General features: G+C 51.1%; 103 protein-coding genes and 2 tRNA genes (2 of these 105 running past the window's edge). 48 read left to right on the top strand and 57 right to left on the bottom strand.

The annotated features are described in order from the left end of the window. On the bottom strand, positions 1-395 hold the 5' portion of the coding sequence (locus tag AC23NW_RS04355; protein WP_487447965.1) for a hypothetical protein. Its footprint begins 166 nt before the window's first position; only the first 395 of its 561 coding nucleotides appear in the window; its start codon is at positions 393-395; its stop codon lies off the left edge, out of view. Positions 396-582: 187 nt separating this feature from the next. Here AC23NW_RS04355 and AC23NW_RS04350 point away from each other — a divergent pair, with 187 nt between their 5' ends. Next, positions 583-2,841: a carbohydrate binding family 9 domain-containing protein gene (locus AC23NW_RS04350; protein ID WP_487447963.1), complete on the top strand. Its 2,259-nt coding sequence runs from the start codon at positions 583-585 to the stop codon at positions 2,839-2,841. Between the two features lie 41 nt (positions 2,842-2,882). On the opposite strand, the gene AC23NW_RS04345 is transcribed toward AC23NW_RS04350, so the two are convergent. Beyond that, positions 2,883-5,429: a TonB-dependent receptor plug domain-containing protein gene (locus tag AC23NW_RS04345; protein ID WP_487447961.1), complete on the bottom strand. Its 2,547-nt coding sequence runs from the start codon at positions 5,427-5,429 to the stop codon at positions 2,883-2,885. Positions 5,430-5,500: 71 nt separating this feature from the next. On the opposite strand from AC23NW_RS04345, the gene AC23NW_RS04340 reads away from it, so the two are divergent. The 4 genes from AC23NW_RS04340 to AC23NW_RS04325 all read left to right on the top strand — a co-directional run bounded on the left by AC23NW_RS04340 (position 5,501) and on the right by AC23NW_RS04325 (position 8,716). Then, positions 5,501-6,151 (top strand): oxidoreductase, encoded by a 651-nt coding sequence (locus AC23NW_RS04340; RefSeq protein WP_487447960.1) that lies wholly within the window; start codon positions 5,501-5,503, stop codon positions 6,149-6,151. 90 nt (positions 6,152-6,241) lie between these two features. Continuing rightward, positions 6,242-7,264, top strand: coding sequence for a hypothetical protein (locus AC23NW_RS04335; protein ID WP_487447958.1), 1,023 nt, complete (start codon positions 6,242-6,244; stop codon positions 7,262-7,264). A gap of 18 nt (positions 7,265-7,282) precedes the next feature. After that, positions 7,283-7,708, top strand: a complete 426-nt coding sequence (locus AC23NW_RS04330) for a GNAT family N-acetyltransferase (protein WP_487447957.1) — start codon at positions 7,283-7,285, stop codon at positions 7,706-7,708. Positions 7,709-7,798: 90 nt separating this feature from the next. Beyond that, positions 7,799-8,716, top strand: a complete 918-nt coding sequence (locus tag AC23NW_RS04325) for a serine hydrolase (protein WP_487447955.1) — start codon at positions 7,799-7,801, stop codon at positions 8,714-8,716. Between the two features lie 3 nt (positions 8,717-8,719). On the opposite strand, the gene AC23NW_RS04320 is transcribed toward AC23NW_RS04325, so the two are convergent. The 22 genes from AC23NW_RS04320 to AC23NW_RS04215 form a co-directional block, all read right to left on the bottom strand. Next, the gene (locus AC23NW_RS04320) at positions 8,720-9,466 is read right to left on the bottom strand and encodes a hypothetical protein (protein ID WP_487447953.1); all 747 of its coding nucleotides are present in this window, start codon (positions 9,464-9,466) and stop codon (positions 8,720-8,722) included. A 157-nt stretch (positions 9,467-9,623) separates the two neighbouring features. Continuing rightward, complete coding sequence (locus tag AC23NW_RS04315) at positions 9,624-10,142, bottom strand: NADH-quinone oxidoreductase subunit J family protein (RefSeq protein ID WP_293837374.1); 519 nt, start codon at positions 10,140-10,142, stop codon at positions 9,624-9,626. 74 nt (positions 10,143-10,216) lie between these two features. Further along, complete coding sequence (locus AC23NW_RS04310) at positions 10,217-10,780, bottom strand: NuoI/complex I 23 kDa subunit family protein (RefSeq protein ID WP_487447950.1); 564 nt, start codon at positions 10,778-10,780, stop codon at positions 10,217-10,219. Positions 10,781-10,833: 53 nt separating this feature from the next. Beyond that, positions 10,834-11,997, bottom strand: a complete 1,164-nt coding sequence (gene nuoH, locus AC23NW_RS04305; protein WP_293837372.1) for an NADH-quinone oxidoreductase subunit NuoH — start codon at positions 11,995-11,997, stop codon at positions 10,834-10,836. 27 nt (positions 11,998-12,024) lie between these two features. Beyond that, positions 12,025-13,086, bottom strand: coding sequence for an NADH-quinone oxidoreductase subunit G (locus tag AC23NW_RS04300; RefSeq protein ID WP_293837371.1), 1,062 nt, complete (start codon positions 13,084-13,086; stop codon positions 12,025-12,027). Between the two features lie 95 nt (positions 13,087-13,181). Further along, the gene (nuoF, locus tag AC23NW_RS04295) at positions 13,182-14,522 is read right to left on the bottom strand and encodes an NADH-quinone oxidoreductase subunit NuoF (RefSeq protein ID WP_487447948.1); all 1,341 of its coding nucleotides are present in this window, start codon (positions 14,520-14,522) and stop codon (positions 13,182-13,184) included. A gap of 10 nt (positions 14,523-14,532) precedes the next feature. Further along, on the bottom strand, positions 14,533-15,033 hold the full coding sequence (locus tag AC23NW_RS04290) for an NADH-quinone oxidoreductase subunit NuoE family protein (RefSeq protein WP_487447946.1): 501 nt from the start codon (positions 15,031-15,033) through the stop codon (positions 14,533-14,535). A 79-nt stretch (positions 15,034-15,112) separates the two neighbouring features. Continuing rightward, complete coding sequence (locus AC23NW_RS04285; RefSeq protein ID WP_293837368.1) at positions 15,113-16,354, bottom strand: NADH-quinone oxidoreductase subunit D; 1,242 nt, start codon at positions 16,352-16,354, stop codon at positions 15,113-15,115. A gap of 92 nt (positions 16,355-16,446) precedes the next feature. After that, on the bottom strand, positions 16,447-16,947 hold the full coding sequence (locus AC23NW_RS04280; RefSeq protein WP_487447945.1) for an NADH-quinone oxidoreductase subunit C: 501 nt from the start codon (positions 16,945-16,947) through the stop codon (positions 16,447-16,449). Between the two features lie 62 nt (positions 16,948-17,009). Further along, the gene (locus AC23NW_RS04275) at positions 17,010-17,555 is read right to left on the bottom strand and encodes an NADH-quinone oxidoreductase subunit B (RefSeq protein WP_293837366.1); all 546 of its coding nucleotides are present in this window, start codon (positions 17,553-17,555) and stop codon (positions 17,010-17,012) included. Positions 17,556-17,631: 76 nt separating this feature from the next. Beyond that, entirely contained in the window at positions 17,632-18,003 is a 372-nt protein-coding gene (locus tag AC23NW_RS04270) for an NADH-quinone oxidoreductase subunit A (RefSeq protein ID WP_071505430.1), read from the bottom strand. A gap of 246 nt (positions 18,004-18,249) precedes the next feature. Further along, on the bottom strand, positions 18,250-20,418 hold the full coding sequence (locus tag AC23NW_RS04265) for a sialate O-acetylesterase (protein ID WP_487447942.1): 2,169 nt from the start codon (positions 20,416-20,418) through the stop codon (positions 18,250-18,252). A 141-nt stretch (positions 20,419-20,559) separates the two neighbouring features. Next, positions 20,560-23,367: a T9SS type A sorting domain-containing protein gene (locus AC23NW_RS04260; RefSeq protein WP_487447940.1), complete on the bottom strand. Its 2,808-nt coding sequence runs from the start codon at positions 23,365-23,367 to the stop codon at positions 20,560-20,562. A 40-nt stretch (positions 23,368-23,407) separates the two neighbouring features. Continuing rightward, positions 23,408-24,427, bottom strand: coding sequence for a GTPase ObgE (obgE, locus tag AC23NW_RS04255; protein WP_487447939.1), 1,020 nt, complete (start codon positions 24,425-24,427; stop codon positions 23,408-23,410). A gap of 121 nt (positions 24,428-24,548) precedes the next feature. Next, positions 24,549-25,130, bottom strand: coding sequence for an adenylate kinase (locus AC23NW_RS04250; RefSeq protein ID WP_293837362.1), 582 nt, complete (start codon positions 25,128-25,130; stop codon positions 24,549-24,551). 172 nt (positions 25,131-25,302) lie between these two features. After that, entirely contained in the window at positions 25,303-27,051 is a 1,749-nt protein-coding gene (locus tag AC23NW_RS04245) for a tetratricopeptide repeat protein (RefSeq protein ID WP_293837361.1), read from the bottom strand. Between the two features lie 89 nt (positions 27,052-27,140). Next, positions 27,141-28,076: a PstS family phosphate ABC transporter substrate-binding protein gene (locus tag AC23NW_RS04240; protein WP_487447936.1), complete on the bottom strand. Its 936-nt coding sequence runs from the start codon at positions 28,074-28,076 to the stop codon at positions 27,141-27,143. 60 nt (positions 28,077-28,136) lie between these two features. Next, on the bottom strand, positions 28,137-28,358 hold the full coding sequence (locus AC23NW_RS04235) for a hypothetical protein (RefSeq protein ID WP_293837359.1): 222 nt from the start codon (positions 28,356-28,358) through the stop codon (positions 28,137-28,139). Positions 28,359-28,462: 104 nt separating this feature from the next. Beyond that, a complete protein-coding gene (locus AC23NW_RS04230; protein ID WP_487447934.1) occupies positions 28,463-29,299 on the bottom strand; it encodes an energy transducer TonB in 837 nt (278 codons plus the stop codon). Positions 29,300-29,301: 2 nt separating this feature from the next. Beyond that, positions 29,302-29,838, bottom strand: coding sequence for an ExbD/TolR family protein (locus AC23NW_RS04225; protein ID WP_487447932.1), 537 nt, complete (start codon positions 29,836-29,838; stop codon positions 29,302-29,304). Between the two features lie 61 nt (positions 29,839-29,899). Next, positions 29,900-30,529, bottom strand: coding sequence for a biopolymer transporter ExbD (locus AC23NW_RS04220; protein ID WP_487447931.1), 630 nt, complete (start codon positions 30,527-30,529; stop codon positions 29,900-29,902). Positions 30,530-30,570: 41 nt separating this feature from the next. Beyond that, the gene (locus AC23NW_RS04215) at positions 30,571-31,404 is read right to left on the bottom strand and encodes a MotA/TolQ/ExbB proton channel family protein (RefSeq protein WP_293837355.1); all 834 of its coding nucleotides are present in this window, start codon (positions 31,402-31,404) and stop codon (positions 30,571-30,573) included. A 588-nt stretch (positions 31,405-31,992) separates the two neighbouring features. On the opposite strand from AC23NW_RS04215, the gene AC23NW_RS04210 reads away from it, so the two are divergent. The 4 genes from AC23NW_RS04210 to AC23NW_RS04195 all read left to right on the top strand — a co-directional run bounded on the left by AC23NW_RS04210 (position 31,993) and on the right by AC23NW_RS04195 (position 37,555). Next, positions 31,993-35,637: an Ig-like domain-containing protein gene (locus AC23NW_RS04210; RefSeq protein ID WP_487447929.1), complete on the top strand. Its 3,645-nt coding sequence runs from the start codon at positions 31,993-31,995 to the stop codon at positions 35,635-35,637. A 64-nt stretch (positions 35,638-35,701) separates the two neighbouring features. After that, a complete protein-coding gene (locus AC23NW_RS04205; RefSeq protein ID WP_487447927.1) occupies positions 35,702-36,139 on the top strand; it encodes a nucleoside deaminase in 438 nt (145 codons plus the stop codon). Between the two features lie 142 nt (positions 36,140-36,281). Then, complete coding sequence (locus AC23NW_RS04200) at positions 36,282-36,899, top strand: superoxide dismutase (RefSeq protein ID WP_487447925.1); 618 nt, start codon at positions 36,282-36,284, stop codon at positions 36,897-36,899. A 143-nt stretch (positions 36,900-37,042) separates the two neighbouring features. Next, positions 37,043-37,555, top strand: coding sequence for a DUF2480 family protein (locus AC23NW_RS04195; protein ID WP_487447924.1), 513 nt, complete (start codon positions 37,043-37,045; stop codon positions 37,553-37,555). An 8-nt stretch (positions 37,556-37,563) separates the two neighbouring features. Here the strand turns inward: AC23NW_RS04195 and rnhB are convergent, their stop codons facing one another. From rnhB to pbpC, 6 genes are all read right to left on the bottom strand, one after another. After that, positions 37,564-38,151, bottom strand: a complete 588-nt coding sequence (gene rnhB, locus AC23NW_RS04190; RefSeq protein ID WP_487447922.1) for a ribonuclease HII — start codon at positions 38,149-38,151, stop codon at positions 37,564-37,566. Between the two features lie 35 nt (positions 38,152-38,186). Beyond that, entirely contained in the window at positions 38,187-39,239 is a 1,053-nt protein-coding gene (locus AC23NW_RS04185) for a VWA domain-containing protein (RefSeq protein WP_293844638.1), read from the bottom strand. A gap of 30 nt (positions 39,240-39,269) precedes the next feature. Next, complete coding sequence (locus tag AC23NW_RS04180) at positions 39,270-40,199, bottom strand: hypothetical protein (RefSeq protein ID WP_487447920.1); 930 nt, start codon at positions 40,197-40,199, stop codon at positions 39,270-39,272. A 108-nt stretch (positions 40,200-40,307) separates the two neighbouring features. Continuing rightward, on the bottom strand, positions 40,308-40,745 hold the full coding sequence (locus tag AC23NW_RS04175; RefSeq protein ID WP_487447918.1) for a nuclear transport factor 2 family protein: 438 nt from the start codon (positions 40,743-40,745) through the stop codon (positions 40,308-40,310). A gap of 96 nt (positions 40,746-40,841) precedes the next feature. Then, on the bottom strand, positions 40,842-42,011 hold the full coding sequence (gene lepB, locus AC23NW_RS04170) for a signal peptidase I (RefSeq protein ID WP_487447916.1): 1,170 nt from the start codon (positions 42,009-42,011) through the stop codon (positions 40,842-40,844). A 114-nt stretch (positions 42,012-42,125) separates the two neighbouring features. After that, on the bottom strand, positions 42,126-44,477 hold the full coding sequence (pbpC, locus tag AC23NW_RS04165; protein ID WP_487448335.1) for a penicillin-binding protein 1C: 2,352 nt from the start codon (positions 44,475-44,477) through the stop codon (positions 42,126-42,128). A 116-nt stretch (positions 44,478-44,593) separates the two neighbouring features. On the opposite strand from pbpC, the gene AC23NW_RS04160 reads away from it, so the two are divergent. Together AC23NW_RS04160 and AC23NW_RS04155 are read left to right on the top strand one after the other, a co-directional pair. Continuing rightward, a complete protein-coding gene (locus AC23NW_RS04160) occupies positions 44,594-45,988 on the top strand; it encodes an MBL fold metallo-hydrolase RNA specificity domain-containing protein (RefSeq protein WP_487447915.1) in 1,395 nt (464 codons plus the stop codon). 110 nt (positions 45,989-46,098) lie between these two features. Next, positions 46,099-46,182 (top strand) — tRNA-Leu (locus AC23NW_RS04155). Between the two features lie 164 nt (positions 46,183-46,346). On the opposite strand, the gene AC23NW_RS04150 is transcribed toward AC23NW_RS04155, so the two are convergent. Together AC23NW_RS04150 and AC23NW_RS04145 are read right to left on the bottom strand one after the other, a co-directional pair. Next, positions 46,347-46,631, bottom strand: coding sequence for a hypothetical protein (locus tag AC23NW_RS04150; RefSeq protein ID WP_487447914.1), 285 nt, complete (start codon positions 46,629-46,631; stop codon positions 46,347-46,349). 90 nt (positions 46,632-46,721) lie between these two features. Then, a complete protein-coding gene (locus tag AC23NW_RS04145) occupies positions 46,722-47,324 on the bottom strand; it encodes an HPP family protein (RefSeq protein ID WP_487447912.1) in 603 nt (200 codons plus the stop codon). 262 nt (positions 47,325-47,586) lie between these two features. Here AC23NW_RS04145 and AC23NW_RS04140 point away from each other — a divergent pair, with 262 nt between their 5' ends. Both AC23NW_RS04140 and AC23NW_RS04135 read left to right on the top strand, forming a co-directional pair. Next, on the top strand, positions 47,587-48,432 hold the full coding sequence (locus tag AC23NW_RS04140) for a DUF2306 domain-containing protein (RefSeq protein ID WP_487447911.1): 846 nt from the start codon (positions 47,587-47,589) through the stop codon (positions 48,430-48,432). Between the two features lie 173 nt (positions 48,433-48,605). Further along, positions 48,606-50,975, top strand: coding sequence for an ABC transporter permease (locus AC23NW_RS04135; RefSeq protein WP_487447910.1), 2,370 nt, complete (start codon positions 48,606-48,608; stop codon positions 50,973-50,975). An 83-nt stretch (positions 50,976-51,058) separates the two neighbouring features. On the opposite strand, the gene AC23NW_RS04130 is transcribed toward AC23NW_RS04135, so the two are convergent. Next, positions 51,059-53,479: an ABC transporter permease gene (locus AC23NW_RS04130; RefSeq protein ID WP_487447909.1), complete on the bottom strand. Its 2,421-nt coding sequence runs from the start codon at positions 53,477-53,479 to the stop codon at positions 51,059-51,061. A 150-nt stretch (positions 53,480-53,629) separates the two neighbouring features. Here AC23NW_RS04130 and AC23NW_RS04125 point away from each other — a divergent pair, with 150 nt between their 5' ends. Together AC23NW_RS04125 and AC23NW_RS04120 are read left to right on the top strand one after the other, a co-directional pair. Further along, positions 53,630-54,991, top strand: a complete 1,362-nt coding sequence (locus AC23NW_RS04125; RefSeq protein ID WP_487447908.1) for an MATE family efflux transporter — start codon at positions 53,630-53,632, stop codon at positions 54,989-54,991. Between the two features lie 83 nt (positions 54,992-55,074). After that, on the top strand, positions 55,075-56,181 hold the full coding sequence (locus tag AC23NW_RS04120) for a porin family protein (RefSeq protein WP_487447907.1): 1,107 nt from the start codon (positions 55,075-55,077) through the stop codon (positions 56,179-56,181). A gap of 5 nt (positions 56,182-56,186) precedes the next feature. Here the strand turns inward: AC23NW_RS04120 and AC23NW_RS04115 are convergent, their stop codons facing one another. Beyond that, positions 56,187-57,182, bottom strand: coding sequence for a glycoside hydrolase family 43 protein (locus tag AC23NW_RS04115; protein WP_487447905.1), 996 nt, complete (start codon positions 57,180-57,182; stop codon positions 56,187-56,189). 204 nt (positions 57,183-57,386) lie between these two features. On the opposite strand from AC23NW_RS04115, the gene AC23NW_RS04110 reads away from it, so the two are divergent. After that, a complete protein-coding gene (locus tag AC23NW_RS04110) occupies positions 57,387-58,784 on the top strand; it encodes a choice-of-anchor Q domain-containing protein (protein ID WP_487447903.1) in 1,398 nt (465 codons plus the stop codon). 95 nt (positions 58,785-58,879) lie between these two features. Here AC23NW_RS04110 and AC23NW_RS04105 read toward each other — a convergent pair. From AC23NW_RS04105 to AC23NW_RS04090, 4 genes are all read right to left on the bottom strand, one after another. Further along, positions 58,880-58,953, bottom strand: a tRNA-Pro gene (locus tag AC23NW_RS04105). 232 nt (positions 58,954-59,185) lie between these two features. Beyond that, positions 59,186-61,768 carry a zinc-dependent metalloprotease gene (locus AC23NW_RS04100; protein WP_487447901.1) on the bottom strand — a complete coding sequence of 861 codons (2,583 nt, stop codon included), beginning with the start codon at positions 61,766-61,768 and terminating at the stop codon, positions 59,186-59,188. A 145-nt stretch (positions 61,769-61,913) separates the two neighbouring features. Beyond that, complete coding sequence (locus tag AC23NW_RS04095; protein WP_487447900.1) at positions 61,914-64,319, bottom strand: M1 family metallopeptidase; 2,406 nt, start codon at positions 64,317-64,319, stop codon at positions 61,914-61,916. Positions 64,320-64,442: 123 nt separating this feature from the next. Continuing rightward, positions 64,443-66,830 carry a M1 family metallopeptidase gene (locus tag AC23NW_RS04090; RefSeq protein WP_487447898.1) on the bottom strand — a complete coding sequence of 796 codons (2,388 nt, stop codon included), beginning with the start codon at positions 66,828-66,830 and terminating at the stop codon, positions 64,443-64,445. A gap of 241 nt (positions 66,831-67,071) precedes the next feature. On the opposite strand from AC23NW_RS04090, the gene AC23NW_RS04085 reads away from it, so the two are divergent. Continuing rightward, a complete protein-coding gene (locus tag AC23NW_RS04085; protein WP_487447897.1) occupies positions 67,072-68,898 on the top strand; it encodes a sensor histidine kinase in 1,827 nt (608 codons plus the stop codon). Between the two features lie 22 nt (positions 68,899-68,920). On the opposite strand, the gene AC23NW_RS04080 is transcribed toward AC23NW_RS04085, so the two are convergent. Together AC23NW_RS04080 and AC23NW_RS04075 are read right to left on the bottom strand one after the other, a co-directional pair. Then, positions 68,921-69,583 carry a HupE/UreJ family protein gene (locus AC23NW_RS04080; RefSeq protein WP_487447896.1) on the bottom strand — a complete coding sequence of 221 codons (663 nt, stop codon included), beginning with the start codon at positions 69,581-69,583 and terminating at the stop codon, positions 68,921-68,923. After that, a complete protein-coding gene (locus AC23NW_RS04075) occupies positions 69,573-70,796 on the bottom strand; it encodes an NADH-quinone oxidoreductase subunit D (RefSeq protein WP_293840202.1) in 1,224 nt (407 codons plus the stop codon). The genes AC23NW_RS04080 and AC23NW_RS04075 overlap by 11 nt, the downstream gene beginning before the upstream one ends. Before the next feature lie 186 nt (positions 70,797-70,982). Between AC23NW_RS04075 and rpmG the strand changes: the two genes are divergently transcribed. From rpmG to AC23NW_RS04045, 6 genes are all read left to right on the top strand, one after another. Beyond that, positions 70,983-71,165, top strand: a complete 183-nt coding sequence (gene rpmG / locus AC23NW_RS04070) for a 50S ribosomal protein L33 (RefSeq protein WP_071506206.1) — start codon at positions 70,983-70,985, stop codon at positions 71,163-71,165. 78 nt (positions 71,166-71,243) lie between these two features. After that, positions 71,244-71,399: a DUF4295 domain-containing protein gene (locus tag AC23NW_RS04065; protein WP_083422194.1), complete on the top strand. Its 156-nt coding sequence runs from the start codon at positions 71,244-71,246 to the stop codon at positions 71,397-71,399. Positions 71,400-71,542: 143 nt separating this feature from the next. Then, the gene (ftsY, locus tag AC23NW_RS04060; protein WP_487447893.1) at positions 71,543-72,508 is read left to right on the top strand and encodes a signal recognition particle-docking protein FtsY; all 966 of its coding nucleotides are present in this window, start codon (positions 71,543-71,545) and stop codon (positions 72,506-72,508) included. A 16-nt stretch (positions 72,509-72,524) separates the two neighbouring features. Continuing rightward, positions 72,525-72,884 carry a nucleotidyltransferase domain-containing protein gene (locus AC23NW_RS04055; protein ID WP_487447892.1) on the top strand — a complete coding sequence of 120 codons (360 nt, stop codon included), beginning with the start codon at positions 72,525-72,527 and terminating at the stop codon, positions 72,882-72,884. Further along, positions 72,853-73,227 (top strand): HEPN domain-containing protein, encoded by a 375-nt coding sequence (locus AC23NW_RS04050; RefSeq protein WP_487447891.1) that lies wholly within the window; start codon positions 72,853-72,855, stop codon positions 73,225-73,227. Before AC23NW_RS04055 ends, AC23NW_RS04050 begins: the two co-directional genes overlap by 32 nt. Further along, positions 73,220-73,741, top strand: coding sequence for a hypothetical protein (locus AC23NW_RS04045; protein ID WP_487447889.1), 522 nt, complete (start codon positions 73,220-73,222; stop codon positions 73,739-73,741). The genes AC23NW_RS04050 and AC23NW_RS04045 overlap by 8 nt, the downstream gene beginning before the upstream one ends. 84 nt (positions 73,742-73,825) lie before the next feature. Here AC23NW_RS04045 and AC23NW_RS04040 read toward each other — a convergent pair whose 3' ends face one another. Both AC23NW_RS04040 and AC23NW_RS04035 read right to left on the bottom strand, forming a co-directional pair. Further along, entirely contained in the window at positions 73,826-74,713 is an 888-nt protein-coding gene (locus AC23NW_RS04040; RefSeq protein WP_487447887.1) for a sugar phosphate isomerase/epimerase family protein, read from the bottom strand. A gap of 74 nt (positions 74,714-74,787) precedes the next feature. After that, a complete protein-coding gene (locus AC23NW_RS04035; RefSeq protein WP_487447885.1) occupies positions 74,788-77,535 on the bottom strand; it encodes a family 78 glycoside hydrolase catalytic domain in 2,748 nt (915 codons plus the stop codon). Between the two features lie 347 nt (positions 77,536-77,882). Here AC23NW_RS04035 and AC23NW_RS04030 point away from each other — a divergent pair, with 347 nt between their 5' ends. Continuing rightward, the gene (locus AC23NW_RS04030) at positions 77,883-78,896 is read left to right on the top strand and encodes an aspartate-semialdehyde dehydrogenase (protein WP_293840219.1); all 1,014 of its coding nucleotides are present in this window, start codon (positions 77,883-77,885) and stop codon (positions 78,894-78,896) included. 74 nt (positions 78,897-78,970) lie between these two features. Here AC23NW_RS04030 and AC23NW_RS04025 read toward each other — a convergent pair whose 3' ends face one another. Further along, entirely contained in the window at positions 78,971-79,867 is an 897-nt protein-coding gene (locus AC23NW_RS04025) for a DUF4249 domain-containing protein (RefSeq protein WP_487447883.1), read from the bottom strand. Positions 79,868-79,950: 83 nt separating this feature from the next. Then, entirely contained in the window at positions 79,951-82,401 is a 2,451-nt protein-coding gene (locus AC23NW_RS04020; protein WP_487447882.1) for a TonB-dependent receptor, read from the bottom strand. A 406-nt stretch (positions 82,402-82,807) separates the two neighbouring features. Here AC23NW_RS04020 and AC23NW_RS04015 point away from each other — a divergent pair, with 406 nt between their 5' ends. Together AC23NW_RS04015 and AC23NW_RS04010 are read left to right on the top strand one after the other, a co-directional pair. Beyond that, positions 82,808-83,683: an ABC transporter ATP-binding protein gene (locus AC23NW_RS04015; RefSeq protein WP_487447881.1), complete on the top strand. Its 876-nt coding sequence runs from the start codon at positions 82,808-82,810 to the stop codon at positions 83,681-83,683. 16 nt (positions 83,684-83,699) lie between these two features. Then, the gene (locus AC23NW_RS04010) at positions 83,700-85,370 is read left to right on the top strand and encodes a hypothetical protein (protein WP_487447880.1); all 1,671 of its coding nucleotides are present in this window, start codon (positions 83,700-83,702) and stop codon (positions 85,368-85,370) included. Here the strand turns inward: AC23NW_RS04010 and AC23NW_RS04005 are convergent. The 3 genes from AC23NW_RS04005 to AC23NW_RS03995 form a co-directional block, all read right to left on the bottom strand. Continuing rightward, a complete protein-coding gene (locus AC23NW_RS04005; protein WP_293839406.1) occupies positions 85,357-85,731 on the bottom strand; it encodes a DUF983 domain-containing protein in 375 nt (124 codons plus the stop codon). The two genes, AC23NW_RS04010 and AC23NW_RS04005, sit on opposite strands and share 14 nt — an antisense overlap. Positions 85,732-85,848: 117 nt before the next feature. After that, positions 85,849-86,712 carry a helix-turn-helix domain-containing protein gene (locus AC23NW_RS04000; protein WP_487447879.1) on the bottom strand — a complete coding sequence of 288 codons (864 nt, stop codon included), beginning with the start codon at positions 86,710-86,712 and terminating at the stop codon, positions 85,849-85,851. Between the two features lie 5 nt (positions 86,713-86,717). Continuing rightward, on the bottom strand, positions 86,718-87,635 hold the full coding sequence (locus AC23NW_RS03995; RefSeq protein WP_487447877.1) for an SMP-30/gluconolactonase/LRE family protein: 918 nt from the start codon (positions 87,633-87,635) through the stop codon (positions 86,718-86,720). Positions 87,636-87,848: 213 nt separating this feature from the next. On the opposite strand from AC23NW_RS03995, the gene AC23NW_RS03990 reads away from it, so the two are divergent. Together AC23NW_RS03990 and AC23NW_RS03985 are read left to right on the top strand one after the other, a co-directional pair. After that, the gene (locus AC23NW_RS03990; protein ID WP_487447876.1) at positions 87,849-88,652 is read left to right on the top strand and encodes a hypothetical protein; all 804 of its coding nucleotides are present in this window, start codon (positions 87,849-87,851) and stop codon (positions 88,650-88,652) included. A gap of 116 nt (positions 88,653-88,768) precedes the next feature. Beyond that, positions 88,769-88,936: a hypothetical protein gene (locus tag AC23NW_RS03985; RefSeq protein WP_487447874.1), complete on the top strand. Its 168-nt coding sequence runs from the start codon at positions 88,769-88,771 to the stop codon at positions 88,934-88,936. 39 nt (positions 88,937-88,975) lie between these two features. On the opposite strand, the gene AC23NW_RS03980 is transcribed toward AC23NW_RS03985, so the two are convergent. From AC23NW_RS03980 to AC23NW_RS03970, 3 genes are all read right to left on the bottom strand, one after another. Further along, the gene (locus tag AC23NW_RS03980) at positions 88,976-89,902 is read right to left on the bottom strand and encodes a DUF4249 domain-containing protein (protein ID WP_487447873.1); all 927 of its coding nucleotides are present in this window, start codon (positions 89,900-89,902) and stop codon (positions 88,976-88,978) included. Beyond that, positions 89,902-92,403 (bottom strand): TonB-dependent receptor, encoded by a 2,502-nt coding sequence (locus AC23NW_RS03975; protein ID WP_487447871.1) that lies wholly within the window; start codon positions 92,401-92,403, stop codon positions 89,902-89,904. Before AC23NW_RS03975 ends, AC23NW_RS03980 begins: the two co-directional genes overlap by 1 nt. A 176-nt stretch (positions 92,404-92,579) precedes the next feature. Next, positions 92,580-92,981 (bottom strand): hypothetical protein, encoded by a 402-nt coding sequence (locus AC23NW_RS03970; RefSeq protein ID WP_487447869.1) that lies wholly within the window; start codon positions 92,979-92,981, stop codon positions 92,580-92,582. Positions 92,982-93,174: 193 nt separating this feature from the next. Here AC23NW_RS03970 and AC23NW_RS03965 point away from each other — a divergent pair, with 193 nt between their 5' ends. Continuing rightward, complete coding sequence (locus AC23NW_RS03965) at positions 93,175-93,870, top strand: LytR/AlgR family response regulator transcription factor (protein WP_487447867.1); 696 nt, start codon at positions 93,175-93,177, stop codon at positions 93,868-93,870. A gap of 64 nt (positions 93,871-93,934) precedes the next feature. Here AC23NW_RS03965 and AC23NW_RS03960 read toward each other — a convergent pair whose 3' ends face one another. Next, complete coding sequence (locus AC23NW_RS03960; protein ID WP_487447865.1) at positions 93,935-94,837, bottom strand: PPK2 family polyphosphate kinase; 903 nt, start codon at positions 94,835-94,837, stop codon at positions 93,935-93,937. Positions 94,838-95,103: 266 nt separating this feature from the next. On the opposite strand from AC23NW_RS03960, the gene msrA reads away from it, so the two are divergent. The 13 genes from msrA (at position 95,104) to AC23NW_RS03895 (ending at position 106,768) form a co-directional block, all read left to right on the top strand. Beyond that, positions 95,104-95,700, top strand: coding sequence for a peptide-methionine (S)-S-oxide reductase MsrA (gene msrA, locus AC23NW_RS03955; RefSeq protein ID WP_487448334.1), 597 nt, complete (start codon positions 95,104-95,106; stop codon positions 95,698-95,700). A 151-nt stretch (positions 95,701-95,851) separates the two neighbouring features. Continuing rightward, positions 95,852-96,982, top strand: a complete 1,131-nt coding sequence (locus AC23NW_RS03950) for a tyrosine-type recombinase/integrase (RefSeq protein WP_487447864.1) — start codon at positions 95,852-95,854, stop codon at positions 96,980-96,982. Beyond that, positions 96,979-98,364, top strand: a complete 1,386-nt coding sequence (locus tag AC23NW_RS03945) for a hypothetical protein (protein WP_487447863.1) — start codon at positions 96,979-96,981, stop codon at positions 98,362-98,364. The genes AC23NW_RS03950 and AC23NW_RS03945 overlap by 4 nt, the downstream gene beginning before the upstream one ends. A gap of 124 nt (positions 98,365-98,488) precedes the next feature. Beyond that, a complete protein-coding gene (locus AC23NW_RS03940) occupies positions 98,489-98,860 on the top strand; it encodes a helix-turn-helix transcriptional regulator (protein ID WP_487447862.1) in 372 nt (123 codons plus the stop codon). A 279-nt stretch (positions 98,861-99,139) separates the two neighbouring features. Beyond that, positions 99,140-99,829 (top strand): hypothetical protein, encoded by a 690-nt coding sequence (locus AC23NW_RS03935; RefSeq protein ID WP_487447860.1) that lies wholly within the window; start codon positions 99,140-99,142, stop codon positions 99,827-99,829. After that, on the top strand, positions 99,826-101,268 hold the full coding sequence (locus AC23NW_RS03930; protein WP_487447858.1) for a replicative DNA helicase: 1,443 nt from the start codon (positions 99,826-99,828) through the stop codon (positions 101,266-101,268). The genes AC23NW_RS03935 and AC23NW_RS03930 overlap by 4 nt, the downstream gene beginning before the upstream one ends. Before the next feature lie 19 nt (positions 101,269-101,287). Further along, the gene (locus AC23NW_RS03925; RefSeq protein ID WP_487447856.1) at positions 101,288-102,115 is read left to right on the top strand and encodes a phage antirepressor KilAC domain-containing protein; all 828 of its coding nucleotides are present in this window, start codon (positions 101,288-101,290) and stop codon (positions 102,113-102,115) included. An 8-nt stretch (positions 102,116-102,123) separates the two neighbouring features. Further along, a complete protein-coding gene (locus tag AC23NW_RS03920) occupies positions 102,124-102,552 on the top strand; it encodes a hypothetical protein (RefSeq protein ID WP_487447855.1) in 429 nt (142 codons plus the stop codon). A 15-nt stretch (positions 102,553-102,567) separates the two neighbouring features. Continuing rightward, positions 102,568-102,789, top strand: coding sequence for a hypothetical protein (locus tag AC23NW_RS03915; protein WP_487447853.1), 222 nt, complete (start codon positions 102,568-102,570; stop codon positions 102,787-102,789). A gap of 13 nt (positions 102,790-102,802) precedes the next feature. Further along, positions 102,803-104,440, top strand: a complete 1,638-nt coding sequence (locus AC23NW_RS03910) for a hypothetical protein (protein WP_487447852.1) — start codon at positions 102,803-102,805, stop codon at positions 104,438-104,440. A gap of 6 nt (positions 104,441-104,446) precedes the next feature. Next, positions 104,447-104,704 carry a hypothetical protein gene (locus tag AC23NW_RS03905; RefSeq protein WP_487447851.1) on the top strand — a complete coding sequence of 86 codons (258 nt, stop codon included), beginning with the start codon at positions 104,447-104,449 and terminating at the stop codon, positions 104,702-104,704. A 68-nt stretch (positions 104,705-104,772) separates the two neighbouring features. Continuing rightward, entirely contained in the window at positions 104,773-105,345 is a 573-nt protein-coding gene (locus AC23NW_RS03900; protein ID WP_487447849.1) for a terminase, read from the top strand. After that, positions 105,320-106,768, top strand: coding sequence for a terminase large subunit domain-containing protein (locus AC23NW_RS03895; RefSeq protein WP_487447848.1), 1,449 nt, complete (start codon positions 105,320-105,322; stop codon positions 106,766-106,768). The genes AC23NW_RS03900 and AC23NW_RS03895 overlap by 26 nt, the downstream gene beginning before the upstream one ends. Positions 106,769-106,783: 15 nt before the next feature. Here the strand turns inward: AC23NW_RS03895 and AC23NW_RS03890 are convergent, their stop codons facing one another. The 3 genes from AC23NW_RS03890 to AC23NW_RS03880 are packed head-to-tail and all read right to left on the bottom strand — an operon-like array spanning position 106,784 to position 108,002. Further along, the gene (locus AC23NW_RS03890; RefSeq protein WP_487447846.1) at positions 106,784-107,197 is read right to left on the bottom strand and encodes a hypothetical protein; all 414 of its coding nucleotides are present in this window, start codon (positions 107,195-107,197) and stop codon (positions 106,784-106,786) included. A 5-nt stretch (positions 107,198-107,202) separates the two neighbouring features. Then, positions 107,203-107,643, bottom strand: coding sequence for a hypothetical protein (locus AC23NW_RS03885; protein WP_487447844.1), 441 nt, complete (start codon positions 107,641-107,643; stop codon positions 107,203-107,205). Between the two features lie 5 nt (positions 107,644-107,648). Further along, positions 107,649-108,002, bottom strand: a complete 354-nt coding sequence (locus tag AC23NW_RS03880) for a hypothetical protein (protein ID WP_487447843.1) — start codon at positions 108,000-108,002, stop codon at positions 107,649-107,651. Positions 108,003-108,175: 173 nt separating this feature from the next. On the opposite strand from AC23NW_RS03880, the gene AC23NW_RS03875 reads away from it, so the two are divergent. Beyond that, a complete protein-coding gene (locus tag AC23NW_RS03875; protein WP_487447842.1) occupies positions 108,176-108,310 on the top strand; it encodes a hypothetical protein in 135 nt (44 codons plus the stop codon). A gap of 21 nt (positions 108,311-108,331) precedes the next feature. Here the strand turns inward: AC23NW_RS03875 and AC23NW_RS03870 are convergent, their stop codons facing one another. After that, complete coding sequence (locus AC23NW_RS03870; protein WP_487447841.1) at positions 108,332-112,015, bottom strand: tape measure protein; 3,684 nt, start codon at positions 112,013-112,015, stop codon at positions 108,332-108,334. A 264-nt stretch (positions 112,016-112,279) separates the two neighbouring features. Between AC23NW_RS03870 and AC23NW_RS03865 the strand changes: the two genes are divergently transcribed. The 3 genes from AC23NW_RS03865 to AC23NW_RS03855 all read left to right on the top strand — a co-directional run bounded on the left by AC23NW_RS03865 (position 112,280) and on the right by AC23NW_RS03855 (position 113,516). Beyond that, the gene (locus tag AC23NW_RS03865; RefSeq protein WP_487447839.1) at positions 112,280-112,612 is read left to right on the top strand and encodes a hypothetical protein; all 333 of its coding nucleotides are present in this window, start codon (positions 112,280-112,282) and stop codon (positions 112,610-112,612) included. A 120-nt stretch (positions 112,613-112,732) separates the two neighbouring features. After that, positions 112,733-112,942 carry a helix-turn-helix domain-containing protein gene (locus tag AC23NW_RS03860; protein WP_487447838.1) on the top strand — a complete coding sequence of 70 codons (210 nt, stop codon included), beginning with the start codon at positions 112,733-112,735 and terminating at the stop codon, positions 112,940-112,942. A 214-nt stretch (positions 112,943-113,156) separates the two neighbouring features. After that, complete coding sequence (locus AC23NW_RS03855) at positions 113,157-113,516, top strand: hypothetical protein (RefSeq protein ID WP_487447837.1); 360 nt, start codon at positions 113,157-113,159, stop codon at positions 113,514-113,516. 196 nt (positions 113,517-113,712) lie between these two features. Here AC23NW_RS03855 and AC23NW_RS03850 read toward each other — a convergent pair whose 3' ends face one another. Next, on the bottom strand, positions 113,713-113,982 hold the full coding sequence (locus AC23NW_RS03850; protein ID WP_487447835.1) for a hypothetical protein: 270 nt from the start codon (positions 113,980-113,982) through the stop codon (positions 113,713-113,715). Further along, positions 113,982-114,299: a plasmid stabilization protein gene (locus tag AC23NW_RS03845; protein ID WP_487447834.1), complete on the bottom strand. Its 318-nt coding sequence runs from the start codon at positions 114,297-114,299 to the stop codon at positions 113,982-113,984. Before AC23NW_RS03845 ends, AC23NW_RS03850 begins: the two co-directional genes overlap by 1 nt. Positions 114,300-114,521: 222 nt before the next feature. On the opposite strand from AC23NW_RS03845, the gene AC23NW_RS03840 reads away from it, so the two are divergent. After that, a complete protein-coding gene (locus AC23NW_RS03840) occupies positions 114,522-115,235 on the top strand; it encodes a LolA family protein (RefSeq protein ID WP_487447831.1) in 714 nt (237 codons plus the stop codon). Beyond that, positions 115,219-115,343, top strand: the start of a protein-coding gene (gene yidD / locus AC23NW_RS03835; protein ID WP_487447829.1) for a membrane protein insertion efficiency factor YidD. It continues 346 nt past the right edge of the window; the window shows 125 of its 471 coding nt (coding positions 1-125); it begins with the start codon at positions 115,219-115,221; its stop codon lies beyond the right edge, outside the window. The genes AC23NW_RS03840 and yidD overlap by 17 nt, the downstream gene beginning before the upstream one ends.

The following is a 115,343-nucleotide window of genomic DNA, read 5'->3' as shown; positions in this document are numbered from 1 at the left end:
TCGTTCCAGTTACCGGATTTGAGCGTGTACATGGCGGGGCAGCCATTACCGGGGCTAACCCGTACCAGCAGCGACGAAGACAGGCCAACGCAGGTGCTCCCGATCGTGCTGAAATTTGTCCCCGGCGTCAGTACCGGCGCCGTGCCTGAAGCGTCGTAATTAACGCCATACAACAGGTAGCTGCCGGCCCCCACATTGCTGAAACTGGTCTGTACCGACGAGTAATCGATGCTGTTTGTCTGCGTATTGACCAGGATATACCGCGTCATGTAGGCCGGGTTACTGTTCGTATGCGAAAAGCTGAAGTTTGCCGGAGCTGTAAAACTCTGCGCCAGTACAACCTGTCGGCCTGACAGGAATCCCAATACCATCATTAGTAGTACACCTGCCTTCATGGCTTTATCTCATTGAACGTTATCCGGCAACAGTCAGACAAATACTATACCGTTTTTCTGAAAACGAATATAATAGCCGGACGCATTTCTCCATCGTCAGACAGCAACTTTCTGCAACCATTCATCAAGTATTATTTTCAGCGGCACGTATCTGGCTGTAAATTTGCGGGTTATTCGTTAACCTACCATGTATTTCCGTTTACTTACCACCTTTCTTTTTACACTTCTGACTGGTGTAAGCGCGTTCGCGCAGGATGCCACTATTTTTAAACCGGACTCGGTAAAACGCACACTGACCGCCCGGCCGACGACGAATCATCTCCGTATCGACGGCAGGCTGGACGAAAGCGACTGGCAGCGGGCTGTGCCGGTGCAGAACTTCATCATGGTCGAACCGTTTCAGGGAAACCGCGCCACCCACGATACCGAAGTGCGGGTATTGTTCAACCGGCATTTCCTCTACATCGGGGCTTTTTGCCGCGACTCGCTGGGCCGCAGGAGCCTCCGGATTACCGATTTCAAACGGGATTTCAACATCCGTACCCACGACCATTTCGGCATTGCCATTGACGGTTTCAACGACCGCCGCAATGCGATGATCATGGCCACGAACCCTTACGGTACCCAACGCGACCTGCTCTCATTCGATGACCTGCTGTATGATACCGACTGGGACGGGCTCTGGCGCGTCCGGACGAGCCGTACGGATTCCGGCTGGGTGGCCGAAATGGCGATTCCCTGGCAAACACTCCGGTATCCGAAATCGACAGATACGACCCAGACCTGGGGCATCAATTTTTTCCGGAACCGGCGCATGACCAACGAACTGACCAGCTGGTCGCGGTACCCACGGTCGTTTTCCGCCTACCGGATGGATTATGCCGGACGGATTACCGGCCTGCAACCACCGCCGCCAACGGCAAACATCCGGTTTCAGCCCTATATTCTGACGTCATTTAACCATAAAAGCCAGGAAGGTTCGCCCGATGTATCAGGCAGCTCGGTAAAACTCGGCGGTGAAGCCAAATGGGCGATTAATCCGAACACCGTACTCGACCTGACCTTCAACACCGACTTTGCGCAGGCCGACGCCGACCGGCAGGTCAATAATGTGACGCGGTTCTCGGTCTTTTTTCCCGAACGCCGCCAGTTTTTTCTGGAAAATGCGAGTCTGTTCGCCACCGGTGTCGGCCCGACGGAGGATATGTCGGGCGGCTCCATGCGGATTCAGCCGTTTTTCAGCCGGCGCATCGGCCTCGACGATTCCGGCAATCCGATCCCGATTGACGCCGGAGCGCGGCTGGTATACCGGTCGCTGAAACGAAACGCAGGCGGTATTGTGATGCGCCAGCGGGCCACCGGCACCTCACCGGCCACCAACTTCGCTGTTGGCCGGTATTCGCAGAATTTCGGTGCCCAGAACCGGGTAGGTGGTTTGTTCACCATCCGGCAGGAAGCTGATCTGGCAATTGGCAAGGATTCTATCCGGCAGGGGACAACGTCAGTCGTGGGTGCAATCGATGGTTTTTTCCGGTTCAATGAATCGCACTCACTGAGTACGATGCTTATTCAGTCGGCCTCTACCGACGGCAAACAGCGTGGCATGGCCGGCTACGCCCAATACTATTACACCTCAAATCAATGGAAATTCTGGTGGACGCAGTCCGTCGTCACGAAAGATTTTAACCCGTCGGTCGGGTTTGTGTCACGGAGCGATGTGATAGCTACTACGCCCGGCGTTTTCTTCTACAACCGGGGTAAGTGGATTCCCTTTAAGAAGTTAATCCGCGCCTTCGAACCGGGAATTATGACGGAGTTTTACCATCAGGCATCAACCGGCCGACTGATTGAGAGCGTCATCAGCGTCAATCCGATCTGGTTTAACTTTCAGCGCGGCGGTTATTTCGGTATTCTGGTTAACCCGACCTATCAGTATCTGGCGGAGGTTTTCGACCCGCTGGGCGTACTTATTCAGCCGGGCACCTACCGCTATACCCGCTATCAGATATATGCGGCCACTAACCCGTCGCGCAAAGTATCGTCGTCACTGAATTATGAAGGCGGCCGCTACTACAACGGGAATCTGGGCACCTATGACTTTTCCGTCCGGTACTCGCCGATTCCGAACATTGCCCTGACCGGCCGTTATATCTCGAACCGCTTCCGGGATGTGGGCGAAGCAAAGACAACCACCACCGTTGACCTTTACTCGATTGAGGGGCGTATGGCGCTGAATCCACGTATTCAGCTGATCGGGTTTTACCAGAAAAACAGCACCGCTAACCCAAACGGCGGGCTGCGGGACACGTATAACATCCGGCTGGCGTGGGAATACCGGCCGCTTTCGTTTTTATATCTGGTCTTCAACCGGCGTGGCTTCAACAACAGCCCCCGCCAGCTGGAGCAGATTGTCTTTGCCAACCTGAGCTATCTTAAGCATTTTTAATGTAACGTGGTGGCACGCCCAGGCGTGCCACCACTATCGTACTACCGCTTAACCTCTACAAACTCCCGGCTGCTCCCTGGCATACCATCGACGGTAGCACCATCGGTAACGATCCGTAACCGGGTCAGGCCATCTGATGCAAAGAACGAAACGGATGCCTTACCGCTTTCGCCGACGGCAATCATGGGCTGCCAGTGCAGGGTAGCCCGGTGGTCGGGCCGCACATGATCCGGCTTGCTGACATCATACCGGGGTGCGTAAAATTCCCGCTTCGGCTGGAATCCCGGTATCTTTGTCAGCAACGTGCCTATCGGGGTATAATTTGTATTGACGGTCCCGCTACCACCGCGCTTCAGCAGAATCGAAATAACGCCGCCGCCGCCGCGTGAACCATACATGGCAGTTGAGGCTCCTTTCAGGACATCAACCGCTTCTACATCGTGGACATTGATCGTGAGTGCCGACTCCTTGTCAACCGGCATCCCGTCAATCAGGAACAAAGGTTCGATAACACCCTGAAAATTAGCCGCGCCGCGAATTTGCACTGTCGCAGACGTACCGGAACCGGATATCATCACACCCGCCACGCGGCTCCGGATTACATCCAGGATCGTCATGGCCCCGGCCGTATTCATCTGATCAAACTTAACCGTAGCATCGGCCGATCCGTACATCATCCGGCGGGTATCAACCGGCTCGGTTTTCTTTGCTTTTACGGTTACTTCTTTCAGCATCCGTTCATTGTTTTTCCGGATCTGCTCTTCCAGTTCCAGGTAGTCGTTGGTCCGGCGAACGAACTCCGCCCACTCCTCTCTACGAACCAGAATCGGATTAAACGGGGCTTTGGTAAACATGACTTTTGCCGGCTCAAAGGCATCCAGCGTCACGTTGTAATTCCGGTTATTGCCCTTCATCGATGTGGCCTGAATAAACAGGCTGGTGGTATCGGCCAGTTCCAGACCGAACAACGCAAAATGGCCTTCGTCATCCGTCTCCCCCATCATGAAATTGCGGGCACTGTCTTTTCCGGTCGCCACAACGGTCAGTTTTACCCGATTAGGCGAGGCTTTCGCAGCAGCCTGCTTATCCGGAATCACCAGACCCGGCGCAATTTCGCCCTCACCTGGCTTGCGCCTTGTTTTGGCCACCTGACGACCGGGCTTTACGGCCTGCCCCGACAACGTAAGCCCTGTTTCGACATCATAGTTCAGCGCCGGATAGTCACTGGCCAGCACCTCCGGCCAGGTAAACCGCCGCCACCCCTGAATCATCATCAGCAGATCAAGCTTTATATTACGTGTGTCATTCTTCGGGTCAAAATAATACCCCGGCTGTTCAATTTCGCCTTTAATATCGGATTCCAGCAGCAGGTAGGAGGCCATTGTCTGCGGGGCTGCATCGGCTTCCGGTGCCAGTTTGGTATCGGTCACCGCCAGCGAAAAATTACCTTTTGCCGGTTTGCCGGTATTGTCGGTAACCGTAATATCCAGTTTCACTTCCTCACGGGGCCTGTAACTGGCCTTATCCGGCTTCACGGTCACGTTCAGCCGTTCGTTATGGTCAATGAAAAACAGCCGTTCCGCCACCTGCTTATTCGCTTCATCAAACAGCGTAATCTGCCCGACGCCCTCCGGAAACTTTTCGCGCGGAATCTGCACCCAGAAAGACCGTTTAGTAAGCGGCAGCTTCGACGCCTGCACCAGCAAGCCCCGCGACTGAAAAATAAGTGACGCATTCATCTGAGCCGAGACCGGTTTGGTATGCGCAATCAGTACCCGGATATTATCTTTATGACTCAGGTTATCGACCATCATCACGTACCCATCCGTCTGAATGGCCGGTAACGGAAAGGCTTTAAATGCTTCACCTTTGCGTTTTACATAGGCCGTGTAGCTTTGCCCGGCCTCCGGCGTCAGGCTGAAATAGCCCATGCCCAGGTGCATTGTTTCAAAGCCTACGACCGTATCTTTCTTTGCATCCAGAATAAATCCGGCAATATCGGCGCCTTTACCGGTTTCATCAACCGCTTTAAAACCAACGCGGCCCGGCAATCCGGCGATCAGGTTACCGCCTTCGGGCAGGAACTGAATGTCAACAGCGTTGGGCTGAGGCGCCTGCTTAATTTCTTCGTTTGCCTGGAAAAGTGTCAGCTGCCTGGTGTATACCTCATTGGGGAAATTCCGCATCCAGCCGGTATAGGCCCTTAGCTGGTACGTACCGGCAGGCAGAGAATCCGGCAAAATCATATGCCCCGGTGCATAGCCATAATCGGCTTTCAGGTTTACGGTAAGCCATTGTTTACGGGTTGTCATGTTAACCAGGTCAACATACAGCACCCGGCTGGTCGAATCGGCGGTATGGAGCGCACCGGTAAACAGGTACCCTTTCATCCAGATCGTTTCGCCGGGCATGTAGGTTTCGCGGTCGGTGTGCAGATAGACTTTTTCGCGGGGTAATTGCTGGTTATAGGCCACAAGCCGTCCGGCAAGATGTTCAATAAACGAATCATCGGCGACAGTAAACGCGGCTATTAGTACCGTTAAAAGACTACCGGCGAACCAAATCAGGCGGTGAGGGGCCTTATGCATACAATAGGTTTTTGTGGAAAAGATTGATAGATTATAATCAGGCCATAAATTAGCGAAAAACCTTACCAGAGATGACAAGTTCTCCATCAAAAGTTGCGTTAGTGCTCGGAGCAACCGGTTTAGTGGGCGATCAGCTCACCCACCGGCTCATTGACGCAACGGTATACGATAAAGTAAAAGTACTGACACGGCGGCCGTTAAGCTGGCAACACCCCCGCCTGCAGGAAATTTCGTTTGATTTTGAGCACCCGAACGGTCTGCTTACGCAGGCCGACGACATTTTTTGCTGTCTGGGTACAACCATTAAAAAAGCAGGCTCCAAAGAAGCCTTCCGGAAGGTTGATTACCAGTACCCGCTCGATATCGCCCGCATGGGCCTTGACCAGGGTGCCCGGCAGTTTTCGCTGGTTAGCTCAATGGGGGCCGACAGCGGCTCGTCTTTTTTCTACAACCGCGTCAAGGGCGACCTCGAACGTGATCTGAGTGCGCTTGGCTATCCATCCCTGCTGATTTTCCGGCCTTCTCTGCTGTTGGGAAACCGTGCCGAGTTCCGGCTCGGCGAACGCATCGGTGCCGGTGTCATGCGGCTGCTGGCTCCACTGATTCCGGCCAGGTACAAAGGTATTGAAGCCACACAGGTAGCCAATGCGATGTTCAGTATTGCCCAGAAAGGGCTGACGGGAAAGCACATTTTTGAGTCGGATGCGTTACAGCGCTACTGATTTTACGCAGGATGAGCAGGAAACCGGCCTCCGATATTGCATATCTGCCTGGATTGGCCGAAATTCAGGTTTAATCAACCAGCAGCCCGCGTGCCCATCATCACCAAAAAAAAGCTGACGTACCGTATCGGCGAACCGCTCCGGGAGTACCTTACGACATACAGCCGCGAGCAATCGCTCCCGATTCAGTATGCCGATCTGCTCCGTTACGAAGATGCCATTACCCTGTATGATACTAAGGGTAATGATACACTTTGGGAGACAATGCTGTACCCCAGCTCCGATGTGAACGATATTCTGATGGCGCTGAAAACCATCTATGCCCAGCTAAAGGCAGACGGCGACATGTCGGTCATGGGCCACCTGACCATCGACCGGGTTGATCTGTGCAGTTATGGCAATACCAAGCCGTTCCGCGTCCGGGTGCGGAATAAGGTCAATGACCTGTTCGATTACTTTTATGTCAAAAACGCCGATGCATCCCGCGTCTACGGACTCGAACTGGAGCATATTCTGTCACCGAACCGGATAAGCTACCTGACCAACGACCACACGCTGATCGAAGAGCATATTGCGGGGATTCCGGGCGATGCGTTCTTTAAAAACCAGATGCTCGACCCGAACCTGAACCCGACCCGGTTGTGCAAGGAGTTCGTCAAGTTCAACGAACGCTGCTTTGTGCGGCTGCTGGGCGATATGCATTCGAGCAATTTTGTGGTCGATATAACCCCTGACTTTGACGAGGTCTATTACCGGATCCGGGCCATCGACTTCGATCAGCAATCGTATGAAGGCCGCAAATCGGTGTATATGCCGCAGTATTACAAGCAGAACCAACCGATTATCGAGTTAGGCATGCAGTATATGACCCCTGAAAGTGTACGGCAGTACGAAATTGAGGAACGGTCGCTGATTGCAGGCCGGCTCCGGGTCGAAAAAGTCCGCATTGATGACCTGATGAAAGCCATGCGGAACGATAGTATTTCAACACCGGCTCATACCGAGCAGCTCAAACAAGCGCTCGCCCGGCATTACCGGCACAACGGTTTTCTGTCCTGCCGGACCATGGGCGACATTGTTCTGAAAAGCCTTGAGCTGGTTGCTCTCCATTAACGCTCAACCTGTTATGTTATGCACATCCGCCCTGCTGCGCTCAGCGACTGTCCGGTAATTTACGCTTTTCTCTGCGACCTGGAGGAGGAAACACTCGACCGCGAAAGATTCGATGCCGTTTTTCAGACCAACCTGGACCATCCGGACTACCATTACCTGGTTGCCGAGACAGATCAGGGAATCATCGGTTACGTTAGTTGCCATACCCAGCTCCTGCTGCATCATGTAGGGCGGGTCGGCGAAATTCAGGAGTTGTATGTATCGCCCGCCTGCCGGAATCAGCGGATTGGCCGGCAACTGATTGACCGGCTTCTTCAGCTGGCGGCAGACGAAGGCTGGGTTAATCTGGAAGTTACGACCAACAAAAAACGACTTGATACCCAACGTTTCTATGAGCAGGCCGGTTTCTCGCCCACGCATATCAAATTTGTCCGGCAATTTTAGTTTATGCTGACAGGATTAAAGGATTTACAGGATGTCTGTCCCAACCCTGTAATCCTGTCAAAAAATTATTCCCAAACAACCATCATTTCTATGACGCATTTTTTCCGTATTTGCCTTTGTTTCAGTATCCTTTTTACCGCTGGTTCGCAGACCTTCGCCCAGAAAAATGACCCGAAACTCGAACGCCTGCTGCGGGAGGCAATGGCTGGTTTCAGGGGCGATGCCGGGGTCTATGTCCATCACATCAAATCCGGCAAAACCGTCAGCATCAACGCCGATACAACTTTCCCGACAGCCAGTACCATCAAGATTCCGATCATGTGCGGTCTGTTCGACAAAATAAACCGGGGCGGATTGACCTACCAGCAGGAAATCGTTTACAAAGATTCTCTTCACTATGATGACGGCATTGTCGGGTCACTGAAAGACGGGGCTAAATTTCCGCTGAGTCAGATCGTAATGCTCATGGAAACCATCAGCGACAACACCGGCAGCTTATGGTGCCAGGCACTGGCCGGCGGCGGAACGGCCATCAATAGCTGGCTGGACACCAACGGTTTCAGCAAAACCCGCGTCAACTCCCGCACGCCGGGCCGCGAGGCCTTCCGCCCGAAATATGGCTGGGGACAAACCACACCCCATGAACTGGCGGAACTGCTGCTGTATATCCGGCAGGGCAAAGCCATCAGCCCCGATGCCAGCGACCGGATGTACCGCAACCTGGGCCGGCAGTTCTGGGATGGTGACGGGCTGTCGCAGCTGCCTCCGGGCGTTAAGGTTGCGACAAAGAACGGGGCCGTCAACCGGTCACGGTCAGAGGTGGTGCTGGTGCATGCCCCTCACGGCGAATACGTGTATTGCATTATGACCAAAAATCAGCAGGACGAAAGCTGGGAACGGACCAATGAAGGCGCCACTTTACTCCGGAAAGTCGGTGCTCTGCTCTGGCAGTATTACGAACCCAAATCGGACTGGAAGCCGGTAGACGGCTATCAGAAATGGTGGTAAGCGTTATTTCTTCTTTTTCGGGTGCTGCTTCCGGGCCCGCCATGCCTTGTAATCGGCATACATCCGGCTGACAAGTAAGGTCGGGCCCAGGGAGTAGTAGAATCCGTTATACGAAATCGGCGCTTTCGGAATATCCGGCTGTAGTGTCAGCCGGTAGCCTGCTTCAGCACTGAACCCCAACCACCGGAAGGGCCGGAAATGGTGAAAAGCCTGCGATTTTAACGCCACCGTTACCCCAAGCCCCAGCGGGTAAGCCATGCTCCGTTTTACTTCAGGCTGCGAGTCCCCAACCTTGATCAGCTCATACCGCGTCCGGCCGATACCTACTTCAAGCGGTGTGCTAAGCTCCCAGTACCGGCGCCGGAAATAATACGGTTCGACAAACAGCGTCAGATATTCCAACTGTCGCCGCTGTAGTATATAGCCATCCCAGAAGCTTGACAGCCGCTGCCATGAAAGATAGGCCCCTGCACCGACTTTAACGTTAAAGGGGAAGAAAACCCCGGCCCTTACCCCATACACCCGTGTCACAAGGCGCTCAGGTCCGGGAAATAGATTGCTTTTAAAAACAAAGAACCGCTGATCTGTTTCCGCAATGAGTTTTGGTTCGGTCGGGTGCAGGTTCTGCCCCGTTTTCATGGTGTCTTCGGGGGCAACCGGCAATTCAATACGTTCCGTCGATTGAGCAAAAATCAATCGGGAGACGCAGCAAAAGGTAGTGATCAGGAGATATTTAACGACGTTGAGCATAACAGTAACCGGCAACTGTTAACTCAACTCATTTCGCACTCAATTGGTTAACCCCTAAACGAAGTGAACCGCCTTGCGGGCGGTTCAGCAGTGTATTCAATAAACATTTTGCCAAGAGCCCTTCAGCGTATGCCAGGCTTTGCAAACAGAAATTTTATCAGAAGTGACGGTCGCCGGCTTCGCGTTTCCCGAGCATTACGGCGCCCACCATGGCGACCAGCAGCAGGATTGACGCCAGCTCAAACGGCAGCAGGTAATCGCTGTAGAGCAGAATACCAAGCTGTTCGACCAGACCGGTCCGCGCGTCGAAGTTACCTTCACTAACCGAAGGCAGCTGTACGGCCCGGAATACCAGTAACATCGTAACCATCAGAATACCGCCAACCACAACGGCGGCCATTTTCGTCAGGTTTGTTTTGGACTCCTCATCTTCCCTGCGCAGGTTCAGGAACATGATCGTAAACAGGAACAGTACCATGATCGCACCGGCATACACGATGATGTTCACGGCAGCCAGAAACTGCGCATTCATCAGAATATAATGCCCCGACAGACAGAAGAATGTCGCGATCAGCGCCAATACACTGTGGATCGGGTTACGCGCCGTTACAACCGTGATGGCACTTAACAGGGTAATTCCGGTGAGTACGTAAAAAACTATTTCGATAGGTTTCATTTCTTAAAGCGTATCTATTCAGCCCGATGCAGCAAAAGACAGGTGGCCCCGTCCTTAGCTGTACGTGCCTGTTTTTAACTAACAGAACGGGAAAGGCTTGGCTCAGTCGGGGTTGCCTGAACGTTCGGGTTGGTACGAACGTACCGGTCATCTGACTTCTCGACCAGCTTATCTTTTCCGTAAATTACCTCATCACGATCCGAGAATACCGGTACAAACCGGTCGTGGCGGAGATAGATTGCCTGCTTCGGACAAGCTTCTTCACACAGTCCGCAGAAAATGCAGCGCAGCATGTTAATCTCATACACAGCGGCGTATTTTTCTTCGCGGTAAAGTGTTTCCTGACCTTTTGTACGCTCGGCTGCGACCATCGAAATCGCTTCGGCCGGACAAGCCACGGCACAAAGACCACAGGCCGTACAACGCTCACGCCCCTGCTCATCACGCTTCAGAACGTGATGTCCGCGGAAAACCGGCCCCAGATACGTTTTTACATCCGGATACGGCTTCGTCGCTTTCTTCAGGAAAAAGTGCTTTAACGTAATGCCAAGACCCTTCGTAATCGCAGGCAGATACATTTTCTCTGCCAGCGTCATTTCTTTATTGCTAACCTGCTTTGAACGATTCGTCAGTTGCATACTTTAATAAGAGATTATGGCCGGACCTCCCTGTGGCTGTCCGGCCGGCTCGTTTAAGATCGTTGCGGAGAAACCTGTCCTTTCGGGGCGCGTGAGTTCGACATAACCGCCAGCACCGTTGCGACAATAACGATCAGCCATGAGGCGTACTTCATGCCGTTGAACAGCAAACCGCTTGCCGAAACAATGATGTTCAGTACTGACAACGGAATCAGGATTTTCCAGCCCAGGTTCATCAGCTGATCATAGCGGAAACGCGGAACGGTCCAGCGTACCCACATGAAGAAGAAGATGAAGAAGAAGATCTTGCCGAAGAACACAACCGTACCGATCGCTGTCGCTACGTTATGCCCGGTTACAGAACCCAGTGAATTGGTCAGGGCATTGCTGATCTGCTCCATAAACGGATAGTGGTAACCACCGAAGTACAGCGACGAAATAAATGCCGACGATACGAACATGTTGATGTACTCGGCAAACAGGTAAAAGCCCAATTTCATGGAGCTGTACTCTGTGTGATACCCGCCAACGAGTTCGGTTTCGCACTCCGGTAAGTCGAACGGCGTCCGGTTACACTCGGCAAACGAGCAGGTCAGGAAAATGATAAAGCCCAGCGGCTGCGTAAATACGTTCCAGCCAAGGAAGCCGGCTTCCGCCTGCTGCTCAACAATTGCGCGGACTGACAGCGAGCCTGACATCATCAGAATCGCGATAATCGACAGGCCCAGCGCTACTTCATAGCTGATGTTCTGCGACGCAGCGCGGATGGCACCCAGCAGCGAGAATTTATTATTCGACGCCCAGCCACCGACCATAACGCCGTATACCCCCAGCGACACAACACCGAAAATGTACAGTACACCGATGTTGATCTCGATACCCTGCACCGGAATCTCGTAGTTGTCGAACCGGATGGTATCGCCGAACGGAATTACCGCACTCGACATCAGGGCCGTTAACATCGCCAGGGCAGGCCCGAGGATAAACAGCCACTTACTGGCCTGGGCAGGAATAAAGTCTTCCTTAAAAAACATTTTACCGGCATCCGCAATTGGCTGGAGTAATCCCCACGGCCCTGCCCGGTCAGGGCCGATCCGGTCCTGCATAAAGGCTGCCACCTTCCGCTCAACGTAGGTTGAATACGTCGCAATCAACAGGGATATCCCGAAGACAGCCAGGATAATGATGCTTTTTACTATAAATATGGTTAAGTCCATGTCTGTAAGTTAAAAACCGGCAACAGGTTAGTTTGAGCTCGCAAACCGCTCAGGTGGTAATTGCTGAATCGACAGTTGCGACGTATCGCGGGTATCATCGATTGGCTTATAATTAGCCGCCGCCAGCCGCGAAACAAAATCCGGCTTGATTGTGTCAGCACGGTACTTGTTAGCCGTTATGACTGAGCTGCGGGCAATTTTGGTTGGCCCCTCAATTACCCAGTCGCTGGTTTTCTTGGTTTCGAAGCGGCACGTGTTGCAGATAAACTCGTTTACCTCGTTCCACTCGTTTTTACGGGCCGTTACGCGGATCACCTCTTCGCCCCGATACCACAGCGTTACCTTTCCGGAACAGGTCGGGCAATCACGGTGCGCATCTACCGGACGCGAGAACCATACCCGGTTTTTGAACCGATAGGTTTTATCGGTCAGGGCACCTACCGGGCATACATCAATCACGTTACCCGAGAAATCGTTGTCGATTGCCTTCTCGATATACGTGCTGATTTCGGCATGATCGCCCCGGTTCATTACCCCGTGTACCCGCTTGTTGGTAATCTGATCGGCCGTAAATACGCAGCGGTAACACAGGATACAACGCGTCATGTGCAGCTGGATATACGGACCCAGGTCATGCTTGTCGAACGTACGGCGTTCTTCTTCGTAGCGCGTTTTGGCGGCTCCGTGTTCAAACGCAAAGTTCTGGAGGTCACACTCGCCGGCCTGATCGCATACCGGGCAATCGAGCGGGTGGTTAATTAACAGGAACTCCACAACGCCTTTACGCGCTTCGAGTACCTGCGGACTTGTTGTATTTTCAACCACCATGCCATCCTGTACCGGTGTGATACAAGACGCTACCAGTTTCGGCATCGGACGTGGGTCTTTGGCAGAACCGGCTGCGACTTTCACCAGACAGGCACGGCACTTACCACCACTGCCTTTAAGCGGCTGGTAGTAGCACATTGCCGGTGGCGCCACTTCCGGTCCGATTTTACGGGCAGCCTGCAGGATCGTTGTTCCCGGCTCCACCTCTACCTCGATACCATCGACAGTGACTTTGACTAGTTGCGGTTTGTTATCTTCCATAATTATGTAAAACGGATGGTCGGATCCGTCTGGTCAACTGACCTATACTTGATACAACTTAACTGTAAACCGAATCGGCTGATCCGCTCTACCGGTTACACCAGCGCCATTTCGCCCCGGTAAACGGCACCTGGCTGCGTCGCTTCAACCGGATGATTGATGTGCCATTCGAATTCGTCGCGGAAGTGACGGATCGCACTGCCCACCGGCCATGCTGCCGCATCGCCCAGCGGGCAAATCGTATTGCCTTCGATCTTTTTGGCAACGTCAACCAGCAGGTCAATATCGTGCAGGCTGCCGTGACCATGCTCGATCCGGTGCAGGACTTTTTCCATCCAGCCGGTTCCTTCACGGCAAGGACTGCACTGACCGCATGATTCGTGGTGATAGAAGCGGGAGAAATTCCACGTATTCCGGACCACACAGGCCGTTTCGTCCATCACGATGAAACCACCCGAACCCAGCATCGTACCCGTCGCAAAGCCGCCGTCTGACAGCGATTCGTAGGACATCAGTCGTTTGTCGCCGTTGGCAAGGTTCAGAATCAGGTTGGCAGGCAGAATCGGTACGGATGAACCACCGGCCACAACGGCCTTCAGTTTATGGCCCGGACGGATACCGCCGCACCACTCATCGGCATAAATAAAGTCTTCTACCGACACACCGAGTTCGATTTCGTAAACGCCCGGCTTGTTGATGTGTCCCGACGCCGAAATCAGTTTGGTACCCGTTGACCGGCCAATGCCGATGGCAGCATACGCATCACCCCCGTTATTGATAATCCACGGCGTTGTTGAAATTGACTCAACGTTGTTAACCACCGTCGGGCTCTGATAAAGGCCTTTAACGGCAGGGAACGGCGGTTTATTCCGCGGGTTACCCCGTTTGCCTTCCAGCGACTCCAGCAGCGCCGTTTCTTCTCCGCAGATGTAGGCACCACCGCCCGGCTGTACGACCAGTTCAAGGTCATAGCCGCTGCCCATGATATTTTTACCCAGGAATCCGGCGGCTTTTGCTTCAGCAATGGCTTTTTCCAGAATCCGGATCACATACATCAGCTCGCCACGCACGTAGATGAACGACTTGTTGGCACCCAGTGCAAAGCTGGAAATAATCATTCCCTCAATCAGTAAGTGAGGGATATGCTTCATCAGGTAATGGTCTTTGAACGTGCCCGGCTCCGATTCATCGGCGTTACACACCAGATAGCGGGGAACACCCTCCGGCTTGGCCAGAAAGCTCCATTTCATCCCCATCGGGAAACCGGCACCGCCCCGTCCGCGGACACCTGCTTTTTTAACTTCTTCGACCACTGAGTCAGGCGTCATTGTTTTCAGCGCCTTCTCAACGGCTGTATAGCCTCCTTGTTTGCGGTAAACGTCGTAGGTATCGATACCAGGGACGTCAATATGTTCAAGCAGAATTTTCTTTCCCATCGGTCAAAGCTTATTTCGACAGTTCTTCAATAATCTCATCGACCCGCTGATTGGTCAGGTGCATGTAATATTGCTCACGGATCTGGAACACAGGGCCCATACCGCAGGCTGCCAGGCATTCAACTTCTTTCAGGGTAAACTTCCCGTCGGATGTTGTCTGACCGGCTTCTATTCCTAGTTTTTGTTTCAGATGCGCATAGACATCTTCACCGCCCATCAGGCAGCAAGGGCCTGTACGGCAATATTCGATGACATGCTTACCCACCGGATCGAGGTGGAACATCGTATAAAACGTAGCTACTTCGTATACCTCAATCGGCTCAATGTCCAGCAAGCCGGCCACATAGTCCATTACCTCCGGACTTGTCCACCCCCATTGCTCCTGTGCCAGGTGCAGCAGCGGCAGCAAAGCCGATTTTTGTTTTCCTTCCGGATAGCGGGCAATGATCTCTTTCGCCAAAACCTGCCGTTCAGGAGTGAATTCTATCTTTGCGTTTGTTTCAGTTGTCATAGTTAGTGAGTGATTGCGCGATTGAGTGATTGAGCGGCCACAGCGCGGCGGTCACTCAATCACTCAATCACTCAATGATTTATGCATCCAACTCGCCGGCAATAACGTTCATACTACTCATGATCACGATGGCGTCCGACAGGGTGGCTCCCTTACACATCTCAGGGTAGGCCTGATAGTAAATGAAGCATGGACGGCGGAAGTGCAGACGGTATGGCGCACGGCCTCCGTCACTGACCAGGTAGAAGCCTAATTCACCGTTGCCACCTTCTACGGCATGGTACACCTCGCCAACCGGCGCATCAATCTCACCCATCACAATCTTGAAGTGGTAGATCAGCGCTTCCATATTTTTGTATACTTCCTGCTTTGGCGGCAGGTAGTATTGCGGAGCATCAGCAAAATAAGAGCCTTCCGGCAGGTTATTCATCGCCTGCTCAATGATGCGGAGGCTTTGCCAGATTTCTTCATTCCGGACCATGTACCGGTCGAAGGTATCACCGCTCTGCCCTACCGGGATATCGAATTCAAAGTCTTCGTACGACGAGTATGGGTTCATAACCCGCACATCGTAGTCAACACCGGCGGCACGCAGGTTGGGACCGGTAAAGCCGTAGCTCAGCGCACGTTCTGCCGAAATACCGCCGACACCGACAATCCGGTCCATGAAGATCCGGTTCCGGTTCAGCAGACTTTCAAACTCACGGAGTACTTTCGGGAATTCGGCAAGGAACTTTCTGATTTTCCGGATGGCTTCGGCCGACAGATCACGCTCCATGCCACCGATCCGGCCCATGTTGGTTGTCAGACGGGCACCGCACATCTCTTCGTAGATTTCGTAGATTTTCTCCCGTTCTTCGAACAGGTACACGAAACCGGTCAGGGCACCGGTATCTACACCAAGGATCCCGTTACAAACGAGGTGATCGGCAATCCGGGCCAGTTCCATCATGATCACCCGGATATACTGCGCCCGCTTCGGCACCTCAATGCCGAGCAGTTTCTCTACCGTCATGTGCCAGCCCATGTTGTTGATCGGCGACGAACAATAGTTCATCCGGTCAGTCAGGGTGGTAATCTGGTAGAATGGCCGGCGTTCGGCGATTTTTTCGAACGCACGGTGAATGTATCCGATGGTTTGCTCGCCCGACACGATTTTTTCGCCATCCATCTGGAGGATGTTCTGGAAAATACCGTGGGTTGCCGGGTGGGTTGGACCGAGGTTCAGCGTTGTCAGTTCGTTGACATATTGTACCGGTCCTTCGTCGGTCCGGGCCGGAACGCCCGCTTTATTTGCTAAATCGAGTTCTTCAGTAGTCATCTGCTTCTCTTGAGCGAATTGTGATTGAGTGATTGAGTGATCCGGAGCCGACAGGTTTCGCTCAATCACTCACTCGCTCAATCACTCAATTATTATCGTCCAAACAACGCATCAATTTTGTCCTGGCGGGTGCTGTCTTCCAATGGATATTCTTTCCGCATCGGATGATAATCCATTTCTTCCATGTTCAGAATCCGGCGAAGATCCGGATGGCCGTCAAAGATGACACCGAACAGGTCAAAGGTTTCACGCTCCATCCAGTTGGCACTTGCGTACAGTGGCGTTGCGGTCGGGATATGCAGATCGGCCGCTGTCAGGTATACTTTAATCCGCACCCGGAAGTTTTGCACCAGGCTGTGCGCGTGATACACGACACAGTATTCACGATCGGGGCTGTCCGGATAATGAATGGCCGTAATATCTGTCAGAAAGCTGATCTGGTATGCCGGATGGTCCTTCAGGTATTCAAGCACCGGAATAATGGTTTCCCGGTTCGTTGTGAACGTCAGCAGGCCAAACGGATCGTCGAATTCCCCGACGGCGTTTTCATACTTCCGGATTATATCTTGTGCTACTTCTTCGTTGGTAAGCATTGTCAGTTAGTGAATGAGTAAAAGCGCGGAAGCGCCCGCATGGCGGTGCTTTCGCGCTTTTGCTATTGAATACTGTACGAGGCCAGCAGTTTCTGGTATTCGTCCGAATTTCGCCGGCGAAGCGACTCGTTATGGGCCAGTTCCTGCACCTGCATAACGGCTTCAAGAATCTGCTCCGGACGCGGCGGGCAACCCGGCACATACACATCAACCGGGATCACGCGGTCGATACCCTGTAAGACACTGTAGGTATCGAAAATTCCGCCGCTCGATGCGCAGGCTCCGATGGCAATCACCCAGCGGGGTTCGGCCATCTGCAGATACACCTGCTTTACAACCGGCGCCATTTTCTTGGCAATCGTACCGGCTACCAGCAGCATATCGGCCTGACGCGGCGAAAAGCTGATCCGTTCAGAGCCAAAACGGGCAATGTCGTAACGGGCCGCCATGGTTGCCATGAACTCGATTCCGCAGCAGGAAGTTGCAAAAGGCAAAGGCCAAAGCGAATTCGCCCGGGCCAAACCAATGATTTTGTCAAATGAAGTTGCCTGAAACCCCGGGCCGTCATAGCTTGGGGGGCCTTCAGCTAATTTTATGTCTGATGCCATGTTGCTAATGTAAACTGGATAATGAGTAATGTAAGCAGCCGGTACACCTGGTACCCGGCAGATTACAGATCAATCGTTATTCCCACTTCAGCACGCCTTTGCGGATGATATAGTAGAAGCCCGCTAACAGCAGCCCCATGAACAATACCATTTCGATAAAGCCTGTGACGCCCAGACCTTTGAAGTTCACTGCCCATGGATACAGGAAGATAACCTCAACGTCGAACAAGACAAAAAGAATAGCGATCAGGAAGTATTTGATGGAAATAGGCGTCCGGGCATCCCCTTCTACAGGAATACCGCACTCAAACGGATCGTCTTTTTTCTGGCTTTTACGCTTAGGGCCAATCGAGTGCGTTACGATCATCGTCGTGATGATAAAACCCAGTGCCAGCCCCAGCTGAATCAGTACCGGGAGATAATCCGACGGCAAGTAAGATGCGTTCATAATAACTTATTGCGAAAGACGTCGCAAGTTAGTGATAATTTAAACACGGACAGATGTTCTGCCTGTGGTTTAGCATGGCAAAATTACTATCAAATATACCCTTTTTTTAAGGTTTAATCAATCTTAAACACGAAGTTGATCCATGGTGTTTAACAAAAAATGCCCTTCTCTGCGAAGGGCATTTTTTGTTGCGGGCGCCGCCTGTAGTAACCGGCAAAGCCCGCTACAGTATGTCGTTTCGTTCCGTTAATTTGTCAGAATAAAGCGTTTGGCCACATTGAAGCCGGCCGCCCGGACCCGTACCACGTACTGCCCCCCGGCCAGTCCCTGCATATTCACCGTACGCCGGACGTTGAACAGATCGAAGTGCTCGGAATAGACCAGTTTGCCATCCAGCGTATAAATCTGAAGGTCAGCATTTTTCAGATCCTCCAGTGTTTCGACCGAAACCTGATGCGATGTAGCCGGATTCGGATACACCACCAGACCGCGGTTATTCGGATCAATCACGTAATCAACCGAATTCGAATAGTTCGACACGCAGGTCAGGTTGTTACCGTTGGCCAGCGTAAAAATTCCTTTCGAGCGGGCCGTATATACTCCGCTGATAGCCACCTTGGCTACAGCGCCGTTCTGATTGGCAACAAATAATGCATTGTTCTGCCGCCAGTCATAGGCCAGCGTTGTGCCCGTAACGCTGAACGGCACCGTTGCCTCCAGTGAATACGGACCGACCTGACGGATTGTTGGCTGCGGCAACCGCGGACGTACCACCAGATTCACCGGTGCAGAGCCTGCTGACCGGCAACCGTACGGACTCAGCGCCTGTAAGGTATAGCTACCCGGACTGGCCACATTCAACACTTTGGTCACCGTACCACCATTCCATTGCAGCCGGTTGGCCACATCGGTAATACCGGTCAGCTGCAACACCGAGTCGGCACAAATCTGCTGATCAGTTGCCGCAGCGATTGAGGCCGACCGGGCCAGCGAAATGGCCGGAGCAGCCGGCAGAATCGGCGCTTTTACTTCCACCAGCGGTGACAGGAACGTATTCCCGAAGCGGTCTTTCATGGTAGCCCTGTATGAACCCGGCAGGTTTACCGTCAGACTTTTACCGGCAATACTGTTATTCCAGACATACGACGAATAGCCGTCCGGCAGCGTCAGTGTAACACTGCTGTTGTTGGGCCCGCATCCTACCGCAACCGTTGGCTGGGGCAGTGGCAGAACCGGCAGGGCACTTACAAAAAACGTCGGGCTCATGCTCTGGTACCAGGCCTGTGCCAGCTGCCGCAGACCATCACCGCCAAAGTGTACGTCTTCGCCCGGCCGCGGGATCTGAATATTATCCGTAAGTGGTCCGGGCTGGACATTGTTGTTATAGGTGTTGATAACGTCGTTCTGGGCGTTGATTACATTCAGACTAATCCGGCCTGTATTATAGGATGAACGCGCAAGCACCCAGGCCGGATACCGGTCGCTGATAAAACCGGCGCCAACATCTTCCCGGGTCTTATTGATGATATACTGCATATTATCGCGGTATTCTTCACGGGTAATGTTCAGCGGAAAATTATCATTTTCCCCTTGTTGCCATAAAATAGCTCGCAGGCCAAGCAGCGAGTTATAGTAACGGAGGGCAATAATCAGGTTAGCGTATGGCATCCCCGTCGGCAGTGCTACCGAGTTATTGAACCAGTAAACCGTTGATTTACCATCGGCGCTTTCCCGCCAGTTGCGGCTCGTTGTACCAAACCAGGCCGTGTTGATAAACAGAACCGGGCAGTTATACTGTCTGGCAATCAGATCACCGAGCGCTCCCCAGCACCAGGCACTTTGCCCGCGCGGCCCGATAATGGCTGTACTGGTCAGTTGCTGAAATGACGGAGCCGGCGGATTGGCCAGCGAATTAGCCACTGTATTGTCATACGCCACACAGTTTACGCGGTCGTCGGCAGCACCAACGGCACCGAGGTCCTGAAAGCCCTGTGCATTAGACTGGCCGGTAATGATAAATACCTCACCGATGCCCACCTTACGTACTTCGTCCTGCCCGATAATGGTTCCGCCCGACATCACCCGGAGCTGTAGTCTGTACCAGCCCGTACGGCCCCGTACAGGCCCCTGAAAGACACCACCCGACGGCAGCCGCTGAATGGTCTGCCAATCGGTGTCAATGCCCTGACCGGAAACTTCGGTGACGAGTCTTGCCTGTACACTGTCTATGGGTTGGTAGTAACTTCCCGAAACATAAATTGTACTGGTCTGATCATTATTCCGCTGATAAACCGCCCGTGTTTCAGGATACGTAATCTTAACAACCGGGTTAGTTGTCTGTGCTAATGCCGGAATCAGACATGCACAAAGAAGCCCGAGAATACATGTAATCTTCTGGGTAGTAGTGTTTTTCATGCTTGTTACGATGACAATACTGATTCGCCTTTTCTACCGCTCACCTCGGTAATGCCACACTTTTGACAAAATTCACCATTTGCATTGAAATAACAAACCCGGCAAGTAACATGCCTAAAGAGGTCCATTTCTGCATATTTGTCAAAATCCAAGGAAGACGCGTTTTGCGACATTGAATCCGGTCGCCTGAACCTGAATAATATAAAATCCTGACCGCAGGCTGCTCAGGTCAAACGGGCGTCGTTCGGAGAAGTCTGTAACCTGATAAAGCTGTACTTCCTGACCGGCCAGTGTATAAATCCGGACGGCTGCGTTCTTTACATCCGTTAACGTTTCTATGGTGATTTTCTTATCCGCACTCGGGTTCGGATAAATACTGAGCCCCTGATTGTTTTCAATCAGAATAAAGGCCAGCAGCGGCGAGTAAGCCGAATAGCATGTCAGGTCAGGGGCATAGGCCCGGTAAGCCTGTGCACTGTAATTGCCCGTCCGGCCGGCTTTTATCGAACTGGTTTTCACCGTCAGTGAATCGGTATTGTAGCGCCAGTTATAACCGGTGTTCGGTTCATTGTTGATTACGTCAAGGGTATATGTACCCGTCTGCTGCAACTGTGGTACGGCCGGCAACGGTTTCACATCTACCGCAATAGCATTGCTGAACGGCGACAGGCAACCGTTGTTATCCTGTACCCGCGCGGTAAAGGTGCCGCTGGTTTTCACCGTCAGTTGCTGCGTTGTGACGCCGCTTGACCAGATGGCGTTTAACGGGCTTGCCGCCGCCAGGGTCACCTGATTTCCGTCGCAGAAGGTTGTCCGTCCCTGCGCCGAAATCACCGGTGCATCCGGCAACGGATTAACATTGACTGTAATGGGATTAGACGGTGCCGATAAACAGTTAAATACGTTCCGCGTCCGTAGTGAATATTCCCCCGCCTGACTCACGGTAATGCTTCGGCTTGCCTGGCCGTTACTCCACTGGTAGGTATTTTCTTCCGTCGAGGTCAGTGTTACCCGCTGATCGGCGCAGAATGTGGTCGGCCCGCCCGCCTGGATAACCGGCGTCTGCGGCAAATTATTGACAACCACATTAATGGTATTGGAGCGGTTTGAGCTACAGCCATTCTGGTCGGTAACCGTTAGGAAGTAACTACCCGATTGCCTGACCTCGATGGCCTGATTGCCTTCGCCGTTACTCCAGTTATACCGTACCCCGCCGGTAGTTGTCCGTAATGCAGTGCTTTCCCCCTGACAGAACGTTGCCGAACGGTCGCTGGTAATAGCCGGGGCAGCCGGCAACGGATTCACCCGGATCGTTTGTACATCCGATGTAAAATCACAGCCGCTGACATCGCGGTAACGCACATAGAAACTGCCTGACGTGTTTGTGTTCAGCACCTTGCTGGTGGATACACTGGTATTTGTCTGCTGATTTATCCAGCTGATATTGTTGTCGTAGCTTGCCGTCAGGTTGATGTTTCCGCCTTCACAAAATGTAGCGGGGCCCGAAAGCGCTATTGTCGGCGGGGCGGCAATCCGGACAGCAGCCGAATAGCTTGTATTGCCCAGACCGTCCTTTAGTTTCGCCCGGTACCGGATATTACTGCCACCCTTTACCAGCCGCTGACCCGCGTCCAGACTCACAACCTGCCCGTTTTCGTTCAGCCCTTCCCAGAGTATTGAGCTGTAAGAGCCATTTACGGTAATACCCAGACTATTGTTTCCGGCGCAGTCAATCGACACACTGGCCAGGCTGCCGGGTGCCTGTGGCTGTGAATTATTCCAGAAGTTATCGTCCAGACTGGCACTCCAGGCATTGGCGACCTCTACCAGGCCGTTGGCATCAAAGTGTGTTTCGTCAAAGTAGGGGGCGCGGCTCCGTGGTACCTGAATGTTATCGGTAGATGGTCCGGCAAATACATTGCCACCCTGAGCGATGATCTGGTTCTGCGCATTAATGATTTCAGGCCGTATTTTTCCGCCGGGTATACCGCCGTCTTTTTCATACGATACCCGCGAGACCACCCAGGCAATACTCTTCCCGGCATCCTGCCGGCTTTTATCAATGATATAGCGCAGGCTGCGGACATACTCATCGGTACCGGTACCCACATAGGTATCTGCTTCGCCCTGATGCCATAGTACTGCCCTGACGCCCAGCAGGTTTGTATAAAACTGCAGTGCAGTCCGGAGATTCGCATAGGGTTGCCCCTGCGGATAAGCCTGGCCGCTTACATACACGCTGTAGGCAGTGCCGCCGGCGGCAGTTTCCCGCCAGTTACCGATCGACGTGCCCCCCCACGCGGCATTCATAAAGAGCACCGGCACGCCGAAGCGCTGCACCAGCCGGTCTCCCAGCATTCCCCAGCACCACGAACCAAAGCCGCGCGGGCTTATAAACGGCTGGTTGTTGATATTATCCTGATTCAGCTGCCGGAACTCCGGATAACCCGGATCAGCCAGATCCTGCTTATCCGATCCGGCAGTTACATAATTCACACGGTCATCACCGGCAGTTGGTGCGCTTCTGAGCAGCCAATCTGTCCCTTGCCCGTTTGATTGGCCGGCCACGACAAACACCTCACCAACCCCGACACGTTCGACAAGGGTATAGGCGACCTGCTGGTCGTTATTCATCCCCCGGACTTCGAGATTATACCACCCTCCCCGGATATCGGAAAGGTCGTTTGTAAACACACCCTTGCCCGGATTTGCTTCTATTACCCGCCAGTCAGTACTTGCTCCCTGCCCGTCGCGGGCCGTCATTTTTGCTTCGATGCGTGTTACCGGTACTGTATAGAAACCGGCGATCCGCAATGTGGCAACATTAGCGTTATTACGCTGAAAAACGGCGCGTGTTGTCGGAAAAGTAACCTGAATCTGTTGAGCGCTGAGTAGCAGCGGAGCGGTCACAAGTACCCCCACCAGCCAGACAAGCATGGTTTTTATCATACACCCGGAAAATTGAACCAGTTAAACGCAATAACCTATACTACGACAGTGTCGGTAATGTTTCAGGCACGTCCGTAATTGTCTGCCAGATAGCATCTTTCAGCTCAGACAGACCTTGCTGTAGAACCGCAGAAATAAAGACACAGGTAAGGTTCGGCGGGAGTGTTTTTTTGAGTGCCGCCAGCTCTTCGTCAGTTACCATATCGGTTTTGGATATAGCCAGCAGCCGCTTCTTATACATCAGTTCCGGATTATACTGCTGTAGTTCGTTCAGCAATATTTTGTATTCGGCCGTGATGTCTTCTACATCGGCAGGGACGAGAAACAACAGAACAGCATTGCGTTCGATATGGCGCAGGAAGCGTAAACCCAGTCCTTTTCCCTGTGATGCGCCCTCAATAATACCCGGAACGTCAGCCATCACGAATGACTTATAATCACGGTAAGAGACTACACCAAGGTTCGGAACAAGCGTTGTAAACGGATAATCGCCGATTTCGGGGCGGGCTGCCGATAATACAGACAGCAAGGTTGATTTTCCGGCGTTCGGGAAACCAACAAGTCCCACATCGGCCAGTAATTTTAATTCGAGGATAATCCAGGCTTCCTGCTTAGGTTCGCCCGGTTGTGCGTAATCCGGAGCCTGTTTGGTCGACGACTTGAAATGAGAGTTCCCCAGACCACCGCGGCCGCCCGGCAGCAGAATCACTTCCTGCCCGTCTTCGGTGATTTCGCCCAGCACCTCATTGGTCTCGGCATGACGGGCGATGGTTCCCAGCGGAACTTCAATAAATACATCATCCCCCTGAGCACCTGTCCGGCGGCCACCTTCGCCGCCATGACCTGACTCGGCCTTGATGTGTTTCTGGTATTTTAAATGCAGCAGTGTCCAGTGCTGCGCATTTCCTTTCAGGATAATATGGCCCCCACGGCCACCATCCCCCCCATCGGGTCCGCCTTTGTCAACGTACTTTTCGCGGCGAAAATGCACAGATCCTGCGCCACCTGCACCGGAGCGACAATTTATTTTTACGTAGTCAATAAAATTTGAAGATGCCATCTTTCTGTTTCGCCTGTCACTCAGCGATGCCGGACCGGGATAACATAGTAACAAAAGGCTTTTAACCCCAGTGACGGATCAAAAGCCTTCAATTAATCTGTTAATTTATCCGTCACATCGTCTATGACTGCGCTGCCGCTTCAATAGCATGGCAAATCTGGCCGAAAATAGCCTCAATTTCACCAATACCGTTGATGGCAACGTACTTACCTTGCTGCTCGTAATAGCCAGCGACAGGCATTGTTTTTTCGTTATATTCCGTCACCCGCCGGCGAATGAGTGCTTCATTCTGATCATCAGGACGGCCTGATGTCTGCCCGCGCAGCAACAATCGTTTTGTTAATTCTTCCTCTTCCACCACCAGTGCGACCATGGTAGTAATACCGGTGTTATACTGACTCAACAGCACATCCAGTGCTTCTGCCTGAGGCACTGTCCGTGGGAAACCGTCGAATATAAAACCAGCCGCAGCCTGATTTTCGTTCAGTTTGCTGTCAATCATGCCGATAACAACCTCATCAGGTACTAAAATTCCCTGATCCATCAGCGACTTTGCTTTAAGGCCCAATTCCGTTCCGGCAGCAATCTGCGACCGGAGCAAATCACCGGTTGACAAGTGTACTAACTTGTATTTTTCGATTAACTTTTCGCTTTGGGTGCCTTTGCCTGCGCCCGGAGGGCCAAAAAGTACAAGATTAAGCATTAGACTAAAAGTGGGTGAAGGTCCGTAACTTTTTTTTCGCAAAGTTAAGACACCAACGCGAAAATAATAGTTGTCAATCCTATCACCTGAGCCTTTTTATTTTTTGGACAAAACAATGAAGGCAACCCTTGTGGGGTTGCCTTCTGTTATAGCCTCAGTAACGGAATAGCCCTTAGCTTTTCTTAACCGGCTTCGCTCCTGTAGCCGGTGTTGCGGCAGGTGGCGTTGCAGGCCCTTCAATCAGTTCCTTTGCGGCCTTGTCGTTGGCATCAAGCTTCAGGATTTCCGTTGCGTAGTTTTTCGCTTTTGCATCATCCTTCTGGGCAATTGCATCTGCGATCAGCAAACGATATGAAGAAATCATGTTTTTCGAATACTGTTGTTGTTTAGCAGCATCAGCAGCGATTTCCTTACCTGCCAGCGCGATGAACTTCTCGGCATACGGGACAAATGCGCGGTTGCTCAATGCTTCTGCCGATGTGGCAGCCGCATAATAGTTTGCCTGAGCGCGATAGTAGTATGATGAAGCATAGGCCGAGTCAATTTCTGCCAGTTTCGCAAAAACCGAGTCGGTACGCATCATGTTCTGCTTACGTACTGAGCGCGCCATAGCGGTATCACTTGCATAGGCACGGGCAGCCTGCAGGCCGTTTGTATAGAACGATACACCACTGAAGATGTAATCAGCCTTAGCCGGAGCGCGGTTGGCACTGATTGACTTCAGGTACATGTTACCGGCTTTCTCGTACTTCTTCATGCTGTAAAGCTTCTGGGCAGCCTCACGATAGAGGTTATCCACTGTATCTTCAGGAGCAGCTTTCAGTAAGTATACGACGCTCAGCGAATCACCTTCCGGTGTACCCTGCTGACCATACGCACGACCAAGATACACGTAATCATCGTACAGAACCTTTTTAGGCGCAGCAGCAATAAAACGGTTCAGCGCTTCGATTGACTGGCTTGTTTTGCCCAGTGCAGAATAAGCCCAGCCATACATACGATCAATAATCGGATCGTTTACTTTGCCTTTCAGCTGATCCAGATAGCTGATTGCTTTCAGGTAATCGTTAGAAAGGAAGTAAAACTTAGCTACGTTAGTCAGGTATTCAGGATCAGTCGTACCACTTTTCTGTACGTACAGCTCCATGTTTTTGGCAGCGCCCTTGTAGGCACGTGCACCCGCCAGAGCGTCAGCCAGGGAACGGTATGTCAGTGCAAACTCAGGATCGTTGGCAATCGCCTTGTCAAAATATTCCTGAGCCAGTTTGTACTGCTTACCACGCAGGTACAGACGACCGATTTTGTAATTAGCTTCTGCCAGGTTAGGGCTGATCATCAACGCATCTTCGTACCGGCTCACAGCGCTACCACCATCATTTTTGATGAAGTAAGCGTCACCCATAGCCATTTTGATCTCAGCATTTGTGTTTTTCTTATCCAGCTTAGCGGCTGCTTCCAGGTACGACAACGCCTTGGCAGGATCATTTACGCCATTGTCATCATAGAACAATGTGTAGACTTCACCGGCATGGAACAGAACATCCATGTTTTTGCCTTTCGTTGCCTTCACTGCATTGTCAGTCAACGCAATAGCGGCAGGCGCATCTTTTTTCGCCAGTGCAACACCAGCTAACCCGATGTTATTTAATTCGTTTTTAGGGTCAACAGACAGGCCTTTCTCAAAAGCAGCTTTTGCTTTGTCAGGCTGATTGGTGCGCAGATAATAATAACCTAAATAGAATTGATTTTCCGCAGTAGGAGCACTTGTTGCCAGTTGGGTAAACGTTTGCTCCGCTTTCGCTAACCGCTCCGATTCCAGGTCTTTTAAACCAGACTGTACATCCTGCGCAAACACGGGTGCTGTAAACGTAGCACCGATAACCAGAGCCGCCAAAAGCGACTTTTTATGCATTTTCATCATGCAATTCAGGTTGAGAAATTGGAAAAAAGTTGTGTTACTAAGAAACATTAAGCAAATCTAAAAAATTGCTGGCAAACCAAAAAATTTACTCACTTTCTGATATAAACCACTCGGTTATATGGCTTAACAGGCCAAAGACCTAATTTTTCGATGAGCAAACTACCGGCGTCCCGTGCAATATAATTGATCAGTCCGCTGCCCAGACCAGGATGTGTTTCCCGGCTCAGAATATACACAGGCCGGCGCAGCGGGTACGTTTCCAGACCAAGATTCCGTTGAAACGGCTGATAATAATCCTTTAACGATGTAGGGTTGTCTTTATCTGAAACCCCCAGAACACGCAAATCAGCCGATAATTCACCCGTTAACGGGTTATCACCATCACTAATCCAGTTAACGCCAATAAAGCCAAGTGCTGTCGGATTTTTCCGGACATACTGAATCACATCCTGATTCGAACGGGCAGTATATATCCGTAATTTACTGACATCACTTACCGAAAACGTGCGTAATATAAAATCCAGGTTACTTGAGTTACTGTTATCAAATACCAGGGTGATCAGCCCTGATTCAGTAGCCCCCTTTAACTGAGGCCATTGCGTCAGCTGTCCGGAGAAAATCCCCTTTAGCTCAGTCATCGTAATCAGGCTGTCACGATTGCTTTTACTTACAATGAGTGCCACGCCGTCTGTGCCGATTTTCACCGCCTTACCGATAACTTTTTGCTGATCAAAAGCGATCTGTTCCTGTTTTGTCAACGGGCGTGTTGTAAACGCCAGGCGCGCACTATCTTTAAGCAACATGGCAATTGACTCACGTTCCGGACGATATTTAAGCTCAAAATGAGCCTCCGGATAAATTCCGGAATACGCATCTGTCAGTTGCGTTGCCAATGGTTTAAACGATTCATCTACTGCTACGGTAATTGTCCCGCGTGACGGTGAGTCGAGGGGCTGATTACCCGAACAACCTGACATTCCGCCAATCAACAGTCCCAGGCAAATACCTTTAAGTCCGTTTTTCATTAGATACATGTTATCTGTTAGATCAGAAAATACCCTGATGGTTTAATGTATCTTCTGTAGTTAAAATTCTTCCCGGAACCGTTGATAGGCCCTGAATGTACGGAAGGCTCCGTAGGCTATCAGCAGCACGGCCAGGCCGTATCGTAATACCCCCGGCGGCGGCAGGATCCAGTAGGAATCAGTGGTAACAATCAAAAAAATACCCGTTCCCAGATAGGTCACCGAAGCGAGTACGGCAATAATCAGGGTAAGGCGTTCGGGAACACGGCTTCGTTGTTGCATAGTCTTAATTGCCGGAAAGGCAGAGAGTTAAAAAGGGTGATCACCATGACAGTGACCACCCTTTTTGTTGATTCAGAGGAAAATCCTCATCGTATCAGATCCGGTTATTCCAGTGTGAAGTTGATAGGCAGGTTGTATTTTACCCGTACCGCACGACCCGACTGTTTACCAGGACGCCATTTCGGCATTGATTTAACAACCCGGATGGCTTCTTCATCCGTACCAAAGCCTAAGCCTTTCAACACAGCAACATCCTGAATACTTCCGTCAGTATTGACAACGAAGCTTACGAATACGCGGCCTGAGATGTTAGCCCGCTGTGCAGCGGCCGGGTAGCGGATGTTCTTGCCCAAGAACTGGCCAAGAGCGCCCATACCGCCCGGGAATTCAGGCTGCTGTTCTACGATCGTAAATACTTCTTCTTCTTTCGGAGCAGGGGCTTCAACGGCCGCTTCTACTTTAGTAGGGGCAGCGGTTTCTTCCGGTGCTACGATAACCTCTTCAGCGTTAGGATCACCTTCCTGCGTTTTTTCCGCAGCAACGGCTTCTTTCAGTTCCTCAACAGCAGGAGGCGGTGTTTCTTCCGGAACCTCTTCATCCGGTTTTACTTCCGGCGGAAGGAACTTCACCGTATTCACCTTCGGTAATTCTACCGGTGGCGGCGGCGGTGGCGGCGGTTCGTTCGGATCGATTGGCGGAGGAGGTAACTTCATAAGGTCAACCTCAACCATTGCCTGCTCTTCAGCCTCAGGCGTCAGAACGCTGATGATTGTCGGAGAAAGTACGCCCAACGTAAACAGTACACCACCAATGATGAGCGCACGGGTTACAATTTTCGGATATTCTTTCCGCAGCGAGTACGCACCATAGGCTTTATTCCGGTTCGCAAAGACTATATCATCAAGCGTTGCTTTTGGATCAATTGCTACTGCTTCTGCCATGGTTAGATATCTAATTTTGCTTTATCCTTGAGAAGACTCTTCTCATCGGCCGTCAACTCATCCACAAGTGCATAGCGTTTTGTTTTTGTAATCGCCATTTCATCCAGTACGTCAACCATATTACGATAGTTGGCTTGCTTAGTTGGCTTAATTACAACGACAAACTTGTCTCCTGGAACACTGCGGGCATTGTTCTGAATCAACTGACGCAGTTCATACCCATAGCCTGTAGTCTTAATTTCCGGATCTTCATTGGCTGCTTTACCGAAAATAGAATAGGCTTTATTATCGTCTCCCAGGAAGATCGTCATTACGTTGGAGGCCTTAATAGGCTCCGTTTTCTCTTCTTTTGTCTTGTCCGGCACGTTAAGCGTCATTGACGACGGCTTACTTAAGGTGGTAGCAAGAATGAAGAAAGTGATAAGCAAAAAGCCAAGGTCCACCATTGGGGTCATATCCACGCGGGTTGACGCCTTTTTACTGCGGACTTTACCACCACCCTTCTTACCACCACCACCGGAGGTGTCTATATCTGCCATAGTTTCGAAAAGTGTTCAGCTTACAGGGTGTGTAAGCTGTACCTTATGACTTCAACGTTTATTATTCGTCTGACTTCCAGCCGGCTGGCGGGGCTTCAGTACCGGTGATGAGGTTGAACTTGTTAATATTCTGCGCCTGAAGCGTAGCCAGTACGTTTTTGAAGTTCGGGAACTTCGCCAGGTTATCGCCTTTCAATGCGATCCGGAGATCGTTGTTGGCTTTACGGGCGTTATAAACCCAATCCTTCAATTCGTTTGACGGACCTGCACCAGTCGAGTCAGTCGGGATACCCGCCTGCTTGATTTTTGCTTTTTGCTCTTTCTCCAGCGACAGATAAGATTTCAGCTGGTTGATCGGCAAACCGAAGTTTGACATCAGCATGAATTCTTTCTTTTCGTTGTCAGTAAAGGAAATTCCTTTTTCTGAAGCGATGTTATCGAGCATAGCCAGGCGGTGTTGCTGATTGTCGATACCAAAGTAGACCTTACCGTCTTTGTCAAGAGCGATGGTCATGATATCCTTATCAGGAACTTTAATGCCGGAGATCGATGATGGCGTTTCGATCGTTGCTGCATCCTGTGCCCGGAACTGGGCAGTCAGGATAAAGAATGTCAGCAGAAGGAACGCCACGTCACACATCGCCGTCATGTCTACCGCGGAACTAGCGCGTTTTACTTTGACCTTAGGCATATTGCGTTCGTTTCGGTTTAATTGGCCTCAGAGGCACAGGATTAATAGTGAGCAGCAAAGTTTTGCTGGATGCTCAGACCAATTTCATCGATGTTGTACGTCAGTACGTCGATACGGCTGGTGAAGTAGCTGTACATGATCGTCGCGATCGCCGCTGTACCGATACCGAGGGCCGTGTTTACAAGGGCCTCAGAGATACCTGTTGACAGGGCGGCTGTATCAGGCTGACCGGTAGCACCCATGGCCGCGAAGGCACGGATCATACCAAGTACGGTACCTAACAGGGCGATCAGGGTAGATACTGATGCCAGCGTCGCGATAATTGTCAGGTTTTTCTCCAGCATTGGAAGCTCCAGTGTAGTCGCTTCTTCTACTTCTTTCTGCAGCGCTACCAGCTTCTGCTCTTTGTTCAGCTCAGGGTCTGTTGCCAGCTGCTGATATTTTAACAGCGCAGTTTTAACAACATTACCGATTGAACCTTTCTGACGGTCACACTCCTGAATAGCAGCGGCAACTTCATTCTTGTCCAGTTGGCTTTTCACTTTACGAACGAAATCATCGATCGAACCTGAACCGTTAGCACGGCCGATAGTGATGAAACGCTCAATCGAGAACACCAATACTGTCAGGAAGCACGTAAACAGAATAGGTACGATGAAACCACCTTTGTAAACGGTACCGAAGTAGTCGCCTGGCAGAGGTTCTTTCGTGTTGTCACCTTCCTGGAAGTGGCTTCCGTCACCAAAAACGAAGATGTAAGTCAAAATACCGATAGCTAAAAGAACCGGAAGCACAAAAGCTGGGTTCAAGCCACCTGATTTCTTCTTAGGAGCTGCTGCTTTGGCGGGTGCTGAAGATGGAGTTTGTGTTTTCATTGAACTTACTGTAGGGTTAAATTGAAACTTGGTTTTGCTGGCAAAAAAAGTGAAAATTTTAAATTTGTTGTGATTTCTGAAATAAAATTTTGGGCGGTTTCCTTTCAGATTACTACAAAAGTATCAATTTGGAGATTATCTAATGCAAATCTTTCCGTCAAAATTTTACTTCATACGTTGCTTCGCCAGCCCGTTGTTGCACAATAGTAACTTTATTTTGCCCCTTAGACCAGTTACATATTGGCTAATAAGCCCTTGTTTCTCAGCTTAACAAAATGTCAAAGAGCATATCTTCAGCACAAATTAATTTGGATTTTATGGGGGTGCTTTGTTCATAAAATAATTGTTAAGGTTCATCGGATGATGCTCCCATACGTTGTTACAAGGCAACTGAAGCACCTTTTCTTACCAGATGCAGCAGCCGGCGGCATTCCACAAAAAAATTTCTTTTTTTTCAGAATGCCCGGTCTTTCCGCCGGTAAGCCGCGCGGATTCAGCCGGTATCCGGTGTAGTATATGATAGGTTCAAAGCAGATTATCATAAAACCTGACTAACTTTAAGCCCAAAACTACCTCTTGTAATTTTACATGAAAAAAAGAGAGCTTTACTGGTTATTACGATTGCTTGTGTTCGTGTGTTGGATTGGCAGTGGCAGTAGTTTTGCACAGACAATCAGCACAGGATCTGTAAGCACCAACAGTTTTTGCGGGGGTGACGCCGTTTCGGTTCCCTTCTCATTTACCGGTATATTTACCGGCAGTACTGTTTTTCAGGCGCAGCTTTCCGATGCATCAGGAAGCTTTTCCGCACCTACCGTTATCGGTACACTGACAAATACATTCACTAGCAGCATCGTTACTAGTGCCATTGGCAGTAACATTCCACTCAGCACACCGGCAGGAACGGCTTATCGGGTGCGGGTAGTATCGAACAGCCCTGCCGTAACCGGTAGCACCGGCGCCGTCGTTATGACTATCAATCCACGTCCTGCTCAACCTTCAGCAGGCATCGCCAGCCCAACCAGCAGCCCGATCTGTAGCGGGCAAACCGTTTCGCTGACGGCTGCCTCCGGCACCAGCGGGTCGTCTATACGCTGGTATTCGGGCAGTACCCTGGTAGGATCCGGACCGTCTTACCCAACCCAGACTGCAGGTACTTATACTGCCCAGGCCGTGGTCGGTAGTTGTGTTAGTCTCATCAATACGCAGGTTAATGTCAATATTACTACTACGCCGGCAACACCAACAGTTGCGTCTCAGACTGTTTGTCAGGGCAGTGGGGATCAGTTGCTCAGCCCTAACGGCAGTCAATATAAGTGGTACGACGGTAACAATAATTTACTCCCTAATAACGGGGCTGCTCCAACAGTTTCAGCAGGTAGCGCGGGCACAAGCACCTATAAAGTTGAGCAAAATAACAATGGTTGTGTAAGCGGACGGGCCACCATGACCTATACCGTGCTGGAATCGCCGGGGCAGCTGGCACCGGTTTCCATTGCCTATTGCGAAACCAACCGGCCGAGCTCCTTGTCAGTAAACAGTTCAGCAGTAATCCGCTGGTATATTGATCCGGATGGTAGTATTCAGATTCCGACGCCGACACCGCCTAATATTGCCCGTTCAGCGCCATACAATTATTACATTCGTCAGGTTGGCGCCAATGGCTGTCTTGGTGCGCCATCACTATATGCCATCCGCGTGAATGGCTCTCCCGTAGCCCCGTCTGTAACCAGCTCAACCCAGTATTGCCAGAATGTACCGGCCCAGCAATTAACCGCCAGCGGCCAGAATCTGACCTGGTATGATGCTTCTAATAATGTCCTGACCGCGGCTCCGACCCCGCCAACGGCGACTACCGGTACTATCACCTATTACGTTACCCAGACAACAGGTGACGGCTGCACAAGTGGTAAAGCTACCATTAACATCAATATTTCACCGGTGCCTGCCGCACCAACAGCTGCGGGTGTTTCGCCTTATTGTCAGGGTGTAACGGCGGCGGTACTTTCGGCAACCGGGCAGAACCTGCGGTGGTATGGTACGGATGCAACCGGCGGCACGTCAAGCTCAGTGGCGCCACGCCCGGGGACAGGTACGCCGGGTACAAGCAACTATTACGTTACCCAGACGGTCAGCGGCTGCGAAAGTACACGACTGGCCATTCCGGTAACCGTGAAAACTACACCAGGCGTGCCGGGAACGGCGGAAACAACCTTCTGCCAGAATTACACAGCCCCTACACTAACCGCTACACCGGTAACAAACGCGACCATCAACTGGTATGGCAGTTCTTCGGGCGGAACAGCATCGGCAAATGCACCGGTACCCCCAAACAACGTTGGTAACGTAACCTACACGTATTACGTAAGCCAGACGCTGGATGGCTGCGAAAGTGCTCGCGGTACGCTCAGTGTCCGCGTGAAACCGACACCGGGCGCGCCTGGTGTGACAGCCGTCAACATTTGTAACAATGCCCCGTCTCAGCCACTCATCGCGTCCGGTACAAACCTGAGATGGTTCGATCCGAACGGCAACAGCATTACAGGCTCACCGGCTCCGCCGACCAACAACGTCGGTACGTTTAATTACCAGGTAAGTCAGTCACTGGATGGCTGCGAAAGCCCGCGGTCCACGTTGCCGGTAACCATCATTGCGCTGCCACCGGCTCCGAATGTTTCGAATGTTGCGTATTGCCAGATTCAGCAGGATCAGCCGGCACAAAGCGTATCCCCGGTGAATGCAACCGGTGCTAACCTGCGCTGGTATAATGTGGACGGGAATCAGTTCCCAAGTGCCCCGACACCACCTATCAATCAGGCAACGGTGATCAATTATCAGGTAACCCAGACGGTCAATAACTGCGAAAGCTCAAAAGCTACCTTACAGGTAACCGTTCAAAGTACGCCGGTTCCGGGTACGCCAATTCCGACCGTTACCTATTGCCGGAATGACGTGGCGGTTCCGCTGACAGCCGTTGCCGCGACAGGCGCCAGCCTCCGCTGGATCGATCCGAACGGGACGCTTTCCAATGAAGCACCAACTCCGTTCACGCTTAACGCAACGCCGGCAGGCGGACGGTTGTTCTACGTGTATCAGATCGGGCAGAATGGCTGCGCCAGTGCCCGGGCATCCATCAAGCTGATTGTTAATACCAACCCGACGCTTTCGCTGCTTGGTTCAACCACGGTGAATCTGGGAATCAGCGCGCCGCTGCAACTGAAGTTTACCGGAGCGCCGCCATTTAGCTATACACTCTCTGACGGAACCTTCGGCGTCGCACAGGATACCCTGTCAACGGTGAACGTAACACCGGCACAAACCACTATTTTCCAGGTGGCCAGCGTATCCAACGTATGCGGCAGCGGTCTGCCAGGTAACCCGGCTACCGCCACCGTAACGGTCAAGATTCCGACAATCACCACCAGCGGTCTTACAACAACCACGCTTTGTGCGGGCCTGAGTTTCTCTGTGCCGTTCACGACATCGGGCGAGTTTAATGCCGGCAATGCCTTCAAAGTGCAGCTGGCAGATACCACCTCTAAGAAATTTGTGGACATCTCGGCAGCAACGACCATCGGACCGATTGTCGCTACGGTACCGGCTTCACAGGCCGGCGGGGTTTATTTTGTCCGTGTCATCGGTACCAACCCGTCGATTCCGGTACTTGGTCAGAACAGCCCGACAGTACTTTATGTCCGGCCTTATCCGACGGCGGTCATGGCCGGCCCTGCCAGCGTGTACGAAGGCAGTCCGGGCAGCCTTAGCATTACGTTTACCGGCGACGGTCCGTGGACGTTTGTGTACAACGACAGCCTGCGCAACCAGACCATTCAGACCAATGCCAACCCGCACCGGCTTGACATCCGGCCGCTGAAAACAACGACATACCGGTTACTTTCGGTCAGCAATAACTGTGGTACCGGTACCGTATCAGGCACTGCCATTACCGTACAGGTCCTGCCATTACTGGGTGTTGAAGACGATTTACTCGGCACCTCGGTTAAGGCCTATCCGGTACCAACGGCAGCAGGCCTGACGATTGATATTGATGTGGCGCTGCAAAAAAATCCGGCGGTTATTGAATTAACTGACCTTACCGGACGCACTGCCGTACAACACACTACCCGGAACCGGCAGACACAGCTCGACCTGAGCAGCCAGCCAACCGGCATGTATATTCTGAAAATTCAGGTGGGCGACCGCAAAACCTTCCGCCGCATTCTCAAGCAGTAACGGAGCGTAGGGCGTAGGGCATAGGGTTAACACTAAGCCCTACGCCCTACGCCCTAAGCTCCCTATGTTCTCCGACGAGTATTTCATGAACCTGGCTCTGCAACAGGCGGAACTGGCTGCCGGGAAGGGAGAAATTCCGGTTGGAGCGGTCATCGTTTGTCAAAACCGGGTCATTGCCAAAGCCCATAACCTGACCGAGCAGCTAACCGATGTAACTGCCCATGCCGAATTGATGGCGGTTACGGCGGCAACTCATTACCTAGGGTCAAAATACCTGCCCGACTGCACGCTGTATGTCACACTGGAGCCCTGCGTGATGTGCGCAGGCGTTCTGTTCTGGGCGCAGATCGGCCGGATTGTCATCGGTGCTTCCGACGAAAAGCGGGGTTATGCCCGGTTTCAGCCTTCCTTGTTACACCCTAAAACGCGGTTGACAACGGGGATTCTGGCGGAAGACTGCCAGGAGCTACTTACGGCTTTTTTCCGGCGGCTCCGGAAATAAACACCGGCCAAATAATCTATTTTTTACCTTTAAGATGCTGTCTATCAACAATTAAACGTAAAAAATCATATTACTAAAAACTTATACGAATAAGTTCGTGTTAACCCAGATGAGATTAATGTCAACCTAAATCTTACAAACAATGGCTTTTGTATTAGAACCACTACCCTACTCGAGCGATGCACTCGAGCCGCATATCGACAAGCAGACTATGGAAATTCACCATGGTAAGCACCACAATGCGTATGTTACAAACCTGAACAACGCAATTGCCGGTACAGAGCTGGAAAACCAGTCACTGGAAGACCTGCTGGCTAACATCAGCAAATATCCGGTTGCCGTGCGTAACAACGGGGGTGGTCATTATAACCATACTTTATTCTGGAACATTTTGTCAGGCGATGGCGGCGGTTCACCAACCGGCGAGCTGGCTGAAGCAATCAACCAGAAATTCGGTTCATTCGACGCATTTAAGGAAGAATTCACAAAAGCGGCTACAACCCGTTTCGGCTCAGGCTGGGCATGGTTAATTGTTACGGCTGACGGCGGCGTAGCTGTTACCTCAACGCCAAACCAGGACAACCCATTGATGGACATCGCCGACGCGAAAGGTTTCCCGATCATCGGCCTTGATGTGTGGGAACACGCTTATTACCTGAAGTACCAGAACCGTCGTCCGGACTACATCTCTTCTTTCTGGAATGTAGTTGACTGGAACGCCGCTGAAAAACGCTATCAATCGGCTAAGCAAAGCGCTTAATCAGTCCGGTATACAAACCCGAAGCCTGGTCCCCCCCGACCGGGCTTTTCTGTTTCCGGCGAAACCTTCTCGGTCCAACCCGCTGTTAACCCAATTGAATCCCCTCAGCCGGTTTCGCCAACTCACTAAATCGCTCAATAGGCATGGAGACTGAAATCATTAACCGGGTGGCCCAAAGCGGCCTGATTACCCTTGACCTCGAAGATTACTACCATCCCGGTGAGCGGGTGGTTTATGATCTGAAGGATAACCTGTTTATGGGCCTGATCCTGAAAGAAAAGGATTACCGGGCCTTTCTGAAAACGCATGACTGGAGCCAGTATGCCGGTAAAAATGTCGCTGTTACATGCTCTGAAGATGCTATTGTACCGACCTGGGCTTATATGCTGCTCACGCTGCATTTGCAGCCGTATGCCAATACCATTGTTTTCGGCTCATTGCAGGATCTGGAAGAAAAACTTTACTTCGATGCTATCGCTACCATCAATCCGGACGATTACCAGGATACCCGCGTGGTGGTGAAAGGGTGCTCCAAAGTAGCCGTACCAACAGCAGCCTATGTTGAAATTACCCGCAGGCTGAAGCCGGTTGTGCAGGCGCTGATGTTCGGTGAGCCGTGCAGTACCGTCCCGCTGTACAAACGCCCGAAAGTGTAAATAAGCTCTCAGATAAGCCGGAAACTCATCCGGTGCCATTCGCAGGGGCCATGTTCCTGAATGGCTTTGCGGTGGACCGGTGTCGGATAACCCGCATTCCGGGCCCACCCATACTGCGGAAACAAGACACCGAGCCGCTCCATCAGGTCGTCGCGGTAACACTTGGCCAGAATGGAGGCCGCGGCAATCGGCATAAACTTCGCATCGCCCTTGATGATACAGGTATGCGGAATCATGGGATAAGGCGTAAAGCGGTTACCATCCACAAGCAGGTGTTCGGGTTTAACGCCGTCGGCCGCCATGATGGTATCGAGCGCGCGGTGCATGGCCAGAAAACTCGCTTTCAGGATATTGATCCGGTCAATTTCCTGATTCGACACTTCGGCCACTGCCCATGCCAGCGCATCCCGTTCAATATCAAGACGGAGGCGGTCGCGCTGTGTGCGTGACAATTGTTTAGAGTCGTTCAGGCCGAGATGTACGTAACCTTTCGGCAGAATAACGGCCGCAGCAACCACGGGGCCGGCCAGGCACCCCCGCCCGACTTCGTCGAGTCCTGCTTCAATATAATGTTCGTTGTAAGAGGCTTTCAGCATGCGCAAAAGGCGGTACAGATAAGGTCTGCCGCCGGTTAATCTTCAAGAATATTAGCTAAAATGGTGTTTTTCAGGAACAGCGTGAAGAGCAGAAAACAGATGGCCCAATAAAGGTAAATACGGTAAAAATCCTGTACGTGTTCATACACCTGGGTGCGCACCGGGGCTTTTTCCAGCCGGTCAATTTCCTTAAAAACCGTTTCCAGCCGTTTGGCATCAGTTGCCCGGAAATAATTCCCGTTACCGATCCGGGCGATGGTTTTCAGCACACCCTCATCTACCGCCGACGTGGCCAGTAAGCTATCACGCCGCGCCGCCGCCCCTGCCTCCACCTTCCCAACCGCAATCGTATAAATCCGGATACCAAAAGCCCTGCCCAGTTTTGCCGCCGTAACCGGGTCAAGGTTGCCAGCCGTATTTTCCCCGTCACTGAGCAAAATGACCACTTTGGTCCGTTTTTTTGCGGTAGTATCGGTCACAGCCGGCAGCTCGGTTTCCCGCATCCGGTTAATGCAGCGCGCCATGGCATCGCCGATAGCCGTACCTGTGGCGGGAATCATATTCTCTCTCAGATCGGCAATGTATTGATCCAGCAACGCATAATCGGTGGTGAGCGGACAAAGCGAAAAGGCCTCGCCGGCAAACACGACCAGCCCGATGCGGTCGTTTTTACGTCCCTTTACGAACATCTGCGCCATTTGCCGGGCAGCAGCCAGCCGGTTCGGGGCCAGATCGGTTTCTGTCATAGACGACGAAACATCCAGCGCCAGCATGATGTCAATGCCATCTGACTGCTCAATCCGCTGCTCGCGGACAATTTGCGGACGGGCCAGCGCTACCAGAATCAGGCTGATACCGAGGAAAAACGAGGCAGGTGTAATAAACCGTAACCAGCCAAGCAAGCTATTGACATACAGGTACGTACCAGTCGATACGTTTAGTTTCTGCGAACGCCCCTGGCCTAACAGTACACGGAAAAGAAACAGCAGCGGCAGGGCCGGAATGGTGTACAATACCCAGCCGTTGGCAAAGCGGAACTGCTGCCACTGCTCAACGGTTAACCAGTGTATTGAATACCAGGGCTCCATGCGTCCTCTTTTTAGCTGTCGTAAGTGTTGTTAAACATACTGAATGGCCGCCCGCCGGCGATCGTATACCTGAATGGCAACATCCCGCAATAACCGCAGGGCCGCCGCCGACTGCGGACTGAACACGCCGCCGTAAATCATACGGTCGGTTTGTTTCAGCGCCTCAACCAACTCGGCAGTACCCTGCCGGATCCGGCCCAGCTGATTTTCAGTAATCCGTTCCGCAATTTCCCGCGTGGTCATCGACGTAAACGGCTCGCCCTGAATCCCTTCCAGGTACAGCTTCCATTGCACAATGGCTCTGTTGGCGTTATCGGTAGCACTATCAGCGTCAATGCTGCGGATCAGCCGGTTATATTCCTGCAAAAAGCGGAGGTGCCGTTGGTGAAGCCGGTATAGCCGCAGTTGACGCCGGATGCTTTTCCCGAAAAGCAGGTAGATCGCCCCGCCAATGACCAGCAACGTACCAATTACCATCAGCAGCGCCGGATAGTTGAACTGCTGACGGACGGGTAAAATCCGTGTTTCAGTAGCTAAAGCCAGTGTGTCGGGCCGGTTTGTCTGCAGACTCGACCGCAGGTAGACCGTATCCGGATCGCTGTACAATGCCGTACTGTCTGCTTCGCCGATGATCAGGACAGGTACCTGTAGCGTCTGTGTTGGTTTGGTTTCGAACGTAACCAGCGTATAAACAGCACTGTCGCGGCTGGTTCCCTGATCTGTCCGCGTCGGGAAGACACTGATACTCCTCACCAGAAACGGCGAAAACGCGCGGGCTGTATCCGGAAACAGAATGTCCTGTGCCTGCGTATGCCGGTAGCTGACGGCGTACTGAAACGGTTCGCCAACAACTACGGTATCCTGTAAGAAACGGCCAATGGGCTGATTCTGGGCGTATGCCGACCCGAAACCAGCCATTATAAAGGCAATCCCCAGAAACCGGATCATCTGCTGCCGCATGAATCTTTTTCGTCAATAGCTTCGCAAAATACGCAAACTCCCAAAGAAAAGCCCACCCCGGCAATGGGGTGGGCGCAAATTATAAAGCAGCTGACAGCGTATCTGAACTTACTTTGCACTGATCAAACGAACGTCCGAGACCTTCCAGGTTTCCCCCTCCTGAATAGATATTACTGTAAAAACCAGCGTATTATCAAATGCCTGATTCTGTAGCTTACCCTTGAACTTAACCTTGCCGGTTACCAGGCCGGTATTCGCGCCCACAAGCCGGCTTTGGACATCACTCGTTGTGGCAGCATCAACTACTAAATGACCTCCGCTTAATGCCTGTCCAATCAGATCTTTATCGGCAGATTGGCCATCAGCGTTGGTTATCTGAAAATTATTGGCCAGAATTTTACTCATCGTACCGGTATCCTCCTCTTGTAAGGCTTTGAAAAAAACATTTGACATGGTTTCCGGTACGGAATTATTCGCCGCATTACTTTGCCCGAATGCTACATTGACCAGCCCCAAAACGAATGCTGTAAAGACTACTTTTTTCATCTCATTAAACGTTTTTTAAATGATTACCGACAATTTTATCAAAAAAAATAACAATTAAATATTAAAAATTTATTATTTAATCAGCCAGCATAATTACTAATTGATCACACGGAACAGCCGGTTCCAGCGGATCTTGTGCCAGACATTTTCGGGCGCCGGATCCACTGACATCCAGACAAATACCGCTTTGCCGACTACATGGTCTTCCGGCACAAAGCCCCAGTAACGGGAGTCTTCTGAGTTGTGGCGGTTATCACCCATCATAAAATAATAATCCTGCTTAAAGGTGTATTCCGTTACGGCTTTGCCGCCGATAGTGATGCTCGTGGGCGTCTGTACAACATTGGCATTATCTTCGTAGCGGCTGATCACCGGCCCGTAGAGCGCAATCGTCTCGCGGTTTACGGGCACTGTCATGCCTTTTTTCGGTACTGTCAACGGCCCGAAATTGTCCTGATTCCAGGCGTAGACGGAGCTTCCGTAAATGCCTGGCCCGGTTTGTCCCGCCGGTTCGGTCAGTGGCTCAACGCCTTTCACCCAGTCGAGTGCCTTAATTTTGTCGAGCATTGCACGGGAGGTATTAATGCGGTATCCGATCAGCTCAGACGCTTTCGTGGCAGCATTTTGTACTTCGACCGGTTGCCAGTTGATAAACGGCCCTTCCGGCGAATTAAAATCGTTGACAATAGCATACTGCCGGAAAAAATGGTCGTCCAAGACCTCGGTGGTTTTCATAAACCACGTGGTTTGCGCCCGTTCCGGCAAGGCAGCGGCTTTTCCGTTTATGAACACCTGCTCCTGCCTGATCTGCAGCACATCCCCCGGAATCCCGATACACCGCTTAATGTAATTCGTGCGGAGATCTTTCGGATAATCGGGTTCGTTGGGACGCAACGGCGGATAGTTAAAAACAACCACATCGCCGTTCTTTACCTGCGTAAATCCCGGCAACCGGAACGTTGGCAGCTGAATAGCCGTACTAAACGACGGGATGTTGGTCCCCCAGATTTTCTGATGGGTCAGCGGCATTTGGAGCGGTGTCTGCGGCGTCCGGCTGCCGTAGTGTAGCTTGCTGACAAACAGATAATCGCCCACCATCAGATTGCTTTCCATCGACGGGGTCGGAATGGCGAATGCCTCCATGACCAGAAAACGGATAAGGGTCGCGGCTACGACCGCAAACAACACAGAATCAATCCATTCGCGCAGCGGCGATTTACGGGCATGGGGCTTTTTTTCAGCCGTTGCCGGTTTCTTACCAAACATAAGCTTTTGTCTGAAGGGTTAAATAGACCACAAGAATCTGTAAGATAAAGGCCTGCGGCTTCGGCGGGCAGGCATTCTACACCAGTGGCAATATAGGGTGTGCAGCGGAATGGGTTATTGCTTCTTCACCATAATCCGGATGGACGTGTTTCGCCCCCGGTCATCGGCACAGGCGATTGTCCAGACGCCGGGGCGTGGCTTAAAAAACACGGCTTCGGTTGGTTTCGCCTTCCGGAACAGCTTATCGTTCAGGTACCAGTAAACCGTCTGCACATCGTTCGGAGCCTGACAGGCCAGCTGCAGATCAGACGGATTCTCAGGATCAATGAAGTACTCACTGCCATCATTCGGACTACTGATCAGCAGCGCATTGGCCGACGCTTCGGCAGCAAACACCCGCTCACAGGCCAAATTGTGGGGCGGAATCCGGTCGTAAGGGATATGCCGGTTTTCGTAGTGGGCAATCAGCTCAGGTGCCAGATTCGGGTAAAACCGCGTTACATAAACCGGCATTGAATCGCGCTGTTCGGGCAGGCAATGCACGCAGTAAGAAACCGTGCCGGACGAATTGGTATAGACCGGTTTCAGGTGCTGGCAACGCTGCGCGCGCGACACACCCATGATGTAATAGTCAACCGCCCGGCTCCGGCAGAATTCATTCGGCACGTCGCCGCTTTCGGGGCAGATTTGCCGGAGCGCCAGATTCCCTTTCGGCGCCGTAAACCAACCCTTACCCGAATTGTAATCAATCGCATTAAAAATCTGAAACAGCAAGGGCGTGGCCGTGTTCGCCCCACTGAGCTCCGGCACCCCGACCCCCGAAAAATTGCCGACCCAGACCCCTACCGTAAACCGGCGGTTATAGCCAATGCTCCAGGCATCCCGGCGCCCGTATGATGTGCCGGTTTTCCAGGCAATCCGAGGCAGGTGGTAGCTGTTGTCAAAATTATTCGGTAAGTCCGGACGGGTAATCTGTGTCAGGATGTTGGTTGTCAGAAACGCGGCCTCGGGCGACATCAGTTCACTGCCCGCGCCTGCCGTCTCACCGGCCTGCCAGACCAGCGATTTGATGGCGCCCTGATTCGCAAAAGCGGTATAGAGTCGTGTCATCTCCTCGACCGTTACGCCGCAGCCGCCAAGGATCATGGACAGACCCAGATCTTTTGCCTGCTTGCGGATGGTGGCAAAACCCGCCTTTTGCAGCGTACTCACAAAGGTCGGTGTACCGATATCTTTCAGCAGTTTCACCGCCGGAATGTTGAGTGAATTGGCCAGCGCATACTCAACCGTTACGGCCCCGTTGAACCGCCGGTCGTAGTTCTCGGGCTCATAGCCGCTGACATTTATCGGCACGTCATTCAGCTTGCTTTTCGGCGTCACCAGTCCCGCATCAAAAGCAAGGGCATATAAAAACGGTTTCAGCGCGCTGCCCGGCGACCGGACAGCCTGCACTCCGTCCACCTGCCCCCCATCCAGCGTGTTGCGGAAATCAGCCGATCCGACATAGGCCATTACCTGCATCGTCTGGTTATCCACCACCAGCACGGCTGCATTCTGCACGCCAACTGCCCGGACACGGTTCGTATAATTGCTTACCAACTGCTCCACCGCTGTCTGAATAGCCGGCCGGATCGTGGTCCGGATGATGGGTGTTGCCGGTTGTTCTGCCCGCAGCCGCAGGCTCAGGTGCGGGGCTTGCTGAGGTGCCTCCCGACGCCGTACGGTCAGCGGCTCGGCTACCGCATCGGTCACCACATCGGCCTCAAACAAACCGGCCTTTCCGAGCCGGTTCAGCCAGCGGTTGCGTTCCTGCAGGATGTACGTGTTATTGAGCCCTAACCGCAGACTCGACGGCCGGTTCGGGATAATGGTCAGGGTCGTGATTTCGGCCAGACTCAGCAGTTTAGGCGGTTTGTTGAAATAGAGCAGCGACGCCGATTTGAGCCCTTCGATATTGCTGCCATACGGAATCAGGTTCAGGTACAATTGCAGAATTTCAGCCTTCGAGTAGTGCAGTTCCAGCTGAATGGCCCGCAGCAGTTCGACGAGTTTGCTGCCGTAAGTACGCTCACGGGGTTCCAGCAACCGCACCACCTGCATCGTGATGGTCGACGCACCCGAGGTCCGGCGTCCGGTCAGCAAATTCCGCGCAAAGGCCCGCAGCAGCGCCACCGGATTAATTCCCGGATGATAATAGAAGTACTTATCCTCTTTAAACAGAATGGTTTTCTGTAGTGTCGGGGTAATTTCATCGAGCGTCGCCACCATGCGCCACCGGTCGTCACGCGCCAGAAATGCATGCAGAATTGTTCCGTCCTGCGCCGTAATCAGGGTCGAATAGGGCACATTCGTTTTCGGTGGAAAAGCCACGTCCAGCCCGGCAGCCAGCAACAGGACAGCCAGCAGCACCCGGACAGATTTCCGTTCCCACAGTTTTTTGGTGATGCCGGTTATTTTTTCCAATATTCGCTCCAATCGCTCAAAATCAATATGTCTCTGAAACCCCCTGACCGTTCCGGCGTTTTTGGTATAAAGGCCAATCTACACGTTGGCGGGGTATTTTTCTAAACCCAACAGACAAAATGACCATACAATTTTTTGGGGCTGCCCGTACGGTTACCGGCAGTAAACACCTCATCACTACCGAAAAAGGCACCCGGATTCTCCTCGACTGCGGCTTATTCCAGGGCATTAATACCGACGAACTCAATCAGGAATTCGGCTTTGAACCGGCCAGTATTGATTACCTGGTCCTGTCCCACGCCCATATCGACCATACGGGTCTGGTACCACGACTGATTCGTCAGGGGTTTGAAGGCCCTATTTACTGCACACCCGCCACGGCAGACCTTTGCGAAATTATGCTCATGGACAGCGCACATATCCAGCAGAAAGATCTTGAGCGCGTCAATAAACGGCGGCACCGGCAGGGACGTCCCGAACTGGATATGCTCTACGACGCCGACGATGTACAGGAAACGCTGAGCCGCTTCAAAACCGTAGGGTATAACGAAATTTTCTGGCTTACCGATGAAGTAGAGGTGCAGTTTACGGATACCGCTCACCTGCTGGGCAGCGCCGCCATTAGCCTGACGATTCACGAAAAAGAGGGGCCGAAAAAGGTGTTTTTCAGCGGCGACATTGGCCGGCCCAACGACAAAATACTGCCGATGCCGATGCCGTTCCCGCAGGCCGACTACATCATCTGCGAATCGACCTATGGCAGTCAGTTACACGAACCGGAGCCGGACATGCGGTCGCATTTGCTCCGGATTGTGGAAGAAACCTGCGTACGTCAGCAGGGGAAGGTCATTATTCCGGCCTTTGCCGTTGACCGGACGCAGGAGTTGATCTACGCCCTGGACCAGCTCGAAAGCGAAGGCCGCCTGCCGGTGATCCCTGTTTTTGTCGACAGTCCGCTGGCGGTGAAAGCCACCAATGTCATGCGACAGAACGAAGACTGTTTTAACCCTGAGATTCTGGCCTACATCAAAAAGGACGGCGATGCGTTTAATTTTGAAAACCTGCACTACGTGTCGGACGTCGAAGAGTCGAAAGACATCAACAACTGGCACGGGCCGTGCATCATCATTTCATCGTCGGGCATGGCCGAGGCGGGGCGCATCAAGCACCACATTAAAAATAACATCGAAGACAACCGGAACACCATCCTGATTGTGGGCTACTGCTCACCAACCAGTTTAGGCGGTGCCCTGAAACGCGGCGATAAGCAGGTTCGTATTTTCGGCGAAACCTACGACGTAAAAGCGCGCGTAGCAGTCATGGATTCGTTCAGTGCGCACGCCGATTATGCCGAAATGCTCGACTATTTAGGGTGCCAGGACCCAAAACTGGTAAAAAAAGTTTTCCTCGTCCACGGTGAATACGATAAACAACTGATCTGGCAAGAGATGCTGGAAGCCGCTGGTTTTAAAAATGTTATGATTCCGGACATGCGCGAAAAGGTAACGTTATAGCTGTTTCCCCTGTGTTATGCAGAAAAAAAATGCAAAAAAATGGCATCAGGGCTTGCAAAAGCCCTTTTTACCGCCGTATATTTGCATTCCCAACACAGGGGAAATGTTCTGCCGAAGTGGTGAAATTGGTAGACACGCACGTTTCAGGGGCGTGTGTCTTCACGGACATGCGAGTTCGAGTCTCGCCTTCGGCACTCAAAAGCCAAACTCTTACGGGTTTGGCTTTTTGCCTTTTTAAGGCAAATCTATTTCGAGGGTTACTACTCTGAGGTGCCACATTACCCTGCTTATACTTTTTCTCTCAATAATAAAAAAAGCCCTGTACAGGGCTCATAAATCACTACGTCAGTACGGTGTCCTACCCCGCCAGCTGAATGCCCGACCGGGTTAGTCCGCCGCCAATCAGGCCGTTTTCGCCGGTAGCGTACAGATGCATGTGTTTTACCAGACTATTGCCGATAAACCCGCCGGCGAAAGGGCCTGCGAAGCCGATTGGCCCTGCCCCCTGGTCACCATCCTGGTCTGTGCCACCTGCCTGACTGCGTTTCTTTTTAATGTATGTATAAATCCCGTAGCCGGCGCCGGCAAGCAAAGCGGCTGCACCTAACGCCAGGCCAATCGCTGTGGTCTGTTTCTTATCCATGATCATGATTCGTTGCTGGTTGTAGTAGCATAACCATGTCGCGGCCAAATAGTTTTGCCCGAAAAAGCGCCTCTGCACGCTAAAACGCCTTCAGCGTAACCGGACAAACTGAACGATCCGGCTTCGTAACCGGCGGGGCCAAACCAGAGGCCTGACCGGATACGACCGTCCCGCCGGTATATTATTCACAAGGAGCGCTATGACAAATAAAATCAGTACCCCGCTCAGGACCGGCGTGAGCGTATACCAGAAACCAAGACCGAGTATTTTGGCAGAACCAATGTTGGCAATCAGCGCCGTTGCGCCCGCCGGTGGGTGCATGGTACGCGTGATCTGCATGCACACAATCGACGTGGAAACCGCCAGCGCCGAAGCCAGCCATAGCTGATCGGGCAGGAGCTTATGCACGGCAACGCCAATCAGCGAGGCCAGCACATGCCCGCCAATCAGGTTTCTGGGCTGAGCCAGCGGGCTGTTGGTCGCCCCGAAAAGCAATACACAGGATGCGCCGAAGGACCCGATCAGAAAAACGCTGTCCTGCGGTGTAAAACCAGCCTGCTGCAAAAGACCAATCGACGCAATGGCCACGAACGTACCGACAAACGTCCAGAAATGATCGGCAGGTGATACAATGGTCTCTTTATATAGTACGTATCTGGCAATGCGGTACTGCCGTTTAATCCGTTCCCTCATATACCTTTTACAATCTAACCGATCTGTTTAGTTCAGTAAAATAAGAGCCAAAATCACAGCCCGTAAAGCAAATAAAAGTTACTAATAGTCAGAGAAGTTTTACATCTTTGAGTATCAGTTAAGCCTGAGACTTTTTTTAAACAAGTATTCCTCCCTCTGGCCGCTCCGGCAGGGGACATTTAGCAGCGTTTCCCCTCAGGATCGGAATGTCAAACCTAAAGGTGAAGGGAGAAGCCATCGATTTAAAGCCCGAAAACCGTACATGATCAGTAATTCTTCGCCCGTAACACAACAACAATCCCCGCTTTCTGTCTGGAGCGCCCGGCTTTTACAGTGGTCAACCACCATCCTCGGCACCAGCGTCTGGGTGAGTTCGGCCTTATTTGGCCTGTATATTCTTGCTTTCTATGCTACGGCGCTGGTGCAGAATGCCATGCAGCGCTGGAACGGCGTACTTCCCGGCTTATACACACAGGGCCAGCCGGCATCGACCGGCAGTATGGGATTGCATTTCGCAGCGGGCGGCATTATCCTGATTCTGGGCAGTATTCAGCTACTGGACAGCGTACGGCTCCGGTACCCGGCGCTGCACCGGTGGATCGGGCGGTTTTATGTACTGGCGTGCTTTTCGGCGGCCATCGGCGGTCTGGTATTTATCTTCCTGCAAGGAACTATCGGCGGCACCGTCATGAACATCGGGTTTGGTCTGTATGGTATTCTGATGGGTATTGCAGCCGTCGAAACCCTGCGCCATGCCCGGGCAGGCCGTCTGGAAACGCACCGGATCTGGGCTCTGCGTCTGTATGCGCTGGCGATCGGCTCGTGGCTCTACCGGATGGATTACGGCTTCTGGGTGATGCTGACCGATGCTGCCGGCCATAACCAAACCTTTACCGGTCCGTTTGACCAGTTTATGGCCTTCTTCTTTTACCTCCCTAACCTGCTCGTGGTTGAACTAATGGTCAGAGGCCGGAAGCCCGGCACGTCAGCCTTCATCCGGCTGGGAGCATCGGCAGCCTTGCTGTTCGCGACATTTTTCATCGCGCTCGGCACCTACTACTTTACCAAAATCTACTGGGGACCACCAATACTGGCCTGGTTTAGTTAGGCCAGGGACTCTAAAAGCCTGAATATGCGTTGTCCGCATCAGTACGTCGGGTTGTCCGCTAGTGGACAACCCGACGTACTATACTATACTCAACATTTTACAAATCAGACACATAGCATTTCCGGCAGGTTTTTTGAGGTAAATATACTGTTGACTATCAAGCCGTTAATGCCATGCTACTGAATTTCCTCCGCGTTGCCATCCGTAATCTACTGAAACAAAAGCTGTTTGCCGGTTTTAATCTCCTGGGCATTGCAATGGGTATTGCCTGTTGCCTTGTTGTTTACCTGCTTATCCAGCATCAGTACAATCAGGACGCATTTCATACCAATGCCGACAGGATTTTTATGGTGCATCATATGCGAACGACTAACGGCGAACCGGAACGCTGGGCAACCTCACCCGATGCCATCGGGCCTGTGCTTCAAAAAGACCTCACCGAAGTAACCAACATGGCGAGGTATCAGGGTCAAAGTGTCGTCGTGAAATACGGCAGCAATGTCTTCAACGAATACATCCACCTGGCCGATCCGGCATTTTTAAGCATGTTCAGCTTTCCGTTACAGGCCGGAAATCCTCATGCGCTCGCCAATCCGTCGGACATTATCCTGTCAGAATCTATGGCACGAAAATACTTCGGCAGCGAGAATCCAATCGGTAAATCCATTACGGTAGTATTTGACGGGCGAACCCGACGCGATTTTACCGTTGCGGGTGTAGCCGCTCCGTTTCCGAACACAGCCAGTTTAACGTTTAACATGCTGGTCAACTACGGCGTTGGTAACCAACTCGGCTGGACTGCCGGAGACTGGAAACGTCCCGTTCAGGCAACCTTCATCCAACTCGACAAACCGGAATCGGCAGGGCGGGTTACGGCGGCGCTTAACCGCTACGTACGAACCTATAACAGTATCAACAGCCAGGCGCCGGTTAACTCGTTTTTTCTGGATAACCTCACACAAATCGGCCTGAATGCACACATGACCCGCCACTCGTTTTCGGGTGGTACCTCTCCTACCGGTCTCATCATGCTGGGTATTCTCGCAGGGCTGGTTCTGTTCATGGCCTGTTTCAATTTCATGAATTATACCATAGCCACATCAACCAGCCGGTTTAAGGAAATCGGGGTACGGAAAGTACTGGGCAGCACCCGTAACCAGCTCATCCGGCAGTTCATCGGCGAAAATATGGTTATGGGCATTCTGGCGTTAGGTCTCGGTATTCTGCTGACCGAAACGGTGTTTCTACCAACCTTCAGCCGGCTTATTGACTTTTATCAGCTGCGGTTTGATGTATGGGATAACCTGCCGCTTGTCGGCGTTTTTCTGGCATTGATAACCGGAGTAAGCCTGTTATCGGGCCTGTATCCGTCGCTCTACATCAGCGGGTTTAACCCCGTTACGGTATTGAAGGGTAAACAGCGCATCAGCAGCGTGACAGGCCTGGTCCGCACGTTACTGATTGTTCAGTTCGGCCTCTCGATGTTTACCGTTTCATCGGCTATACTGACAACGCAGAACGCGCAGTTCCTGCGGCGCATGGATGTAGGCTACACACCATCCCAACTAGTCGTTCTCCGCGCCGATTCCGAAAAGAGTTATCAGTTACTGCGCGATGCCGCCCTGCAACAGCCCGAAGTCACTGCCGTAGCCGGTTCGCAGGACCAGATTGGCCATGCCGGCGATCACATTGCAACGCTCGAAGAAGGAGCTAACAAATCAACGACCGAGATTATTCACGTGAGTCCTGAATATGTCCGCACACTGGGCCTGCGCCTGAGTCAGGGGCGTAACTTTCTGGATAACTCGGCCACCGACGCTGAACAGGCTATCCTCGTCAACCAGTCACTGGTGAAGGCGATGGGCTGGACTTCGGCAGTGGGCCGGCAGGTACGGCTGGAAGATAAGGTATGCCGGATTGCAGGCGTTCTGGAAGACTTTAACTATCAGTTCTTTTTCCAGAAAATCGCCCCCTGCGTATTGCGTATGAACCAGCCTGACGCCAACCGGGTGCTCACTATGAAAGTAAATACCGACGATATTTCACGGCTTTCTGCCCGGCTCAAAACGGTCTGGCACAAGGCAATGCCCGACACACCATTCCGGATTTCACAGCAGGATGATGTTTATTCCCCGAGCTACGATGAGTCGCGCCGGATTAAAGATGTCTTTACCTATGTGGCTGTTCTGACGCTCATGATTTCAGCGATGGGATTGTTTGCGCTGGTTTCTCTGAACATTTCGAAAAAAACAAAGGAGATCGGTATCCGGAAAGTATTGGGTGCGTCCTCGCTCAGCATTGCCAACCTCATCAACCGTGAGTTTCTGATCCTGATTACCGTATCGGGCGTTTTGTTTTTGCCCCTTGCCTTTTATGCCCTGAAGGGATTGTTAGACAGTGTATATGCCTATCACATCGCCGTTGGCCCCTGGACGTTTGTGAGTACCTTAGGCATCATGCTGCTGCTGGCCATCATTACCATTGGCTCGCAAGTCTACCGGATTGCCACGGCTAACCCGATTCAGGCGATACGGACAGAATAGTAACGAGTGTATGAACGAACAAAGGCAGGAAGGAGCGCCAATAGCATGCTCTTTCCTGCCTTTGTTCTGTTTGATCAGAACCTTTATTCCGATTTCAACGCCTTCACCGGATTAGCCAGCGCGGCTTTAGTGGTCTGATAGCCAATCGTCAGCAGCGCAATGCCTCCCAATACCAGTACCGGAATAAACCAGACCAGCACATCGAGGTCGATCCGGAAGGCATAGGTTTCCAGCCACTTACTGACCAGGTACCATGATAGCGGCACGGCCAGCACGCTTGCGATCAGTACCAGCCGAAGCGTATCCCACGCCAGCATTGCCAGAATGCTGTTGACCGACGCACCCAACGATTTCCGCACGCCGATTTCCTTGGTCCGGCGGGCCGTGCTGTACGATGTCAGGCCGAACAGACCGAGGCAGGCAATCAGAATGGCCAGCGACGCAAACAGCATAAAACTGCGGCCAAACTGCTGGTCCTGCTTGTATTGGTTATTAAAGAATTCGTCCAGAAAAAAGTAATTCATCGGCGATTCCGGGAAGAAGGCCGCCCAGTTTGCCTGCACACCTTTTAAAACGCGGTCTGCGTCTTTTGTCGATACCTTCACCGAATAGAAATCCGTTGGCAACCACTTATAATCGGGGTCCATCAGCATAATGATGGGGGTAAACGACCGTTGCAGCCCCTGCTGGTGGTAATTTTTGACAACACCGATGATTTCGTTCGGCCGGTCGGTGGTCACTTCCAGCGCAATCCGCTGCCCGATGGCCTCCTGCGGGGAATTGAAACCGAACTGCGCAACAGCTGCTTCGTTCAGCACCAGTCCGTATACATCGGACGCACGGCCCCGGTCAAAATTCCGGCCGGCCACAAGCTGCAGCCCGAAGAGCGGGATAAACTCATAATCGGCCGTCAGCGATTCATACAACCGGCTGGTACTGGCATTGGCCCCGAAACGACGGTTAGCCAGCATCTGCCCTACTTCGAGACCTGGTACCGAGCCGGACCCCGTCACGGCTTCAACACCCGCCAGCCGCTTTACTTCGTTCCGGAAGCTTTCCAGCTTTTCAGCGCTTCCCGTCGTACTCACCGGCGCATGCAGTACCAGAATCTGATCGGTGTTAACGCCCAGTTGCTGGCTGGTCATAAACGAAAGCTGGCGATAGGCAACCACCGTACCGACCAGCAGAATCATCGACGCACTGAATTGCAGCACCACCAGGCCTTGCCGCAGATAGCCACCCGTTGCTGAGAAGCGGTAGCGGCCTTTAAGTGCCAGAACAGGCTTTACGTTGGCTAACACCAGTGCCGGATACAGTCCCGATACCAGCACCCCGATCAGAAGCATGGCCAGCATCGTCAGCCAACGCATCGGATTGGTCCAGTCGATGAGCGGCAGGGAGATGTCCAGATAGGCCGGTAAGGCATAGCTGGCAATCGCTGCAACGGCCAACGCAATCACCAGGGCAAAGGCGTTGAGCACCAGCGACTCAGTAAGAAACTGAATGAGCAGGTACCCTTTTTCGGCTCCGACCGCTTTGCGTACACCGATCTCGCGCGTACGGTCCATGGCCCGAGCCGTCGACAGATTGATGTAGTTGAACCAGCCCATCAGCAGAATCACCAGCGCCATGGCCGACAACCAGGTAACAGCCTGCCGGTTACCCTTCACTTCCACTTCGTTTGGTTTGGCCGGATTCAGGTGAATATCGTGTAGCGGCACCAGTTCAACGCCCCACTCATGGTCGCGCATGGTTTCGGCAGTTTTATATTTTTCGGCCAGTGCCGGAAACTGCGCTTCGATTTTGTGCGGATCGGCCGATGGATGCAGGCGGACAAAGGTGTAGCTTTCGTGCTGATACCAGAAGTCCCAGACCTGCTTATTGGAGGTCGTCCACGACATCAGCATGTCAAACTGCATCGTCGAATTGGCGGGCAGATCGGCAAACACGCCGGTCACTTCGCAATCCAGTTGCCGGCTGCCGGCGGTGATATGCATCATTTTGCCCATCGGATCGGCACCTTTGAAATAACGCTGCGCCGCTGCTTCGGAAATAACGACGGTATTCGGCGCTTTCAGGAAGGTGTTCCGGTCGCCTTTCAGCACCGGATATCCGAAAAACGTGAAGAAGTTTGAGTCGGCAAAGCAGACGTGCTCTTCGCGGAATTTCACGTCTTCATACCGCACCACCCGCGCCGACCCACGCCAGTTGATACGGGTATAGGCTTCGGTTTCGGGGAAAGCTGTTTTGATCGCGGGTGCCATCCCGTTGGTACTGGTCGGCCAGTTTTCAATGATCTCGCCGTTTTTCCGGAACAGCGTTTCGACCCGGTAAATCCGGTCGCCGTCCGCGTGCATCCGGTCGAAGCTCCGTTGCCCGTCGACATAACCGCTGATGAGCAGATAAGCCGTCATGGCAATAGCCAGCCCGCTGACGACAATACCGGTATAACTTTTATGCCGGATGATAGTCCGGAAAACGATTCTGGTATAATGCAGAAACATAACGTGTTGAGGGAAGAGGTTGTGTTCAGGCAAGGAAGGTAGGCATTTTCCCGGCTAAGTAATATACATAAACACGTATTCCGGTTCTTTATTGTAAGTTTCAGATATTCAGTCTACTTTTGCACCCCTTTTCGCTAAACACCCTTACACATGCCGGCTCCGAATCAATTGGGTGACGCCCCGATCAAGTCCTTATTTTTCCAGTATTACGGTCCTGCACTGATCAGTATTTTATCGTCCACGGTGCATCAGGTCATCAACGGCATCATCCTGGGCCAGCAGGTCGGCAAAGAAGGGCTGGCCGCCGTCGGGCTCTACGGACCGGTGCTGATCGTATTTGTCTCGCTGGCCTTGCCGGTCATGATCGGCGGCGGCGTGCTGACCGGCAAAAGCTTCGGCGCGGGCGACACCGCCAAAGCGCAAATAATATTTCAGTTTGCCACCACGCTTGTGCTGCTGACCGGCGGGATCATTGCCGCCTCTGCCCCGTTTATACACCAGCCGTTAGCCCGTTTTCTGGCTGGCGATGCCAACCCACGACTGGTTCAGAATACCGCCGACTATACCTTCTGGCAACTGCTGAGCCTGCCGTTTTTCTTTCTGGGCATGATCTGGGGAAACTTCGTGCGGGCCGACAATGCCCCGACTGTATCGCGGAACGCATCACTGCTGGCCGTAGCCGTCAATATCGTGCTTGATCTGGTCCTGATTGTCGGCCTGCACATGGGTGTAAAAGGCGCGGCCATTGCAACGGGTATCGCCCTGTTTTCGGGCCCGGCTTATCTCTTTGGCTACATGCTGCGCGGTAAAACCCGTTACAGCCTTACCGGCTTCCGGTTTACGCTCCGGTTCGCCGGATGGAAGGAACTCCTTCGCATCGGCATCCCGTCGTTTGCCTCCGAACTTGCCTTTTCGACGGGTCTCCTGCTGATTAACCGTACCCTCGTCGGCTATGGTCCGCTGGCCGTGTCGGCATTCGGGCTGGTCAACTACCTGAGCTTTATTCTGATCCGGTTGTTTACCGCGGCCATGATCGCCAGTATGCCAATCATGTCGTTCAACCTCGGCGCCAAACAACCGGCACGGGTACTGGAAACACTGCGGTTTGCCATCAGCTTCACGGTCGTACTTGGTGTTGTCATTACCCTGGCCGGCTTTTTGATACCAGACCTGTTCATCAGGCTTTTCTCCGGCGACCAGACAACGTCCTTCCGTGACGTAGCCACGCAGGCCATCTCGCTGTATTTTCTGTTGTTTCTGGCCGCGGGGCCCAATTACCTGCTGGCGGCTTACCTCCAGAGTACCGGCCACTCAACGGTGTCCACCCTTATCAACCTGCTGAAAGGCATTGTCCTGATCAGTCTGTGTCTGCTGGTATTGCCCGGGCAGCTCGGCCTGTCCGGTGTCTGGCTCTCCCGCTCCCTGGCCGAAATCGGAACGCTGGCACTCGTAGGCGGCTACACGCTTTTATACCGGCACCGGTATTATCAGACGGAGGGAATAAAGGGGTAAGCAAACCAACGTTTTGTTATGTGGCAATCCTTACTTTTATTTGTTACTACGAAACTTAATAAAGCAACTTATCCCTCCATTTCATGAAAACGCCTGCATTTCGGCTCATCCTGCTTGCCGGGATCATTACCCTTAGTTCATTCGTTTGTCAGGCTCAGATTTATGTACCGGGCAGTATCATACGGCAAACCGGAGATACTATCCGCGGCATGGTGCTGAAAACATCCACTCAGGCATTATTACGCGAATGTGTTTTTGCCCGAAACGGTGATATTACCCACTACGCACCAACGCAATTACAGGGATTTACCATCGAAAACCGGAGATTTCGCAGCCATACCTTTTCTTCCGGAAAAGCTACGTTTCTGTTACTGCTTAATGAAGGGCCTTTGTCACTGCTTACGGACGAAAGCCTGTTTTATGTCCGTTCCAATAAAACAGATACGCTGATGACCCTCATCAGCAACGTCACCAGGACTATCAACGGCCAGCAGACCGACGTTCTCTGGTTCCGGAATCAGCTGACGTTCGTGACGCAGGATTGCCCGATAGCTGCCGGACTGATTGCCAGGGCACAATACAACGCCGGTTCGCTATCGCCGGTTGTGGCAGAATACAACGAGTGCGTAGATCCTTCCACCACCTATACCATCCAGTCAGGTAAACCCATTGTCCGGTTTGGCGTAAAGGTTATTGGCGGTTATAGCCAATGTGAATATAATGCCTACAATGGTATCCGTTTTACGAATGGCTACATGGGTGGTCTTGGTGGCTTTCTACAGCTGAAAGCCAATCACCTGTCAACCAGCCGTATTACGGCACAGGCAGAAGTCCTGTATCTGCATCACGCCTATAGCTCCCGGTATAGCCATAGTTATTTAAGTGTTCCCTTTTTGCTGCAATATGCGTTGACCAGGTCCGGAAAACATACGTATATTCCTTTCGCAGAAATAGGACTTCAACCAAATTTTACAACAACGTTTTCACTGAGTCCGGATATGTTTCCGATCGTGTCTAATCTGGCAATCAGTCTGCCGATTGGCATCGGTATACAACCCAGACTTACGGCAAAGCCAGGCACAGGAAAGCGCTCCCGTCAGTTTAGTTTCGGGATGCGCTATTTTCGTTTAACCAATTCGGGCAGTAACCGGATTCATGATTTCAGCGTATATACAGGACTTCTGTTTTAGCCATTTCACTCTGGCACATACAGTTTACCGATCACCAGTTTGTCGCCGGAGAGATCGGCCTCGAACAGGTGCGGCACCCGGACCGTCCGGCCGTTGACGCTTTTATGGCTGTGTACCGACATCAGCAACTTGCCGCCAAAGGTGCTGAACAGCATGCCATGCCCGAAATTCGGGGGTGTAATCGGGTTTGGGTCCTGTAGCCAGGGGCCGTCCAGTGTCCCGCTGGCTGAGTAGACAACGCCCTGCGTATAGACATCATGAATCCAGCTGGTCCAGATCATGCCCAGCCGGCCGGTGCCGGTGTTGAACAGATACGGGCCGTCAGTCACCTTGTTGGGTTTGTCCTTGCCCGCCTCGTCTTTCTCGCGGCTCCACGGCGAGTCGCTGGCCCGGAACAGGACCTTGCCTTTGCCGACAGCGCCGCTCAGGTCAGGTTTCAGCTCAATTTTTTCAATGGTGCCGTTCAGGTTCTGTAGCCATTCGTAGCAATAGACCATATACGGTTTTCCGTCCTTGTCGACCCAGAACGTGCCGTCCAGCGTCGGCATATCCGCGGGCAGGTACGTGGCATCCTGCATCGGCACATACGGCCCGTCGGGTTTATCGCTGACGAGGACATGGCTGGCCCGCCGTTCGATCTCCCGCCCCTTAACGGTGTCGATTTTTACGGCGCGGTTGGTAAACGTGGCGAAGTAATAATACTTGTTTTTGTAGGCATGGAGTTCGGCCGCCCAGATCATCGGATTCGGGCCCATCCACGAGGCCGGATCGGTTTGGGTCACCTTGTAAGGACCATCCCAGAGCCTGAGGTTTTTACTTTTCCAGAGCAAGCCACCGGTGCCGGTCATGTAGTAGGTATTGGTCGGCCGGTCGGCCAGGATAGCCGGATCGCTCAGCACAATCGAATCGAGCGGGACATTGGTCCGCAGCGGCCGTACCTGCGCCTGCCCTGCCAGGGCCCACAGCAGGCCGCCCAAAACCAGTAACCAGTTGTTTTTCATAGATCGTTTTTGCGGTCAGCTATGTAGAACGGAATGCCATTCCGTTCACGTCTATAAGGCGGATGGGTGGAAGTTTTACCGAAGGGGCGGAGAAGTTGTGCCAGGCAGCGTTTTTTGCCGTCTTATATAATACATAATTTTAGCGTTTATTTTTCATTACACGATTCATTCATGTTATCTACACGTTTACACATCCTTAGCCTTTTGTTGCTGGTCAACACCTTCGCCTTTGCCCAAACCATCCGCTACGTAACGCCAGTCGGCAAAAACACCAATCCGGCCACTGCTGTTAGCTGGGCCGCATCAACCACTGACCTGCAAGGGGCAATCAATGCCAGTCAGGCGGGCGATCAGGTCTGGGTTGCGGGCGGCACCTACAAGCCCGGCGGCAATGCGAATGCCAATCGTTCGATCAGCTTTTCGATGAAAAATGACGTAGCGATTTACGGTGGTTTTACGGGCAACGAAACCACGCTCAGCCAGCGGCCGGCCATTAACCCTGTAGACGGCCAGCCCAGCAGCAGTACGCTGAGTGGGGAGATCGGTGATCCTAACAGTACAACGGATAACAGTTATCATGTAATCAGTAATCCAGCGGGATTGACGACAACAGCAATCCTAGATGGATTTGTCATCACGGGAGGATACACTGAGCAAACAACATCAACAGTATTCGGCAATTCCCGTGGCGGAGGGGTGTATAACGCCGGTAATAATTCATCTCCCTGTAACCCTAAATTCATGAATTGTCTTTTTAATAATAACCAAGCCTTTTTTGGCGGGGCAATGTATAACAGTCTTTCCAGTCCAATTTTATACAATTGTACTTTTTCGAATAATAAAGCATCTTACGGAGGTGCTATGGTTAATATTGGCACCTGTAACCTTCAGGCAATAAACTGCGGATTTCTGAATAACACTGCTTTATATTTTGGTGGTAGCCTATTTAATGCAGCTGCAACAGGGCTATGCAAACCAGCCTTTTTGAGTTGTTCATTTCAAAATAATTTCGCGCCTACAGGTAGTGTAATGGATAATAGTGTAGATGTAATTGGAGACTGCATAACCTCTTTAACTAACTGCATACTATTTAACAATAATGGTAGCAATGATATAAAAAACTCGTTTGCCAAAGTCATTGCCACATACTCTCTCTTTGAGCCCACCGCCGTATCCAACATTGCTGGTTTAGACCTCTCCGGCCCCGGAAACCTCACCAACATCACTGTTTCTCCCTTCGCTTCAACTACCAGCGTGGTCCTGGCTCCTAACTCACCAGCTATCAATGCAGGCGATCCAGCCACCTCATCCGCAACGGTTGGCATGACCGATCTGGCAGGTAATCCGCGATTTGTAGGCCGTATTGACATGGGAGCTGTAGAGTTTCAGGGAATACTGGAGATGTATACTCTCAAAAACGGAAACTGGAATGACCCGTCAGTCTGGTCTCTCAGCAGAGTGCCGCAGCCGGGAGAGCGTGTACGCCTCAGGCATACGGTTACCATCCCCGCCGGATTTACGGCCTCAGGCTTGATTCTCAGCTATGATCCGGATGGCAGACTGATACATGAAGCAGGCACTAAACTACAACTGGGGAATTGATAGTCAGTAACAGGCAGCGAAGAGGCTGAAAGCTATGCCAGGTAACGCAATCCATAAAAAAAGAGACGCAAAATATTGCGTCTCTACGATTAATGTCGGGATGGCGGGATTCGAACCCACGACCCCTTGCACCCCATACAAGTACACTACCTGGCTGTGCTACATCCCGATCAAATGGATTGCAAAACTAACCGCTGGTCCCGAAAAATGAAAAAAGGGTAAAGATTTTCCCGGGCTATTTTCAGGTCAGCGTATTCGTAGAGACGCAATATTTTGCGTCTCAGCACTGCATGATCAAAGACATAGATTTATAAACCTGCAAAAAAGAGACGCAAAATTTTGCGTCTCTACATTACCTGATCAATGAAAAAAGAGCCGCAAGATCTTGCGGCTCTACGGTATTACTTGCGCTCAGCGATTTCCGGTACCGAACGTGTCGGATCCAGCGCGCGGTTGATGCGCACCAGCACGTCTTCGAGGTGGTAGCGGCTCATCTTGTCCGTCTGCGCCGGTAAGGCGGTACGGATGTCGCTTTGCAGCTGCACAAGGTATGCACGCGTCACCGACATAATATCTGACTTCTGCACGTCGGTATAAGGGCCGGAGTTAAAACGGAAACCAGGACCCGAGAAACTCGACGGCCGGACCGCTGCCGGTGGGTTGGTCAACATCCCGATCAGCTTCTCGGCATAGGCTTTCTGCAGGTTCCGGCGGTAGGTGTCGATTGCCTTTTTCGCCGGCAGTTCGCTCCAGATACCACTCTGCACGTCGGTAAAGAACTCGTCCAGACCATACGACTCGGCGCGGCTGCTGTTTTCAATCAGGCGGCTCAGGCGACCTACATCAAACAGCGAGTTCAGTGTACCTTCCTGCAACGTCCGGATGAAATCAACGCCCTGATCCGGACGCACCAGCGGCATGATTTTGGCGTCCAGCAACCACGTTGGTGTCTCAAACAACTGCTTGTTCAGGAACGCCATCGCATCCTTCTGCAAATTCTTCGGCGTTGGTTCGTAGACCACACCGGTCTGGTCAAATGTTTTCGGCGTTTCGTAAATACCACCCACGTATTTCGTCACGTGGCCCATATACCGGCGGAACTGACCGCTGATTTCGCCGTACATTTCCTGTAGCTTGTCAAAATCTTCGGCATCTTCGCGTGTCCACTGCGGCAGGTTCGGCAGAATACGCTTCAGGTTTTTAATCCCGTACTCGCTGGCCAGCATGGCGTTATCACCAAGGTCTTCGCTTTGTGAGCGTGGGTCCATCGGGTTAATTTCGGTACCAAACCAGTATTTCGCGTCGTTCTCGTGGCTTTTCACCCACTTGTTCAGCACTACCTTGTCTTCTTCCGGCGTTTTTGTCTCATACACCGGCTTGTAACCCCATTCAATGGCCCAGACATCGTAGGTACCGATGCGCGGGAACAGGTCCGTAATACCATCTTCCGGCTGCGCTACGTAGTTGAAACGGGCGTAGTCCATGATCGACGGTGTATGACCGAATTGCTTGATATAGGCTTTATCGCGCAGTTTTTCAACCGGCGTGGCGTGGCTCGAACCAAAATTGTGGCGCAGGCCAAGCGTGTGACCAACTTCGTGCGACGATACAAACCGCACCAGCTGTGCCATCAGCTCATCATCGAATTTAGGTTTGCGGGCACGGGCATCAACGGCAGCTCCCTGTACCATGTACCATTTCCGCAGGAGGTTCATTACGTTGTGGTACCAGCCGATGTGGCTTTCCAGAATCTCACCCGTGCGCGGGTCATGTACGTTCGGGCCATAGGCATTTTCGATGTCCGACGCGAAATAACGAATTACCGAATAGCGGGCATCTTCCAGGCTCATGGTCGTGTCCTTATCATCCCAGTCTTTCGCCATGATGGCATTTTTCCAGCCTGCTTTTTCAAAAGCTACCTGCCAGTCGTTAACACCCTGTTTCAGGGCATTCCGCCATTTTACCGGCGTTGCGGGATCGATATAGTACACAATTGGTTTTGCCGGCTCAATCAGCTGGCCGCGCTTCTGGCGATCGGCATCTGCCGCCGATTTAGGCTCCAGCCGCCAGCGAACGGCGAAAGTCTCCTGCTCGGTCCGCTGCGAGGCATCGTCATAGACCGTATAGCCGTTGGCAAAGAAACCCACGCGGCTATCAAAATACCGCTTACGCATCGGCTTTTTCGGCAACAGAATCATCGACGTGTTAATCTCCATCGTTACGGCACCGGCCACCGACGCAGCCGGGAGCTGCGTGCTTGGCGAAGGTCCGGGCATCGCCGGCGCGGTACTGGCATTAAACGTTTTCACCACCCGAATCTCTGTATTGATCGGATAGGAACGAATCCGCTGAATAAACGAACGGTCGGTTGCCGGTGCCATCAGACGGTAGCGGGTCTTTGTCTGCGGATCAAGCGATACTACCTGATTTTCTGACTTGAAGAAGTCCGTCACCTCAATAACTACCGACGTATCTTTCCGGATCGACTTCAGATCAAACGCCGCCGCAATCGGCTCTACGTTTGAATTCTTAACAGCCTGATAGATCGGCTGCAGCGTATCGGCACCTACGTTCTGGTAGCTGACCACGCGCAGAAACAGCTTTTTCTCGGGACCACGCTCCCAGCGCAGCACCTGACGATTAGCCAGTTCGCCGCCATAACCGGCTCCGGTCGGTGCCTTTGCGATCCGGGTGATGGCCATAAATTCACGGCCGATCAGCGAGTCCGGAATTTCAAAAAAATACTTTTCATCGACTTTGTGCGTAATGAACGCACCCCGGCTGGTTTGGGCTGTAGCCGGAATTACATCTTTGTAGGGTTTAGGGCCGCTGCTTTCTTTTTTAGCAGCGCCTGCGGTGGCCGTTGCCGAAGCGGCCGGTGAGGCAGTTGTTGACGATGGAGTACCTGGCTGCTGAGCGAATGCGACAGACGTAGTGATGCATAAACCACCCAACAGACCAAATAAAGGCAATGTGTTTCGCATATATATAGGTGAAAATAGCACTAAATATACGCATTACCTGTGAATACTTTTCTATGGCAGGTTACAAAAAAATGAGCGCCGGATACGGTAAGTATCTGGCGCTCATCCATGAGCAGTTCAGCTCAATTTTCCCCCGCAGGTAAGGCTACTCGCGTTCGTTACGACCGCTGCCCTGCCGCGCAGGTGTTGGTCCCTGACCGTTCTGCTGGCGCTGCTGCTGCATCGGGTTCGGGCCCTGCGGACCGAAACGACCCTGCTGCTGCTTGAACAGCTGCAGACGCGTCGGCTTCGCTACCGGCGGGAACGAGTTATTTTCGTCGTCAATGTCGGCAATCTCCTGGAACGGATCGAGCGTCCACTGCTTCACTTTTTTGTTTGTCGAAATCACTTTCGATACCTGTGCATCGTTGAAACGCCAGATTTCGGCCGGGAAACGGGCCACCGAGTCGGTGCCGTCTTCGAACTCCATCCGGATGATCACCGGCATCGGCAGACCGCCTTTATTCTTCAGTTTCAGCGTGTAAAAGTTCTGCTTACTTTCAGCCAGTTTGCGCTCGCTCTCGCTCAGCGTAGCCAGATAGTCCTGATACTTCTTGCGGTCGGCGTCTGTTACCTTGTACTGATCGTAGCTGTTGTAGAAGTCGCGCATGGTCGAGTCCTGTGCCACCACTGTCTCATTACGGGCGGCGGCATCGCGCTGCTTGCTGATGGTTTTGTTGCGGCGCTCAGCTTCGGCACGGGCTTCAGCTTTCACCACTTCCGGATCCTGACTGCCGGTCTGGAACCATTCTACCTCTACCAGATCCTGATCAACCGGTTCAACGCCGTAGAACCAGCCTTTCCAGAACCAGTCAAGGTCAACACCCGAGGCGTCTTCCAGTGTCCGGAAGAAGTCGGCCGGTTCAGGGCTCTTAAACGCCCAGCGGCGGGCATATTCCTTAAAGGCATAGTCGAACAGTTCGCGGCCCATCACCGTTTCGCGCAGAATGTTCAGCGCTGTTGCCGGTTTTGCATACGCATTCGGCCCGAGGCTGATAACGTTATCCGATGACGTCATGATCGGCGACAACACTCCTTTGTCCGACTTCATGTAATCAACAATGTCGCGTGGCTCACCACGACGGGCCGGATAGTTGTAGTCCCACTCTTTTTCGGCCAGGTACTGGCAGAAGGTGTTGAGGCCTTCGTCCATCCATGTCCACTGGCGTTCGTCAGAGTTCACGATCATCGGGAAGAAGTTATGGCCCACTTCGTGGATAATTACCCCGATCATACCGTATTTCGTCTGCTCCGAATACGTACCATCCGGCTCCGGACGGCCACCGTTGAAGGAAATCATCGGATATTCCATACCACCGGATGTGGCGTGGCAGGAAATTGCTACCGGATACGGGTATTCAATCGTGCGCTTGCCGTATGACCGCAGCGTGTGCTCAACAACGCGGGTTGAGTATTTCTCCCAAAGCGGGTTACCTTCTTTCGGATAGTACGACATACTCCAGATTTTACGGCCGTTCCCGTATACATCTGTCTGCATGGCATCCCAGATAAATTTCCGCGACGACGCAAAGGCAAAGTCACGGACATTATCCGCTTTGTAAATCCAGGTCTTTTTACCGGTTGGCTTGCCTTTTTCAGCAGCTTCGGCTTCGGCCTGCGTCACAATCACGACCGGGTCTTTTGACGTAGACGCTTTCTGCAGACGGCTCAGCTGCGTGGCATTCAGTACCTGTTTGTAGTTCTGGCACTCACCGGTTGCTGCCACTACGTGGTCGTTTGGTGCCGTAATGGCTACCTTGTAATTCCCGAAGATCAGCGTAAACTCACCCTGACCCAGGAACTGCTTGTTCTGCCAGCCGTTTACGTCGTTGTAAGCACACAAACGCGGGAACCAGTGGGCAATAAAGTAGTTGTAGTTACCGTCTTTCGCGAAGTAATCGTATCCGCTCCGGCCGTAATACTCTGTAACAAAATAATTCCAGTCGATGCTGAACGATACTTTCTGACCTGCCGCCAGTGGTGCCGGCAGTTCGATCCGCATCATGGTCTGGTTGATCGTATATTTCAGCGGCTTACCGGTAATGTCTTTTACGGCCGTGATGTTGTAGCCGTATTTGTCACTGGCTCCCTGCTGGCTCCGTTCCCGGACCGAGTTCAGGTTTTGCAGCTGCGAGAACGACATACCGTTCTGCGGCACGCTGCCCGTACGGGTCAGGCTGGCGGTTGATCCTTTGGCAAACAGGTTCTGATCCAGCTGCAGCCAGATATACGGCAGCACATCCGGCGAATAGTTGTGGTAGGTTACCACCTCTGAACCGATGATTTTCTGATTCGCATCATCCAGTTCTACCTTGATATCATAATCCGCCCGGTTCTGGTAATAATCTTTACCAGGCGACCCCGATGCCGTCCGATAGGTGTTCGGCGTTGGCAGTACCGGCCCCAACTGCTCAAAGCGGTTGTTGGCGTTGTAGCTCGGCTGGTTTGGCTGCTGTGCATATACGCCCCACGCTAAACAGCCAGCCCAGATGGTTAACAAGAGTTTCTTCATGTTGGGTTGTAATTGTTAGATTGTGTTGATTAGGTAATTCGGCGGAGTCAGGATCAGATTAGAAAGGGGCATTTATTGGCAACTAGTCAGGGACTGCATCCGGGCAGTCCCTGACTACGAGGCTTATTCTCTTGGACCGGTACCCTGCCGGGCCGGTGTACCCTGGCCATTCTGCTGGCGCTGCTGCTGCATCGGGTTCGGGCCCTGCGGACCGAAACGGCCCTGCTGCTGCTTGAACAGTTGGAGACGCGTCGGCTTCGCTACCGGCGGGAATGAGTTGTTATCGGTATCAATATCGGCGATTTCCATGAACGGATCAAGCGTCCACTGCTTCACTTTTTTGTTTGTCGAAATCACTTTCGAGATCTGTACATCGTTGAAACGCCAGATTTCAGCCGGGAAACGGGCCACCGAGTCGGTGCCGTCTTCGAACTCCATCCGGATAATCACCGGCATCGGCAGACCGCCTTTGTTCTTCAGTTTCAGTGTGTAGAAGTTCTGCTGGCTTTCGGCCAGTTTGCGCTCGCTCTCGCTCAGCGTGGCCAGATAGTCCTGATACTTCTTGCGGTCGGCGTCTGTTACCTTATACTGATCATAGCTGTTGTAGAAGTCGCGCATGGTCGAGTCCTGTGCCACCACTGTCTCATTACGGGCGGCGGCGTCGCGCTGCTTGCTGATCGTTTTGTTACGACGTTCGGCGTCGGCACGGGCTTCGGCTTTCACTACGTCCGGATTCTGGCTGCTGGTCTGGAACCATTCCACCTCTACCAGATCCTGATCAACCGGTTCAACGCCGTAGAACCAGCCTTTCCAGAACCAGTCAAGGTCAACACCCGAAGCATCTTCCATGGTGCGGAAGAAATCGGCCGGTGTCGGGCTCTTGAACATCCAGCGGCGTGAGTATTCTTTAAAAGCATAGTCGAACAGCTCGCGGCCCATCACTGTTTCGCGCAGAATGTTGAGGCCGGTACCAGGCTTGGTGTAGGCATTCGGACCAAACTGCATGATATTATCGGAGCTGCTCATGATCGGCACCTGCACCTTGGCGTCCGTTTTCATGTATGGCACGATGCTTTGCGGCGAAATGCCGGTAGCCGGGAAATCAGGATCCCACTCCAGACAAGCCAGGCCTTCCAGGAAGGTATTCAGGCCTTCGTCCATCCATGACCACTGCCGCTCGTCGGAATTCACAATCATCGGGAAGAAGTTGTGGCCCACTTCGTGGATAACGACCGAGATCAAAAAGTTTTTCGTGCCTTGTGAATAGGTACCATCCGCTTCCGGACGCGCACCGTTGAATGACATCATCGGATATTCCATACCCCCTACCGGACCGTGCACTGAATACGCCACCGGATACGGATAGGCAAATGTGCGGGCCGAGTACGATTTCAGCGTATGCGCTACCAGACGCGTTGAATACTGTCCCCAAAGCGGGTTAGCTTCTTTCGGATACAGCGACATGGCCCATACGCGCTTGCCTTCTACCGTCGGATACATGGCGTCCCAGATAAATTTCCGCGAGGCAGCAAACGCAAAGTCACGGACGTTATCTGCTTTGTAAATCCAGGTCTTCTTGCCGGTTGCCTTGTTTTTCTCAGCGGCCGTTGCTTCTTCCTGGGTAACAATTAGGGTCGGGTTCTTATCATTGCCTTTGGCTTGTTCCAGACGCTTCTGCTGCGCTGCTGTAAGCACCTGCGCGGCGTTCTGCAACTCACCGCTCGCGCCGACCACGAGGTCAGACGGTACAGTGATGGCTACTTTATAATTTCCGAAGATCAGCGTAAACTCACCCTGACCCAGGAACTGCTTGTTCTGCCAGCCGCTCACATCGTCGTAAGCACACATCCGCGGGAACCACTGCGCCATTTCGTAGATGTAGTTACCATCCTGCGGGAAAAACTCATATCCCGAACGGGCACCCGTTGACCGGGCATCCACGATATTAAAGTTCCAGTCAACCGAGAACACAACCGACTGGCCCGGCGCTACCGGTGTCGGCAGGTCGATCCGCATCATGGTTTCGTTGATCGTAAATTTCAGCGGCTTACCCGCTTTGTCGCGGACGGCGGTGATTTTATAGCCGTAATCTTTCTGCGCCGCTGTCTGGCTTGCCGTTGCCTGGGCGAACGAGATCCCCCGCTCGGCATTCACACTGCCGGTGCGGGTGATATTGCCCGTCGAATTCGGTTTAAAGAGGTTTTGGTCAAGCTGCATCCACAGATACCGCAGTTCATCACCCGAACGGTTGAAGAACGTAATGGTTTCCGTTGCCGACAGGTGCTGTTTCTGATCATCCAGTTCAGCCTTGATGTCATAGTCGGCGCGCTGCTGGAAGTAATCGCGGCCGGGGGCACCGGAAGCTGTCCGGAAGGTGTTCGGCGTCGGCAAAACGGGGCCTAACTGCTCAAAACGCGTATTGGCATTATACGTGGAGGGGGCGGTGGTCTGCGCCTGTAGTGACAGCGAAAAAGCTGTCAGCCCAAGAAGCCAGAAGACTTTCTTCGTCATTTTAGTGAGTTAATGAATTTTTCTCACAACAAAGTTACGAAGAAGTTAAAGAAAATATGGTGTAGGGCGGTAAGTTACCGTACGTTGTTTACGTTTATACTGTTCTATTGTTTGTTTGTGCAGTATGTCAACTTGTAGCATCAGGCAGAACCGGCCCGCATATCCTTTATTCTAAAGCAGACAGGCTTGCCAATTCATGCATTGCCTGGTAGCTTTGACAGTTCGTTAACCACCCATCGCGATGTTCCGGCTACCTGTACTTCTATTCCTTTTTCTGTTCTTCGCCTATAACCAGTTACTGGCACAATCTGCCGGAATTGTCTCACTTACCGACTCCCTCCACGCCTACTTACCCGATAAAGGCGACCTGGAAAGACTACACTGGCGTATTGGCGAACTACGGGCTGCCCAAACAAAAAAAGATGTGGAGGCGGTCGGGGAAGCCTGCTATTTACTGGCCAAATTTTACCAGGGTACCGGTGAGCAGCGGATTGCCCGGTTCTGGTTTCTGCAAGCACTCCGCATTCGGGAGAAACGGGGGCCATCCGAAGATCTGGTCAAACTTTATATTCAGCTATCCGGCCACTACTCGTCCAGTTCCATGTCAGAAGAAAGCATGCAGTATATTCTGAAAGCCATGAATACGGCGCGGAAGGTGCGTACTGCCGACTCAACCAGTGCGCTGAAAAGGGCCTATCTGATGATGGCCGGTATCCATGCCGCTGCCTGTCCGCCGCCGCCGGTCAAAGACAGCGTTTACAGGGATTACCAGACCATGAATCAAACCGACTTTACAAATCCGGATATTCTGGTACGCTGGCCCTGGCTTTCGTGCGACAGTGCGACCTATTACCGCCGGTTAGCGGAACAGAAACTTCGGATCATAAACGAAAAAGATACCGCCAAGAGTGATTTTTTCATCAGGATGGACCTGACTACCCCACAATTTATCCAGTATTATGAGACCATGTTGAAGCGGTATCCGTACTTAAAGAAAACGGTCTCCGGTCTCACAAATCAGGCTGCTCTTGCTCATTGTTACCTCAGAATCAATAATACCCGCCGGGCTAAAATTCTGCTGGATGATGCCCGTAAACAGTATAACCAGTATCAGTTCAATGCCCCTGCCCTGCTTCAGCTCCTTTACAGCACTTATGTTGTTTATTATCGTCAGACCGGTGATTATCAACAGGCCTTTTATTACCAGAAACTGGCCTATGAATACCTGCTTAATAAGCTAAAAGAAGACCGGACAGCGGCCATTGCCCGGTTAGGGATAGTATACGAGACGGAAAAGAAAGACGCACAAATCAAAAGCCAGCAAGAGTTACTCGAAGCCACGAACCGTGCGCTGGCAGCCGAAAAAAACCTGAAAACCAGTTTGATCAGCGGATTAGCGGTTGCGCTGGTATTTGTTGCCATATTCTGGCACCTGTACCGCAAAAACCGGAAAATCAGCCGGAAAAATGCCGCACTGGTGAAAGAACAAAGCCATCGGGTACGCAATAATTTACAGGTCATTTCAAATCTGCTGACCTTACAGGCAGCCCGGCTTACCGACGAAACTGCCCTGAAAGCCGTGTCTGAAAGCCAGCTCCGGATTCAATCCATTCAGCTACTCCACAAACGGCTGTACCTTCAGCCCGAACACACTGTAGATGCTGACTTATCAGTATACATCCCTGAAGTAGTCGGGCATATCCTGGCAACCTATGGCTTCGGACCATTGTCACCGGTATACGCGATCAATGCCGGCTGGCTATCTGCCGACCAGACCCTGCCACTGGGCATCATCCTGACTGAAGTAATTACCAATGCCTGCAAGTATGCGTTCGACAGGCATCCGGCACCGGCATTGGCTATAGATGTTAACGAAAAGGGCAATACCCTGCAGGTAACCGTCCGTGACAATGGCCCTGGCTTTACGGGCAATCCGCTTTCTTCCAGCTCCTACGGGTTCCGGCTGATTGACATACAGGTCAGGCAGCTGGCCGGCCAATACCAGTTTAATCAGGACAAGGGCACGGTGTTTACGATGAATTTTCCCCTTTATGAGCAACAGGCATAAGGCATGTACCGGCCAGACTGCCTTAATTTGTTCCGGCAACCAGCTCATTATTCAGGATTAGCGAAATCGCCATACCGGCAACAATCCCCGAAATAATCAGCCGCCAGTCGTGTTTTTTAACCGGTAACCGCTCAACAGCGACGTAGGTAATGGCCAAAACAATGCTTACGATCACCAGTTGCCCGAGTTCCAGACCGATATTAAAGGCCAACAGTGGCTGAACAATATCCGCTTCCGTTCCCAGTAGACTCCGCAGGTAGCTGGAAAAGCCCATCCCGTGAATGAGCCCGAAAAGCAGCGCCAGTGCATAACGTAAGCTATCGCGTTGAGATGTACGGGTGGCAAACGGACTGCGGCGATCCTGATAAAAGAAATTCGACACGGCCGTGATCAGAATCGTAACCGGAATCAGCAGTTCAATAACCTTCGTATTATAGTTGATGAGTTTCAGGGTTGCCAGCGCCAGCGTAATGGAGTGTCCGATGGTAAAGGCAGTTACCAGAATAAGCACCTGCTTCCATTGCCGCAGCGTATAAATGGCACACAGCGCAATAACAAACAGGATATGGTCGTAGCCGCCCGGATCGGTAATGTGATCAAAGCCCAGACCCAGATAGATAAAAAAATCAGACATGTATGCAGTTTTATAGTATTTGGTTGAGTCGTTATCAGGGCTACCGGTCAATCTCGCCCATTACGATATCCAGTGAACCGAGAATGGCAATCAGATCGGCAATCATCGTTCCTTTCGAAATCTCGCTGATTACCGACAGGTTGTGGAATGAACAGGCGCGGCACTTACACCGTACCGGCACATCCGAACGCCCGTCGGTCCGGAAAAAGAACCCCAGTTCGCCTTTTGAGCTTTCCCCGCGTACGTAAATATCCATCGCTTTCGGGCGGATCTTTTTCGGCAGAATAGCATGCGGGTCAAAATCGCGGGTCCGTTTGTGGTCGGTTGTCAGCCGGTCGAGGCATTGCTCGATAATCCGGAGCGACTCCCGGCATTCCTGCACCCGCACGTAGTTACGGTCCCAGCAGTCACCTACTGTCCCCGCCTGTCCGGTACCGACGGGAATATCGAACTCCAGTTCCGGATAGACCGAATACCCGTCTACCCGGCGCAGGTCATACCGCAGGCCCGACCCGCGCAGCACCGGCCCCGTACAACCGTAGTTGATCGCCACCGGCAGCGGCAGAATCCCGACGTTGGCCGTACGTTTGACAAAAATCTCGTTTTCGATCACCAGTTGCTCCAGTTCTCTAAGTTTGGGCTTGAGATACGCTACAAATTCGCGGCAACGTTCTTCAAAGCCTACGGGCAGATCGTAAAACAGGCCACCCACCCAGATATAATTGTAGAGCATGCGGGCACCGCTTACCCATTCGAGCATGCGGAGCAGGTGCTCACGGTCGCGGACCAGCCACAGAAACGGCGTATAGGCACCAATATCGAGCGCATAGGTACCGATGGCAATAAAATGAGAACCAATCCGGTTGAGTTCGGCCATCAGCACGCGGATATACTCAATCCGCAGCGGAATATCCCCCTGAATACCCAGCATTTTTTCGACCCCCATGGCCCAGATATGTTCCCCGTTCATGGCAGCCAGATAATCCAGCCGGTCGACAAAAGGAATAGTCTGGTTAAATGGCAGCGACTGGGCATGTGCTTCAAAGCAGCGGTGGAGATAGCCGATATGCGGAACGGCATCAACGATAATTTCGCCGTCCGTTACGACTTCGAGCCGCAAAACGCCGTGGGTAGACGGGTGTTGCGGACCCATGTTCAGAATCATCTGCCCTTCCGATAACCGAGCGGCATCATACGCATTCGGTTCAGATGCCCACAAGTGACCGGGCGCGTATTCGTATTCAATCGTAGTTTGTGTTGCCATACGCTTTCAATCCGACAAAGGTAATGCCTCAGGCGCAAGAATGACGAGTTAACTCCGTAAGTTATACGCAGATGCAGTCATGCTGGCTATAAGGCGCTTACGCTCATGACATTTTCTGAAAACTTTTTGGGATAGTATGGCTTTTTGCTTATCTTTGCGCTCCTATCGGGAAAATGACGTACAGAAATGGCAAAGAAAGGCAATAGAGTACAGGTAATTCTGGAATGCACAGAGCAAAAAGACAGCGGTGTACCTGGTATCTCACGGTATATTACCACGAAAAACCGCAAAAATACGCCGGCTCGTATCGAGCGTAAGAAATATAACCCATTCTTGAAGCGGGTAACATTACACAAAGAAATTAAATAAGTTGTTATAGTGGCAAGTGGTTTGTAACCAGTATTCTGATTACCAGCCACTCCCACTGCAATCTAACCAAGTCGAACAATGGCAAAGAAAGTAGTTGCAACCCTGAAGACGAAGGACAACGGTAAGGCTTTTGCTAAAATCATCAAGGCCGTTAAGTCGCCTAAGACAGGCGCTTATACCTTCAAGGAAGAAATGGTTCCGGTTGACGACGTACAGAACGCGCTGAAAAGCTAGTTCTTAATCAACCTGTACGCACATGAAAGTCCCCCGAAGGGACTTTTTTTATTGTATTTTTGTTGAACATTGCAGCAGTAAACGGGCCGTCGCCCCGCTGCAAGTCAACCAAAAGCTGCTACATATTAACCTCGGACTGAACAATGGCACTATTCGGTTTCTTCTCGAAAGAAAAAAAAGAATCGCTCGACAAAGGGCTGGAGAAATCAAAGGAAAGTTTTTTCTCCAAACTTGGCCGTGCGGTTGTCGGTAAGTCAAAAGTAGACGATGAAGTTCTGGACGAGCTGGAAGAAATACTGATTACGTCAGACGTTGGCATTGAAACCACCGTAAAGATTATCCGCCGGATTGAAGAACGCGTTGCCCGCGATAAATACCTGGGTACCGACGAACTCGACCGGATTCTGCGGGAAGAGATTGCAGCCCTCCTCGCTGACGTTGATAAACAAACAAACACACCCACTCAGGATGATTTTTCCCTGCCGGCCACGAAAACACCTTATGTCATTATGGTGGTAGGGGTTAACGGCGTCGGTAAAACCACGACAATCGGCAAACTGGCCGCTCAGTACCACAAACGGGGCTATAAAGTTGTTCTCGGTGCCGGTGATACATTCCGCGCAGCGGCTGTCGATCAGCTGAAGCTGTGGGGTAACCGCGTAGGTGTACCGGTAATTGAACACGGTATGAACACCGACCCGTCGGCAGTAGCCTTCGATGCGGTAAAGAAAGCGGTTGATATGCAGGCCGATGTCGTGATTATCGATACAGCAGGGCGTCTGCACACCAAAGTCAATCTGATGAACGAGCTGACCAAGATCAAGCGCGTTATGCAGAAATTCCTGCCCGAGGCCCCCCATGAGGTGTTGCTGGTGCTTGACGGCTCAACCGGTCAGAACGCATTTATCCAGGCGACTGAATTCACGAAAGCAACCGATGTCACGGCCCTGGCCATCACCAAGCTAGACGGTACCGCCAAAGGTGGCGTAGTGATCGGCATTTCAGATCAGTTCCGGATTCCGGTGAAATACATTGGCGTCGGCGAAAAAATCGAAGATTTACAAACCTTCAGCAAGATGGAGTTTGTGGATTCGTTTTTTAAGAAGTGATGTAAACAGACTGATTATGGCGACTGTAGCGGATATTAATTCCGTCAATAGCGACGTGACTGATATGCTGAAACAACTCTACGGAGACCGGTTAGCCAGCATCATACTGTATGGTTCTTACGCAAGGGGCGATTTTCAGGAAGGCTCAGATGTAGATTATCTGGTTCTTCTGGAAGATCATACTGTTTCTCCTCATAAAGAAGTCAGCCGATACGCTTCCGTGCTTAGCCATTATTTCGACAATACGTCGGTTGATGTGTCAGTCGTCGTTATGGCCTATACCCAATTCATGAATACAAACCGGCTTTTTCATCGTCAGGTAAAAAAAGACGGGCTGGCAATCTATGAGCGAAGATCTCATTTTCAGCATACGTAAGGCCGAGGGGTATCTTGAAAACGCCAAAGTCCTTGCGGCAACGCCATTTCCGAATGGTGCAATAAGCTCCAGTTACTATTGCTACTTCTGGCTGGTTCGTGGTTTGCTGGCAGACAAGAATATTGTTACCAAAAGGCATTCTTCTGCGCGTGAGATGTTTTCGCTTCATTTCATAAAGACCCGTGAAATCGCTGAGCGTTACAAGGATGACTTCAATGAGCTGTTTAACCACCGTCAAATTGTTGACTATGATGTAGATGGTGAGTTTCCGCAGGAAGAGATCAATATGTGTATTCAAAAAGCTGAGGATTTTCTGAATTTCGTAAAAAGCAACTATGCGTAACACCTGCACGTCCCGTTGGGCCTGCAATCTGTCGGCCTGGCTTATTTTATTGGGTTTACTGGCAGGACTCGTCTGGACGGCCTCTGCACAGACACCCGTGAAGCGCAAACGTAAACCCCTCCAGGGCATTTGCGGTACGGTAACTGAACTGAGGGGCAACCAGATGCCACGAATTACGGAAGACGGAAAAGACCCGAAGAGCAGCAACGGCAAACGGGTCGTCCGCGAGGTACTGATCTATCCGGTTCTGACCATGCAGCAGGCGCCGATGAACAGTGAAGGCTTTATTGATTCGGTTACCGGCGTCAAACCGGTTAAAACCGTTAAATCCGACGGCAGCGGCAAGTTCTGCGCCTACGGTTTAGCGCCTGGCGTCTACTCCCTCCTCGTCCGCGAACCAAAGGGCTTATACGCCAATCAGTTCGATGATAAAAACCGTATTTTCCCTGTACGCGTAACAACCCGTAAGATCACACAAACGGAGATTACGATATCGCATCAGGCGGCGTTCTGATAGTTTTGTTAACTTCCAGGAACAGGGCCGCCAGGCGGTTTAAACCGCCTGGCGGCCCTGTTCCTGGAAGTTAATAGAAAACGGCTACGCGTTCAGCTTCTTCACATTCTCAATACTGATGGCAATCGACTCCAGCGGCGGGCGTTTACACACATCCTGCTCCACAAAGAAGTGCTTCATACCAGCCAGCTTGCTGTTATTCAGGATACGCTGAAAATCAATTGAGCCGGTACCAACTTCGGCAAACTCCCGCTTTTCGGTTTTCGCAACGTCTTTGAAGTGCAGCAACGGGAAACGGCCCGGGTTTTGCTTAAACAACTCAACCGGATCTTTACCGGCATATACTACCCAATAAAGATCTAATTCCATCTGCACGAGTTTCTTGTCGGTGCTCAACAGAATATCGTACGGCATCTGCCCTTCGAGCGACATGAATTCAAAATCGTGGTTGTGGTACCCGAACTGAATACCGTGCTTTTTGCAGACTTCACCAGCTTTGTTGAACAACTCCGCATAGCCCTTATAATCGTCCAGTTTCTTGCGCTCGTCGGGGAACAGGTAAGCACACATCATGTATTTCTGACCCAGTTCAGCGGCATCGGCAACGGCCCGTTCCCAGTCGTTTTTCAGGGTGCCTTTCATATTCGGCATCTGTACACCAGCCAGGTAATGGCCGCTGACAGCTTTCAGGCCCAAACCGCTCAGGATAGCCTTAAACTCTTTCGGGCTTTTACCGAAAAACTTACCGTCGGAATAACCAAACGTTTCGACTTCTTTATAGCCCAGGTCAGCCACTTTTTTCAGCGTTCCTTCCAGATCTTTCGGCAGCTGGTCGCGCAGTGTATAGAGCTGTAAACCAATATTCTTAGGCGCTTTGGCCTGCGCATCCAGGTTGAAAAGCAGAGGCGAAGCCAGGGCCAGGGCACCGGCTTTCAGGAAACTCTGCCGCGAAATTTTTTCTGTCAGCATCATAGTATGTTAAGGAATTTGATAAACGGGTCAAAAAAATCCTTGCAAGGTACAAAAAGTTCAGTCTTTACGTACAATTAACGGTTTGCCGTAAACTGATATTTTCCGGAGCCTACCTGCAGAATTACATATCCCTTTTCCTGACCAATCGGCTTAACACCTTCGGCCGCACTAACAGGCTTACCTCCCTCCTGCACGGCATCGACACCGGTAGCAGGGATATACACCTTTGCCGTGGTATTCGCCGGAATGTCGATGTCCAATGTCAGTTTACCGTTTTCGATTTTCCAGCCTGAACCCGCCAACCCATACGGCGTCTGCAAATCAGCTTTAGCGGCCGTGAGCTTACCGCCGATATGCGGCTGAATCCGGATTTTGTGATAGCCGGGGCCATCGTCTTCTGTGTCCAGACCGGCCACAACCCGATACATCCAGTCGCCGATAGCGCCGTATGCATAGTGGTTGTAGGAGTTCATGCTCGGTGTCTGGAACGTACTGTCCGGTTTTATCCCGTCCCAGCGTTCCCAGATGGTGGTTGCCCCCATCTTCACCGGATACAGCCACGATGGGTAGCTTTCCTGCATCAGCAGGGCATACGCCACATCGTCGTGTCCGAACCGGCTCAGCACATGGCAGAGGTAAGGCGTTCCCAAAAAGCCCGTTGTCAGGTGATTGCCATAACTTTTTACGTTATCAACGAGGCGTTGGGCGGTTGACGCCCGCAGGTCTTCAGGCAGCATGTCAAAATTCAGGGCCAGCACATAGGCCGTTTGCGTACTCGACACCAGCCGCCCGTTCGGCGTCATGTACTCCCGCCGGAACGCATCCTTCACCTCCTGCAACAGCCGTGAGTAAGTCTGTACATCGTCTGTTTTGCCCAGCACATTCGCTGTATTGATCAGCAACTGCGTTGAATGGGCAAAAAAGCACTGCGCGATCAGGTATTTGTCTGTCACCGCTGCACGGCCGTCGTTATCGTCGAACGGGCGGTAGAAAAGCCAGTCGCCGAAATGAAAACCCGAGGCCCAGACCGGCGACCCGGCCGCATCTTTTTTGCTTTCTTTCTGCATGTAGCCGACCCAGGCTTTCATGCTTGGGTACTGCTGTTCCAGAATCCGCTTGTCGCCGTACGCCAGATACATATTCCACGGCGCAATCGTGGCTACATCGGCCCAGCCGGTACTGCCCACGGCCCCTTTACCAAGAACATTGGGCACCACAAACGGCACCGAGCCATTCGGCAGCTGATCGGCAGCCACGTCTTTCAGCCATTTGGCAAAGAAGTTTTCTACGCCGAAATTAAAGGCTGCGGTTCGTGAAAAGGCCTGTGCATCGCCCGTCCAGCCAAGCCGCTCGTCGCGCTGCGGGCAGTCGGTTGGTACGTCGAGAAAGTTACCGCGCTGCCCCCACTGAATATTTTTCTGAAGCTGATTGATCAACGGATTGGATGAGGTGAACTGCCCCGTCAGGTTCATATCGGAATAAAGCACCACGGCCAGGAAGTTTTCCGGTTTCAGCTCACTCATCCCTTCGACTTTGATGTAGCGGAAGCCCTGCCAGGTAAAATGCGGCTCAAATTTCTCGAAGCCGTCGGCGGCCGGTTTTCCTTTCAGCACATATTTGTTCTGGCAGACAGCAGCCCGCAGGTTTTCGGTATAGAAATTGCCTTTTTTATCAAGGACTTCGGCATGCGACAGTGTAATCGTATCGCCTGCTTTCCCGGTAGCGCGGACAACAACCCAGCCCACCAGATTCTGGCCGAAATCAACGACCTGCTCCCCGTTTGGTGTCCGCATAATCTTAACCGGCTGAAACGTTTCGCGTTTCCGGACCGGCTCGTTATAGGTAGCAACCAGGTGGTTTTTAGCATAGTCATGCACCCGTACGCCCGACCAGTCAGCGTCCTTATAGCCTGTACGGTTCCAGCCGTCTTTCTCCATCCGCGCATCATAAATTTCCCCGTTATAGATTTCCGACGACCGGATTGGACCCGCCGACGTTGATTTCCAGCTATTATCCGACACAATACGCTCGGTGGTGCCATCGGAGTAGGTTATCTCTAACTGACACAGCAGGGCCACATCTTTACCGAAGTAGTTTTTCTGGTTGCTAAAGCCGATAAACCCGCGGTACCAGCCACTACCCAGCGTCACGCCAATCGTATTCGGGCCTTGCTTGAGCAGCTTTGTTACGTCGTAGACCTGATATTGCAGTCGTTTACCATAGGCAGTCCAGCCAGGCGTCAGAAACGCATCGCCGACCCGTTCGCCGTTGAGTTGGGCCCAGTACATACCGTGAGCGGTCATGTAAGCAGTTGCCTTCCGGATGGGCTTACAGGCCGTAAACTCCTTGCGGAACATCGGGCTTGGGCGCAGCGTACTGTCTTCGACGTAGCCCGGCCCGATCCAGCTCGCCTTCCAGTCGGTCTCTTTGAGCAGTGCCATCTGAAACCAGGCCGGTGCACTCCAGGCCGACGCCTGTCCGGCGTTGTCATAGACCCGCACCTGCCAGTAGTACCGTTCGCCCGATTGCAGGGGTTTACCGGCATAGGCAACGTGTACGGATGAATCCGACGCGACCTTCCCTGTATTCCAGACAGCGCCCTTCGCCAGTGTTTTTTCGTCGGTGCTTACCCGGATTTCATAGGCGGTTTGCAGCACATTCCGGCGGGGCGATGTCAGCTGCCAGCTAAATCGCGGCTGTACCACATCCAGACCGAGCGGATTCGACAGGTTTTCGCAGCGCAGATGCTGTACACCTGTTTGCGCCCATACGACCGTATGGATCACATAGAAAAGAAAGGAGAAAAGCGCTGTTTTTTTCATGGGGGTTTGCTATAGAAAATCAATGAGCAAAGAACCATTTATGACCGTCCTACTTAAACCACGAAGGCGGGAAGGCAGGAAGTGGCACGAAGCTTTTGGTGCAAGAAGGTAGCCCACATAACGACTTTCTTTGTGCGGCTTACCATCTTCCCGTCTTCGTGGTTCAACGCAGCACGAAGCTTTGGTTAAGCCAGACATATACATACAGTATTTCTTTGTGCTCCTTACCGCCTTCATGTCTTCGTGGTTCCTCCTGAATTACAGGTTAAATTATTCCGTAAAATGCTGACTGTTAAAAAAAATCTGTACTTTTGCGGTCAATTTCTTAAATAAGTAACTGAAAAATTATGAAAATCGCAGTCGTAGGGGCTACCGGCCTGGTCGGTGGCGAGATGCTGAAGGTGTTGGAAGAACGTAACTTCCCCGTAACAGAACTTATTCCGGTCGCTTCTGAGCGTTCGGTAGGTAAACAGGTTACGTTTAAGGGTAAACAGTTTACGGTCGTTAGCTTTGAAGATGCCATCGCTGCCAAACCCGCGATTGCCATTTTTTCAGCAGGTGGCGGTACATCGCTGGCCCTGGCACCGAAGTTTGCCGAAGCGGGTATCACCGTGATCGACAACTCATCGGCATGGCGCATGGACCCGACCAAAAAACTGGTGGTGCCTGAAGTAAACGCCGACACGCTTACTGCCGCAGACAAGATTATTGCCAACCCGAACTGTTCGACCATTCAGATGGTGGTGGTGCTGAAACCACTCCACGAAAAATATAAAATCAAACGTGTTGTTGTATCGACGTATCAGTCAGTGACCGGTACCGGTAAGGCGGCCGTTGACCAGCTGTTCGCTGAGCGTACAGGCGACGAAAGTGTGGCGAAAGTATACCCGCACCCGATCGACCTGAACGTGCTGCCGCACATCGACGTATTCCTCGACAATGGCTATACCAAAGAGGAAATGAAGATGGTGAAGGAAACTAACAAAATCATGGGCGACGACTCGATCCGCGTAACGGCTACGACGGTTCGTATCCCGACCATCGGCGGTCACTCGGAGTCGGTGAACATCGAGTTTGAAAACGATTTTGAGCTCGACGAGGTACGTTCATTACTGAGCTCGGCGGAAGGTGTTGTGTTGCAGGACGATCCGCAGAACAAAATCTACCCGATGCCGCTGACAGCACACGGTAAGGATGAGGTTTTCGTAGGCCGTATCCGCCGCGATGAAAGCCAGCCAAATACGCTGAACCTGTGGATTGTTGCCGACAACCTTCGCAAGGGAGCGGCTACCAACGCCGTTCAGATTGCCGAATACCTGGTAAAACACGATCTGATTAACGCAGCCGAAGTAGTGGCGTAAGTAATCATGGTTCCCTATAGAAACGGGCCGCTACCGGATTGGTAGCGGCCCGTTTTAGTTGACAGCCTGACGGTTTATTTCAGTTTGACCCGCACGGTCGAGCGGTTATACCCCGCAAAGCAGCCCAGCCCGCCGTCGATATTCGACGGGATTGATACCGGCTCGGCAAACGGATTGCCATTGGTGGCAGCCGCCAGATTGACCGACTTCTGAAAGCGGTAATACGTTTCATCAATATGCAGCAAGACAGCTGTCAGCTGGGCCTGCCGGAACGCCTTCGCGAATGTATTCACCTCCCCGCCCGCTGTCTTCGCTGGTTCGGTGCTGACAAGTCCGTCCGCCGACTGCATCAACACCGCTTTGCCCGCCGGACTGCTCAGCAAATCGGCCGGATTGGCCTGCGTACCAAACTGCACCGGAACACTCTCCCAGCTGGTTGCCGGTGCCGTGCTCTTGATGTATTGAAACGCCCCGGCGGTCTGGTAATAATGGGTCTGCTCACCGCTATCCTGCCATTGATACCCGACCAGGTATTGTTTTTGTCCGCCACTGCTTGCCGAATCGAGCCGCACGGCTGATAAGGTAACTGCCTCCGGGATTGTACAGCGGCTCTGCACCCGCTGCCCCTCTGTACTTGTCACAGTGACTGTATAGCTGGCTCCGGCCTTGACCGGCAGCTTACGGGCGCTGACCTCATAATACATTTCCTTGCTGTTGTAGGTCAGTTTTGCGGATGTTTTTCCATCCGACAAGAGGACTGTGGCATTTGTCAGAATACTACCGTTGAATGTACCACCCAACGGGGCCGACCGGCTCACCTTAACGGTCAGCACAGAGTCCTGCGGGGAGAGAAACCCCATCACCACCAGCTTTGACCCTTGCTGATCCAGGTTACCCAGCACGACCTCTTCTTCAATCTGCGGACGGCATCCTGCCAGTGCCAGGAGTATAACGAAAACGATGTTTTTCATCTGTAATTGAGTGCGTTGCGGTTCCGCGAACGCTGTATATCATAATAAGTTCCTTGTACCCTTAGCTGGCTACGTGGCAAAAATCAAAATTTAACCGAATAGCTCAGTGACGGAACTGCCGGAAACAGGGAATACCGCCGGAGTACCGTTCTGGCTACTTTGGTGACGGGATCTTTCTCACTTTCCATGGCATAGTAGAACGGATTCGCCCGGTTGTAGGCGTTGTACACCCCGATTTCCCAGGTTGAAGCAAACCGCCGCCCCTGCCGCTGGTACTGTAAGCTGAGGTCTAAACGGTGGTAGGGCTCAGTCCGGAAACTGTTCAGATCGCCATAATCGCGCACGGTAACGTTTTTGTTTAACCGGCTGGTTGACGGCTCCGTACCGGTCGTCGGGCCGGGCACCACCTTGTTGGTATTAACAATGTAGCGCGAAAGCGGCAGCGTCAATGCCTGGCCGGTGCCGTATACCCAGATGGCCGACACCCGCAGGTGCTTGCCGAGATCATACATGCCTACCACCGACAGGTTATGCCGCCGGTCGTAACGCGGGAAAAAGACCTTGCCGTTGTTTAGCTCATCGAACTGCCATTTCGTCCACGACAGCGTGTAGCCAAGCCAGCCCGACAGACGACCGGCTTGTTTCTGGAGCATCACTTCGGTGCCATACGCCCAGCCGCGTCCGGCGGTTATGTTCTGCTCCCAGCCGGCATTACCGCTCAGTGGGTTCATGAACGTCGCGCCCTGCCGCAGGCTGATGATCTGGTTCATGCGCTTGTAATAGCCTTCAACGGTCAGCGTGAAGCCCCGCTGCCCCGATCTGGTACTAATGTCTTTGGCAACGCCGGCAGCCACCTGCTCCGACTGCTGGGGACTCACCTGTCTGGTGGTCGGTACCCAAAGGTCTGTCGGCAGCCCCGGACCCGTGTTCGACAGAATGTGAACGTACTGGTTCATGCGCGCATACGACGCCTTCAATGACCATTGGCGCGGCAGCACATACGCCACCGATGCCCGCGGCTCCGGCCGCAGAAACTGCACTTCAGGATGGGCATAGTGACTTATCCGCAAACCGGCCTGTATCCGCCAGCGGGCATTCGGCGACCAGGTGTCTTCGGCATACAGCCCGCTTTCGACCGCATTGGTCACTTGTACGCCACCCATCTCCGCATCACCCGACGCATCCTGCACGACTGCTCCCGGCTTGAATTGGTGCCACGTACTTGCCACCCCGAACCGGAGCTGATGCGTTTTACCGGCCGACCAGTTCCAGTCGTATTTAAGCGTAAGATCACGGATGGACGACAGGTATTTCAGCTGAAAAACACGGCTGAGCGAGTCAAAGGCGATACTCTCCTGATTGCCCACCTCAAGCTGATAGCTGCTCCAGGCAAGCGAGGCCGTTGAGGTAAGCCGGTCTGTATACTGATGCTGCCAGCGGAGATTTCCTACCCGGTTGCCCCAGTTCAGGACCGATTTATAGCTGGTCGTGTTCTGAGACCGGCTACTGGTGAAATCATCGTAGCCGGTATAGCCGCTCAGACTTAGTTTATCGCGGTCGGTCAGTTGCCAGGTAAATTTCATGTTGATGTCGTAGAAGTACGTTTTCGACACCATATTGCCCGGCTTTTTTGGCTGAATCAGTGACGATAACAAGCCATAATAACTCCGCCGGCCGGAAATCAGAAAGGTAGCCTTACCGTTGGCAATCGGCCCGTCGAGCGTAAACCGCGACGCAATCACCCCGACACTGCCCTGGCCGTGGATCCGGTCCTTGCTCCCCTCCTTCATGGTCGTTTCGATAACCGACGACAGCCGACCGCCGTAGTTGGCCGGAAAGCCGCCTTTAGTCAGCGAGACGTTGCGGAGCACATCGCCGTTAAACACTGAGAAAAAGCCGAACAAGTGACTGGGATTATAGACAATGGCATCGTCAAGAAGGAACAGGTTCTGATCCGGTCCGCCGCCCCGGACATACATATTGGTGCTGCCTTCCGAGCTTTTCTGCACCCCGGGCATGAGTTGAATAACTTTCAGCACATCCCGCTCGCCCAGCAGTGCCGGGATTTTTGCCAGCTGATCAACCGGAACGTTCATCTGGCTCATATTGGCCAGTTCACTGATTTTCGGAGCAGCCACTGAGCTTTTGATCACCACCTCCTGAAGTGTTTGTCCGGCCATCAGCCACACATCGAGCGTTGTGGTGGCAGAAACGGCCCTTGCCTGCGGTTCGTATCCAACCAGTGAAAAGAGCAGCGTCAGATCAGGGCTGGCAACGGGATGGGGTTGGGTCAGGCTGGCTTCGGCCTGCGGGTCAGGGAGGTTGATGACATAGTGCCCGCCGGCATCCGTTGTCGTTGCGTACTGCCGGCGATCGGCCTGACGGCTGGCGGTTGTGTACACATTTACATTCGCCAGCAGCTTGTTGCTTTCACGGTCGCGCACATACCCACTGATCTTCCGGGGCGATTGTGCCATCGTTAACGCACTGCAAAAGAGCACAATTACGGCAAAGAGCGTAGATTTTACACCCATTGTATAGTTATTCTATATAGGACAAGTTACGTTAGTAAAAATAATGAAAGATATTGGAAACTAAATGCACAAGTCCCGAACGGGTTACACTTTTTTATTCAACACTATATCAGCATATTAATATAATTCAGCAAGACTATTATATCAATTCATTGACCACAGGTAGAGACGCAATATTTTGCGTCTCAGCTACAGCAAAAACAAAACCGTATGTAAGACGCAAGATACTGCGTGGCCGTCAATACGCTCAAAAACGAGACGCAGGATGCTGAGTGGGGGCAATGCGTTATACTGTCAAAAATGAGACGCAGGATGTTGCCCGGTATCAATGCGTTATACTGTCAAAAATGAGACGCAGGATGTTGCCCGGCATCAATGCGTTATACTGTCAAAAATGAGACGCAAGATGTTGCGTCTCTACGCGGGTATATCGAAAACAGAAGCCATATTTGTGCTTTATAACGTTCTACACGAGACGCAGGATTTGCGTCTCTACACGCATCGCATCATGACTCCTGTTATCGAACTTCAGCAGCTTGAAAAATACTACGGCTCCACCCATATCCTGAAAGGGATTGACCTGAGCGTATCGGCAGGACAGGTAATCGGCTACATCGGGCCGAACGGTGCCGGTAAGTCCACAACGATCAAAATTCTGATCGGCCTTATTCCGGACTTTCTGGGGCAGGCCTCGGTGCTGGGCATGGACGTACGTAAGGACGCTCTGGAAATCAAACGGCGGATCGGCTATGTACCGGAACTGGCTTCTCTATACGACTCCCTCACCCCGCTGGAGTATTTACAGTTTATCGGTAAGCTCCATAAGCTCGATCCGGCCATGGTCGAACGCCGAACTATGGATTTGCTGCGGCTTTTTAACCTCGAAGGCAATGCCAGCGACCGCATGACCACCTTCTCGAAAGGCATGCGGCAGAAAGTACTGCTTATTTCGGGCCTGTTTCACAACCCTGACGTGGTTTTCCTCGACGAACCGCTTTCGGGCCTCGACGCCAATGCCGTGGTACTGGTCAAGGAAATCATCCGGCAGCTGGCCGACAGCGGTAAAACCATTTTTTACAGCTCCCACATCATGGACGTTGTCGAACGGATTTCTGACCGTATTGTCATCATTAATCAGGGACAGATTATTGCCAACGGCAGTTTTGAGGAGCTCAAGGAACTACGCACCAGCGGTTCACTCGAACAGTTATTTACCCGGCTGACCGGCAACGACGAACAGGCCTCCATTGCCGGTGCGTTTGTACAGACCATTAACCAATAACCCGCCATTCCGCTATATGCAAGGTTTACTGCTCATGATCCTGTCCTGGATGCGTCCCCTCTTCCGGAGGCTCGGCGCTGATCCGGATCAGGTAGAGGCCATCGTGGCCCTGAAAATTACCCTCGACAACCGACGGACGTATACAGCGTTCGGACAACAGCAGCATAAACAAAAAGACCGCTCCAACAGCTTCTGGCTCATGTTGCTGCTCTATGCGTTTATGGGCTCATTCGGTTGTGTGGTCCTGATCGGCGTCTATAATCAGGCACCGATCTATGCCCTCAGCTTTTCGTTTGCGATCCCGATGCTGCTGATCGGGATGGCGCTGATCAGCGACTTCTCCTCCGTACTGCTCGATTCGTCCGACAATGCCATCATTCTGCCGTGTCCGGTCAACGGCCGCACGCTGCTGATTGCGCGCATTACCCATATCTGCCTGTATTTGCTGCTGATGTCGATGGCGGCGTCCATTGCCAGTGCCGTTGTCATTGCCATCCGGTTTGGCATCGGCTATAGCCTGCTCTATACGGTCTTTATGCTGCTGAGCGCCTTGCTGATTATCTTCCTGACCAGCCTGCTCTACCTGCTGCTGATGCGTTTTACAAGCGAAGAAAAGCTGCGGGAGGCGATTATGTATGTGCAGATTATCGTGGCCATTTTTTTCTACGCGGGTTATCAGGTTCTGCCGCGTATGATCAGCGCCACGGATAATCTGATTCAGCTTAGTGTGCAGTGGTGGCATTATCTGCTGCCTCCGGTCTGGTTCGGCGGAGCGATGGAAGCCTTCCTGACGCCGGTTTTCGACCCGCTTCACCTTTCCCTGCTGGCCCTTGCCGTGCTGACGCCTTTTGTCGGGCTGTGGGTCACCGTTTCCTATCTGACCCCGCTCTACAACCAGCGCATTGCGTCTATCGACGTTGATGCACGACCCCAACACAGCGGAACTATTCAGCCGGAGACTGCCAGCCGCAGCGACCAGCTTGCGCAATGGTTTACCGGCAGCCCGCTCGAGGCGGCCGGTTTTGCCCTTACCTGGCGGATAATGCTGCGCGACCGCCAGTTTAAGCTCAGGGCCTATCCGTCGATCGGGTACATGATTGTCTTATTTTTTATGTTTGTCTGGCGCACAGGCGGGAGCCTTGACGACGGCGATATCGGTACGTCCTTCGCCTCTGTTCTGCCCTTATATTTCTGTACCTTACTGCTGGGAAATGCCATCAGCCTGCTCCGCTATTCTGACCAGCATAAGGCAGCGTGGGTCTTTGTGAGCACCCCGCTGGAAGAGCCTGGTCAGGTCATGCTGGGCGCGGTAAAAGCAGCCATCATTCAGTTGCTGCTGCCGGTTCAGGTCGTAGTATCGGCCTATGTGCTGTACGTGGGCGGGCTAAAATCACTGGACGATGTACTGCTGACCACGTTTGTCAACATCAGCATTGCCTTTCTCTACGCCATCGGCAATGGCTATTTTCTGCCCTTTTCGTCGCCGGTCGGCGAAATGACAAAGGGTGCGAACGTAGCCCGCACCCTGGTGATTATGATGATGGTTGCCGTATTAGGCGCCATGCACTGGGGACTAAGTAAACTCCCTTATGGTGTCTGGGCCGGCATTCCGGTTATGGCCGGTATTGCCTACGTGTTGCTCCTTCGCATCCGCAACGCAGACCGGGAAAAATTTACGGTGTCGTAACGGGTTTATACGAGACAAAGAATGTCAGCCAGGTACGGCGCGCCAACCGGAAAAAGTAAGGCGTCAGCACAATCAGGGCAGGTACCAGCCCGATCAGAAAATAATCGACATCGACGTTCAGCCATACGACAGACACCAAAAAGGCAATCACCGTAAACGCAGTGTAAAACGCATAGCTCACGAACATTGAGCCCCAGTAAAAACCAGGTTCAGGTATTAATGACAGGTGGCAGTGCGGACAATGTGTGTGCATTTCGTCGAACTTGCGGGTAAATGCACTGGACTTTACAAAGAAGTCGCCTTCGTGGCAACGAGGACACTTGTTGTATAAAACGCTATATAACGGGCTATCTTTCAGCATGGCTTTCAGGAATTAAGGTCTTCAGCAGTCGGGTCAACCAGTGGCCTGACTGCTGATACAAAGGTACTTTACCCCTGCTGCGGCATCAAGGACAGACCAACGATCTCATGGTACAAATCAACGGTTTACCTGAAGCGAGGCTCTGAATTCAGCCGGTGTCTGACCGGCCTGCCGGCGAAAGAAGCGAACAAAATAGGACGGGTCTTCAAAGCCCAGCTGATAGCCGATCTCCTTAACCGAGCGGGACGTATGGGTCAGCAGCCGCTGCGCTTCAATCAGGACGCGTTCATAAAGCAGCTGGCTGGCCGTTTTCCCGACCACTTTCTTACAGATCTGGTTCAGGTAATTGGGGCTCAGGCTCATTTGTTCAGCGTAAGTCTGCACATCCCGCACCGTCAGAAACTGATCTTCCAGCAACTCTTCATACTGCCGGACCCGGTCATACAGATGTGTATCCGGCCCGATCCAGCGTTCACTGTATAGCCGGTTGGCGGTTTCGAGCAGGATATGGATGTAGGACAAAAACACATCCGCCCGGTTGGGCAGCTGCTGTTCATACTCCCGGTAAGCATACGTGTACAAATCACGGAGAAAGGCTTGCTGACCGGCCGCATCAATCAGCGGCTCATGCTGATGGGAATGGTAAAAAGGATACTGATAGAGCCGGTTGCCGAAGCGCGTCCGGAAAAAACTGGCGTCAAAAAAGAGATTATAGCCTTTTGTGTCGGGCGACAGCTCCCAGCTGTGCACCTGCCCCGGCGTCAGAAAGTAGAGCTGACAGGGTGCAATGTCGTAGGTCCTGAAATCAATGGTGTGTGTACCACTTCCCTCACTAATCCACATGACGAGGTAGAAGGTGTGCGAGTGCGGCTTATCGATGCCTTTAAACTCCTGCACCAGCTTTTCGAGGCGGGTCATGTAAAAAGGCGTTTCAACCATCGGGGGCTGAAACGCCTGAAGCGAATAGACTGGAACTGACATAGGAACTATTCAACGCCTTTGACCTTCATCGGCACGGTATACACCGCATCGGAGGCCGTAATAAATAAGGTTTTCCGGTCTTTGCCGCCAAAACAGACATTGGCCGTCCAGCCGGCCGGCACCGGAATATTCATAATTTTCTTGCCACTGGGATCAAAAATCGTCACCCCACGACCGGTAATGTAGAGGTTGCCCAGCTTATCGAGCGTCATACCGTCGGACCCCTGCGAAATGAACAGCTGCTTATTGGTCAGCGTACCATCGGGCTGAATGTCATATTTATAGGTTTTGCTGGCCCGGATGTCGGCCACAAACAGGTGTTTGCCGTCGGGCGTACCAACGATTCCGTTGGGTTGCATCAGCTGATCGTCCAGCAAGACCGGTTGTTGTGCACCTTTGGGCAGATAATATACCTTTTGCCCGTCGATTTCCGGCTTTTTGTGCGACCAGTAATCCCTCGGGTAAAACGGGTCTGTGAAGTAAATACCGCCTTTCGGGTCGATCCACAGGTCATTCGGGCCGTTCATGCGCTGCCCGTTAATGTCTTTCAGCAGGATTGTTACCTTACCGTCCGGACTGATGGCCCGCAGGTCGCCGGTTTCGTCGGCACAGGCCACGATATTGCCTTTTTTATCGACAAACAAGCCATTCGAGCGGCCGGTCTTTTCCATGAACAGCGACAGGTTCCCGTCGGCGCCGTATTTCCAGATCCGGTCGTTGGGCTGGTCGGTAAAGTAAATAGTACCTTTTTTATCAACGGCCGGTCCTTCCGTGAATTTGAACTGTTTCGCCACCTGCGTCGGCCGCGTACCCGGCGCAACCAGATCGGTCGAATCGGTCAGCGCCCGCGATGAGGCAAATGCATACGACTGCCCGGTCCAAAGCGCCGCCGCGACAAAGCATGTTTTCAGGGTTGTGTACATCAGGGATGCTGGTTAAGGTATTGTCTGTAGTCGGGTGATGGGCCGGTTGTCCTGACAGCGCACATACGCAGACCGCTACGGTTGTCAAAAGTAAGGCTTTCTCCTGCTTGTTCTACTGCCTTTCGTGATCATGATACCATTCATACCAAATGGCTTGGAACACCGGCTGTCAGCCAGTATCTTCGCTTACAGACAAGTACTACGAATATGAAGATGAACAGCTACCTCCGGCACCTGTTAACGGCGGCGGGCATCACGGCTTTCCTCAGCAGCTGTGCGCCCCAGATCACCCGCTATCGTCTGGAACCCGTCTCCGGCGATATCGCCCGGATCGATGGCCGGTCTACCACCAAAGCCGAACAGAATAATATCGGCGTCGTTGCGTCTTTTGAGCACGAAGACATGGAATACGTTGTTTTTGACATTGAAGTTAAAAATAAAACGGAGCACACAATCACCGTCAATCCGTCCGATTTTCAGTATAGTTTTCTGGACGCCGGTCAGGATACGCTACGGATAATACAGCAGAATGAGGCCCTGGCCGTTCTGCACGCCGTTGATCCCAACTATGCCGCCAGTCAGGTTGCCCTGCGCCAGAAGAAAGAAGAAAAGCGCCTGAAAACGGCGAAAGTCATCAATACCGTCCTGTTTGCCGCCATCCTGATCAGCGACGCTTCCTCGTCGGGCAAAAGCCGCAATTACGGCGAATGGCGCCGCAACCGCGTTAACCACGACCTGGCGTGGCAGGCACTGAACGTTAAACGGGCCGTTGATTATGGCACGCATGCCAACCGGATGCAGAAATATGATCAGGAATCGTACCGCTGGCAGGCCATGGCGCTGAAACCAACGGAGGTCGCCGCCGGTGAGTCGGTCAGGGGGCTGGTGTATGTCCGCAAAAATCCCGGCGCCCGTTACCTGAATCTGGTATATACCCTCCCTGAAGAAGCGGCGGTACCGATTACGTTTGAGCAGGAACTGGTCACGGCCAAAGCCAGCAAGGCAGCACGGCGCTGAGCAAACCGGTTTTGTAAAAGTTGAGGCGGCAATGCCACCCTTTTGGCATAATACTTGTCTATACAGCAGAAACCCATAACTCTGCTGAAATGAACAACTTTCTCCATCTTTTACTAATGATTGGATCAGGTATTACGGGATCGATTCTGGGGTTCCTGGCGGCTGCGGCCTTACTGATAGCCGTTGTTATTTTGGTTGTCCCTTATATGGTGATCAGCCTGCTGGCGCGATATACGCCGTTCGGCAACATACAGGTAAAACTATCACCGACATGGAATCACTAAACAAAAAAGGGGAGCGTAACCAAACGCTCCCCTTTTTTGTCAGTTGGCCCGGATCGTTGCCGGCCCGACTACCGCTTTCCGACTCCTGACCGCCGAGGTCACAAAAAAGCCGGTGGCCTCCTTCCCTCCCGTTTTCGCATTAATGATATTGGTCGGCACGTTTGCCGGCGGCGTAGCAAACAGCCCGCCGTTTGTAATCTGCTGATTCAGCAGCTGCAGAAAATAATACGCTTCCGCCGGAATCGACTGCAATTCAACCCGGACCGTATCGTTCATGGCGTATAAGCCTGCCGGATTGATCGATTGCCGGATGGGCCGGATAAACGCCAGCCCATCCGTATTGCCGCTGCCGCTGAACGCTCCGTCGTAAGCCAGAATCAAATCCTGCGGCCGGTTCTGCAACTGGCTGTTCCGGAAATAGCGTATCCGGTAATAATCGGTTGCCTTTGGCAGGTCATTGGCATAAAACTCTGCCTGATAGCCCTCCTCCGTTGACAGCGGATTGATTTTCTCCTTCCGGAAAATAAGCGAATCAATCGGCGGCACGCGGTTCATCTTCGATTGTGAGTAATATTCTTCACCCTGAAAACGGATGCCCAGATAGTAGGTGCGACCGATCCGGGCGAGGGTGTCTGTCGTTTTGGCCGGGGTCCAGACATACGTTCCATCGTTGTCGGGATCGGTAAAGAAATACAGCTTCTGCGCCTCATCCATAACCACCACCGTAGCGTTTGTGGCGGGTGTCGCCACGCCGTTGTTGAAATAGGCCGTTGTCTGCGTCAGTCGAACAGACTGTGCCCCCGGCTGATCCGTAATCCAGGCATCCACTGATAACTGCGACGGACCTTCGTCCAGCTTTGCATCAATCACCGTTTCGCAGCCCGTCAGCGCCACGGCCATCAGGCACAACAGCCCGATCCCTGAAAATAAACGAGTCATGGTTTGTTTTGCGTGGTGGGTGTTCATCAGAATTTGAAGTTATAGGTTACCGACGGAATCATGGTCGCGAAAATTGAATAGCGTACGGCCTCGGTTTTGTTGCTGCCCTGAAGCTCTTTAGTATCAAACGTGATCTTTCCGTCTGCACTCGTCAGCACCTTGTCCACATAAGTCGGAACGGCCTGCCGGAAGTACACCGAAAACGGATTTTTCCGGTTATAGACGTTGTAGACCGAGAACACCCAGTTGTCCTGATTCTTCCGTGCCTTCCCGTTTGCGCGTGTGCGCTTACCCTGTAAGGTAGCCGCTATATCCAGCCGGTGATAGACCGGAATCCGGTAGTTGTTGCGGGCGTAGTCGGCATTGTGTGGTACCACATAGCCCTGATACTGGAACTGATTGGTCGGGAAGGTAGCCGGGGTGCCGGTGCTCAGCACAAACGTGCCGGAAAAACTCCACCGCGACGGGTTGCCATTCGCCTTGACCGGATCATAGAGCAGTACGGTATTAAACGTATGCCGGCGGTCAAACCGCGACGGGAACCACTTGTCCTTGTTGATGCCATTGACCTGCCGCTCGGTTTTGGCGAGCGTGTAACTGATCCAGCCGTGAACCGCACCCGTATTTTTTTTCAGGAAGAATTCAGCCCCGTAAGCACGGCCTTTGCCGCTCAGCAGATCACCTTCCAGGTATTTGTTCAGCAGCAGATTGGCTCCGTCGATATAGTCCAGCTGGTTTTGCATCCATTTGTAGTATACTTCCACCGAGGCTTCATAGGCATTACCCGACGGACCGAAGTTTTTGAAATACCCGCCGGCCAGCTGATCCGCCAGCTGCGGCCGGATGTTGTTGGTGGATGGCGTCCAGACATCCAGCGGTGTCGAGGCGGTAGTGTTTGAGACAAGGTGGATATACTGCGCCAGCCGGTTGTAGCTTACCTTAAACGAGCTGTTATCACTTAGTTCATATTTGGCCGAAAACCGTGGTTCCCAGTTGCCATAGGTCTGAATACTCTCTCCGCGTCCATACGTTTTTGTCTGGCTCAGTACCGGAAAACGCCGCTGTCCGGCCGGTACATCCGTCTGAAACGAATAGGCTTCGCCCGGACCGATGTAGTTGAAATAGGAGTACCGTAAGCCATACTGTAACTGAAGACGGCTGCCGATCTGCTGTTCATTGCCTACGTACAGGGCGGCCTCAAGCGCATATTTACTTTCCAGACCAAACGTACGCACCTCGCCCGAACTGGCAGCAGTAGCCGTTCCGGGCTTGAAGTCATAGACAATGGCCTGGCCGCCGAAACTCAGTGTATTGTTTTTCAGAAATAAGGTAAAATCCGGTTTCAGACTGTAGTTGATGATTTGTGATTTCCAGCGGAAATAATCGTTTTTGTTTTCCTCCTTCTTCTTCAGATCCGAATCGAGCAGGTAATCATAATTGCTGTAGAAGGCGGTTGTATTCAGGAACAACTTGTCGCTGAATACGTGATTCCAGCGCAGTGAGGTCGTTGCATTTCCCCAGTTAAAGCCGAAATCGGAGCCAAACACATCGCGACCCAGATAGCCCGACAGGTAAATCGTGTTGTTGGCGTTGATTTTATAATTGCCTTTGGCGGTCAGGTCGTAGAAATAAAACTTTGACCCGCGCAGATCACTGTTCAGGAACGGCTGCGCCAGAATATCGGCATACGACCGGCGGGCCGCCACGATGAATGAGCCCCGCGACGTACCGTCTTCTTTTTTAAGGAACGGCCGCTCATAGGCCAGCCGACTGAAAATAAGGCCGATTCCGCCCGTCAGTTCGGGCTTTTTGGCATTCCCTTCCTTCATCCGTACGTCCAGAATCGACGAGATTCGTCCGCCGTACAGGGATGGAATACCGCCCTTAATCAGCTTCACGTCCTTGACCGCATCGGGATTAAAGACCGAAAAGAACCCGAATAAGTGGGAAGAGTTATAGACCGGTGCTTCATCGAGCAGCACCAGGTTCTGGTCAATATTGCCCCCGCGTACGTTGAAGCCGGTAGCCCCCTCCCCGACCGTTGTTACGCCGGGCAGCAGCTGGATACTACGAATCACATCAACCTCGCCCAACAGGGCCGGAATCCGCTGAATGGTTTTCACGTCAATCTTATTAACGCTCATCTCAATATTCCGGACGTTGTCTTCTTCCCGTTCAGCCTTTACGGTTACTTCGGCCAGTTCCTTGCCTTCTTCTCCCAGTTCGATATTCAGTTTTACGTTCTGATCGGTGAGCGTTACCGGTAGCTGCTGTTTGGCAAAACCGACGTACGTCACCGTTACCGTATACTGTCCCTGAGGTAACGAAATAGCGTAATAGCCATAGTTATTCGTTACCGCGCCCGTATTAGCCTCCTTTACATATACCGAAACACCGATTAACCCTTCACCGTTGGCTTTGTCCTTCACGTATCCGCTGACCGTGAGCTGCCCCTGGGCCCAACCCTTACCAGTTCCTGCAACTGCTGTCAGCAGTGCGATTAACCCTAAAATCAACCTGTACCTCATCGTTTACCATTGGGTTTACTGCATAAAAAACCAGTTCACTTCGTTGTTGTTTTCACAAAGCACAAAGGTAATGTCATATATCCGGTACTTGGCTAAAATTTAGATGAACCTGAAAAATCCGGGTGGGAACGGCACTTTTCGTAGGATAAAAGAAAGACCCTATACGTTTCGCAAGGTTAATAGAAAACCGGCATGTTCTGTAACGTTACAACCAGTAACCTAAGCTCTTCCACTTTCCAGGTATTATAGTTTGCCCGGCGGCGGTGCATTTTGGTCGCGTCGATACTGATCCGGCGCAGCAGGTAAAACTTTTGCGGTGAAGGCATCAGGTCAATGATAACCGGCAGCTTCCGGATGTGAAAGCAGATTGTATGGTCCAGACGCAGGTATGAAGCAAGCCGCGTCAGTTCATCATTGGTCCACGTTTCCGGTTTGCGCCGCCGGTTCAGAAACTGTTGCTCTGACAAGTCGACCGCATCCATTATTGCCTGCCGGTCTGCCGGTAAAGTTTCCAGTACGCGTAACAGTTTGGTTCTAAAGCGAAGATATTCTTCAACCAGATGCATAAGCTGTTCCATAATGTCTGTTGTTTGAAAATTTTCTATCAACAAACCTGCTAAAGAAAGCAGTGTGAGACAAAACAGTACAGAACCGAATAATTAAGGGTGATTTCAGGAAGTTACTTTTCGCAGAATCGAAGTCTAACCAATATCTGAAGCAAATTTTATATGAATAAATGTATTTAATTATTGATACCATTACCGGAAAGCTATGAAGATACTGCTTTTAGAAAATGATATAGCATATGCGGCAGAAATGAAACAGATTCTGACTGATAATGCCCTGAATCTGGTCAGCACTGTATCCTCAATTGAACAGGCGGAAAAATGGTTGCAACCCGGTAAAATTGATCTGGTTATTTCAGAACTATTTCAGGATGACGGGAAGAGTACACTTATGCTCTTAAACCGCACGCAGACCTTATCGTTACCGATAGTTTTTTCCACGGCTCATCCGTTTGCACTGGCTTACGAGCGGATCCGGCAATTTCCGCATGCAGCGCTGCTTGTTAAGCCTTTTCATCGGTTAACACTTCAACGAACGATTGACCTCCTGTATCCGGCAGCTGAGTACGCTCAAATCTCTCCGATTCAGTCCGTATTTGTCCGTAATAACCAAAGTAAAATAGAACGCATTGATTTACAATCCATTCATTGGGTAGAATCAGAGGGCAATTACGCTATTATACAGACAGAGAATAAACGCTATGCCGTTAAACGTTCTTTACAGAAAATGGTAGATCTACTGGATCGCCGGTTTCTACGCGTTCATAAAAGCTTTATTGTAAACCTCAATCTGATCGATAACATTAGTCTGCTAACCGGCCAGATTACCATTCAACAGCAAATCATTCCAATCGGGCGTACGTATAGAAAAGACATTAAAGACAGTGTGCCGATCGCCTGAGTTTAGTATCTAGTCTATAAAAGCAAAAAGCGGCTTCGGAGTTCCTGAGCCGCTTTTTTGTCGTTTATTCTTCGTCCTGTTCGCGGATCATCTGCGCCATTTCCTTCAGCGACGCCAGGTGCTCTTCAGTCGGCTCCGGATAACTGCATTTCAGGTCCGACAATTCATTCACAATCAGCTGTGCCACGATCAGCCGCATATTCTTCTTATCGTCGGCCGGTATGATATACCACGGCGCCTTATTGGTTGCGGTTGCGTTGATGGCTTCTTCGTAAGCATTCATGTACTTCTTCCAGAACCCTCGTTCAACCACGTCCTGCTTCTCGAATTTCCAGTTCTTTTCCGGTTCATCAATGCGTTTCAGCAGCCGTTTACCCTGTTCCTTTTTCGATACGTTCAGGAAAAACTTGATCACCCGAAAGCCGTTCCGGTAAAAATAGGTTTCGACATGCCGGATGTCCTTGTACCGGTTTTCCCAGAGTTTATCCATGTTGTCCGTCAGCTCTTCGGGCAGTCGCTGGCTCGTCTTGATAATCTCCGGATGAACCTTTACAACAAGCACCTCTTCGTAATACGACCGGTTGAAAATGGTAATGGTACCGCGTTCGGGCATGTCCAGAAAGTTTCGCCACATGAAATCATGGTCAAGCTCCTTATCCGACGGCCGTTTGTAGGAATTTACCCGCACCCCCAGCGGATTAACACCGGCAAACACATGCTGAATCGTGCTGTCCTTACCGGCCGCGTCCATGGCCTGAAAAATGATCACAACCCCATACCGGTTATGGGCATACATCCGCTCCTGCAAGGTATTGATCTGTTCTACCAGTTCCCCGAGCTTATGGTTGTAATCATCCTCGTTTTCGTATAAGTCGTCAATTTTGGTGGGTGCATCTCTGTGCCAGAACTCTTCCGAGCCATCGGCCAGAAATTTTTTATTTTTAATGGGTAAGAAATTGCCAGACATAAGCGATCGGTAAACTTTATGAAAATCGGGAATGTTATCAGTGCAGAACAGCTTCTGTGCACTAAGCTACACAGAAAACAATCCTGATCGGTTTGAATAACGTAGGTTTAATAACCTTTTAAACAACTGTTAATAATTAACGTATGTTTGTTAACGCTTTTGCTCAGAAGTATGTTGCAGGATGGCTGCTGGCTCTGCTTACGGCTGTTTCCATGGGCTCCTGCGCCCAGTCGGCCAACCAATCCAATCAGCAAAAAACCAAAACCATGAATACAGAAAACACAGCCGCGACGTCAGGCACCGGTAAGCTGGAAAAAGCGACATTTGGTACCGGATGCTTTTGGTGTACCGAAGCTATGTATGAGTCGCTCGACGGCGTAATCTCGGCCGTTTCTGGTTACGAAGGCGGACAGAAAGCGAACCCAACCTATAAAGAAGTCTGTACGGGTACAACCGGCCATGCCGAATGCGTGGAAGTAACGTATGACCCGGCTAAGATTAGCTATGCCGAATTACTGGAAGCCTTCTTCCGCAGCCACGACCCGACATCCCTGAACCGTCAGGGTGCTGATGTCGGAACGCAGTACCGCTCTGTTGTTTTTTACCACAACGATGAGCAGAAAAAGCTGGCTGAAACGGCGAAAAATGAGCTGAATAAAGAAAACGCCTACGGTAAACCGGTCGTAACGGAGATCAGTCCGGCCACAACATTCTATGTTGCAGAAGACTATCACCAGAACTATTTTGCTCAGAATCCGGATCAGGGCTATTGTGCCTTCGTCATTGCGCCTAAACTTGACAAGTTCAAGAAGGTATTTAAGGAAAAATTGAAGAAGGATAACAACGCAGTAGCAAACCATTAGCAAATCTTAGTAGAAAGCCCAGAAATGGGCTTTTTTCTTAATTATACTACTATTTTAGTAACTGATAGCGCGGGCTTATTCAGTGTTTATTTGTACCTTTAGTGTATCCATCCTACATATTTACCCTGTTGAGGTACAAATAAAATAACTGATGAAAGTAACACTGCGTGAGAAATCTATCCAGAATGGTCGTAAAAGCCTGTATCTGGACTTTTACCCTGCCATTACTCATCCTAAAACAGGCGAATCAACACGCCGTGAATTTCTCGGCCTCTATGTACACGAAAAGCCACGTACTGACTTAGAACGCCAGCATAACAAAGATACCCGGCTACTTGGTCAGAATATATGCGCTCAGCGCCAGCTGGCAATTCAAAAAGGGCTGTATGGTTTCTTAGACAGAGACGCCGGCAAAGGTGATTTTCTGATGTTCTTCAAAAGGGAGGCAGAGAAAGAGAGGGCCAAACGAAGCGTTAACAGCCGTAACAACTGGATGAGTGCTTACCGTCATCTCAACGAGTTTGCTGGTGGACAGCTATTGATAAAAGACCTAACAGAACAGTTTTGCAAAGACTTCAAAAACTACCTGCTCTCAGCAAAGGCATTTAGCGCCACCAAACAAGGGTCGACCATTGCACACAATTCAGCTGTCGGATACTTTACCATTTTTAAGACCTCAGTCAAACGCGCTGTAGAAGCAAAGCTGCTTGACCATAATCCGGCCCAGAATGTCAAACGCATACCATTGAAGGATACAAAAAGGGAGTTTCTGACCCTCGACGAATTACGGGCTCTTGCCAAAGCAGATTGTGACCTACCCTATCTGAAGCAGGCGGCCTTATTTTCAGCATTGACAGGCCTCCGGTATAGTGACATTGCCAAACTTACCTGGGGTGAGGTCTTTCAGGATAATGACGGGCATAAAGTCAGGTATACCCAACAAAAGACCCAGACACCGGAAGACCTGCCGATCTCTGATGATGCCTATCTGCTTCTTGGCCCCCCGAAAGCCACCGACGAAAAGGTATTTCCGGGGTTGTTGTATTCGGCCTGGCAAAATCAAAAGCTGAGACAATGGGCAATGGAAGCAGGTATAAGCCGTCCTATTACATTCCACTGTTTACGGCATACCTACGCCACGCTCCAGATAACACTGGGCACCGACATCTACACAGTTTCCAAGATGCTGGGACACCGTGACATTAAAACCACACAGATTTACGCAAAGGTTGTAGATGAGAAAAAACGCGAAGCAGCCAATAAAATAAAGCTAAGCTTATGATCAATTCGAAAAATCCATTTGTGATACTAAAGCCTGACTTCGTGTATCAGCCCCCATTTGTTCCCCTTGTGCATGGAAGCTATCAGACTCCTGCAAACTTCCCTTACTGCTGTGAACGTCATCGGTTAATTATTGATTACGCGAAAGAACTTACTTCAAAGTTTCCATACTGTTGCAGATTCCATCGGGAGGAAATGACTAAAAACCCTTTCGTTAATCTATCTGTCTATAAAACAGATGAATTTGCAGAAAGTATTGTCATTAGAATAGCGTACACTGAGCACCACATCGGAATGATGATAGAGCAGCGGAACTGGTATGAAGATATTACAAACTATATAGATTACGTTGCAAGTAGTTTCGGAAATCCATCCTTCGGAGACCACATTTACAAATGGGTGATAACATCTTTTATCGAATCGATTCAAAATGAGATCGGTTTACATAAAGCACAGAGGTTAACTGATTACATAAACAGCCTTTATCAGGATCCATCTATACAGTATGAGGATAAGGCAGAAGAAACAGACCTGAATCAGTTATATCAAATTTATCAAAGGTGGCTATCTGTATTCCCTTTTTCTATCCCCCCCTTTGATAAGCTAAAAGAAAGGTTTGAGAATATATTCCCTGTATTTTCCGAAGAGCCTCGGTATAATCCCTATACCGGATTGGCCAAAGTGACCTTATTAAGTCAGTTGCAGTTGATTGCCTGGTTGTTTGAAAAAACAAAAGCCATACTTCAATCGACTGATAGTAAGTCGCTTGTATCAAATAGAATGATTGATAAAGTAAATGAACGCCGGTTGGCTGTACTCAATGAAAGACACAACACTAAACAGACACTATTACTAAGCAACTTTTCTAAAAAGGAAAAGAAGTATGTGCAGGTTATAGCCGAATGGCTGGATAATGAAAAGCAGTACTTTAAAGGAGCCGCAAAGCTCCTAAAAGAATCAACAGCCGACACTGTATTACTATCTACACCTACAGATAGCCGCAAGAATATTTTTAACAATAAGATGTCTGTAAGTAAAGCAGAAGCATGGTTCTGTCAGTTAGCTATAGTTAAAAACAAAGCCGGGGACTACTTTCTTAGTCAAGAACAAGTAAACTTGTTCATAGAGCGTGCATTTGTCGGCGAACCATTTTCTAATAAATTAACGCTAAACGTAGGCAATAGGGATAAGGGGAATGTTGTCGGGCTTTTTCATCTATTTTATACCTACTGTTCCACACACATGCCAGGTACAGGTAAACTTGATAGTGAGGCTTCAGCCGAGAAGTATATCAGACTACTTACCGATCATTTTGACAACTGGAGCTTTGAAGAAATAAAGAACAACTTCAGAAGCGGAGGAGACTGGAAAAGGCCGGATTAAACCCATGGCTTTACAAATTATTCTACAACTCTTACAAATCATTTTACAACACTTACAACGAGAATTACATCACAGTGGCATCACCATACTATTGCAGCAGGTTTAAATAATAGACTTGTTAGTAATGGAAAAGCCCGTAATTACGTTCGATCAGTTGCCCTTTGCCGTTTATGAACTGGCCTGCAAAGTAGACAACTTAGCCAATCTTTTAGCGACCCTTACGGGTCAAGCCACCCAATCAATCCCGGACCGCTGGCTATCTATTGAACAACTGGCGGATTATCTTCCAGGGAGACCGGCAATTACTACAATTTACGGTAAGGTCCAGCGCAGGGAAATACCTCACAAAAGGATGGGGAAAAGACTGGTTTTTCTCCAATCAGAGATTGACCAGTGGCTAGAAGCCAAACACGTAAAGACCAGCTCCGAACTGGCTACCTCAGCACAGCAACATATTAGCCCGAACCGCAAGCCAAGAAAGGGGGTTGGCCAATGATCTCTAAGGAACAAAGTCCCCTGCGGCAACTCAGTCTACTTGATCTGGAAGCAAAACGCCGGAAATACCCTAACGATCTCATTTGTAATGCAAATTACGACTTTGGCTTTGAGGTCGACTTCAATAAGACACAACTACGTATAGTGGGGCGAGTTCCAGTTTGCCTACTGATCAACAGATCAATTAACCCGAAGCCCTTTGAGTACACAGTAACTGTCATCCTGCAACTCAATAGCTGGCTACTCAGTATTTGTAAGCCCTCCAATGCCCACTTGAACCATGAACGGCAACAAGTCCAAACCGACCGGGTATGCTCTGTCCAAAGCATTTTATACTGAAGTAGAGGCCAGTACTGACATGCAGGCTAGATGCACAGCTCATCACCATTCACTATATACGTGGATTTGTGAATTGAGTAATCGCTTCCCAAGTCGAGAGGTTTATGATCTTCCAAGAGACTATACAATGACCATGTCATTTATCGGGTCTCCCTCGACTTTTAAGAAGGTTCTCGACGATCTGGTATTATGGGGCATTTTCGAAATTGTGCAGGTCGGAACTAATATATGGCAACCAACCAAGGTTTGTTTTAGCGGTTCATTTTTGAACAAGTACTGTACAGCTACTGAACAGCTGGTGAACACAAGTAAAACTATTAAAACAGAAGAAACTAAGGATAATGTCGAATTGACGTTCGAAGAGTTCTGGAATGCCTATGGCAAGAAGGAAGGGTCAAAGAAAAATGCATTTAACTCGTGGAAGGCTCTTTCCAAAAATGACCGGCAAGCCGCATTTGATACTATTACGGCGTACAAAATAGCCCGTCCGGATCGTCAGTTCCGCAAAAATCCGGAAGGCTACCTGAGACACAGGATTTGGGAGAATGATTTTTCAACAAGTCCGAAAGAGTCCGATACAGCTATTAAAGCTCCTGTAGCAGCACCTAAACCCGTTTTAATTAGCCGATGATGCAGCGATCGCAAATAACACCCAAACATAATCGAGCCGATGGCCAAGTGCTCCCGGAAGCTCTTATATTAAATTCCGTTGATCAGGACCTTGAAAAGGCAGTGTTGGGTACCATTGTCTCTGACGGACGCTTATTTCAGCAGGTATTGACATTGCTTTCGCCTAACGTTTTTCATACGAGAAGGAACCAACAGGTCTGTACAGCACTTTTCAGCCTACAGGAAAAAGGGCTCGAAATTGATTTAATGTCGGTAAAAATAGAATATCAGCGGCTTGGCTTTGGTGGTCAGGAAGCGGATGAGCTACCGATCATTTCTTATCTGGCCGATATAACATCCGGTCCGACACTTTACGCTTCGCTTAAACAGAAGTGCCTGTTTTTGCTGGAGTTATTTTATAAGCGTCAGCTATGGCAGTTTGCAGCCAAGCTAATGCAGCAGGCCGCGGATCCCGTCACAGATGCACTGTCATTGATGGACGCTGCACAGGATTGGCTGGATAAACTACTGGCAGACCGGCAAAGTCTTGGCGAAAAGGGCGTCGACACCATTCTGGGCAATATTTTCGCGCGAATTGAGCAGCAAAAGCAATCACCGGAGAGTATAGCAGGCCTCAGTTCAGGCATTAACGCAGTCGACCGGATAACCGCAGGGCTGAAACCAGGTAACCTGATTGTATTAGCAGCACGGCCGGCCATGGGAAAAAGTGCTGCAGCACTGCATATTGTACGCCACTTGCTCTTAGCCTTAGGGTTGCCCGTTGGTGTCATTAGTCTTGAAATGACAGCAGAGGAGGTGGTGCAGCGACTACTGGCGGCCGAAACAGGATACTCTAATTTTCAGCTGGATCGTGGTGACTGTGACCTGTCTATACTTCACCGTAATTCCGGCCGGCTCTCACGGGCCCCTATTGCTGTCCACGACCGGCCGATAAGCCTTATGGAGCTTAGACTAAAAGCCTATGACTGGAAAAGGCGTCGTGGCATTGCGCTTTTGGTAGTTGATTATCTCCAGCTGGTATCTGTGCCTGGCGCAAAAACCGAGACTGAACAGGTTGGGCTTGTAAGCCGAACACTGAAGGAGATTGCTTCTGAGCTGGGAATACCTGTCCTGGCGCTATCCCAGTTAAACCGTGATTCAGAAACCCGGAAAGACTTTGACAAACGGCCAATGCTCTCTGATTTGAGGCAGTCGGGTCAGATTGAGCAGGACGCAAACGGCGTTTGGTTTTTATTCCGGCCAGCGTATTATTCTCTGAACTATCCTGATGGGTCGGCAACGGATCAAACACTTGAGATTCACATTGCCAAAAATCGAAACGGGCCGACTACAGAGCGTGACAATCCGCTCCTGGTACGCTATGACAGGGCTATTAACACCCTCTACGACTACCCAGACAACGGTTTTCAACCACTACCCAAAGAAGAGGTTAATTTTTAATTATCAACCAAGCAAACTCATGAATGCTATACAAATCTATCAGTATCAGGATTCGCCTATCGAGTTCGAGATGATCGGCGATAGTATCATGGCGAATGCCACCACCATGTGCCGGGCTTTTGGCAAAAAGCCTGATGATATTTTTAAGACAAAACAGTGGGTTGAATTTGAACAGGCAGTTTGCGAGGACCTGAAGTTGTGTTTCGAAGATCTTCGTATCACCCGGAAAGGTAATAGCTCCGGGTTTGAACAGGGGACCTGGATTCATCAGGAGTTGGTTCTGGAGCTGGCCCGCCGACTTAATCCGAGATTTGCTGTCTGGTGTAATCGTAAAATGGCTGAACTCTTGCGCACAGGCCAGGTAGCGATAAAAGAGATATCCCGTAAAGAGCTGGCTAAGATGATTTGGGAAGCAGAGGAAGCCAAAGAAAAGCTGGCTCTGGAAAACCAGCATCTGAAAGCACTTCGTGATGCTGACCAGCCCAAAGTCGAGTTTTACGAAGCGGTTACCGGCAGTAGCGACGTAACCGATCTCGGGACCGTAGCCAAGTTACTCAACATTCCCGGCCTCGGGCGTACCAAGTTATTTGCCCAGTTACGAGAAAAACGAATTCTTATGAAGAATAACCGGCCCTATCAGGCCTATGTCGACCGAGGATGGTTCCGCGTCGTTGAAAGCAAATGGACTAATCCCAACGGTACACAGCATGTTTACTTTAAAACGGTTGTCTTTCAAAAAGGCGTGGCGGGCATTCGGGAGCTACTCTTAAGTACTAATAAGCAATTGCATCCGGGCATCTCCGGCCCCATAGTTAGCCATTCCATCATACACGATCAAAGCCTTTGAGCCTGATTATGACACCGACAAAAGACTTTAAACTGGAATCCATATTAACCAGTGAAGCGGAGAGAAAACGGGCGGTTAAAACGCTCCGGCCTATTACGCGCTACGTTGCTTTTGCTCAGAATTACGAAGTATCCGGGCGATTCAAAGGAGAGTGCCTGCTTTGGGAAAACTTCGAGATGGAATTCCGTTGCTATCTGCTGGGCTACTCAACATCACTCCAGGCCGTAAATGAGGCTATCAGCCTGTTCAGCACATTTAACCCGCTGCGGGCTCCGGCCTGCATACGTGCCACCCTGCACCGCATTCAACAGCAGCTTTCGGCAAATGAATGGCATGGACTTATGCCCCGTTTCATGCAGGCCGTGACAAATATCCATAGCCGGTTCTCCATGGTCGAACTGGCTTCACTTATCCGCGTAAATCAACAACCTGAATAAACCCCTGATACGACTATGAAAACCGATCAGCAGCAGCAAAAAGCCACGGATCATCTGGTAATTCTGGATGACCAGACCACCGGTACGCTATCCGTACGGGTAGCCAGTACCAACCGGTTTACCGATGTAACCGAAGCAGAGGTGCAGCAGCTTTCACAGCAGGCAACCACTGTTCACCGATGTGTATTTGAGGATTTTTCAGCCTCGCCTGTCTCTCAATCAACTTCTAATTCATAATCTGATTATCAAGATGCCAATTTCAGAAAAACCCAGATTTAATACCCTGGCGTGGGTTGCCCAGTGGATCAACCAGCCTAAAATCAGCGCCTCGGTTGACAATGTGAAGCTGATCCAGCATCAGGTTTTCGAGGTTGCGGACCCGTCGGATTTACCCGGCCGTGCCGGTGTGGACGGCGTAGCCAAGCCGGATGAGAGCAAAACCGACAAACAGCCCGCACTGCCAAGTAAAGGCCTGTGGCTTATCGGTAATGACATCTACGGCATTCTGTTCAATCACCAGTCAGACATCGGCTGGACGCCGCCTGCGCATGAAGGCGCTCCGGTTGTCGAGCTTAATGATACACACGGCCGGAAAGTAGCTGACTTCATTGAAATGGCCGGCTACATCGGCACTGAGTTCATCGGCGAGGGCAAACTCCGCGACATCGGCGCCATTACGACCGGCACCCATATTTCTACCTTTGAACAGGGTATTGTACAGCGACTGAAACAGCGCTTTGCCGAAGCTGGCCGGACACTGTATTATAAGACAACGTATGGCGGGTTTCATACCTTCTGGCACACGGTAAAGCCAGGTTTCCGGAAACCAGACGGTGTTCATACTCAGCCAAACGACCCGTACTGGAAAGCGGCATTACAATCGCGGGCCGTTGCCCGCAGCCGGTGCAGCTTTTTTGCGCTGGGCTATGACGAGATGGGCATGGTCCATGATGTAAAGTTTTATGCCGAAGACTTTATGTCCCGTAAGCACTTCTGGAATGTACTCTATGCTGTACGTGTGTGTGTATTCGGCACCACCAATGACAACGGGACTTATAAAAACCGTGTCTGTCTGCACTTCTGGTCGAAAGTCGAGCAGTTGCCAACAGAAGGCGTAACCTGGTCGATTCATAATGGCTTCCGTTACCGGCGCGATGTACCGGCTCTTAACGGCTATGTCATTTCAACCGAACACCCGCAGGTCGATCACGAATTGTTGGTGGCTATGTGTGTAGCGACTTATACCGAGGGCGTAAACGTCGATGGCCGCGAAGGCATTGCCGATGTCTGGAACTGGGAAAACAGCGAAATATTCGGTACAAATCCGCTGAAGATGACCCGGCCAAACCCAAATCCGAATCAGGACAGAGCAAATTTTGTCTCATGGTTCAATGCCTCCACCAACCTGCCGGATAACGACAATGCCCCGTTTACGGATGGTGTTAAAGGGTATCCGGAAAGTCCAATGGGGTATATGGATATCGGCCCGAAAGCCAAGATGATATACAACACAACCAGCAAAACAGCCGGTAAGCAATGGCAGGACTGCAAATACAAATGTATCGAACGAAACGGTGAACGGGTTACAGAAGACTGGGTAACTCCTGCCAATTATGGCACACAGCAAAACGACGGTACGCAGTTGCTGGAATGGGCGTCGATGTATGACGGCTACAATACAACGGGCCCCGGTAAAGTGCATGGCGGCCTGTATGCCCGTGTACGGGAAAAATCTTCAGGTGGTCAGACGCATGTTTCCCTGTTCTGGTATCATCCGGGCCGGAATCCAAATGTGATTGAACGCTACGATTTTCAGACCCCATCAGGCAAGGTAATCCGGCTGCGCGTGCAGGGGGCTGTTTGTGACATGTTCAACGAATCCTACTGATTTATTATGGTTACTCATTTTAACGTGCCGATCAGCGACGAATACGGCCATTTTAATCTGAACTATTATGTTCTGTCTACGGCACTGGAGAACCACATGGAAGCAATAACCCAACAGCTTAAGGAGCAGCCCGACAATGAAAGCCTTATCGAGGAACAGCGCACCTGTATGCTCTTATCGATTGAGCTGGTAATTACTGATGCAAACGCATATCTGAAACGTGAAAATCAAACCGGATACAATGCCGCTAGACGAGTGGATTGAACTTAGCCGGATCAGTTCCTCGCTAATCCGGCATACTGACCGGCATTCACTCTAACTAAATCTGTTTTATGCCAGCACCCGAAGGAAATAATTACGCAGAAGGCCACGGACGGCCAACTGACTACAGGCCCGAGTATGATGAGCAGGCCTACAAACTCTGTCTGCTGGGCCACACGGATGCCGAATTAGCCGGCTTCTTTGGTGTGGCCGAATCGACGGTCAATCTTTGGAAACAAGAGCATTTAAGTTTTTCGGAGTCAGTCAGGCGAGGCAAGGATATCGCCGACGCTGAGGTGGCTGCCAGTTTCTTCAAACGGGCGACCGGCTACCGCTACGAGGAAGTAACGTTTGAAAAAATTGATGACAAGATCACTTTGGAGATATCTCCTAACGCCCTGATTACACAGGACGCTTACAAAAAAAAGGTTGTTACCAAGGAATTGCCACCTGATGCCGGTGCCGCTTTAAACTGGCTGAAGAACCGTAAACCGAAGAAATGGCGGGATAAGCAGGTTGTCGAGGTGCAGAATACGATCTCCGAAGAGGATATGGAAGCACTGAACGATGATCAGATTGAAGCCCTGTTATCGCTCAAAAAAGTACTCAGAAAGCGTAATGAAGGAACTGGCACCACTGATTAATAACCTTGACTACGCCAAACTGCATGTCAGGCTGTTTAAGAATAAGCGGTTTGACTTTATCACTCTCAACGATGGCGTTAAGCACCTGAAGCAGGAAGAAGCGCTCCGGATCCTGACAGACGCCACCACGACCGAGCTTGGTTATGGTGGCGCTGCGGGCGGGGCTAAATCGTGGACGGGTTGCGAGTGGCTGTTCTGGTCGTGTCTTGCTTACCCTGATACGAAATGGTTTATCGGCCGGCAGGAGTTAAAACGAATCACAGAATCAACTCTGATCACTTTTTATAAGGTGGTTAAGAAATATGATTTAGCCGCTGACAGCCTGTTTAAATACAACGGTCAGTACCATTTTATTCAGTTCCACAACGGCAGCCGGATTGACCTGCTGGATCTGCGGCTACTGCCCTCGGATCCGATGTTCGAGCGGTACGGTTCCCTGGAATATACAGGCGGCTGGATTGAAGAGGGCGGCGAGGTTCCTTTTGGGGCATACGATACGCTGAAATCCCGTATCGGCCGGCACAACAACGATAAATACGGCCTGAAACGGAAACTGCTCGTAACGCTTAACCCCAAAAAGAACTGGGCTTATAACACGTTTTACAAGCCTGCAAAGCTGGGGGAGCTGCCTGATTACCGGCAGTTCCTGCAAGCCCTCGTATACGATAATCCGTTCCGGGAATCTGATTACGTGGAGGCGCTGCAATCGCTGACCGATAAAGCTAAAAAGGAACGCCTGTTAAAGGGTAACTGGGAATATGACGACGATCCGGCGGCGCTGATCGCTTATGATAATATCCTCAACCTGTTTACCAATAGCTTTGTCGCATCCGGTCAGAAGTACATTACGGCCGATGTGGCCCGTTTCGGAAAGGACAGCTGCAAAATAGCCCTGTGGAATGGCTGGCGGGTTGAAGGTTGGTACACCCTCAAACACGAAAAGATAACGGCTGTAGCGGCCTTTATACGCGATTTAGCCACCAAGCACCGTGTGCCCATGCAATCGGTGCTCGTTGATGAGGATGGCGTCGGCGGTGGCGTGGTTGACATTCTGGGATGCAAAGGCTTTGTCAACAACAGCAGGCCAAAACCTCATCACAACCCGGCAACCCAAAAGCGCGTAGACGAAAATTACGCCAACCTGCGGAGCCAATGCTATTTCCTGCTGGCCAGAGTCATTAATGACAATCAGATGTATTTCGGGGCTGACATCGGCGAAACCGATAAGGAAGCCATTATGGAGGAACTGGAATACGTGAAAGACCGGGACATCGACACCAGCGGCAAAAAGGAAGTGTGGCGCAAGGATGAAATTAAAGAGATGATCGGCCGCTCTCCGGATAATGCCGATACGCTGATGATGCGGGTTGATTTTGATCTAACCCCTCCTCGACGCCGGTTTGACGGTGCAGATAATAGCTAATTACCTTCTATGTGTCTACCCAAATTTGATAAATGGTGGACTTGGAAACGGGATAAGAGATTTTGTGATCAAGTCTGTTAAATGTTCTTTTATGGTTGGGTATATGATGCTTAAGGCATGCGTATTTGTAAAATTTTCATCTGTTTGACTTGTTGCATCGGATGGTCTAATGAAAATACCTACGGCTTTAATTTCAATATCAACATTAGGATTTTCTTTATCAGGATACACAAGTTCGACTGACAACTCAACATATAGCCTGTTACCCTCTTCCGATAACTCATCCTTTACATGGAAAGAAAGGCTCTGTGCGCTTTGAGGATCAGGAACTACTTGTCTGGATCTTTTGAAACTTGATTCCAGTAATATAACGCTAACAGGCCTATAGCCGTCAAAGTTAGTTGAGTAACTTAATTCAACTTTATTCATAAGAGTCAAACATGTGTAACTTGAATTTCAAAGTCTTTACCGGAATAACCAGCAAATAAAGGCCCACTATCAGCAGAAAGCATTTGAGTATCCACAGTATAGTCTGCAAACCTATTATTAGCTCTTGCTACATTTATAAACAATGCCCATTTGAATTGCTCATTTTTATATAGAACTCCAGTAAAAAGAGCGTCTGGACTCGTTATTTCAATCAATGAGTTTTCCTGAATAAACAGGAATCCTTCTAATGGGTATTGTTTTAGAAATTCTTTTTTCAGTCTTCTTTTAGCTAACTTTATATCAGTGGACTCAGAGTAACCTTCTACATAAGAAATATCCACCAGATGAGTATTTGAAAACTCATCCCACTCATACTTACATAGGGTAAATATGAATTGTCCTACAAAGTTTTCAAGCTTCTTTTTAATATACTCTTGTGAATTCATGACTACTACCTAACAATTATAGAGTTATCTATATAAACCTTTTTTAAACTTTTAACTACATCGACGGCTAGATCATGAGCTCTAGCCCCATCTGTCCTGCTTACAGACTCGTCTTTGTAATCACTTCTTACCCTGAACGTTTTTAACTCTTGGATGTCACTCTGAAATTGATCTGCTAAGTCTTCAAACGTATCATCCCCTTCATCCTCATCCTCCTGCTCGGCTATGTCATTGTAGAAGTAAGAAATTAAGTATTCGTGCAGCCCTCCTCCCTCAGCACTCGTCTCACGTAACCTCCTCACTTCCAACCTAATGTCACTTTCGCTCATCCTCTTTTTATAGCGAAGAATATGTTTCATCAACTGTACACAGCTATAATAAGAACAGTGGACACTAGAACAAAACATATTATTACTTTGATCGAGCAAATGCCGTGCCGACTCCAGATTAGTGTGAGATTTTTCAGATAAGTGACTCATTTACAACCACTAACATATAATTAGCAAGAAGTCTCAAGTATAATTTTGTAGTTATGATACAAAACAAATACAAAGAAAAGTTTACTCCTAATAAAGCTCTTTTTTTTAATGCTTATGATAAAAAAGATAAAGCTTCAAGTGCTAATAAAGATAAGCTATTAACACTTGAAGTGATTACTGCGAGTTAGATACAGAAAAATTAATATGATTTATCTAAGCCGGTGCTTACTCTCCTGAACCGTTCGCCGGTTGTTTCCCTCCCTGATAAACTGCGTAATGCCTGACTCGTCGAAGTGAGTTTCTGACACCGGAAGAGTTTTATTGGCTTTTGCTACTTCTCTTCCAATGGCCTCCGCTGACGGCATTGACTGCGCATGAGCCCTTGTCAGTATACTGACCTGCTCCTGTTGTTTATTCTGATGGATCCGGTCGACCGCTGCCCGTTGCCGCTGGTTCCGGTGTAACATCTCGCTGGCTTCAAATGCCCTGTCATCACGAAGCAGCTTCTCGGTAAGCGTATTCGGGTAGATAATATCATCCCGGCCGACATTAACAACGCTTGGCTTATCAACAATACGTGCTTCACCCTTGCCGTCAATCCACAGCTCCCGACCGGCTTCACCTACCAGTGCCGGGCCCTCGTACCGGTCGCCTGAATCAACATTTTTGCCGTCACGGTATGCCGGCAGCGGCTTCGACAGTACAGCAGCCAGTTGAGCGGCACCCAAAACCCCGATACTGGCAGCCAGGGCGAAGTTTGCCGGTGGCGGCGCTGAGGCTAATGCTTTGGTAACAGCCATCGCCGTATTGATGCCAATTGTGAACGCCCCCTGAATCTTTTCCTGAATCGCCTGACGGCGGCGGATAGCAGCAGCCTGTTTCTCGTAGCGTTCTTCAATGGCTTTTTTGGCATCCGCATTATCACCAACGGCCTGCAATTCACGTTCTTTCTGATCATCCAGACTCTTCAGGTAATTATCAGATGCCTGTTTCTGGTTATCGAAAACGGCATTGATGGCAACCTGAGCCGCCTCTTTATAATTATCCAGTGCCTGCTGACGGGCATCCTTTATCTTCTGCGCATCCTCAACTTCCTTTTTAGTGGCCGCATCGCTCTGCTTGATCCGGTTATCAGCAATCGCCTTATCAACGTCAATCTGAGATTCACGAATAACTTTTAGCCTCATTTGCTTCAGCTGTTCGCGCTCCTCTTCTGTGTCAGCCAGCTCAATTAATTTGTCAAGCCGTTGTTGTTCCAGTTGCTCAGCCGTCCGGATACTGTCAACCTGTGCATCGACAAAATTCTGCAGGTATTCTTTTTTCAGGTCATACAGCCGTTTTTCTGCTTCTATGTCGGTAATATTCCCCTTAGCCGCATCAAGCTCAATCAGTTGTTGCTGTTGCTCATACCAGTCATTCAAATCAGCCAAACGGGTTTCGAGTGCTGATCTCTGTTCTTCGTTGATCTGCTGAAGGCTGTTTTTGGTAAGCTCGACGGCCTCTTTCCAGGTCTTTTCATCCAGTTTCCGCAGGTCACGTGCCCGTTCGCGCTGAGCGTCTAATGACTCATTGCTGATCTGCCTGTATAGCTCCGACTCAGCCAGGCCGGCATTTTTCAATACGTCTTGACGTTTAGCGATACCCTGCTCGGTAATCCGGTAGCGTTCTTCGATGTACTCCATTTCGGAGACAGTGCCGTCTTCTTTCCGGATAGCCAGTTCCTTTAGCTGGGTTTCTGTCTCTGTTTTTGCAGCTGCCAGCAGCCGTTTCATGCTGTCTCGGTGGTACTGAGTTTCAGCATCCAGTTTTTCTCTGGCCAGGTCGCGGTAATCGTCCGTTTCCTTTTTACCGTATTCCTCCAGTAGTTTCTGACGGGCCTTAATGCCGGAGGTGGTGATATCATACCGGCGCTTTATAAACTCCTCCTCGGAAACAAGCCCGTCCTGTTTATCATTACTGAGTTTAGAAAGCTGTACACTGGTATCTGTCGATGAAAGCTGCATTTTACGCTGTAATGCCTGATCGGCCTCACGCTGTTTTTTCTCACGCTCCTGTTTGAGCTTGCCGGCGTTCACTTCATCTTCCTGCGCTTTGGCACGCTTCGCGTTTTCGGTTTCCTGATCTCCGAGCTCTTTATTTACCTTTTTATACTCTTCAATCTGAGCCTTCAGGTTACCAATCTGGGTCGTTACTTTCTTCTCTTTCTTGTTGCTCTCCTTTGAAGGGGCCTCATTCAGGATGGTATCAAGTTCCTGCTGTTTTTTAGCCAGATCGCTCTGTAACCGCTGAATCTCTTTTTCGCGGGCAGGTGCATCAGAGTTCCGGAATTTCTCCTTTTGCTGGGCAACGGCCTGTTCAACAGCACGGCCGGCCTTAGCCTCAGCCAGCGCCCCGTAATTACCGCCCAGGTACATCAGGAATTGACCCCATTCACCGGACTTAATCAGCTGGGTCAAATCAGCAAAAACATCGGCGATGCCGTTCTGTACTTTACCGAAAAAGCTGCTTACACGGCCGCCATCCAGCGCCACAAGAAATAACTTAGCCTGCGTTGTCATCCGGTTCCACCCTGCTTCCATGGACTGAACCTTCTGCTGGTTATCGCTTCCTACAACCTTCTCCAGCTGAACAGCAACCTTTGGCAAAACTGTAGCTGCCAGTAGCTCGCCATTCTCCATCATCTTGTTCAGCTTGGTTTCGCTGACACCCAGCGCATCTGCGAATAGCTTCACGGCTCCAGGCATCCGGTCACCCAGCTGTCCGCGCAATTCTTCTGCCTGAATTTTCCCTTTGGAGAGCATATCTGTGAATGCCTTCAGAGAGCCCTGGATCTGATCGGTTGTCATCTTCAGCTGTGCTCCTCTGGCCGTTATTGCCTTGAACAGGCGTTCGGTCTCCCTGCCCTCGATAGCGGTACCCCGGCTGGCAACCTTCAACCCTTTATAGGTTTCGGCCAGTGCTTCATAGCTGACCCCTAACCTGTCAGCTGTAGCTAACAGCATCTGCTGTGTACGGTTGAAATCATCCGAATCCTTTGTAGCCGCTTTCAGCATGGCATTGATCCGCTCAAAGTCAGACAATACCCCAAGACCGGCCTTGATCGCATCAAGTGCCGAGGAGACACCGATGATGCCGGCAACGGCCCCTAATGCACTCTTACCAAGTCCTGTGAAGGCTGAGCCGTAATTGCCGACGTTTCGTTGATGGTCCCCCAGCGAGTAATCAAACGACTTCAGGGCTTTGTCATTCTTCTCTATCTGAGCCCTCAGTTCAACAGCCGCCTTGTTGTTTTTATTGAAAGACAGGGTGGTACCATCAAGCGTATCGCCCATCTCCCTCAGCCGCTTTTTCATTTCGGCCGTCTGTTTAGACAGGGCCGCATAAGAGCCCTCAGCCGCCTGCGTGGCTTTGGTGGCTTTCTCGGCAACGGTGGTGAGTGACTTTAAAACCTGTGAAGAGCTGCGGATCTCCCGTTGTATTTCATTCAGCCGTTTCTGAGCTCCGGCACCGGTCCGGTCCAGCTCATTATATTCCTGAACAAGCTTTCTGACGTGCTCCTGTAAATCATCGACAGCCGCGGCACTGATACGTAAATAGGTTTCATTCCGCTTCAGCGTATCTCCCTGTAATTTCAGCGCCTGGGTTGATTCATGAACAGAACGGGATAGTCCGTTATCTACAGCTGACTTAAACTGAAGATTAGTAGCCGAAACAATGGCATTTCGGTTGGCGTCTACCTCCTTACGGATAGCTACCATATTCTGCCGGATCCGTTCACTTTGCGTTTCAGAAACAGCTGCCCATTGCTCAATTGCTTTTCTAAGGGAGTCAAAGCCCTTTAATATGCCCGGAAAGTCTGCCAGGTCATCATATTCAATTCTGTTTGAGTTCATTAAACCCGTGTCAATGTAGATGTGAGCGCTTCACGGGCCGGTAGTGAGGCAGATATAAAGATACAGCTTATCGGGGAGCATTCCAGGACAAACAGCAGCCAGTCAGATCAGCAGGCACCTCTGATAAGGTCCTATAGTTGATTATTTGATAAATGATATAATGGTGAAACTATATAATGAGTGAATCAGTAAACTATCACCGATGGCGGGGCCGCTGAGGCCTGCGTTCGTCGAGAGAGTTTTTTGTACGCTAAAACATAAAGAATGAGCCTGAAAGTGATCGTTACTACAGAAGCAGAATTAGCCGAATTAATTGCACAAAACGTTGCAGAAGCAACAAAACCACTTATAGAAGCAATCAACAGCCTGCGGGCGCAGGTTGAGAATAAGAAAGACGTGTATTCCGTTGCCGAACTTGCTGAGAAATCCGGATTCGGTAAAACGATGGTATACGACTGGATCAACAAGGGGCGCGTACTGCCTGATGGTAAGCGGGTGTACCTCAAAACAGTCTCCGGACTCACTGACGGTAGTATACGGATCCGGCATGAAGCATGGAAAGCCTTTTTAAACAGGTTTCCTGATATTAGTTATTGAGTTCTTCTCATCTAACCCTTGAAAGGGTAAAGTATCTTTCCGGTTCCTCGAATCTCGACATCATTACTTTGGTACTTATACCTAACTATCATACATTTGTTATACATAAATAGTTAACAAATGGAGACACAAAGGGATCTTGGGAAGTACATTCAAACGATTAGAAAAGCCGAGAAAATTACACAGGAGGAATTATCTCAAAGGCTAGGAGTCAGTAAAATGACAGTTACACAATACGAAACAGGAAGAAACAATTTTACATTTACCACCTTACTGAAGATTGCCAGCGCATTAGGCTATAAGCTTAAAATTACCTTGGAGAAAGAATAAAAAAAAGCCCTCTAAAGTTAGGTATATATGTATAACTTTGTTATATTTGTAATGTAATTCAGATACAGAAAAGACGCATAGTATCGGTAAGGTTGCCCGTCGAATGGTATGTAAGGCTGATTACAAAAGAAAACCCCGATGCTGACGGTCTGGACAACTACAGCAAAGGGGCGGTAAGTTCACTTTAAACCTTTTGAGAGATCCCATGAACTCGATGCAAAATTACGAAACACAAACGCTTAGCGCAAACGTCACACGTCCGGCCGTCAAATCAGAAGCTACTACGGCAAACTACATCCCGTCTTTATCAATCAATATTGAGCTGGCTACTTTTGCGAACCGCGACCGCGGCCGGGCTTCATCTGATGCTGAGATTGTACAGGAGGCATTAGAGATGTTTGCTGAATACATGATTGACCGCGTTCAGGAAGCCGGTAAAGATGGAGATACGGAAACGCTTGCAGCATGGTGTGAGTACCTCAGCAGAATAAACAACATTCAGGGGCAGATTATCACGGCACTGGTCAAAGCAGATCAGGAGCGCAGCAATCAATCGAAAAATAATCAAAGGTAATGTCTTACTCTGATGGCTTGAAACTTCATAATTTGTTGCCTTTTGATCCTTATTTGTACCTAAATACAGTAATTAACTGAATATCAGTACTAATAAATTCTTTAAGGAAAAACTGAAAAAAGACGCGCTGGCGAATCACTGATTTCCGGCCCCTCTTTCAACGTCCCGGAAGTATAAAAACTTCCGGGACGTTTCATTAAAAGACATAGAAAAACAGGTACCAGGAAACGGCCACCAATACGCCTTCCACAATCCACATTGTCCGGATGTTCCGGAGTGAGGCCCGCCAGACTACCCAGTGAGCGCCAAGCGCCCCAAACAGCACCGGCACGCCGAAAATAAACTGAAGGGCGTTGTTTTCGCGCCCCATGTGCAGCAACCCCTCGACGATCATCATCACCCCAAGCAGTGCCACAAACATAAACGGAGTCAGAAATTCAGCAATCGTTACCGGTTTCGTCTGCATCAGGCTGCTTTTTGCGCTTCTGCATTCCGTTTCCGTGTTGCCGCGGCTTTTTTCGCCGACGCCGAGCGCTCCTCCGCCGACCGTGCCGCCGATGCCGCACCGCCTTTTTTGCCGCCGGTTTTAGCCGGATCTTTATTCACGGCATGACCACGGCCGGAACCGCTTTTTTTGCCGCCACCCGATAGTTTATTCACCGTTGACCACGCGCGGCGTTCAGCCTCTTCGCCCGATACGCCCTGCTCCTCATAGCTCTCCTCAATATGCTCAGCCTGCCGGATCTGCTTGTCGGTATAGGCTGATTTGTCTCCTCTAGCCATCGTTTTAACCAGTTAAGTAAAACAACGTGATGCCGTCAACACCAGACATACCCGCCTGAACAGCACCGTATCAGTGGGGTAAACAGGTCGTGCTCTGTTATGTTTTCAAATATTCACCAATGGTTACAGAGATAGACCGGCCAACCTGTTTACCGTAAAGAATTGGCAACATTCTATTACTTTTACGGTCTTGTTTAACACGCGTGACGTTCATTACCACCGATGACCTTTTACTTTAAATCGTGCTGCCACTTAATGCTGGCCACGTTCTTTTTATACAGTGTGGCGACGCAAGGCCAGTCTCTCGAAAAACTATCGGCTACGGTTGTTACCCGTCAGGTGCAGCAGGGTAAGTCTGTTACCATCAAAGGCGATATTTACTACCAGCGGAACGGCAACATGGTAACCCACTTCACCTACCCGCGCGAAATAGTTATTCTGGCCAACAAACTCGGCGAAACCCGCATTTACGACCCAAAACAGAATGCCGTCCTTCGTTACCAGAACGCCATGTTCAGTACCCAAACCACCCAGCTGGCGTACTTTCTGAACGGCAATACGACCGATATGGGCCTGACGCAGATCGGCTATGTGCAGGACAAAACCTATTACGTTCAGAAACTGCTCGTTACGGAGTGGAAGCTTAAAGCCGCCGATCCGAAAGCACAGATACAGCGGGTAAAGATTGTGTACGACAAGATGAATCCGGTGTATATGCATTATGCCGCCGGCAACGGAAAACTGATCCGGAAGGTATTTTATTACAACTACCAGCCCATTGAAGGGCGACCGTTCCCGACCACCTCTACTGAAATCGTCTATGCGGAAAAGGACTCGTCGGTGGCCAAAACGACCTATGGCGGTTTCCAGCTCAACGGATCGGCCAACAGCCCGTACTTCAACTATACCATTCCGGCCAATGCCAGGGTTAACTAAATCTGTAACGGCGTTGCTGCTGACGCTGCTGTCGTTTACCGGTACGATGGCGCAAACCCGCCGGCAACAGGATCTGGACCTGATCGCGGGCCGCAACTTCCGGACCGG

The sequence above is a fragment of the Arsenicibacter sp. R0_47 genome (assembly GCF_057652235.1).
Note: the sequence above shows the minus strand (reverse complement) of the source record. Positions and strands in the feature narration are given on the sequence as shown.

What these genes read in the sequence shown, in the direction of transcription:
- AC23NW_RS04145 (WP_487447912.1), bottom strand. Translation starts at nt 47,324, where the DNA reads ATGAGGGAACGGATTAAACGGCAGTACCGCATTGCCAGATACGTACTA.
- AC23NW_RS04140 (WP_487447911.1), top strand. Translation starts at nt 47,587, where the DNA reads ATGATCAGTAATTCTTCGCCCGTAACACAACAACAATCCCCGCTTTCT.
- AC23NW_RS03965 (WP_487447867.1), top strand. Translation starts at nt 93,175, where the DNA reads ATGAAGATACTGCTTTTAGAAAATGATATAGCATATGCGGCAGAAATG.
- AC23NW_RS03910 (WP_487447852.1), top strand. Translation starts at nt 102,803, where the DNA reads ATGCCAATTTCAGAAAAACCCAGATTTAATACCCTGGCGTGGGTTGCC.
- AC23NW_RS04135 (WP_487447910.1), top strand. Translation starts at nt 48,606, where the DNA reads ATGCTACTGAATTTCCTCCGCGTTGCCATCCGTAATCTACTGAAACAA.
- AC23NW_RS04050 (WP_487447891.1), top strand. Translation starts at nt 72,853, where the DNA reads ATGAGCGAAGATCTCATTTTCAGCATACGTAAGGCCGAGGGGTATCTT.
- AC23NW_RS03865 (WP_487447839.1), top strand. Translation starts at nt 112,280, where the DNA reads ATGAGCCTGAAAGTGATCGTTACTACAGAAGCAGAATTAGCCGAATTA.
- AC23NW_RS04000 (WP_487447879.1), bottom strand. Translation starts at nt 86,712, where the DNA reads ATGTCAGTTCCAGTCTATTCGCTTCAGGCGTTTCAGCCCCCGATGGTT.
- AC23NW_RS04225 (WP_487447932.1), bottom strand. Translation starts at nt 29,838, where the DNA reads ATGGCAGATATAGACACCTCCGGTGGTGGTGGTAAGAAGGGTGGTGGT.
- AC23NW_RS04150 (WP_487447914.1), bottom strand. Translation starts at nt 46,631, where the DNA reads ATGGATAAGAAACAGACCACAGCGATTGGCCTGGCGTTAGGTGCAGCC.
- AC23NW_RS04345 (WP_487447961.1), bottom strand. Translation starts at nt 5,429, where the DNA reads ATGCATAAGGCCCCTCACCGCCTGATTTGGTTCGCCGGTAGTCTTTTA.
- AC23NW_RS04010 (WP_487447880.1), top strand. Translation starts at nt 83,700, where the DNA reads ATGCAAGGTTTACTGCTCATGATCCTGTCCTGGATGCGTCCCCTCTTC.
- AC23NW_RS03995 (WP_487447877.1), bottom strand. Translation starts at nt 87,635, where the DNA reads ATGTACACAACCCTGAAAACATGCTTTGTCGCGGCGGCGCTTTGGACC.
- rpmG (WP_071506206.1), top strand. Translation starts at nt 70,983, where the DNA reads ATGGCAAAGAAAGGCAATAGAGTACAGGTAATTCTGGAATGCACAGAG.
- AC23NW_RS04320 (WP_487447953.1), bottom strand. Translation starts at nt 9,466, where the DNA reads ATGCTCAACGTCGTTAAATATCTCCTGATCACTACCTTTTGCTGCGTC.
- AC23NW_RS04040 (WP_487447887.1), bottom strand. Translation starts at nt 74,713, where the DNA reads ATGATGCTGACAGAAAAAATTTCGCGGCAGAGTTTCCTGAAAGCCGGT.
- nuoF (WP_487447948.1), bottom strand. Translation starts at nt 14,522, where the DNA reads ATGGGAAAGAAAATTCTGCTTGAACATATTGACGTCCCTGGTATCGAT.
- AC23NW_RS04210 (WP_487447929.1), top strand. Translation starts at nt 31,993, where the DNA reads ATGAAAAAAAGAGAGCTTTACTGGTTATTACGATTGCTTGTGTTCGTG.
- AC23NW_RS04300 (WP_293837371.1), bottom strand. Translation starts at nt 13,086, where the DNA reads ATGGAAGATAACAAACCGCAACTAGTCAAAGTCACTGTCGATGGTATC.
- AC23NW_RS04125 (WP_487447908.1), top strand. Translation starts at nt 53,630, where the DNA reads ATGCCGGCTCCGAATCAATTGGGTGACGCCCCGATCAAGTCCTTATTT.
- AC23NW_RS04025 (WP_487447883.1), bottom strand. Translation starts at nt 79,867, where the DNA reads ATGAAAAACATCGTTTTCGTTATACTCCTGGCACTGGCAGGATGCCGT.
- AC23NW_RS04075 (WP_293840202.1), bottom strand. Translation starts at nt 70,796, where the DNA reads ATGGCAACACAAACTACGATTGAATACGAATACGCGCCCGGTCACTTG.
- nuoH (WP_293837372.1), bottom strand. Translation starts at nt 11,997, where the DNA reads ATGGACTTAACCATATTTATAGTAAAAAGCATCATTATCCTGGCTGTC.
- rnhB (WP_487447922.1), bottom strand. Translation starts at nt 38,151, where the DNA reads ATGCTGAAAGCCTCTTACAACGAACATTATATTGAAGCAGGACTCGAC.
- AC23NW_RS04245 (WP_293837361.1), bottom strand. Translation starts at nt 27,051, where the DNA reads ATGATGAAAATGCATAAAAAGTCGCTTTTGGCGGCTCTGGTTATCGGT.
- AC23NW_RS04260 (WP_487447940.1), bottom strand. Translation starts at nt 23,367, where the DNA reads ATGATAAAAACCATGCTTGTCTGGCTGGTGGGGGTACTTGTGACCGCT.
- AC23NW_RS03905 (WP_487447851.1), top strand. Translation starts at nt 104,447, where the DNA reads ATGGTTACTCATTTTAACGTGCCGATCAGCGACGAATACGGCCATTTT.
- AC23NW_RS04340 (WP_487447960.1), top strand. Translation starts at nt 5,501, where the DNA reads ATGACAAGTTCTCCATCAAAAGTTGCGTTAGTGCTCGGAGCAACCGGT.
- AC23NW_RS04200 (WP_487447925.1), top strand. Translation starts at nt 36,282, where the DNA reads ATGGCTTTTGTATTAGAACCACTACCCTACTCGAGCGATGCACTCGAG.
- AC23NW_RS04240 (WP_487447936.1), bottom strand. Translation starts at nt 28,076, where the DNA reads ATGAAAAACGGACTTAAAGGTATTTGCCTGGGACTGTTGATTGGCGGA.
- AC23NW_RS03970 (WP_487447869.1), bottom strand. Translation starts at nt 92,981, where the DNA reads ATGGAACAGCTTATGCATCTGGTTGAAGAATATCTTCGCTTTAGAACC.
- AC23NW_RS03860 (WP_487447838.1), top strand. Translation starts at nt 112,733, where the DNA reads ATGGAGACACAAAGGGATCTTGGGAAGTACATTCAAACGATTAGAAAA.
- AC23NW_RS04285 (WP_293837368.1), bottom strand. Translation starts at nt 16,354, where the DNA reads ATGACTACTGAAGAACTCGATTTAGCAAATAAAGCGGGCGTTCCGGCC.
- lepB (WP_487447916.1), bottom strand. Translation starts at nt 42,011, where the DNA reads ATGTTTGGTAAGAAACCGGCAACGGCTGAAAAAAAGCCCCATGCCCGT.
- AC23NW_RS03880 (WP_487447843.1), bottom strand. Translation starts at nt 108,002, where the DNA reads ATGAAACATATTCTTCGCTATAAAAAGAGGATGAGCGAAAGTGACATT.
- AC23NW_RS04230 (WP_487447934.1), bottom strand. Translation starts at nt 29,299, where the DNA reads ATGGCAGAAGCAGTAGCAATTGATCCAAAAGCAACGCTTGATGATATA.
- AC23NW_RS04185 (WP_293844638.1), bottom strand. Translation starts at nt 39,239, where the DNA reads ATGGAGCCCTGGTATTCAATACACTGGTTAACCGTTGAGCAGTGGCAG.
- AC23NW_RS04270 (WP_071505430.1), bottom strand. Translation starts at nt 18,003, where the DNA reads ATGAACGCATCTTACTTGCCGTCGGATTATCTCCCGGTACTGATTCAG.
- ftsY (WP_487447893.1), top strand. Translation starts at nt 71,543, where the DNA reads ATGGCACTATTCGGTTTCTTCTCGAAAGAAAAAAAAGAATCGCTCGAC.
- AC23NW_RS04290 (WP_487447946.1), bottom strand. Translation starts at nt 15,033, where the DNA reads ATGACAACTGAAACAAACGCAAAGATAGAATTCACTCCTGAACGGCAG.
- AC23NW_RS04220 (WP_487447931.1), bottom strand. Translation starts at nt 30,529, where the DNA reads ATGCCTAAGGTCAAAGTAAAACGCGCTAGTTCCGCGGTAGACATGACG.
- AC23NW_RS04330 (WP_487447957.1), top strand. Translation starts at nt 7,283, where the DNA reads ATGCACATCCGCCCTGCTGCGCTCAGCGACTGTCCGGTAATTTACGCT.
- AC23NW_RS03870 (WP_487447841.1), bottom strand. Translation starts at nt 112,015, where the DNA reads ATGAACTCAAACAGAATTGAATATGATGACCTGGCAGACTTTCCGGGC.
- AC23NW_RS04160 (WP_487447915.1), top strand. Translation starts at nt 44,594, where the DNA reads ATGACCATACAATTTTTTGGGGCTGCCCGTACGGTTACCGGCAGTAAA.
- AC23NW_RS04235 (WP_293837359.1), bottom strand. Translation starts at nt 28,358, where the DNA reads ATGCAACAACGAAGCCGTGTTCCCGAACGCCTTACCCTGATTATTGCC.
- AC23NW_RS03845 (WP_487447834.1), bottom strand. Translation starts at nt 114,299, where the DNA reads ATGGCTAGAGGAGACAAATCAGCCTATACCGACAAGCAGATCCGGCAG.
- AC23NW_RS04180 (WP_487447920.1), bottom strand. Translation starts at nt 40,199, where the DNA reads ATGCGGCAGCAGATGATCCGGTTTCTGGGGATTGCCTTTATAATGGCT.
- AC23NW_RS04265 (WP_487447942.1), bottom strand. Translation starts at nt 20,418, where the DNA reads ATGAAAAACACTACTACCCAGAAGATTACATGTATTCTCGGGCTTCTT.
- AC23NW_RS04085 (WP_487447897.1), top strand. Translation starts at nt 67,072, where the DNA reads ATGTTCCGGCTACCTGTACTTCTATTCCTTTTTCTGTTCTTCGCCTAT.
- AC23NW_RS04115 (WP_487447905.1), bottom strand. Translation starts at nt 57,182, where the DNA reads ATGAAAAACAACTGGTTACTGGTTTTGGGCGGCCTGCTGTGGGCCCTG.
- AC23NW_RS04350 (WP_487447963.1), top strand. Translation starts at nt 583, where the DNA reads ATGTATTTCCGTTTACTTACCACCTTTCTTTTTACACTTCTGACTGGT.
- AC23NW_RS04100 (WP_487447901.1), bottom strand. Translation starts at nt 61,768, where the DNA reads ATGCGAAACACATTGCCTTTATTTGGTCTGTTGGGTGGTTTATGCATC.
- AC23NW_RS03990 (WP_487447876.1), top strand. Translation starts at nt 87,849, where the DNA reads ATGAACAGCTACCTCCGGCACCTGTTAACGGCGGCGGGCATCACGGCT.
- AC23NW_RS03930 (WP_487447858.1), top strand. Translation starts at nt 99,826, where the DNA reads ATGATGCAGCGATCGCAAATAACACCCAAACATAATCGAGCCGATGGC.
- AC23NW_RS03960 (WP_487447865.1), bottom strand. Translation starts at nt 94,837, where the DNA reads ATGTCTGGCAATTTCTTACCCATTAAAAATAAAAAATTTCTGGCCGAT.
- AC23NW_RS03855 (WP_487447837.1), top strand. Translation starts at nt 113,157, where the DNA reads ATGCAAAATTACGAAACACAAACGCTTAGCGCAAACGTCACACGTCCG.
- AC23NW_RS03980 (WP_487447873.1), bottom strand. Translation starts at nt 89,902, where the DNA reads ATGAACACCCACCACGCAAAACAAACCATGACTCGTTTATTTTCAGGG.
- AC23NW_RS04205 (WP_487447927.1), top strand. Translation starts at nt 35,702, where the DNA reads ATGTTCTCCGACGAGTATTTCATGAACCTGGCTCTGCAACAGGCGGAA.
- AC23NW_RS04095 (WP_487447900.1), bottom strand. Translation starts at nt 64,319, where the DNA reads ATGAAGAAACTCTTGTTAACCATCTGGGCTGGCTGTTTAGCGTGGGGC.
- AC23NW_RS03890 (WP_487447846.1), bottom strand. Translation starts at nt 107,197, where the DNA reads ATGAATAAAGTTGAATTAAGTTACTCAACTAACTTTGACGGCTATAGG.
- AC23NW_RS03985 (WP_487447874.1), top strand. Translation starts at nt 88,769, where the DNA reads ATGATTGGATCAGGTATTACGGGATCGATTCTGGGGTTCCTGGCGGCT.
- AC23NW_RS03900 (WP_487447849.1), top strand. Translation starts at nt 104,773, where the DNA reads ATGCCAGCACCCGAAGGAAATAATTACGCAGAAGGCCACGGACGGCCA.
- AC23NW_RS04055 (WP_487447892.1), top strand. Translation starts at nt 72,525, where the DNA reads ATGGCGACTGTAGCGGATATTAATTCCGTCAATAGCGACGTGACTGAT.
- AC23NW_RS03895 (WP_487447848.1), top strand. Translation starts at nt 105,320, where the DNA reads ATGAAGGAACTGGCACCACTGATTAATAACCTTGACTACGCCAAACTG.
- AC23NW_RS03885 (WP_487447844.1), bottom strand. Translation starts at nt 107,643, where the DNA reads ATGAATTCACAAGAGTATATTAAAAAGAAGCTTGAAAACTTTGTAGGA.
- AC23NW_RS04310 (WP_487447950.1), bottom strand. Translation starts at nt 10,780, where the DNA reads ATGCAACTGACGAATCGTTCAAAGCAGGTTAGCAATAAAGAAATGACG.
- AC23NW_RS03925 (WP_487447856.1), top strand. Translation starts at nt 101,288, where the DNA reads ATGAATGCTATACAAATCTATCAGTATCAGGATTCGCCTATCGAGTTC.
- AC23NW_RS04015 (WP_487447881.1), top strand. Translation starts at nt 82,808, where the DNA reads ATGTTGCGTCTCTACGCGGGTATATCGAAAACAGAAGCCATATTTGTG.
- AC23NW_RS04020 (WP_487447882.1), bottom strand. Translation starts at nt 82,401, where the DNA reads ATGGGTGTAAAATCTACGCTCTTTGCCGTAATTGTGCTCTTTTGCAGT.
- AC23NW_RS04215 (WP_293837355.1), bottom strand. Translation starts at nt 31,404, where the DNA reads ATGAAAACACAAACTCCATCTTCAGCACCCGCCAAAGCAGCAGCTCCT.
- AC23NW_RS03975 (WP_487447871.1), bottom strand. Translation starts at nt 92,403, where the DNA reads ATGAGGTACAGGTTGATTTTAGGGTTAATCGCACTGCTGACAGCAGTT.
- AC23NW_RS04030 (WP_293840219.1), top strand. Translation starts at nt 77,883, where the DNA reads ATGAAAATCGCAGTCGTAGGGGCTACCGGCCTGGTCGGTGGCGAGATG.
- AC23NW_RS04175 (WP_487447918.1), bottom strand. Translation starts at nt 40,745, where the DNA reads ATGAAAAAAGTAGTCTTTACAGCATTCGTTTTGGGGCTGGTCAATGTA.
- AC23NW_RS04065 (WP_083422194.1), top strand. Translation starts at nt 71,244, where the DNA reads ATGGCAAAGAAAGTAGTTGCAACCCTGAAGACGAAGGACAACGGTAAG.
- AC23NW_RS03945 (WP_487447863.1), top strand. Translation starts at nt 96,979, where the DNA reads ATGATCAATTCGAAAAATCCATTTGTGATACTAAAGCCTGACTTCGTG.
- AC23NW_RS04005 (WP_293839406.1), bottom strand. Translation starts at nt 85,731, where the DNA reads ATGCTGAAAGATAGCCCGTTATATAGCGTTTTATACAACAAGTGTCCT.
- AC23NW_RS04325 (WP_487447955.1), top strand. Translation starts at nt 7,799, where the DNA reads ATGACGCATTTTTTCCGTATTTGCCTTTGTTTCAGTATCCTTTTTACC.
- AC23NW_RS03920 (WP_487447855.1), top strand. Translation starts at nt 102,124, where the DNA reads ATGACACCGACAAAAGACTTTAAACTGGAATCCATATTAACCAGTGAA.
- AC23NW_RS04195 (WP_487447924.1), top strand. Translation starts at nt 37,043, where the DNA reads ATGGAGACTGAAATCATTAACCGGGTGGCCCAAAGCGGCCTGATTACC.
- AC23NW_RS03940 (WP_487447862.1), top strand. Translation starts at nt 98,489, where the DNA reads ATGGAAAAGCCCGTAATTACGTTCGATCAGTTGCCCTTTGCCGTTTAT.
- AC23NW_RS03915 (WP_487447853.1), top strand. Translation starts at nt 102,568, where the DNA reads ATGAAAACCGATCAGCAGCAGCAAAAAGCCACGGATCATCTGGTAATT.
- AC23NW_RS04090 (WP_487447898.1), bottom strand. Translation starts at nt 66,830, where the DNA reads ATGACGAAGAAAGTCTTCTGGCTTCTTGGGCTGACAGCTTTTTCGCTG.
- AC23NW_RS04275 (WP_293837366.1), bottom strand. Translation starts at nt 17,555, where the DNA reads ATGGCATCAGACATAAAATTAGCTGAAGGCCCCCCAAGCTATGACGGC.
- AC23NW_RS04280 (WP_487447945.1), bottom strand. Translation starts at nt 16,947, where the DNA reads ATGCTTACCAACGAAGAAGTAGCACAAGATATAATCCGGAAGTATGAA.
- AC23NW_RS04315 (WP_293837374.1), bottom strand. Translation starts at nt 10,142, where the DNA reads ATGAAACCTATCGAAATAGTTTTTTACGTACTCACCGGAATTACCCTG.
- AC23NW_RS04045 (WP_487447889.1), top strand. Translation starts at nt 73,220, where the DNA reads ATGCGTAACACCTGCACGTCCCGTTGGGCCTGCAATCTGTCGGCCTGG.
- msrA (WP_487448334.1), top strand. Translation starts at nt 95,104, where the DNA reads ATGAATACAGAAAACACAGCCGCGACGTCAGGCACCGGTAAGCTGGAA.
- AC23NW_RS04120 (WP_487447907.1), top strand. Translation starts at nt 55,075, where the DNA reads ATGAAAACGCCTGCATTTCGGCTCATCCTGCTTGCCGGGATCATTACC.
- AC23NW_RS04250 (WP_293837362.1), bottom strand. Translation starts at nt 25,130, where the DNA reads ATGCTTAATCTTGTACTTTTTGGCCCTCCGGGCGCAGGCAAAGGCACC.
- AC23NW_RS03950 (WP_487447864.1), top strand. Translation starts at nt 95,852, where the DNA reads ATGAAAGTAACACTGCGTGAGAAATCTATCCAGAATGGTCGTAAAAGC.
- AC23NW_RS04130 (WP_487447909.1), bottom strand. Translation starts at nt 53,479, where the DNA reads ATGTTTCTGCATTATACCAGAATCGTTTTCCGGACTATCATCCGGCAT.
- AC23NW_RS04035 (WP_487447885.1), bottom strand. Translation starts at nt 77,535, where the DNA reads ATGAAAAAAACAGCGCTTTTCTCCTTTCTTTTCTATGTGATCCATACG.
- AC23NW_RS03850 (WP_487447835.1), bottom strand. Translation starts at nt 113,982, where the DNA reads ATGCAGACGAAACCGGTAACGATTGCTGAATTTCTGACTCCGTTTATG.
- AC23NW_RS03840 (WP_487447831.1), top strand. Translation starts at nt 114,522, where the DNA reads ATGACCTTTTACTTTAAATCGTGCTGCCACTTAATGCTGGCCACGTTC.
- AC23NW_RS03935 (WP_487447860.1), top strand. Translation starts at nt 99,140, where the DNA reads ATGAACGGCAACAAGTCCAAACCGACCGGGTATGCTCTGTCCAAAGCA.
- obgE (WP_487447939.1), bottom strand. Translation starts at nt 24,427, where the DNA reads ATGGCATCTTCAAATTTTATTGACTACGTAAAAATAAATTGTCGCTCC.
- AC23NW_RS03875 (WP_487447842.1), top strand. Translation starts at nt 108,176, where the DNA reads ATGATACAAAACAAATACAAAGAAAAGTTTACTCCTAATAAAGCTCTT.